111 protein-coding genes, 7 tRNA genes and 1 other annotated feature (1 of these 119 cut by a window edge) are annotated in these 101766 nt (G+C 30.4%); of the genes, 40 read left to right on the top strand and 78 right to left on the bottom strand.

The genetic code is table 11. The features are described from left to right. The 9 genes from ABDZ69_RS11355 to ABDZ69_RS11395 all read left to right on the top strand — a co-directional run. Window positions 1-798, top strand: the 3' portion of a protein-coding gene (locus ABDZ69_RS11355; RefSeq protein ID WP_343769741.1) for a UDP-N-acetylglucosamine 1-carboxyvinyltransferase. Its footprint begins 462 nt before the window's first position; 798 of the gene's 1260 nt are visible here — the last part of the coding sequence; the start codon falls outside the window, past its left edge; its stop codon occupies window positions 796-798. A gap of 13 nt (window positions 799-811) precedes the next feature. Then, the gene (locus ABDZ69_RS11360; protein WP_343769742.1) at window positions 812-1597 is read left to right on the top strand and encodes an MBL fold metallo-hydrolase; all 786 of its coding nucleotides are present in this window, start codon (window positions 812-814) and stop codon (window positions 1595-1597) included. Between the two features lie 15 nt (window positions 1598-1612). Further along, the gene (locus ABDZ69_RS11365) at window positions 1613-2179 is read left to right on the top strand and encodes a GerMN domain-containing protein (RefSeq protein ID WP_343769743.1); all 567 of its coding nucleotides are present in this window, start codon (window positions 1613-1615) and stop codon (window positions 2177-2179) included. An 88-nt stretch (window positions 2180-2267) separates the two neighbouring features. Next, window positions 2268-2768 carry an SEC-C metal-binding domain-containing protein gene (locus tag ABDZ69_RS11370; protein WP_343769744.1) on the top strand — a complete coding sequence of 167 codons (501 nt, stop codon included), beginning with the start codon at window positions 2268-2270 and terminating at the stop codon, window positions 2766-2768. An 85-nt stretch (window positions 2769-2853) separates the two neighbouring features. Then, entirely contained in the window at window positions 2854-3333 is a 480-nt protein-coding gene (rlmH, locus tag ABDZ69_RS11375) for a 23S rRNA (pseudouridine(1915)-N(3))-methyltransferase RlmH (protein WP_343769745.1), read from the top strand. Between the two features lie 139 nt (window positions 3334-3472). After that, a complete protein-coding gene (locus tag ABDZ69_RS11380; RefSeq protein WP_343769746.1) occupies window positions 3473-3604 on the top strand; it encodes a hypothetical protein in 132 nt (43 codons plus the stop codon). A gap of 83 nt (window positions 3605-3687) precedes the next feature. Beyond that, entirely contained in the window at window positions 3688-4959 is a 1272-nt protein-coding gene (locus ABDZ69_RS11385) for a sensor histidine kinase (RefSeq protein ID WP_343769747.1), read from the top strand. 22 nt (window positions 4960-4981) lie between these two features. Continuing rightward, window positions 4982-5530 carry an accessory gene regulator ArgB-like protein gene (locus ABDZ69_RS11390; RefSeq protein WP_343769748.1) on the top strand — a complete coding sequence of 183 codons (549 nt, stop codon included), beginning with the start codon at window positions 4982-4984 and terminating at the stop codon, window positions 5528-5530. Window positions 5531-5704: 174 nt separating this feature from the next. After that, entirely contained in the window at window positions 5705-6973 is a 1269-nt protein-coding gene (locus ABDZ69_RS11395; protein WP_343769750.1) for a sensor histidine kinase, read from the top strand. Window positions 6974-7008: 35 nt separating this feature from the next. On the opposite strand, the gene ABDZ69_RS11400 is transcribed toward ABDZ69_RS11395, so the two are convergent. After that, complete coding sequence (locus ABDZ69_RS11400; protein WP_343769752.1) at window positions 7009-7566, bottom strand: hypothetical protein; 558 nt, start codon at window positions 7564-7566, stop codon at window positions 7009-7011. A gap of 262 nt (window positions 7567-7828) precedes the next feature. Between ABDZ69_RS11400 and recQ the strand changes: the two genes are divergently transcribed. After that, window positions 7829-10249, top strand: a complete 2421-nt coding sequence (gene recQ / locus ABDZ69_RS11405) for a DNA helicase RecQ (RefSeq protein ID WP_343769753.1) — start codon at window positions 7829-7831, stop codon at window positions 10247-10249. Between the two features lie 51 nt (window positions 10250-10300). Here the strand turns inward: recQ and ABDZ69_RS11410 are convergent, their stop codons facing one another. Both ABDZ69_RS11410 and ABDZ69_RS11415 read right to left on the bottom strand, forming a co-directional pair. Beyond that, entirely contained in the window at window positions 10301-12433 is a 2133-nt protein-coding gene (locus ABDZ69_RS11410) for a HAMP domain-containing sensor histidine kinase (protein ID WP_343769754.1), read from the bottom strand. Then, the gene (locus tag ABDZ69_RS11415; protein ID WP_343769755.1) at window positions 12411-13103 is read right to left on the bottom strand and encodes a response regulator transcription factor; all 693 of its coding nucleotides are present in this window, start codon (window positions 13101-13103) and stop codon (window positions 12411-12413) included. The genes ABDZ69_RS11410 and ABDZ69_RS11415 overlap by 23 nt, the downstream gene beginning before the upstream one ends. 182 nt (window positions 13104-13285) lie before the next feature. On the opposite strand from ABDZ69_RS11415, the gene ABDZ69_RS11420 reads away from it, so the two are divergent. Next, window positions 13286-14113: a TraX family protein gene (locus ABDZ69_RS11420; RefSeq protein WP_343769758.1), complete on the top strand. Its 828-nt coding sequence runs from the start codon at window positions 13286-13288 to the stop codon at window positions 14111-14113. A 32-nt stretch (window positions 14114-14145) separates the two neighbouring features. Here the strand turns inward: ABDZ69_RS11420 and ABDZ69_RS11425 are convergent, their stop codons facing one another. Then, window positions 14146-14595 carry a MaoC/PaaZ C-terminal domain-containing protein gene (locus ABDZ69_RS11425; RefSeq protein ID WP_343769760.1) on the bottom strand — a complete coding sequence of 150 codons (450 nt, stop codon included), beginning with the start codon at window positions 14593-14595 and terminating at the stop codon, window positions 14146-14148. Between the two features lie 24 nt (window positions 14596-14619). Continuing rightward, a complete protein-coding gene (locus tag ABDZ69_RS11430; RefSeq protein ID WP_343769762.1) occupies window positions 14620-15078 on the bottom strand; it encodes a YbaK/EbsC family protein in 459 nt (152 codons plus the stop codon). A gap of 151 nt (window positions 15079-15229) precedes the next feature. Here ABDZ69_RS11430 and ABDZ69_RS11435 point away from each other — a divergent pair, with 151 nt between their 5' ends. Next, the gene (locus ABDZ69_RS11435; RefSeq protein WP_343769764.1) at window positions 15230-15847 is read left to right on the top strand and encodes an acetate uptake transporter; all 618 of its coding nucleotides are present in this window, start codon (window positions 15230-15232) and stop codon (window positions 15845-15847) included. 37 nt (window positions 15848-15884) lie between these two features. On the opposite strand, the gene ABDZ69_RS11440 is transcribed toward ABDZ69_RS11435, so the two are convergent. Further along, window positions 15885-16430, bottom strand: a complete 546-nt coding sequence (locus ABDZ69_RS11440; protein ID WP_343769766.1) for a hemerythrin domain-containing protein — start codon at window positions 16428-16430, stop codon at window positions 15885-15887. A gap of 12 nt (window positions 16431-16442) precedes the next feature. Then, window positions 16443-17087 (bottom strand): hypothetical protein, encoded by a 645-nt coding sequence (locus tag ABDZ69_RS11445; protein ID WP_343769768.1) that lies wholly within the window; start codon window positions 17085-17087, stop codon window positions 16443-16445. A 232-nt stretch (window positions 17088-17319) separates the two neighbouring features. On the opposite strand from ABDZ69_RS11445, the gene ABDZ69_RS11450 reads away from it, so the two are divergent. Continuing rightward, window positions 17320-18225 (top strand): DMT family transporter, encoded by a 906-nt coding sequence (locus ABDZ69_RS11450; protein ID WP_343769770.1) that lies wholly within the window; start codon window positions 17320-17322, stop codon window positions 18223-18225. Further along, window positions 18215-19993: an aminopeptidase P family protein gene (locus tag ABDZ69_RS11455; protein WP_343769771.1), complete on the top strand. Its 1779-nt coding sequence runs from the start codon at window positions 18215-18217 to the stop codon at window positions 19991-19993. Before ABDZ69_RS11450 ends, ABDZ69_RS11455 begins: the two co-directional genes overlap by 11 nt. Before the next feature lie 158 nt (window positions 19994-20151). On the opposite strand, the gene ABDZ69_RS11460 is transcribed toward ABDZ69_RS11455, so the two are convergent. Beyond that, window positions 20152-20583: an acyl-CoA thioesterase gene (locus ABDZ69_RS11460; RefSeq protein ID WP_343769772.1), complete on the bottom strand. Its 432-nt coding sequence runs from the start codon at window positions 20581-20583 to the stop codon at window positions 20152-20154. Between the two features lie 114 nt (window positions 20584-20697). On the opposite strand from ABDZ69_RS11460, the gene surE reads away from it, so the two are divergent. Continuing rightward, window positions 20698-21462 carry a 5'/3'-nucleotidase SurE gene (gene surE, locus ABDZ69_RS11465; RefSeq protein WP_343769774.1) on the top strand — a complete coding sequence of 255 codons (765 nt, stop codon included), beginning with the start codon at window positions 20698-20700 and terminating at the stop codon, window positions 21460-21462. 13 nt (window positions 21463-21475) lie between these two features. On the opposite strand, the gene ABDZ69_RS11470 is transcribed toward surE, so the two are convergent. Both ABDZ69_RS11470 and ABDZ69_RS11475 read right to left on the bottom strand, forming a co-directional pair. After that, window positions 21476-22213, bottom strand: a complete 738-nt coding sequence (locus tag ABDZ69_RS11470) for an anti-sigma factor domain-containing protein (RefSeq protein WP_343769776.1) — start codon at window positions 22211-22213, stop codon at window positions 21476-21478. Then, entirely contained in the window at window positions 22203-22886 is a 684-nt protein-coding gene (locus ABDZ69_RS11475; RefSeq protein ID WP_343769778.1) for a sigma-70 family RNA polymerase sigma factor, read from the bottom strand. Before ABDZ69_RS11475 ends, ABDZ69_RS11470 begins: the two co-directional genes overlap by 11 nt. A gap of 142 nt (window positions 22887-23028) precedes the next feature. On the opposite strand from ABDZ69_RS11475, the gene ABDZ69_RS11480 reads away from it, so the two are divergent. Next, window positions 23029-23976, top strand: coding sequence for a DUF5667 domain-containing protein (locus ABDZ69_RS11480; protein WP_343769780.1), 948 nt, complete (start codon window positions 23029-23031; stop codon window positions 23974-23976). 24 nt (window positions 23977-24000) lie between these two features. On the opposite strand, the gene ABDZ69_RS11485 is transcribed toward ABDZ69_RS11480, so the two are convergent. Together ABDZ69_RS11485 and ABDZ69_RS11490 are read right to left on the bottom strand one after the other, a co-directional pair. Beyond that, complete coding sequence (locus ABDZ69_RS11485) at window positions 24001-24567, bottom strand: redoxin domain-containing protein (RefSeq protein WP_343769781.1); 567 nt, start codon at window positions 24565-24567, stop codon at window positions 24001-24003. Window positions 24568-24578: 11 nt separating this feature from the next. Further along, on the bottom strand, window positions 24579-25262 hold the full coding sequence (locus tag ABDZ69_RS11490) for a cytochrome c biogenesis CcdA family protein (protein WP_343769783.1): 684 nt from the start codon (window positions 25260-25262) through the stop codon (window positions 24579-24581). A gap of 173 nt (window positions 25263-25435) precedes the next feature. Here ABDZ69_RS11490 and ABDZ69_RS11495 point away from each other — a divergent pair, with 173 nt between their 5' ends. The 4 genes from ABDZ69_RS11495 to ABDZ69_RS11510 all read left to right on the top strand — a co-directional run bounded on the left by ABDZ69_RS11495 (window position 25436) and on the right by ABDZ69_RS11510 (window position 27089). Beyond that, window positions 25436-25645 carry a spore coat associated protein CotJA gene (locus ABDZ69_RS11495; protein WP_343769784.1) on the top strand — a complete coding sequence of 70 codons (210 nt, stop codon included), beginning with the start codon at window positions 25436-25438 and terminating at the stop codon, window positions 25643-25645. 12 nt (window positions 25646-25657) lie between these two features. Then, complete coding sequence (locus ABDZ69_RS11500) at window positions 25658-25933, top strand: spore coat protein CotJB (RefSeq protein WP_343769785.1); 276 nt, start codon at window positions 25658-25660, stop codon at window positions 25931-25933. 12 nt (window positions 25934-25945) lie between these two features. After that, on the top strand, window positions 25946-26530 hold the full coding sequence (locus tag ABDZ69_RS11505) for a manganese catalase family protein (protein ID WP_343769788.1): 585 nt from the start codon (window positions 25946-25948) through the stop codon (window positions 26528-26530). Window positions 26531-26627: 97 nt separating this feature from the next. Next, window positions 26628-27089: a methylated-DNA--[protein]-cysteine S-methyltransferase gene (locus tag ABDZ69_RS11510; protein ID WP_343769790.1), complete on the top strand. Its 462-nt coding sequence runs from the start codon at window positions 26628-26630 to the stop codon at window positions 27087-27089. A 64-nt stretch (window positions 27090-27153) separates the two neighbouring features. Here ABDZ69_RS11510 and ABDZ69_RS11515 read toward each other — a convergent pair whose 3' ends face one another. Then, window positions 27154-27591: a GNAT family N-acetyltransferase gene (locus ABDZ69_RS11515; protein ID WP_343769791.1), complete on the bottom strand. Its 438-nt coding sequence runs from the start codon at window positions 27589-27591 to the stop codon at window positions 27154-27156. A gap of 157 nt (window positions 27592-27748) precedes the next feature. Next, window positions 27749-27993, top strand: a binding site (T-box leader). A 77-nt stretch (window positions 27994-28070) separates the two neighbouring features. Between ABDZ69_RS11515 and asnS the strand changes: the two genes are divergently transcribed. From asnS to ABDZ69_RS11545, 6 genes are all read left to right on the top strand, one after another. Further along, window positions 28071-29462, top strand: coding sequence for an asparagine--tRNA ligase (gene asnS, locus ABDZ69_RS11520; RefSeq protein ID WP_343769793.1), 1392 nt, complete (start codon window positions 28071-28073; stop codon window positions 29460-29462). 24 nt (window positions 29463-29486) lie between these two features. Further along, the gene (locus ABDZ69_RS11525; protein ID WP_343769795.1) at window positions 29487-30428 is read left to right on the top strand and encodes an AEC family transporter; all 942 of its coding nucleotides are present in this window, start codon (window positions 29487-29489) and stop codon (window positions 30426-30428) included. 146 nt (window positions 30429-30574) lie between these two features. Further along, window positions 30575-31066 carry a dUTP diphosphatase gene (locus ABDZ69_RS11530; RefSeq protein WP_343769796.1) on the top strand — a complete coding sequence of 164 codons (492 nt, stop codon included), beginning with the start codon at window positions 30575-30577 and terminating at the stop codon, window positions 31064-31066. A 55-nt stretch (window positions 31067-31121) separates the two neighbouring features. Next, a complete protein-coding gene (locus ABDZ69_RS11535; protein ID WP_343769797.1) occupies window positions 31122-31553 on the top strand; it encodes a DMT family transporter in 432 nt (143 codons plus the stop codon). Between the two features lie 65 nt (window positions 31554-31618). Further along, the gene (locus ABDZ69_RS11540) at window positions 31619-32815 is read left to right on the top strand and encodes a S8 family serine peptidase (RefSeq protein ID WP_343769799.1); all 1197 of its coding nucleotides are present in this window, start codon (window positions 31619-31621) and stop codon (window positions 32813-32815) included. A 75-nt stretch (window positions 32816-32890) separates the two neighbouring features. Continuing rightward, entirely contained in the window at window positions 32891-33406 is a 516-nt protein-coding gene (locus ABDZ69_RS11545) for a ferritin (protein ID WP_343769800.1), read from the top strand. Window positions 33407-33447: 41 nt separating this feature from the next. Here the strand turns inward: ABDZ69_RS11545 and accD are convergent, their stop codons facing one another. The 15 genes from accD to ABDZ69_RS11620 all read right to left on the bottom strand — a co-directional run bounded on the left by accD (window position 33448) and on the right by ABDZ69_RS11620 (window position 46723). Beyond that, on the bottom strand, window positions 33448-35169 hold the full coding sequence (gene accD / locus ABDZ69_RS11550) for an acetyl-CoA carboxylase, carboxyltransferase subunit beta (protein WP_343769802.1): 1722 nt from the start codon (window positions 35167-35169) through the stop codon (window positions 33448-33450). A 12-nt stretch (window positions 35170-35181) separates the two neighbouring features. After that, the gene (locus tag ABDZ69_RS11555) at window positions 35182-36522 is read right to left on the bottom strand and encodes an acetyl-CoA carboxylase biotin carboxylase subunit (RefSeq protein ID WP_343769803.1); all 1341 of its coding nucleotides are present in this window, start codon (window positions 36520-36522) and stop codon (window positions 35182-35184) included. 4 nt (window positions 36523-36526) lie between these two features. Continuing rightward, a complete protein-coding gene (gene fabZ / locus ABDZ69_RS11560; RefSeq protein ID WP_343769805.1) occupies window positions 36527-36958 on the bottom strand; it encodes a 3-hydroxyacyl-ACP dehydratase FabZ in 432 nt (143 codons plus the stop codon). 23 nt (window positions 36959-36981) lie between these two features. After that, on the bottom strand, window positions 36982-37452 hold the full coding sequence (gene accB / locus ABDZ69_RS11565; protein ID WP_343769806.1) for an acetyl-CoA carboxylase biotin carboxyl carrier protein: 471 nt from the start codon (window positions 37450-37452) through the stop codon (window positions 36982-36984). Between the two features lie 3 nt (window positions 37453-37455). After that, window positions 37456-38694 carry a beta-ketoacyl-ACP synthase II gene (gene fabF, locus ABDZ69_RS11570; RefSeq protein ID WP_343769807.1) on the bottom strand — a complete coding sequence of 413 codons (1239 nt, stop codon included), beginning with the start codon at window positions 38692-38694 and terminating at the stop codon, window positions 37456-37458. A gap of 37 nt (window positions 38695-38731) precedes the next feature. Beyond that, window positions 38732-39484, bottom strand: a complete 753-nt coding sequence (gene fabG, locus ABDZ69_RS11575) for a 3-oxoacyl-[acyl-carrier-protein] reductase (protein WP_343769808.1) — start codon at window positions 39482-39484, stop codon at window positions 38732-38734. Beyond that, the gene (gene fabD, locus ABDZ69_RS11580) at window positions 39474-40424 is read right to left on the bottom strand and encodes an ACP S-malonyltransferase (RefSeq protein WP_343769810.1); all 951 of its coding nucleotides are present in this window, start codon (window positions 40422-40424) and stop codon (window positions 39474-39476) included. The genes fabG and fabD overlap by 11 nt, the downstream gene beginning before the upstream one ends. Before the next feature lie 3 nt (window positions 40425-40427). Next, a complete protein-coding gene (gene fabK / locus ABDZ69_RS11585; RefSeq protein ID WP_343769812.1) occupies window positions 40428-41369 on the bottom strand; it encodes an enoyl-[acyl-carrier-protein] reductase FabK in 942 nt (313 codons plus the stop codon). Window positions 41370-41379: 10 nt separating this feature from the next. Next, the gene (gene acpP / locus ABDZ69_RS11590) at window positions 41380-41604 is read right to left on the bottom strand and encodes an acyl carrier protein (protein ID WP_343769813.1); all 225 of its coding nucleotides are present in this window, start codon (window positions 41602-41604) and stop codon (window positions 41380-41382) included. 24 nt (window positions 41605-41628) lie between these two features. Beyond that, window positions 41629-42630 (bottom strand): beta-ketoacyl-ACP synthase III, encoded by a 1002-nt coding sequence (locus ABDZ69_RS11595; protein WP_343769815.1) that lies wholly within the window; start codon window positions 42628-42630, stop codon window positions 41629-41631. Between the two features lie 2 nt (window positions 42631-42632). Then, window positions 42633-43100 (bottom strand): MarR family winged helix-turn-helix transcriptional regulator, encoded by a 468-nt coding sequence (locus ABDZ69_RS11600; RefSeq protein ID WP_343769817.1) that lies wholly within the window; start codon window positions 43098-43100, stop codon window positions 42633-42635. Continuing rightward, entirely contained in the window at window positions 43093-44166 is a 1074-nt protein-coding gene (locus tag ABDZ69_RS11605; RefSeq protein ID WP_343769818.1) for an NAD(P)H-dependent flavin oxidoreductase, read from the bottom strand. Before ABDZ69_RS11605 ends, ABDZ69_RS11600 begins: the two co-directional genes overlap by 8 nt. 171 nt (window positions 44167-44337) lie before the next feature. Then, window positions 44338-44979 carry an amino acid ABC transporter permease gene (locus ABDZ69_RS11610; protein WP_343769820.1) on the bottom strand — a complete coding sequence of 214 codons (642 nt, stop codon included), beginning with the start codon at window positions 44977-44979 and terminating at the stop codon, window positions 44338-44340. A 12-nt stretch (window positions 44980-44991) separates the two neighbouring features. Beyond that, window positions 44992-45798: an amino acid ABC transporter substrate-binding protein gene (locus tag ABDZ69_RS11615; protein WP_343769821.1), complete on the bottom strand. Its 807-nt coding sequence runs from the start codon at window positions 45796-45798 to the stop codon at window positions 44992-44994. A 136-nt stretch (window positions 45799-45934) separates the two neighbouring features. After that, entirely contained in the window at window positions 45935-46723 is a 789-nt protein-coding gene (locus ABDZ69_RS11620; RefSeq protein WP_343769822.1) for a M23 family metallopeptidase, read from the bottom strand. A gap of 167 nt (window positions 46724-46890) precedes the next feature. Here ABDZ69_RS11620 and ABDZ69_RS11625 point away from each other — a divergent pair, with 167 nt between their 5' ends. Both ABDZ69_RS11625 and ABDZ69_RS11630 read left to right on the top strand, forming a co-directional pair. Then, a complete protein-coding gene (locus ABDZ69_RS11625; protein WP_343769823.1) occupies window positions 46891-47868 on the top strand; it encodes a DnaD domain protein in 978 nt (325 codons plus the stop codon). Beyond that, a complete protein-coding gene (locus tag ABDZ69_RS11630) occupies window positions 47861-48841 on the top strand; it encodes an ATP-binding protein (protein ID WP_343769825.1) in 981 nt (326 codons plus the stop codon). Before ABDZ69_RS11625 ends, ABDZ69_RS11630 begins: the two co-directional genes overlap by 8 nt. 34 nt (window positions 48842-48875) lie before the next feature. Here ABDZ69_RS11630 and ABDZ69_RS11635 read toward each other — a convergent pair. The 9 genes from ABDZ69_RS11635 to ABDZ69_RS11675 form a co-directional block, all read right to left on the bottom strand. Next, window positions 48876-48950: transfer RNA gene (locus ABDZ69_RS11635), tRNA-Thr, on the bottom strand. Between the two features lie 3 nt (window positions 48951-48953). Next, window positions 48954-49030, bottom strand: a tRNA-Asp gene (locus tag ABDZ69_RS11640). Between the two features lie 12 nt (window positions 49031-49042). Next, window positions 49043-49118 (bottom strand) — tRNA-Val (locus ABDZ69_RS11645). A gap of 10 nt (window positions 49119-49128) precedes the next feature. Next, window positions 49129-49203 (bottom strand) — tRNA-Glu (locus ABDZ69_RS11650). A 23-nt stretch (window positions 49204-49226) separates the two neighbouring features. Further along, window positions 49227-49303, bottom strand: a tRNA-Asp gene (locus ABDZ69_RS11655). A 10-nt stretch (window positions 49304-49313) separates the two neighbouring features. Then, window positions 49314-49389: transfer RNA gene (locus ABDZ69_RS11660), tRNA-Val, on the bottom strand. An 11-nt stretch (window positions 49390-49400) separates the two neighbouring features. Beyond that, window positions 49401-49475 (bottom strand) — tRNA-Glu (locus tag ABDZ69_RS11665). Window positions 49476-49639: 164 nt separating this feature from the next. Beyond that, window positions 49640-50458 (bottom strand): pyruvate, water dikinase regulatory protein, encoded by an 819-nt coding sequence (locus tag ABDZ69_RS11670; protein ID WP_343769826.1) that lies wholly within the window; start codon window positions 50456-50458, stop codon window positions 49640-49642. 8 nt (window positions 50459-50466) lie between these two features. Further along, window positions 50467-50853, bottom strand: a complete 387-nt coding sequence (locus tag ABDZ69_RS11675; RefSeq protein ID WP_343769828.1) for a CoA-binding protein — start codon at window positions 50851-50853, stop codon at window positions 50467-50469. Between the two features lie 114 nt (window positions 50854-50967). Here ABDZ69_RS11675 and ABDZ69_RS11680 point away from each other — a divergent pair, with 114 nt between their 5' ends. Next, window positions 50968-52191, top strand: a complete 1224-nt coding sequence (locus ABDZ69_RS11680) for a BaiN/RdsA family NAD(P)/FAD-dependent oxidoreductase (RefSeq protein ID WP_343769830.1) — start codon at window positions 50968-50970, stop codon at window positions 52189-52191. Between the two features lie 57 nt (window positions 52192-52248). On the opposite strand, the gene argH is transcribed toward ABDZ69_RS11680, so the two are convergent. From argH to ABDZ69_RS11730, 10 genes are all read right to left on the bottom strand, one after another. Further along, on the bottom strand, window positions 52249-53766 hold the full coding sequence (gene argH / locus ABDZ69_RS11685) for an argininosuccinate lyase (protein ID WP_343769832.1): 1518 nt from the start codon (window positions 53764-53766) through the stop codon (window positions 52249-52251). A gap of 12 nt (window positions 53767-53778) precedes the next feature. Then, window positions 53779-54921, bottom strand: a complete 1143-nt coding sequence (locus tag ABDZ69_RS11690; RefSeq protein ID WP_343769834.1) for an ROK family transcriptional regulator — start codon at window positions 54919-54921, stop codon at window positions 53779-53781. A gap of 16 nt (window positions 54922-54937) precedes the next feature. Further along, window positions 54938-56167, bottom strand: a complete 1230-nt coding sequence (locus tag ABDZ69_RS11695) for an L-serine ammonia-lyase, iron-sulfur-dependent, subunit alpha (protein WP_343769836.1) — start codon at window positions 56165-56167, stop codon at window positions 54938-54940. Window positions 56168-56182: 15 nt separating this feature from the next. Next, window positions 56183-57118 carry an amidohydrolase family protein gene (locus tag ABDZ69_RS11700; RefSeq protein WP_343769838.1) on the bottom strand — a complete coding sequence of 312 codons (936 nt, stop codon included), beginning with the start codon at window positions 57116-57118 and terminating at the stop codon, window positions 56183-56185. Between the two features lie 15 nt (window positions 57119-57133). Beyond that, on the bottom strand, window positions 57134-57949 hold the full coding sequence (locus ABDZ69_RS11705; protein WP_343769840.1) for a carbohydrate ABC transporter permease: 816 nt from the start codon (window positions 57947-57949) through the stop codon (window positions 57134-57136). Window positions 57950-57963: 14 nt separating this feature from the next. Next, on the bottom strand, window positions 57964-58863 hold the full coding sequence (locus tag ABDZ69_RS11710; protein ID WP_343769842.1) for a carbohydrate ABC transporter permease: 900 nt from the start codon (window positions 58861-58863) through the stop codon (window positions 57964-57966). A 57-nt stretch (window positions 58864-58920) separates the two neighbouring features. Next, a complete protein-coding gene (locus tag ABDZ69_RS11715; protein WP_343769844.1) occupies window positions 58921-60222 on the bottom strand; it encodes an extracellular solute-binding protein in 1302 nt (433 codons plus the stop codon). A gap of 63 nt (window positions 60223-60285) precedes the next feature. Beyond that, complete coding sequence (locus ABDZ69_RS11720) at window positions 60286-61173, bottom strand: ROK family protein (protein ID WP_343769846.1); 888 nt, start codon at window positions 61171-61173, stop codon at window positions 60286-60288. A gap of 190 nt (window positions 61174-61363) precedes the next feature. Continuing rightward, window positions 61364-61549 carry a DUF1858 domain-containing protein gene (locus ABDZ69_RS11725; RefSeq protein WP_343769848.1) on the bottom strand — a complete coding sequence of 62 codons (186 nt, stop codon included), beginning with the start codon at window positions 61547-61549 and terminating at the stop codon, window positions 61364-61366. 158 nt (window positions 61550-61707) lie between these two features. Then, window positions 61708-63114: an NAD(P)/FAD-dependent oxidoreductase gene (locus tag ABDZ69_RS11730; protein WP_343769850.1), complete on the bottom strand. Its 1407-nt coding sequence runs from the start codon at window positions 63112-63114 to the stop codon at window positions 61708-61710. A gap of 201 nt (window positions 63115-63315) precedes the next feature. Here ABDZ69_RS11730 and ABDZ69_RS11735 point away from each other — a divergent pair, with 201 nt between their 5' ends. Beyond that, window positions 63316-63822, top strand: coding sequence for a CDP-alcohol phosphatidyltransferase family protein (locus ABDZ69_RS11735; protein ID WP_343769851.1), 507 nt, complete (start codon window positions 63316-63318; stop codon window positions 63820-63822). Window positions 63823-63845: 23 nt separating this feature from the next. On the opposite strand, the gene ABDZ69_RS11740 is transcribed toward ABDZ69_RS11735, so the two are convergent. The 19 genes from ABDZ69_RS11740 to yedF form a co-directional block, all read right to left on the bottom strand. Beyond that, entirely contained in the window at window positions 63846-64052 is a 207-nt protein-coding gene (locus ABDZ69_RS11740; RefSeq protein WP_343769853.1) for a DUF3006 domain-containing protein, read from the bottom strand. Between the two features lie 19 nt (window positions 64053-64071). Beyond that, window positions 64072-64509: an ACT domain-containing protein gene (locus tag ABDZ69_RS11745; protein ID WP_343769855.1), complete on the bottom strand. Its 438-nt coding sequence runs from the start codon at window positions 64507-64509 to the stop codon at window positions 64072-64074. 100 nt (window positions 64510-64609) lie between these two features. After that, the gene (locus ABDZ69_RS11750) at window positions 64610-66022 is read right to left on the bottom strand and encodes a L,D-transpeptidase family protein (protein ID WP_343769857.1); all 1413 of its coding nucleotides are present in this window, start codon (window positions 66020-66022) and stop codon (window positions 64610-64612) included. 90 nt (window positions 66023-66112) lie between these two features. Continuing rightward, on the bottom strand, window positions 66113-67429 hold the full coding sequence (locus ABDZ69_RS11755; protein WP_343769859.1) for a hypothetical protein: 1317 nt from the start codon (window positions 67427-67429) through the stop codon (window positions 66113-66115). An 84-nt stretch (window positions 67430-67513) separates the two neighbouring features. Beyond that, the gene (locus ABDZ69_RS11760; protein WP_343769860.1) at window positions 67514-68161 is read right to left on the bottom strand and encodes a DUF4489 domain-containing protein; all 648 of its coding nucleotides are present in this window, start codon (window positions 68159-68161) and stop codon (window positions 67514-67516) included. Window positions 68162-68273: 112 nt separating this feature from the next. Next, window positions 68274-69122, bottom strand: a complete 849-nt coding sequence (locus tag ABDZ69_RS11765; RefSeq protein WP_343769862.1) for a CsxC family protein — start codon at window positions 69120-69122, stop codon at window positions 68274-68276. A gap of 113 nt (window positions 69123-69235) precedes the next feature. Next, window positions 69236-70111, bottom strand: a complete 876-nt coding sequence (locus tag ABDZ69_RS11770) for a CsxC family protein (protein ID WP_343769864.1) — start codon at window positions 70109-70111, stop codon at window positions 69236-69238. Between the two features lie 127 nt (window positions 70112-70238). Further along, window positions 70239-71570, bottom strand: coding sequence for a replicative DNA helicase (locus ABDZ69_RS11775; protein ID WP_343769865.1), 1332 nt, complete (start codon window positions 71568-71570; stop codon window positions 70239-70241). An 18-nt stretch (window positions 71571-71588) separates the two neighbouring features. Then, the gene (lonC, locus tag ABDZ69_RS11780) at window positions 71589-73484 is read right to left on the bottom strand and encodes a Lon family ATP-dependent protease (RefSeq protein WP_343769866.1); all 1896 of its coding nucleotides are present in this window, start codon (window positions 73482-73484) and stop codon (window positions 71589-71591) included. 11 nt (window positions 73485-73495) lie between these two features. After that, window positions 73496-73939: a 50S ribosomal protein L9 gene (gene rplI, locus ABDZ69_RS11785; protein ID WP_343769867.1), complete on the bottom strand. Its 444-nt coding sequence runs from the start codon at window positions 73937-73939 to the stop codon at window positions 73496-73498. After that, complete coding sequence (locus ABDZ69_RS11790) at window positions 73936-75927, bottom strand: DHH family phosphoesterase (protein WP_343769869.1); 1992 nt, start codon at window positions 75925-75927, stop codon at window positions 73936-73938. Before ABDZ69_RS11790 ends, rplI begins: the two co-directional genes overlap by 4 nt. Before the next feature lie 12 nt (window positions 75928-75939). Continuing rightward, complete coding sequence (locus ABDZ69_RS11795; RefSeq protein WP_343769871.1) at window positions 75940-76929, bottom strand: YybS family protein; 990 nt, start codon at window positions 76927-76929, stop codon at window positions 75940-75942. 11 nt (window positions 76930-76940) lie between these two features. Continuing rightward, window positions 76941-77258 carry a MazG-like family protein gene (locus ABDZ69_RS11800; RefSeq protein ID WP_343769873.1) on the bottom strand — a complete coding sequence of 106 codons (318 nt, stop codon included), beginning with the start codon at window positions 77256-77258 and terminating at the stop codon, window positions 76941-76943. Between the two features lie 172 nt (window positions 77259-77430). Continuing rightward, window positions 77431-77697, bottom strand: a complete 267-nt coding sequence (gene rpsR / locus ABDZ69_RS11805; protein WP_343769875.1) for a 30S ribosomal protein S18 — start codon at window positions 77695-77697, stop codon at window positions 77431-77433. 17 nt (window positions 77698-77714) lie between these two features. Next, on the bottom strand, window positions 77715-78146 hold the full coding sequence (locus tag ABDZ69_RS11810) for a single-stranded DNA-binding protein (RefSeq protein ID WP_343769877.1): 432 nt from the start codon (window positions 78144-78146) through the stop codon (window positions 77715-77717). 11 nt (window positions 78147-78157) lie between these two features. After that, window positions 78158-78445, bottom strand: a complete 288-nt coding sequence (gene rpsF, locus ABDZ69_RS11815) for a 30S ribosomal protein S6 (RefSeq protein ID WP_343769879.1) — start codon at window positions 78443-78445, stop codon at window positions 78158-78160. A gap of 97 nt (window positions 78446-78542) precedes the next feature. After that, window positions 78543-78749: a DUF951 domain-containing protein gene (locus ABDZ69_RS11820; RefSeq protein WP_343769880.1), complete on the bottom strand. Its 207-nt coding sequence runs from the start codon at window positions 78747-78749 to the stop codon at window positions 78543-78545. 21 nt (window positions 78750-78770) lie between these two features. Then, window positions 78771-79019, bottom strand: a complete 249-nt coding sequence (locus tag ABDZ69_RS11825; protein ID WP_343769921.1) for a putative Se/S carrier protein — start codon at window positions 79017-79019, stop codon at window positions 78771-78773. A gap of 16 nt (window positions 79020-79035) precedes the next feature. Beyond that, window positions 79036-79614 carry a sulfurtransferase-like selenium metabolism protein YedF gene (gene yedF, locus ABDZ69_RS11830; RefSeq protein ID WP_343769883.1) on the bottom strand — a complete coding sequence of 193 codons (579 nt, stop codon included), beginning with the start codon at window positions 79612-79614 and terminating at the stop codon, window positions 79036-79038. Window positions 79615-79742: 128 nt separating this feature from the next. On the opposite strand from yedF, the gene ABDZ69_RS11835 reads away from it, so the two are divergent. From ABDZ69_RS11835 to yyaC, 3 genes are read left to right on the top strand one after another with little or no spacing between them, the layout of a single operon-like run. Further along, a complete protein-coding gene (locus ABDZ69_RS11835) occupies window positions 79743-80897 on the top strand; it encodes an aminotransferase class V-fold PLP-dependent enzyme (protein ID WP_343769922.1) in 1155 nt (384 codons plus the stop codon). Between the two features lie 4 nt (window positions 80898-80901). Beyond that, window positions 80902-81957, top strand: coding sequence for a sporulation integral membrane protein YtvI (gene ytvI, locus ABDZ69_RS11840; RefSeq protein ID WP_343769885.1), 1056 nt, complete (start codon window positions 80902-80904; stop codon window positions 81955-81957). Between the two features lie 53 nt (window positions 81958-82010). Beyond that, the gene (gene yyaC / locus ABDZ69_RS11845; protein WP_343769887.1) at window positions 82011-82577 is read left to right on the top strand and encodes a spore protease YyaC; all 567 of its coding nucleotides are present in this window, start codon (window positions 82011-82013) and stop codon (window positions 82575-82577) included. Window positions 82578-82620: 43 nt separating this feature from the next. Here the strand turns inward: yyaC and ABDZ69_RS11850 are convergent, their stop codons facing one another. The 12 genes from ABDZ69_RS11850 to rpmH form a co-directional block, all read right to left on the bottom strand. Further along, window positions 82621-83112 (bottom strand): DUF4446 family protein, encoded by a 492-nt coding sequence (locus ABDZ69_RS11850; RefSeq protein WP_343769889.1) that lies wholly within the window; start codon window positions 83110-83112, stop codon window positions 82621-82623. 38 nt (window positions 83113-83150) lie between these two features. Next, window positions 83151-83999: a ParB/RepB/Spo0J family partition protein gene (locus tag ABDZ69_RS11855; RefSeq protein WP_343769890.1), complete on the bottom strand. Its 849-nt coding sequence runs from the start codon at window positions 83997-83999 to the stop codon at window positions 83151-83153. A gap of 6 nt (window positions 84000-84005) precedes the next feature. Then, entirely contained in the window at window positions 84006-84770 is a 765-nt protein-coding gene (locus ABDZ69_RS11860) for a ParA family protein (RefSeq protein ID WP_343769892.1), read from the bottom strand. A gap of 150 nt (window positions 84771-84920) precedes the next feature. After that, entirely contained in the window at window positions 84921-85700 is a 780-nt protein-coding gene (locus ABDZ69_RS11865; RefSeq protein ID WP_343769894.1) for a ParB/RepB/Spo0J family partition protein, read from the bottom strand. 117 nt (window positions 85701-85817) lie between these two features. Further along, window positions 85818-86537: a 16S rRNA (guanine(527)-N(7))-methyltransferase RsmG gene (gene rsmG / locus ABDZ69_RS11870; protein ID WP_343769896.1), complete on the bottom strand. Its 720-nt coding sequence runs from the start codon at window positions 86535-86537 to the stop codon at window positions 85818-85820. A 2-nt stretch (window positions 86538-86539) separates the two neighbouring features. Continuing rightward, on the bottom strand, window positions 86540-88420 hold the full coding sequence (gene mnmG, locus ABDZ69_RS11875; protein WP_343769897.1) for a tRNA uridine-5-carboxymethylaminomethyl(34) synthesis enzyme MnmG: 1881 nt from the start codon (window positions 88418-88420) through the stop codon (window positions 86540-86542). Window positions 88421-88432: 12 nt separating this feature from the next. Further along, a complete protein-coding gene (gene mnmE, locus ABDZ69_RS11880; protein ID WP_343769898.1) occupies window positions 88433-89812 on the bottom strand; it encodes a tRNA uridine-5-carboxymethylaminomethyl(34) synthesis GTPase MnmE in 1380 nt (459 codons plus the stop codon). Window positions 89813-89863: 51 nt separating this feature from the next. Beyond that, window positions 89864-90490 carry an RNA-binding cell elongation regulator Jag/EloR gene (jag, locus tag ABDZ69_RS11885; protein ID WP_343769900.1) on the bottom strand — a complete coding sequence of 209 codons (627 nt, stop codon included), beginning with the start codon at window positions 90488-90490 and terminating at the stop codon, window positions 89864-89866. A gap of 14 nt (window positions 90491-90504) precedes the next feature. After that, complete coding sequence (locus tag ABDZ69_RS11890; protein WP_343769902.1) at window positions 90505-91167, bottom strand: membrane protein insertase YidC; 663 nt, start codon at window positions 91165-91167, stop codon at window positions 90505-90507. Window positions 91168-91185: 18 nt separating this feature from the next. Then, complete coding sequence (gene yidD / locus ABDZ69_RS11895; protein WP_343769904.1) at window positions 91186-91395, bottom strand: membrane protein insertion efficiency factor YidD; 210 nt, start codon at window positions 91393-91395, stop codon at window positions 91186-91188. Then, window positions 91392-91730 (bottom strand): ribonuclease P protein component, encoded by a 339-nt coding sequence (rnpA, locus tag ABDZ69_RS11900; RefSeq protein ID WP_343769906.1) that lies wholly within the window; start codon window positions 91728-91730, stop codon window positions 91392-91394. Before rnpA ends, yidD begins: the two co-directional genes overlap by 4 nt. A 53-nt stretch (window positions 91731-91783) precedes the next feature. Then, window positions 91784-91918, bottom strand: a complete 135-nt coding sequence (gene rpmH, locus ABDZ69_RS11905) for a 50S ribosomal protein L34 (protein WP_343769908.1) — start codon at window positions 91916-91918, stop codon at window positions 91784-91786. Between the two features lie 497 nt (window positions 91919-92415). Here rpmH and dnaA point away from each other — a divergent pair, with 497 nt between their 5' ends. The 7 genes from dnaA to gyrA all read left to right on the top strand — a co-directional run bounded on the left by dnaA (window position 92416) and on the right by gyrA (window position 101385). Then, entirely contained in the window at window positions 92416-93777 is a 1362-nt protein-coding gene (gene dnaA / locus ABDZ69_RS11910; RefSeq protein ID WP_343769909.1) for a chromosomal replication initiator protein DnaA, read from the top strand. A 263-nt stretch (window positions 93778-94040) separates the two neighbouring features. Beyond that, entirely contained in the window at window positions 94041-95144 is a 1104-nt protein-coding gene (gene dnaN / locus ABDZ69_RS11915) for a DNA polymerase III subunit beta (protein WP_343769911.1), read from the top strand. 17 nt (window positions 95145-95161) lie between these two features. Next, the gene (locus ABDZ69_RS11920; RefSeq protein ID WP_343769913.1) at window positions 95162-95368 is read left to right on the top strand and encodes an RNA-binding S4 domain-containing protein; all 207 of its coding nucleotides are present in this window, start codon (window positions 95162-95164) and stop codon (window positions 95366-95368) included. Between the two features lie 105 nt (window positions 95369-95473). Continuing rightward, window positions 95474-96571, top strand: coding sequence for a DNA replication/repair protein RecF (gene recF / locus ABDZ69_RS11925; protein WP_343769915.1), 1098 nt, complete (start codon window positions 95474-95476; stop codon window positions 96569-96571). An 18-nt stretch (window positions 96572-96589) separates the two neighbouring features. Beyond that, window positions 96590-96853, top strand: a complete 264-nt coding sequence (remB, locus tag ABDZ69_RS11930) for an extracellular matrix regulator RemB (protein WP_343769916.1) — start codon at window positions 96590-96592, stop codon at window positions 96851-96853. A gap of 17 nt (window positions 96854-96870) precedes the next feature. Beyond that, entirely contained in the window at window positions 96871-98787 is a 1917-nt protein-coding gene (gene gyrB / locus ABDZ69_RS11935) for a DNA topoisomerase (ATP-hydrolyzing) subunit B (RefSeq protein WP_343769918.1), read from the top strand. 21 nt (window positions 98788-98808) lie between these two features. Further along, window positions 98809-101385, top strand: coding sequence for a DNA gyrase subunit A (gene gyrA / locus ABDZ69_RS11940; protein WP_343769919.1), 2577 nt, complete (start codon window positions 98809-98811; stop codon window positions 101383-101385). Window positions 101386-101766: the final 381 nt, after the last annotated feature.

Raw genomic sequence — 101766 nt, forward strand, 5'->3', positions numbered from 1 at the left:
ACAAATATATTTTTTGATGTAGTAAGTGTTGGCGCTACAATAAATGTGATGTTGGCTGCGACTCTTGCTGAAGGAACTACAGTTTTGGAAAATGCAGCAAAAGAACCCCATGTAGTAGATGTAGCAAATTTCTTAAATTCCATGGGTGCAAATATAAAGGGTGCAGGTACTGATATTATAAGAATAACTGGGGTAGAAGAACTAACAGGATGTTCCTATAGTGTAATTCCTGACCAAATTGAAGCAGGTACATATATGATAGCTGCAGCTGCTTGTGGTGGAGAAGTAACCATAAATAATGTAATACCTAAGCACTTAGAGTCAATTAGTGCAAAGCTTATAGAAATGGGAGTAGAAATTTTTGAAAATGGCGACTCCGTTACTGTTAAATCAAATAAGAATCTAAAAGGCGTAAATGTTAAAACTTTGCCTTATCCTGGCTTTCCAACAGATGTTCAGCAGCCAATGAGCACATTGCTTTGCATATCTGAAGGAAGAAGTCTTATAAATGAAAGTATTTGGGAGAGTAGATTTAAGCATATAGATGAATTAAAAAAAATGGGAGCTAACGTAAAATTAGAGGGTAGAACCGCTATTATTGATGGTGTGGATAGACTTACAGGTGCCATAGTTAAGGCTACAGATTTGAGAGCTGGTGCTGCTATGATAATAGCAGGATTAGTAGCTGAAGGAAATACTGAAGTTTTAGATATAGAACACATAGATAGAGGATATCCTCATATAGAAAATAAATTTAACGCACTAGGAGCTCATATTACAAGAGTTTCTATTAAATAAGGTGGAGAAATTTATGCATTTTTGTTCATTATATAGCGGAAGTAGTGGTAATAGTGTTTTTGTTTCGTCAAAAAAAGCAAAAATACTTATTGATGCAGGACTTCCAGGAAAAAGTATAGAGCAAGCATTATGCTCAATTGGTCAATCTCCTAGTGAAATAGATGCTATACTTGTTACTCATGAACACAGCGACCATACTAAGGGTGTCGGAGTTCTTTCTAGGAAATATAATATTCCTATTTATACCCACGCTAAAACTTGGGAAAGCATGATATGCAATATAGGAAAAATAAAAGAAGAAAATATAAAAATCTTCAGTGATAATTGTATTACTATTAAAGATATGGATATAATTAGTTATGATATACCTCATGATGCGGCGTGTCCTAAGGGTTACGCTGTACATCATGAAGGAAAGAAATTTTGTTTAGCTACAGATTTAGGACACTTTTCACCAGAAGTCGAATGTGCCTTAAAAGATGCAGATGCTATACTTCTAGAAAGTAATCACGATGTAGAAATGTTAAAATTTGGACCTTATCCATATCCTCTAAAAAGAAGGATTTTGAGTAATATAGGTCATTTGTCTAATGAAGATTGTGGAAAAGCTTTGCTTAAAGTATTAGCGAATAGCAGAAAAAAAATAATGCTAGGACATTTAAGTAAAACTAATAATTATCCAGACTTAGCCTATCAAACTGTGTTAAATATACTTTTAGAAAATGGAATTGTTTTAGATAAGGACGTTGAACTTTTTATGGCTAGTAGGAATATGCCAAGTGACTATATAGAAATTTAAAGAAGGGTGAATAATATGAAAAAGATTATAAATATTATTCTTTGTTCTACTTTAATCTTTTCGTCAACTACGCTAATTGCTTGCGAAAAAAGAGACAAACTTAGCACTCAAAACAAAGAAAAAATTGAAAAGTTAAATCTAACTAATGCTAAGGAAGATACTGTAGAACTTCAGCTATTTTTCGACGCATCAAAAAATAGTAAGAAACCTGAAATAGCCATAGAAGAAAGACTTATAAAAAGTAATGAGTTGCTAGGTGAAGTAATAATTCTTGAAATTATTAAAGGGCCAACAGTTAATAGCAATCTTAAGCCAATTTTACCAAGAGAAACTCGATTAATAAGTTTTTCAATAAATGAAAAAATAGCTTATGTGAATTTAAGTAAAGAAGCTATTACTAAAATGTCTTCTTCTAAAGAAGAGGCTTCTTTAAGGAGCATAATTTGGTCATTAACTACTATTCCTTCCATTGAGAAGGTTAAAATCTTAGTAGATAATAATGATGCCATCACTTTAGGCGGAAATTATGATATATCAAAACCATTAGGAAGAGGAGATATTGAAAGTGCTAAACTTAAATAATCTTCTTGATTAATACTATTTATTGAATATAAAACAATTTTTTATTATAATAAATCACATTAAAAACTTTACTAAAGGAGAAGTGTATATGAGTTTATATAAGCAATGGACAGACATGGTAGTGGATTATGTTAAAACAAAGGGTGAAGCAGCTTTTTGGAGTGAATATAGTTCAATAGAAAAAAATATTTACACTCAAGTATTAGCAGAACACAATAATAAAATTGATGGTACAATTAAGGATTTATCCGAAAAGTATAATATCCCTACTATTTTCTTCATGGGATTTTTAGATGGGATAAATGATAGTCTTAAAACATCCTTAGATTTAGATACAATGGATGAAAATTCAGAAATAGACTTAGTTATAGATTTTGAAAAACTATATTTTAATATGTTAGATGCAAAAGCTGATTATCTTTACGAACTTCCTCAATGGGAAGCTATCTTTTCACCAGAAAAAAGAAAAGAAATTCGTAATCAATGGAAGAACACAAAAACTATTGTAAATGCTAATAAAATAGGTAGAAACGATCCTTGCTCCTGTGGTAGTGGCAAGAAATATAAGAAATGTTGTGGAAACAATTAATAATTGAATATAATTAAGAAATAATATACTAGGGGCTGCTTAACAGCCCCTTTTAAATTAACTTTATTAAAATAGGTGGTGGATTATGAATATAACTATAATTTCTGTTGGAAAAATTAAAGAAAATTATTTAAAATTAGCTATAGATGAATATTCAAAAAGGCTTTCAAAGTACTGTAAATTAGAAATTATTGAGGTCCCTGATGAAAAAACTCCTGAAAATGCCTCTCCTAAAGAAGAGTACATAATAAAGGAAAAGGAAGGAGATAGAATTTTAAAGTATATAAAAGATAATTCCTATATAATAACTCTAGCTATAGATGGAAAAATGCTTTCTTCAGAAGATTTAGCAGATTTCATAAAGGAGCAAGGCCTTCGCGGTAATAGTCATTTAACATTTATAATAGGCGGTTCCCTAGGGCTTTCAAAGGAAGTTTTATCTAAAGCAAATTTAAAACTCTCTTTCTCAAAAATGACCTTTCCCCATCAGTTAATGAGGGTGATTTTATTAGAGCAAGTTTATAGGGGATTTAGAATTATTAACGGTGAACCGTATCATAAATGACAGTATGTCTTTTTATATAATCATTATATATCAAATATTCTTATATTTTACTTCTAATTGTAGAAATATATTCCAAATTGCCTCTAACTATTATATAATAGAAATTATATACAATAATTTTAAAATGGGGGGATTTCAAATGAAAAAATTCTACAAATTTATGGGCACAATGTTTTTAGGCCTAGCTTCATTAATTATCGTTGTAGGACCTGCATCTTTTAGCGGCATAGGTATTGAAGAAATGCCGGAATCCATTAAAAACAGTAGATAACCTTACCATTTACGAAAGATAAAGTATAGAGAGAAATTATAATTTCTCTCTATACTAAATCAACTCATATAAGGGGGATTCTAATGTTATTAAAATCATGCGATATATTAACTACCATTTTACAATCAGTTTTTTTTGTATGGATATGTAATAATATATCCTCTAAAGAAAATAAATTATCAAAATTTAAAGCCATTGTTTTAGTGTTAATTATTTTCATAATATCCACAATCTTTACTTATAGTGATATTAGCGGTTCATATATAAGCTTGGTAATGGTTATTTTTACTTTGTTATCTATTATCCTATTTTATAGAAAATCTATATTAGATGGACTTCTTGGCTTTGGTTTAGCTAATTTAATAATTGTATTATCATCATACTTTGTATTCTCCTTTTATCAGAGCGTAATAGTGGAACTAAAATTGAAAGTCTCTACTGAGTTACAGATGTTATTATTTGTTTTTATTCCCGCCTGGAGCATATACTTTTTATTTTATAAACTAAGAAAATACTTTTTTAATGCTATATTCGCTTTAAAAAATTTAAGACCTTCTCTAATATTTGTTTTAATTTTAAATTATACTTTAGTTTTATTAGATATATTAAGGCTAACCTTACACACCGTAGATATTGAGCTTATGTTCAGATATGCTGTGTATTTTATAACTTTGGTTATTTTCATATTTTCAATAATATATTTTGCTAGAATAAACGACAGCTCAAAGGAAGTTGAACTATTGAATGCAGCCTTAAATAATAAAATAATTGAACTTAAAAAGTTAAAACATGATTATGGTAGTGAGATCAGTAGTCTTTACGGACTTTACCAACTAGGAAAAATCGACAGAATTGGACAGCTGTTAAAAAGTATAGTGGACAGTTATCAATCTTTAGATACTGGAATAAATATAAATGTACAAGCAACCCCTCTAGTTGCTTCAGTACTTCATTCTGCTGTTTCTAAAGGTATTGACGTAATAGCTTTTGATAGTGCAGATTATGAAAATTTAAGTATTACTGATAACGATCTCTTAAAAGTATTATCTAATATTATTAAAAATTCCATTGATGCATTAGCAGATACTGTTAATCCAACAATAAAATTTAAAAGTTACAATAATTATAATGGAGTTCTAATCACTATTTTGAATAATGGGCCAGAAATTCCAAAGAAAATTATGCATAAGATTTTTGAAACAGGATTTAGCACAAAAAATAATATGTCTGAAGATAGAGGTTTTGGATTAAATATTGTAAGTAATATTATTAATCAATGTAATGGAAAAATTTCTGTGGAAAGCAATGCTCAGTGGACACAATTTACCATTGAATTGCCATATAAGATTTCATAAATTCATATGGGAGGTATTATATTTGAGAAATTTGATTAAATCTATTGCTGGACATATCTCCGTATCAAATAATTACACTAAGGAAGAAGAAGAAAAAGTTGAGTACGCCTTAAGAGTTTTTATTTTTGAAGCACTGAAGATAGTTGGCGCTTTGGTTATATTTAGTATACTTGGATACTCCCTAAGAGCTACTATTACAATAATGACTATGGCTATAATAAAGCCTCACATTGGAGGATATCATGAAGACACTCAAATAAAATGTTTTGTTGCTACATTAATTATTATTGGAAGTATTCTTTACCTAAGTATTAACTTAAATATGGATTTTGTGTCCAAGCTAATTTTAGTCGGGATATCCTTTTATTGTATATGGCACCAGGCTCCAGTAATTAATTCTAATATGGCATTGACAAATCCTGAACTTATTAAACGAAATAGAACCATTGGAATTTTAATAACTATACTGTTCACTTTAGTATCTATAATTTTTCATAAAAATACTTTAATTTCAAATACAATATTGTGGACAATAGTTTTTCAAGCATTATTGATGTTTAATAAAAGATAGTAGCAACCAATTGATAATTGGCGCTACTATTTTTTATGATTTTTAAGGCTCAAGTTAACTCAGGTGAGAAAATGCATATAATTTATCTTTATTTGTAGAAATATGTTTTAAACCAACTATACTTATTATATAATAGGAATTAAAGAAATTAATTTAATGCCTAGGAGGATTGCAGTGTTACTAAAAATATGCGATATATTGACCACCATTTTTCAGTCATTTTTTTTCGTATGGATATGCAATAATATAACTTCTAAAGAAAATAAATTACCAAAATTTAAAGCCATTATTTTAACAATAATTATTTTCACTATATCTGCAGCCTTTACTTATAGCTGTATTAGTACTACATATGTAAATTTAATGATGATTATTTTTGCTTTGTTATCTATTATTTTATTTTATCGAAAATCTATATTAGATGGCCTTCTTGGATTTGGCTTAGCCAATTCAATAATTGTGCTATCGTCATACTTTGTATTTTTATTTTATCAGAGCGTAATAATTGAGTTAAACTTAAAGATCTCTACTGAGTTACAAATGCTATTATTTGTTTTTATTCCTGCCTGGAGCATATACTTCTTAGTTTATAAACTAAAAAAATATTTTTTCAATGCCATATTTGCTTTAAAAAATCTAAGACCCTCACTAATATTTGTTTTGCTTTTAAATTACACTTTAATTTTATTAGATACATTAAGGGTAATCTTACATACTGTAAATATTGAACTTATGTTTAGGTATAGCGTGTATTTAATTACTTTAATAACTTTCATATTTACAGTAATACATTTTGCAAGAATAAGTGATAAGTCAAAGGAAGTTGAACTATTGAATGCAGCCTTAAATGACAAAATTATTGAACTTAAAAAATTAAAACATGACTATGGAAGTGAGATAAGTAGTCTTTATGGACTTTATCAATTAGGGAAATTCGATAGGATTGGTCAGCTGCTAAAAAGCATAGTAGACAGTTATCAATCTTTAGATACTGGAATAAATATAAATATACAAGCAACCCCACTAGTCGCTTCAGTACTTCATTCTGCCGTTTCTAAAGGTATTGATGTAATAGTTTTCGATAGCGCGGATTATGAAAATTTAAACATTAGTGATAATGATCTTGTAAAGGTATTATCTAATATTATTAAAAATTCTATTGATGCTTTAAAAGATATCACTAACCCAACAATAAAATTTAAAAGTTACAATAACTACGATGGAGTTCTAATTAATATTATAAATAATGGTCCGGAAATCCCAAATGAAATTATACATAAGATTTTTGAAACAGGTTTTAGCACAAAAGGTAATATGTCTGGAGATAGAGGTTTTGGATTAAATATTGTAAGTAATATTATTAATCAATGCCATGGAAAAATTTCTGTGGAAAGCAATGCTCAATGGACGCAATTTACAATTATATTACCCTACAAAAAATGACAGGCTGTACTATGTACAGCCTGTCCTATGTTCCTTTATACAAAACTATAAATGTTACCAAATCTATAATAATCATTAATAAAGCCTTCATAAACCAACTCTTTATCTTCGATTAATAACAAATCATCTGGACTAATTAATTCTGGAATTTTATCAGCTTCGTAAATACTACTTTTAATTAAAACCTCTGAAACAAACTGAGAGCAAAAATAATGATTTTTTCTTTTTAAAGGCGCGTTAAAAAGAACTCCAAATAACCCTATAAAGTTATATCTATACTTATCCTTTTCATTTAAAAAATATTGTATTTCTTCTTGAAGATTATTATATTGTTCTTCTGTAACTCTTACCTTATATATTACACATTCGCTATTTGTAAACTTCTTATATACTCCTCCATATAAGCTTTCTTCAACTAATCCTCCCGAAAAAGGATTGTCTGGATTAGTTCTGCCAAAGGAATACATCTTATTAAAGCTATCGTCAAAGCCAATGGATGTATGTACATATTTGCTTTCTGCAAAAACACTTAATGCTCTTGAAAGCCATGTTCCTGTTTTGGAAAAAATCAAATAAATATATCTATAATTCATATCTCTATATTTCAAACTCCTTACTATTTCTATACTTTATATTCAACGTTATCATTGATTATAATATATAAATCTTAAGCTACAGTAAAATAAATATTACTTTTTTCTTAAGAAATTTCAAGATGGTATTACTTTTCTATTCTAACATAAAAGACAAGTTATTTAAACATAACTAGGAAATTTTCCAGTATTTAATAATTTAAAATGGATAGTATTAAAATGTGGTACAATACAATTATGAATTATGTTAGGAGTGAACTGCTTGATTAATGAAGCTTTAGTTGCTTTAAAGCAATATTATGGATATAAGGACTTTAGAAAATCTCAAGAAGAAATAATAAGTAGCATATTGCAATACAAGGATACCATAGCTATAATGCCTACAGGGGGAGGAAAATCCATTTGCTATCAGATACCTGCCCTCTTATTCGATGGAATTACAATAGTAATTTCCCCTCTTATATCTTTGATGAAAGATCAAGTTGATAGTATAAAAGAGCTGGGAATTAATTGTGAATACATTAATAGCTCTAGAAAAAACTCAGAAATCCAAGAAATATTAAATAATTTATTATTAGATAATATTAAAATATTGTATATTGCCCCAGAGCGCTTAGAGTCCATTGAATTTTATGCTCTCGTTAAAAGCTTAAATATATCTCAAATAGCCATAGACGAAGCTCATTGTATTTCCCAATGGGGACATGATTTTAGAAAAAGTTATAGGCATATCTATCCTTTTATTCAATCTTTAAATAAAAGACCTGTAATTACAGCCTTTACTGCAACGGCTACTGAAGATGTTAGGAATGATATTGAGTGTCTTCTTGGACTGAACAATCCTAAAGTTTTAGTATCAGGATTTGATAGGGAAAATTTAAAAATCTCTACTCTAAAGGGCGTAAATAAGGATGAATATTTAGTTAAGTATACAAAAGAGAATATAGAAGACTCTGGCATTATATACGCGGCTACCCGTAAGGAAGTAGATAAAATTCATTCCTTATTAAATGAAAATGGAGTAGCTGCCGTAAAATATCATGCTGGCTTGTCTGCTGAAGAAAGGGACTTAAATCAAGAAGATTTTGTATATGATAGAGCTAAAATAATAGTAGCTACAAATGCCTTTGGTATGGGTATAGATAAATCTAATGTTAGGTTTGTAATTCACTATAATATGCCTAAAAATATAGAATCCTACTATCAGGAAATAGGTAGAGCTGGACGTGATGGTGAAAATAGCCATTGTATTTTATTATTTTCTCCTCAGGATATAATGACACAAAAATACTTAATTGAAATAGGGATTCAATCAGAATCAAGAAAGATAAATGAATATAAAAGACTACAACAAATGGTGGATTTCATACATTACAATGGATGCCTTAGGAAATATATTTTAAACTATTTTGGTGAAAATGTTGAATATGACGACTGTGATAACTGTAGTAATTGTTTAGTAGAAGGCGAAGTCATAGACATGACTATAGAAGCTCAAAAGGTACTTTCCTGCATATATAGAATGAACTCTAGCTTTGGTGTAGGTACAGTGGTAGATGTACTACGTGGATCTTCTCAACAAAAGATAATGCAAAATAAATTTAATGAGCTTTCTACCTATGGCATAATGAAAAATTACTCTAAAGACAAGTTAAGTAATTTTATTAATACTTTAATAGCCCACGGCTATATTGATTTAAAAGATGGTAAATATCCCACCTTAGTATTGAATATGGATTCAATGAGAATATTGAAAAGCGAACAAAAAGTTCTGCTCAAAGAGATTGCTAAAGTTAAGAAAATTACCACCAGTAATGACCTTTTTGAAGTTTTAAAGGAATTAAGAAAGGAAATTGCATCACAAGAAGGAGTTCCCCCTTACGTGGTATTCCACGATAGTACTTTAAAAGAAATGAGTAGTAAATTTCCTAAAACTAAAGAAGAAATGCTTGACATATCCGGCGTAGGGGCTGTTAAATTTCAGCGATATGGAGATTTATTCTTAAATAAGGTTATATCTTATTCAAATGCAAACAACCTTAATAAAGAAGAAGCCTTAAATATACTTGAAGTGACTACTAATATAGATCTTTATAACAAGTTGAAAGAAGTGCGCAGTCTTATAGCAAAGGAAGAAAAAATTCATTTTACTAAGATAGTCTCTATGGAAACACTGAAAGAAATGAGCGGACGATATCCCTTATGTGATGAACAACTGATGGATATTTCAGGTATAGGACCCGTTAAACTTCAGAAATACGGCTGCTATTTTATAGATACTATTAATAGTTATGTAGACGAGAATTCTCTTAATCCAATTTGGAGCTACAAAGGAAAATCTACCTTGATTTTAGATGGTGAAAGAAGAAAGAGTAATGAAATTTGTATCGATATGCTAAGTAATGGAAAAACTATTGATGAAATTAGCAATGAATTAGAATATTCTCCTGCCACTATAATGAGTTATATACTTAAATTTATAAATGAGGGAAATAACTTAACTTTCAATGTAGATGTTTCAAAGTATTATAGTGAATTAGAAAAGGAGTTAATTCTAAAAATAATTAAGGAACTAGATAGTACAGAATATAAGTCTATAAAAGCTAAGCTTCAAGAAAACATTTCCTATGAATCTATTATGGCAGTGATATTAGAATTTTCTATAGTTAACATGACTAAATAATACAAACAGGTATAGAGTCTTAAAATAAAAGTTCTATACCTGTTTATAAGCTTATTTATTAAACCTAACTATTGCCTTAAAAAGGTCTCCATCCTTTTGAATTTGTAAACTTCCCCCCTGCATATCTACAATGCTTTTCGCAATTGCAAGGCCTAATCCAGAACCTTCGGTATTTCTTGATTGGTCTCCTCTTTTAAATCTATCAAATATCTCATCTACCTCAAAATCCATTTCATAAGCAGATATATTCTTTATTGCAAAAATTATATGGTTTTCATTTTCTTCTAATGTTATATATACCCTTGTATCCTTCTGAGAATACTTCAAGGCATTGCTTATTAAATTTTCAAAAACTCTCCAAGTTTTTTTACCATCTAAGTTTGCATAAATTTTCTCATTTCCTAATTTAACTTTAAAAGTTAAGGAGGAGGCTTTAATTTTTTCATCAAATTCTCCAAGGGCTTGATTTAAAAGCGATACCACATCTACTCTTTCTAAATTAAGCTCCACAGAACCACTTGCCATCTTAGCTGCTTCAAAAAGATCCTCTATAAGGGTTTTTAATCTTTGAGTTTTTCTATCCAAAACTCCAACATACCCTTCAACCTCTTCTTTCGATAAATTCTCCTTTTTTAGCAAGTCTACATAATTCATTATAGATGTTAACGGAGTTTTTAAGTCATGAGATACATTAGTAATAAGTTCTGATTTTAATCTTTCACTTTTAACCTGGCTTTCCAAAGAATTTTTAAATCCCATTTTCATATTATTTATATTATGAGCTAACCTTCCCAAATTCCCTTTATTATTTTCCTCAATCGCATAGTTTAAATCCCCTGAAACTATTTGGTCTGCTCCCTTAATTACTTTATTCAAATAGCTTATTTTTTTAAGTATGTAATAGGGAATTATTAAGATATAAGCTCCTACATATCCTAGTGAAATCATTACGAGAAATCCCATATGTCTGTCTATTCCTATGATTCCTAATATAAGAAATACGCCTAAAAATATAGTTAGCATTACCATTAAAGTGACTTTAAACATGATACTTTTTATAAGAAAGCTTTCCTTAACGGCTTTTGCAAATTTCATAGTTAAACTTTCATTCCATTGAGCTTTTCTTTCCTCTTTACTTCCAATAAGCTTAGTTATTTCCTCTGCATTTAAAATAATGTATAACATTGACAATATGGGGAAAATAAGCTTTGTAAAATGAGAGAAATCCAAAGGTTTATAGAAAAAGGAAACCTCTTTGCTATATCTTACAGTCCATAATAGAACTAAAAAAAACAATATTATCCTTATGTCTAAAGGTATTTTTCTTAGCTTGTCACTAAATTTTTTAATATTATCAAAATCTATTCCGTCATTTTTCTTCAAATATAAAAATAGACCTATCCCCGCTGATAAGGTTACCAATAAAATTGCTATTTCCTTTAAAATTCTGTTTCTTAAGGAATTATAATATTTATAATCTAAATGTATCTGACTATAACCTTCTAAATGATTAGGAATTATAAAATATCCAGTCCAATTATTATTTCTAAAATTGGTATTAATATAATTTAATCTTTTTTGATGAGTCTCTGTGTCATTAAATCGAAGAGTATATATACTATTACTTTTTATATACTCTTCCATATCCGTAAATTCAGCTATATTTGTATAAATTTCACCATTGCTTAAATTTTTTATATAATACTTAATATCTTTTCTTTCCTCTAAGCTGCTTTTAATATTTTTATAGTCTTTTTCTCTATTTTTAATTACTTCCTCTATAGCCTTATTAACTTTTCCATCATACTCCTTTTTTACTTCCTCAAGTCTTATAGTCCTATCTTTGGTGTCATCATATTTAATCTTTATTTCTTGTTCTTTCTCTTTAAGTTCTATACCATAATTCTCATTAATATAGTTTATCTCTTCTTGCACTTGACTAAGCTTTTCTTCTGTTGTCTTTTTATCATAGTTTTTATAAGTTATATAGTAACTTTCCACATTATTATAAAAATTACTAATTTCATTTGTAAATGTATTGCTTTGAAAATATGCATTTTTAGAAATATATTTTGAGTTTATAATGACATCTACACCACACATAAATGAAAGTCCAAATAGTATCATACAAAGTAATACTAATATGAAATTTATATAATATTTATTTTTCAATTTTATATCCAATTCCCCACACCACCTTTAAATACTTAGGCTCCTTAGGATTAATTTCTATTTTTTCTCTAATCCTTCGTATATGTACAGCTACAGTATTTTCAGCGTTAAAGGAGGGCTCTCTCCAAACCCTTTCATATATTTCGTCAATAGAAAATACTCTTCCCTTGTTCTCCATAAGCAATTCCAATATTTTATACTCTATAGGAGTCAATCTTATCTCTTCTTCATCCACAGTAACTAGCTTTGTTTCTTTATTTAATATAAGTCCATCCATTACAATTTCTTCTTCTTTTTTCTTGTAGTTTTCAAATTTCATATATCTTCTCAATTGTGATTTAACTCTAGCTATTAACTCCAAAGGATTAAAAGGCTTAGTTATATAATCATCTGCTCCCATATTAAGTCCTAATATCTTATCTGTATCCTCAGATTTAGCTGAAAGCATTATAATAGGAATATCCTTTTCTTCTCTAATCTTTAAAGTAGCTCTCATTCCATCCATCCTAGGCATCATAATATCTAAAATTATAAGATGTATTTCCTTTTCCTCAACAATTTCTAAGGCTTCTATTCCATCTTTAGCTTTAAAAACTCCTATATCGCTACTCTTTAAATATATTTCAATAGCATCTCTTATTTCTTCTTCATCATCAACTACTAAAACATTATATTTAACCATAATTCAATCACCCTCTCCCCAACTATTATACCATCTTCCCCCTTTCACTAGCCTCTCATAATAATTTTATAAAAAAATCCTTACAAAGACTTTACTAAAATTATTACAAATTTATTAAGAAATAAACTCTTAATATAATGTATAATTGATATATACTTATCAAAAATCAGGAGGAATTTTTCATGTTAGATAGGTTTCAACTTAAATTTTTAATGCTTTTATTTATGTTACTAGACCATATTGGAAGCTTTATTCCCAATACTCCAATTTGGCTAAATTATATAGGACGAGTAGTTGCCCCTGTGTTCTTTTATCTTTTAATAGATGGGTACTTTTACACAAGAGACAAGAATAATTATGCTAGAAGACTTTTTATCGCATCCAGTGCAATGACTATTGGAAATATTATTTTATCTATGTTATTTCCTAAAGATAATCAATTTCTAAATTTAAATGACTATATAACTATTATAATTTTTATTTTATTGCTTATAGCTAATACTTACCTTCTTTGGAAAGCTTCTTCTGATAATAAAAATAAAATACTGTTACACGGAGCGGTCTTAGTTTTAGTACCAATATTATTATCTTTTATATGTTATAACTTCATAGTGATAAGAAATAATATATTTTTATCTATGGCTTTTTCTATAATGTTACTAAATTATATAGGGGATAGTAGAATATACGTTTTTTTAATTGTCTTTCTCTCATTATTTACAGAAGCCTCCTTCTTAGGCCCAGCTATGATCTATATATTTTATATATACAAAAATAATAAAAAACGCTTAATCTTATATTACACAGCATTGTCTCTCTTGTTTGCCATGGGAAACATAAGCTACCAAGGACTTTTTTATGAAAATATTCAATGGATGATGGTATTTGCTATTCCATTCTTTTATTTATATTCCGGCAAAAAAGGCAGAGATTTAAGATATTTATTTTATTTCTTTTACCCTATTCACATATGGATATTATTTATAATCGGATACTTTTGGGGTAGATAGATAATAAAGGACTATAGGATATGTTTTATATCCTATAGTCCTTTATTATTTGCATTGCTTTTAATCATAGCTTTTAATTGTGTTGTTAATACAGTTTGTTCCTTTTCATTATTTATTGTAAATTTCAATGCAATAACTCCACGATCTCCTTTTGAAGATGGCTTAATTTCTACTACTTCTACTAATGCTATAAGCTTATCACCTGGATATACGGCCGCTGTCCAGTTTAAATAATCCATACCCATTCCCGCTATAATTTCAGTACCAAATCTGTTGGATTTAACCCACTCGTTCCAAATTACATTTATCGTATGAAATCCTGAAGCTATAACTCCTTTAAAGGCACTATTATTAGCAAACTCATAATCTACATGTATTGGTTGCGGGTCATACTTTCTTGCAAACTCTACAATTTCCTCTTCTGTTAATGAAATGGGACCTAATTTAAATATTTCTCCTACTTTGAACTCTTCTAAATACACTTCTTTCTCCTCCTTAATATTTATCTACTTACATACATCTACCCATTCTCCATTAGTTATATTCTCTAAATATTTTAATTCAACCTTTACAGCAGAATTAGGTGCTCCTACCGCTGGATAAACAAAATCATATGCTCTTAGTGATTCATCTAAAAATACTTTTAAAGGGTTTTTAAGTCCGAAAGGACAAACCCCTCCTACTGGATGACCAGTAGATTCAAGAAGCTCTTCTGAAGATAACATCTTAGCTTTTGCACCAAAAGCATCCTTAAATTTTCTGTTATCTACCTTTACATCACCTTTTGCAACAATAAGAACATCTTCATCCTTAATCTTAAAAGCCATTGTTTTTGCTATTCTTCCAGGCTCTACCCCCAAAGCCTGAGATGCCAATTCAACAGTAGCACTGCTTACATTGAATTCTAAAATTTCAAGCTCAATGTTTCTCCTCTGGAAATCCTTTCTTACAGTTTCTATACTCATAATCTTTTAGCCCCTTTCAAAGAATACACTTTTAAACGATTATATCATAATTTGGAAAATTTAATAGTATTTTTTGTTTGCATTTTGTCAAATTTGATGATATTATGTCCATTGTGTGTATTTATTATTATTATATATATAGGAGGACTATATGAAATCAAATGAAATTCAAAATGTAAAAATTGCTATCGCTGATCCATCAGCTCTAGGACTTTTAGGACTAGCTATGGTTACATTAGTAGCTTCAAGTCAAAAGCTTGGACTTACTAGTGAAGTATCTTTTGTAATTCCCTGGGCAATATTTTTAGGTGCTTTTGCACAGTTGTTTGCTTGCATTAACGATGCTAAAAAAGGTAACGTTTTTGGTGCTACTGCTTTTGGTGGATATGCCTTTTTTTGGTTTGGAACTGCAACTTCCTGGCTTATAAAGATGGGTGTGTTTGGGGAAAAACTAGCTTCCACTGCTGATCCTAAACAACTTGGTATTGCATTTATAGGATATTTAATTTTTACTATCTATATGACTATAGGAGCTATGGAAACTCACAAAGTTTTATTTACGATATTTCTTTTAATAGATTTTCTATTCTTAGGATTATCCCTTAGTTCTTTCCACATTGCATATGAATTCTCACATAAACTAGCTGGTTATTCTGAACTATTAATATCTTTAGTTTCATTCTATGGTTCAGCGGCTGCAGTTTTGAACCCTCACTTTGGAAGAGAGTTTTTACCTGTGGGTAAGCCTTTTGGTATATTTAAGAAGTAATTAAAATAAGGAGTGACCCCTGGGACACTCCTTATTATTATTTATTTTCTAATTCTTCTATTAAAGAAATGTATTTATTTTGAGTACCTATTTGATGAGCCTTTTCCTCTACTTCTCTACTCCTAGTATTTAGTATATCTTTGCTTTTTTCGGATAAAGAACGCTCTGCAAAAGTATAAATTATATTGTCTTCTTTATCTATATGACGATTTAGTAAATCTGTATAGGAAACTGCATTAGCTATTACATCTAACTTAGCTTCTTCATTACCCTTTTCTAATTCTTTTAAAGCAATTTCTAAGTTATGCATATACAACCTTCCCTGATCATGTTCTATTAACATGCCTCCAACTGGTCCCTTTTTGCTCATTTCGAATTCTTCGTCCATTAAAGTGAATAATATATTTTCTTCCTTGCTATGATGATGCTTATCTGCATAGTTCCTAACGAAATCTATCATTCTATAAAAATCATTATAATCTACATTTTCATTTTTAAGAACTTTATAGCAATACTTTCTTATAACTTTAAGCATTCTTTTAATATTTTTGTGCTCTTCTACCATTAATTCTATAGCATTCATAAAAACATCCCCTTATCTTTTAATTTCGTGTAATCTAGTGGCATTTTCTACTGTTACGTAGTATCTAAATGAAGAATTTAAAGCTTTTACAAAGGATTTTACCCAAGCCTCTCTAAGCTTATAAAAGTTATTAACGTCTCCACCTTCTTCTTCCCAATGGGTCGCGTGTAAACATTTAGTTGTTCTCCAACTAAACATATCCTCATTATTCTCTAGTGTTTCATTTACTCTGTCACAAGGCATACCTTCTAATATATAGTCATTTAACATGTTATATATTTCTACTGGGTGTACCACCACTGCTTTTTCTGCATATTCACTGCCTAGTTTAGTTCCTTGTTTTTCAAATATGCTTATTAAATCATTGATGTATTCTGGATTTTTATTTAGTATTCTAGTTACCCAAGCACTTTGTCTTCCTTCTGCTCTAAATATTTTATCCTGTAACCATCCATGTATATTAGAAGTATTTATCATTTCTTCTAAAGGTTTATCTTCTGTAGGCATACCGTATTTACTGTAAATTTCATCTTTCCACTGTTCTAACGGAAATTCCTTTTTATCTTCTGACCACTCTAATATGTTTTCTTCTAATCCTTCAAACCATTTTATCTTATTAAATAACCAATAATGTATTTTCCCTAAAACTAAACTCATCTTGTTTTCCTCCTAAAATTTAAAACTATAATTTATTATTATTTTGTCTTTAATCTCTTAATTTATGACTTTATTATAATTGTAAATTTACTTTTCTTCTGTAACTTAGGTTACGTAATTAAAATAATTTATATCTTTTTAGTATAGTTTTATCTCTTCCCTTTTCTTTACACTACTATTAACTTATATTATAATAAAGTTGTTATGTAATTTTATTAAAGGTGGTACTAAAATGTTAACTAAAATAAAAAACAAATCATTATTAGCAGATTTTTCTTTATTAATTATTGCTGTTATTTGGGGAAGTGGATTCGTGGCTACAAAAAATGCTTTAGATTCTTATTCTCCTTATTTTATAATGGCTTCTAGATTTTTTATTGCCTGTGTATCCATAGGGTTAGTTTTTTTTAAAAACATAAAAAAAATAACTAAAAAGGATTTCATGGCTGGATCTATTATTGGTTTTCTTCTTTTCATTGCCTTTGCAGCTCAAACTATAGGTCTCCAATATACTACCGCCGCAAAGCAAGCTTTTATAACTGGTACTAACGTAGTTATGGTTCCTTTTATATATTGGTTGGTTAATAGTAAAAAGCCTGATATTTATAATCTCATTGCAGCTTTTATGTGTTTTATAGGTATAGGTTTTTTAACCTTAGAAGGAAGTTTGCATATAAATTTAGGGGATGGCCTCACTTTAGCCTGTGCCCTGTTTTTTGCATGTCATATAGTTGCTATAGGATATTATGCAGAAAAACATGACCCTATAGTACTCACTTTTGTTCAGTTCTTAGTAGCTTTTATATTATCCTTAATAAGTATCTTTTCATTTAATGAAATACCTTCAACTATTTCAAAAGAAGGACTTTTTCCAATAATTTATTTAGGTGTTTTTAGCACTTTTATAGCATTTTTAATTCAGAATGTAGCTCAAAAATACACCACTCCCACTCGTGCTGCAATTATACTATGTTTGGAAGCTGTTTTTGGAAGTTTATTATCCTGCTTCTTGTTAGGAGAAGATTTTACATACAAAATGTTTATAGGATGCATTGTTATCTTTCTTGCCATAGTTACAGCTGAAACTAAATGGGAGTTTATAAAATTTAAAGGAGCTGAGAAAAATTATGAATACTAACAGCAAAATAAAAAGATTAAGAGAGCATATGAAAAATCTTGGACTTCATGCTTATATCATACCTAGTTATGATGCTCATCAAAGTGAATATGTTCATTCTCGCTTTAAATCTAGAGCTTGGTTATCAGGTTTTACTGGTTCTGCTGGTACATTAGTAGTAACTTTAAATGAAAGCGGACTATGGACTGATGGAAGATATTTTATTCAAGCAGAGAAAGAGTTAGAAGGCTCTGAAATAAAGCTATTTAAAATGAGAGAACCCGGAGTTCCTACTTATACTCAGTGGTTAAAAGATAATACATCTTCTAATTATTCAATTGGTTTTGATGGTACAGTTATGCCTCTATCGGAAATTGAAAATTTAAGAAATATTTTAAATGATAATACCATAAAACTAGAGGGACGCCATGACTTAATAGATTTAATATGGGATGATAGACCTGAAATGCCTAAAGATAAGATTTTTATTCATCCAAGAGAATTTTCTGGAAGAGATATAAATGAGAAATTATCTTTAGTAAGAAGTAAAATGAATACTCAAAAGGCAGAGTTTTATTTACTGACTACTTTAGATGATATAGCATGGCTATTTAATATTAGAGGAAACGATGTAGAGAATAACCCCGTAGCTATTGCTTATGCTTTAATTTCAAAGAATGAAGCAATTTTATTTATAGATTCTAGCAAACTTGCAGCAGAAGTAGTTTTAGAATTAAACAGCTTCAATGTATCTATAAAAGATTATAATTTTATCTTTAATTATCTATCAAATATTAAAGATAATGCTTCTATATTTATTGATTGGAGTAAAACTAGCTTTAACTTATACAACGCTATCCCTTCTAGGTGTAAGGTGATAAAAGGAACAAATATAGTACAAAATATTAAATGTATAAAAAGTCCTTCTGAAATTCATCATATAAAAAACTGCCATGTTAAAGATGGAGTGGCTATGGTTAAATTCTTACATTGGTTAAAAACCAATATAGAAAAAGAGACCATTACTGAGATTTCTGCCTCTGAAAAGCTAGAATCTTTTAGAAAAGAAGAGAAAAATTTTATTAATCCTAGTTTTAATACTATAGCAGCTTATAAAGACCATGGGGCTATGATGCATTACAAGGCTAAAGAAGATAGTCAATATACCTTAGAAAATAATGGCTTATTCTTAATAGATTCTGGTGGTCAATATTTGGATGGTACTACTGATATAACAAGAACTATTGTTATGGGAAAAATCTCATCAGAGGAAAAACATCACTTTACTCTTGTTTTAAAAGGACATATATCCTTAAGCAGAGCAAAGTTTTTACATGGAATTACTGGAACAAATCTTGATATTTTAGCAAGACTTCCTATGTGGAATGAGGGTATAGATTATAAATGTGGCACTGGACATGGAATAGGCTATTTTTTAAGCGTTCACGAAGGGCCTCAAAGATTTTCTGTTGAATATAACGGAGCGGTTTTAGAAAAAGGAATGATTATCACTAATGAGCCTGGTGTTTATATTAAAGACAAATATGGAATTAGAACAGAAAATGAGCTTTTAATTGTAGAAGATGAAACTACTGAATTTGGTACATTCTTGAGATTCGAGCCAATAACTTATTGTCCAATAGATTTAGATGGAATAGATGTAACTATACTTTCCAATGAGGAGAAGAATTGGTTGAATCTCTACCATTCAAAGGTTTATGAAATACTTTCTCCCCATTTGAATCTTGAAGAAAGAGATTGGTTGAAAGAAGTGACTAGAGAAGTTTAATATAAAAAGAGGACAGCTTACGCTCTCCTCTTTTTATTCTTTATCCGATGACTACCCGCTCTAATACTCCATCTTGTTCAAAGTGGAAGCTAAGAGCGGCTACGACGTCACTGGATACCGATTTCTAAGAATCAGATGGAGTAAAAACTCCACTTGATTCAAGAACTCTGTTTATCTTCATAAAGTGCATAGAGCTTTTCCCAAATCTCTGGATGAGATCTTTTTAAATTAATTATTTTAAAGTTACTATTTATAAAAGTTTGAGTTGTATATCCTTGAGCTAATATTTTATTATCTTCTTCTCTTATTACATTGTAATTAAATATAACCTTTACAGGACTAAGTTCCTTAATAAATGTTTCAATAATTATGCTATCATCGTACTTAGCTCCTTCTATATACTTGCAATAAGTTTCAACTAATGGCATCATTATTCCTTGCTCTTCCATGTTTTTATATGTTATTCCGCTTTTAATTATGTATTCTCCTCTACCTATTTCAAACCAAGGATAGTAATTTGAATGATATACTATACCCATTTTATCTGTTTCAGAATATCTAACTTTTAATTTAGCTCTACTTATATGCATATATATCCCCACTTTCTTTAAAATACTATATAAATTTTTGTGATTATTGTTTAAACTATATATAAGTATAACACTATGTAAAATACTTAATCAATTATTAATGGAGGACTAAATATGCGATTATTATTAGCTAATGATGATGGAATAGATTCAATAGCTCTACAAATTCTAGCAAGGGAGCTGCAAAAGGAGCATGAAGTATTAGTTGTTGCTCCGAGTAGCCAGCGAAGTGCTGCCAGCCATTCAATAACTATCCATAATTCCTTAATAGTCAAGGAAGTTACCTTACCAGGTATAGTCTCAAAGGCTTATAGTGTAGATGGTACGCCAGCAGATTGCGTTAGAATCGCCCTGGATAAATTAATAAGCAGCCCTGTAGATATGGTTATCTCAGGTACTAACATAGGAGCAAATCTAGGCAGGGATATTCTCTATTCCGGAACTGTTTCCGCTGCTGTAGAAGCTGCTATAAACAAAATTCCCTCTATAGCTGTTTCTTGTGAAATAAATTTTGGAGAACCAATAAATGAAGAACATTTTTTAACTGCAGCTAAATATGTTTCTAAGGTTATAGAAATAGCTAAAAGCAATTTAATTTCTAATGATATGGTTCTTAATGTAAATGTTCCTGCTATAGAGGAAAAGCAAATTAAAGGTATACAGGTTTCCCCTATGGGTGGTGATATGTATAACTTCTTTTATAATAAAACCTTAAAAGAAGATGGCACTTTAGAGTTTTCTCTATCTGGTAAACATAATGAAGATATTATAGAAAATACTGATGTTTACTATATTAAAAATGGTTATGTTACAATAACCCCTCTTCATTATGATTTTACAAACTTCAGGATTCTAAATGAGGTTAAGGGATGGTTTTAGCCACCCCTTAACCTCATTTGTTATCTTTATTGCCATTTTTAGTACTATCGTTACTATTATTCTTATTTCTTATATTACCATTCTTGTCATTATAATTTCTTCTATTTTTTGAGTTATCGTTGTTTTTATATTTATTCTCTATATTTTTATTGACATTGTTATTTTTCTTAATATTTTCATTCTCTTTAGTTGTTTTATCTTTTTTAGGCAAAGAATCTTTGTTATTACGATTTTCTTCTTTATCTTTTATTTTTATTTTTCCATCTAGTTTTTCATTTTTTAACTTTTCTTTAATCTTTTCAGTATTTAGCTTACTTCCTTTTACTTCTATATTTATGTTCTTTTTAACTTGGTCTATTACTTCTACCATAGCATCATCAATATTTTTATTCTTTATATTTAATTCTTTTACAACCTTCTCTCCAGCTTCATTTAGTGGAGTAACTGAAACTACTCTATTAAACCTATTAATTCCTACCTTTATGCCTGAATCCTCATTAAGTACAACTGTTGACACAGGAGTAAAATATGCATATGCTCCTGTTGATGATAATAATACAAAGGTTATGGAGGCTACCATGGCTATCTTATTAAAATAATTTGGCTTTTTTAATACCTCTTCTCCTTCATATTCTTCTCCAATCCTTGGAAGACCATTTTTTATCTTCAATCTCGAGAAATCCCCATTACTTAACATTACATAGGCTTCTTTATTATTAATTTCTATAACGATTCCCTTTTTAATTATCATTGCTATCACCTACTTTTATATCTAAATAAGACTTTAGGTACGTATATTCATTATTGCTTAAAATTAAAATAACAGCTATTAAATATCTTCTCCACTTTTCTAAAAACTTTCTCTTAACACCTGCCAGTATACATATTTCTTTAATGGGGAGCATTTTATTCTTATAAATATAATCCATTATAATACTCTCCTTTGCACACTGAAAGGCCACATTTAATAAGTTGTTCTTAGTATCTGAATGACTAGGTGAATTTTCTACTAAATCTCTAAATGCTATATTATATTGACTTAATTCATTGTTTAATAAATTTATTTCCTCAGCTCTTGCCTCATTTTCCATACTTATTTCATAATTAGAGACAGATTGTTTTAAATTTATTTCTTCTAAATCACATTCATCATTAAATACTAAAGAATATTTTTTAGAAGCTGCTTTAAAATAATTAATCAAGGAATTTTTAATTAATACCTTAGCATAGCTAAAAAAATTTCCTCTTTCCTCCTTATATGTATTGCAAGCTTTATCAAAAGCTATCATTGCTATACTTAATTCATCATCATTTTCCCAACTTAACTTACGACCGCATACTCTGTAAGCTGTGGAATATATAAAACCTTTATTATTTTCTATAAAGTCACTTCTATTTCCCTTTAAATGTTCATTAAGGTTCATATAATCACCTCATATTATTATATACACAACTTGCTTCACTTTTAAAAGGGTATTATTTAGTAATTTTTTAAATTAACACCCTCCCAAAGTTTTATAAAGTAACTGTATCTATTGTTGAATGATTAATTAGGAGGTTACAATAATGAAAAAAATATGTACTTTAGTTTTAACAGTAACAATGTTACTAAATTTATCTTCTGGGGTTTTAGCATCCCCGGAAATATCACCATCTGAAGAATTATCAATGGCAGATAAGGCGGGATTAACTTCTGCTAGTGTTTTTTATCCTTTAGATAAGTTTATCGATGAATTGAAATTAAGACTTACTAAAGATGAAATGGGAAGAATAGTAATATTGACACAAATCGCTGAAGAAAGATTAGCGGAAAGCGAAGTTTTAACGGAGAAAGAAAAAAATGATTTAGCTGAAAAATCAGTAGAAGAGTTTAATAACAAAATGACTGAAGCTACAGAATCCCTTGAAGATATAATTACTGATACTACTGAAAACACTACAGAAAATGCTACTGAGAGCACTGTTGTTACAGACAAAGAAACTAATATAGATGATAAAAAGGTGGATGAACTTACAGATAAGTTGGCTAAATGCCAAAAAAATTCTATAGAAGTGCTAAAAAAATTGGAGACAAAACTAGGAGATAATGCTCAAGCTGCAATTGCTAAAGTTATAGAAATGCAAACTGCTAAGCAAGAAGCGGTTAAAAACATGGTGAAAGAAAGACATGAATTAAATACAGCAAAAAAAGATTATAACAAAGCTAAGATTGAGCTTAAGAAAATAGAACATAATGGTGATGAAGCTTCAATTAAAGCAGCTGAAGAAATACTAAATGAAAAAAATGCTCAACTCCAAACTGCTAAAGAAGAATATAGTAAGGCTTTTACAGACAAGAAAAATGCAGTTAAAAATTTAAACACTACTGTAAAAGAAGAACTAAAAGATGTGGCACCTACATACAATGACAAACACAAAAATGACGATAAGCAAAACAAGTCAAAAGATACTAAGGTTGATACTAATAAATCTTATAAAAATAAGTTTCATAAAAATGACTCAAAGGATAAATAATTTAAGAGCAGGGGGTTCCCTGCTCTATTTTAACTTTAATTGCTCTTTCATCATATCTAAGCTCATAGCTCCCCTTATGCCGCTATATACATAACCTTCTTCATCTATAAAAAATGATGTTGGAAAGGCGGATATACCATATTGAAGAGCTGCTTCTTGCTTAATATCTAATACTACTGGAAATGCATATTTATTTTCTTCTATAAAGCTCTTAACTTTATCTTTATCTTCTCCCACGTTAACTGCTAAAATTACTATATCTTTATCTTTTGTTTCTTCATACAACTGTTGCATATGAGGCATTTCTGCCTTACATGGACCACACCAACTTGCCCAAAAATTTAAAAATACTTTTTTTCCTTTAAAATCACTTAATTTTATTTCTTTACCTTGTAAATCTTCTAATTTAAAATCTATAGCCTCTATTCTATCATCGACCTTTTTCTCGCCATCTTCTGTCTTATCTTCTACTTTATCTTCTACCTTTTTATCATTATTTTGCAAACTTTTCTTATTATTATAATTCACTACAATTACAGCTAATAAAGTTAATATTACTAATATAGCCACTATAATTTTTTTCTTATTCATATTTTCTCCCCCTAACTAACTAAATTATTTAGTAAATACGTCTTGTCTACTAAAGTCATAACTCCAAGTATAATTAGCAATATACCGCTTGTTATTGATATAACATTAAAATATTTATAAATCTTCTTTGTATATTTTGAAATAGCTTCTATTAAAAAAGCTGATAAGAGAAAGGGAACTCCAAATCCCGCTGAATAGGATAATAAAAGTATTAATCCCTTACTTAAAGTTTGTGAGCTGCCTGCGTAAATTAAGATTGAAGTTAAAACAGGGCCTATACAAGGTGTCCATCCTATAGCAAAAGCCATTCCTAAAAAAATTGAACTTATTCCCATCTTATTAAAATTTAAAATTCTTTTTTCTCTATACAAATACTTTATTTTTATTAACCCTGTAGTATGTACACCAAATATTATTATGACTATTCCTCCAACCTTTTTAAGAATATCTTTATTTGCCTCAAACAATTTTCCTAATGTAGTAATTGAAAGACCCATAATCATAAATATAATAGAAAAACCTAATATAAATCCTAAGGACCTATATATGACAGTCAATTTTTGCTCTTTATTTATATCTTCTATGGTAGTCCCCGCTAGGTAAGATAAATACATTGGTATTAAAGGTAAAACACAGGGAGATAAAAAAGATAAGACTCCTGCTGAAAAAGCCAATAATATAGATACATTCTCCACTCTAAACTCCCTCCAGTACAATTAATTTTTATTGTTTAATAATAACATAAATTTATGAAATTTCTATGAAAATTAAACATATAATTATATGCTAAACTTTTAAGATTTATTCACATCTTTACATATAATTGAATAATATGTTATTGTAGTAAAAATTTATGAGGTGAAAAATAATGCATCAATTCAACAATCCATGGATGAATCCAATGGAGGGTTGGGAACAACCAATCGAAGATCTTAAAATGTGTGAAAATATGCAACTAGCAAGAGCATATGTACCTTTACAGCCATATATCGGCTTATTTCCATTAGATGAGGCTCTAAGGAAGGGAACTCTTTTCCCTAATTTATATATTCCTTATCCTATAAAATCACTAGAATAGGGGGGTATATATATGGATAAATCAGATAAAAAATGTTCAAATCGCTCCCAAATGTTAAATAAAATTAGAGAACTAGAATTTGCTGCTGTAGAGTTAAACTTATTTTTAGATAACTTTCCTCACAATCATCAGGCCCTAGCTGATTTTAATTGTGTAACTGAAAACTTGATGAAATTAAAAAGAAGATTTGAAATGGAATATGGACCATTGACTAATTTTGGGTATGCACAAAGTAAAGCGCCTTGGAGATGGGTAGAAGACCCATGGCCATGGGAAATTGGGGAATAGGGGGATAGTTATATGTGGATTTATGAAAAAAAACTGCAACATGAAGTAAAACTAAAATCTAAAGACTTGAAAATGGCAAAATTTCTTGTTACTCAATATGGGGGCCCAGATGGAGAACTTAGTGCAGCAATCAGATATTTAAATCAAAGATATACAATGCCTACAGGAAAAGCTAAAGCGCTACTAACAGATATTGGTACAGAAGAGCTAGCTCATGTAGAAATGATTTGTTCAATGATATATCAACTAACTAAAGATGCTACTCCTGATGAGATGAGAGAGGCTGGTCTTGGGGGGCATTATGCCCAGCATGATAGTGCATTGTTCCCAACAGATGCAAATGGAGTACCATGGACTGCAGCTTATATTGGAACCTTAGGGGATCCAGTAACAGACTTGCACGAAGATATGGCCGCAGAGCAAAAAGCTCGCTCAACCTACGAGCACTTGATTGATTTAACTGATGACCGTGATGTAAAAGACGTTTTAAAATTCTTATGGGCTAGAGAAATCGTACATTATCAAAGATTTGGTGAAGCTTTAAGAGATGTATATGATTATATAGATAGTAAAAAAATATTTTTGATGAAAGATTAGCTATAACACACCTGGGAATTTATAATTCCTGGGTGTATTAACTTTTTGCTTCTTATGAGTTATATTTAATATAATAACAATAAGAGGTGATATTAAAATGAACACTGGCTATTATAAATCCCCCATAGGAGTTATTGAATTAATATACGAAGATGATTATTTATTAGGATTAAATTTTGTAAATGAGGATAAAAACCTTACAAACGAGGATGAATTTTTTAAAAAATGTAGTAATGAACTAGATGAGTATTTTTTAGGTGCAAGGAAAACTTTTTCAATTAACTGCAAACTCAATGGAACAGTTTTTCAAAAAAAAGTATGGCAATCTCTATTAAAAATACCCTATGGTAGAACCTGTAGCTATAAAGACATAGCTTTAAATATAGAAAATCCAAAAGCTGTTAGAGCTGTTGGCGGAGCGAATAATAAAAATAAAATTTCCATAGTAATTCCTTGTCATAGAGTTATAGGATCCAATGGTAGCCTTGTCGGCTATGGAGGAGATCTTTGGAGGAAAGAATGGCTTTTAGCTCATGAAAAGAAGTATCTTGATAAATAGAGCTTAAAATTTAAGAGTTAAGAATAGGATAGTATTTTCCTACGCTTAACTCTTTACTTATAAGTTATACTGTAGCTATAATGTTTAACCTCTCCATAAAAGCCTCAGGCTTTTGAAGTTCCGAAAAACCATGATATTTATAAAACCCTTGTGCATCTTTTGTGGCTAACATTAATCTTTCTATTCTCTCAATATCTGGATGAGAAATTACACAATCTATTAACCACTTACCAAGACCTTTACTTCTATAATCTTCATGAATAAAAACATCCCTTACATATCCAAAGGTTATATAATCAGTGACCACTCTAGCAAAGCCTATTTGTTTGTCTAAGTGATATAAACTAAAACAAAGAGAACTTTTTATAAATTTTTCAATTATTTCTCTACTTCTTTTTTCTGCCCAATAAGATCTAGATAAAAGTTCGTGTACTGCATCGATATTTACTTTTTCAGCGTCTGTAGTTATTAAAAATTCATTTAATTCATAAGTTTTGGCCATGGTCTTTCCTCCTGCTTTTAAAATTCTCTTTATAAACTTTTCAATTTAGCATAATGATTATATATTAAATATAATTTTTTTCATATATGTTTTTTGTAAATTTAATTGTTGACAGAATCTTCGTAAAGCATTATAATGTTATGAAGTATAAATATAGAAAACTACTATGAAGAGAAGAGTAGATATTGGAATTATCCTTAGCGAGCTGGTGATGGTGTAAGACCAGTGTGAAGCCTTTATTGAAGAACATCTCTGAGTATCTAACCGAAATCATTTAATTTGAAAGTAGGCTTAGAGGTCTCCAAAACCTTACTTTGGTAGGTATGTATTTACGTACTTATTTTAAGCTGGCCTTTTAGGCAAGATGGGTGGTACCGCGGAAACAAGTCTTTCGTCCCTTTGTGGATGAAGGGCTTTTATTTTTATGTAAAATAATTTAATTTAATATTAAATATAATATATTATTAGGAGGATTCACCATGGAAAAAATATCTGTTAAACAACTTTATAGAAATGCAGAGCAGTATATAAATAATGACGTAACCTTGTCGGGATGGATTAGGACAGAGAGAATGTCTAAGACCTTTGGATTTATCGAATTAAATGATGGTAGTTTCTTTAAAAATATTCAAGTAGTATTCGATGATAAGTTAAGTAACTTTAATGATTTATCTAAGTTATCCATTAGTTCATCTATAACAGTTGAAGGAAAAGTAGTAGAGTGCCAAAATGCTAAGCAGCCTTTTGAAATTCATGCTACAAATATAATAGTGGAAGGATTATCTGATTCTGATTATCCATTACAAAAGAAAAGGCATTCCTTAGAGTTTTTAAGAACTATAGCTCATTTAAGACCAAGAAGCAACACTTTTTCAGCAGTTTTTAAAGTTCGTTCTTTAGCCGCCTTTGCCATTCACAAATTCTTCCAAGAAAGAGGCTTTGTTTATGTTCATAGCCCAATAATTACTGGTAGTGATGCTGAAGGCGCAGGTGAAATGTTTAGGCTTACTACTTTAGATTTGCAGAACCTTCCTAAAACAGAAGAAGGAAAAATAGACTTTTCTCAAGACTTCTTTGGAAAAGAAGCAAATTTAACAGTAAGCGGACAATTATCTGGTGAAGCTTATGCCCACGCTTTTAAAAATGTATATACCTTTGGTCCTACTTTTAGAGCTGAAAATTCAAATACTGCAAGGCATGCGGCTGAATTTTGGATGATTGAACCTGAAATGGCTTTCGCTGATTTAGTAGATTACATGGATGTAGCTGAGGATATGGTAAAGTACATTATAAGCTATGTTATGGAAAACGCTCCAGAAGAAATGGAGTTCTTTAATAGTTTCATTGATAAGGATTTATTTAACAGATTAAATAACGTGGTAAATTCTGAATTTGTTAGAATAACTTATACTGAAGCTGTAGAACTTTTAAAGAAATCAGGAGAGGAATTCCAATATCCTGTAGAGTGGGGAATAGACCTTCAAACAGAACATGAAAGATATATAACTGAAAAAATATTTAAAAAACCAGTATTTGTAACTGACTATCCAAAGGATATAAAAGCCTTTTATATGAGGTTAAACGATGATAATAAAACTGTTGCCGCAGCGGATCTTTTAGTTCCTGGAGTTGGTGAAATCATAGGAGGAAGCCAAAGGGAAGAAAGGTTAGACGTTTTAGAAAAGAAAATGGATGATATGGGATTAAATAAAGAAGATTACTGGTGGTATTTAGAATTAAGAAAATATGGCACTACAAAACATGCTGGCTATGGATTAGGCTTTGAAAGAATATTAATGTATATTACCGGAATGTCAAACATAAGAGACGTTATACCATTCCCAAGAACAACAGGTTCAGCTGAATTTTAAAATAAATTAAAAGGTGGGATTAATATGTCCCTATTTAATGCCTTCGGCAGTGTATTTAGCATAGTAATAATGATTATGATTGGTTATGCTCTAACTCATAATAAATGGCTCGATGATAATAACGCTAAGTTATTTGCTAAAATAGTTGTAAATATAGCTTTACCAACTTTGATGATTACAAACTTAATGAGTAATTTTGATAAAGAAAAATTGTTAGTGTTAGGTAAAGGGCTTTTTGTTCCCTTTACCTCCATTGCATTAGCTTATGTTATAGGAAAAGTGACTTGTTATCTTCTTAAGGTACCTAAGGGAAGAAGAGGAATATTTTTGTCTATATTCTTCGTATCCAACACTATTTTCATAGGTCTACCTGTAAATTTAGCTCTTTTTGGTGAAGAAAGTGTCCCTTATGTATTGCTTTATTATATAGCAAACACCACTTTTTTCTGGACTATAGGAGTTTATGAAATTACTAAGGATAGCAGTACAGAACCTAGCAGTATATTTTCTAAGAATAGCTTAAAGAGAATTCTTTCTCCACCTTTTCTTGGATTTGTACTAGCAGTAGCTCTTATACTTTTAAATGTAACTCTTCCTAAATTTATTTTAGATACCTGTAAATATTTAGGTAACTTAACTACCCCATTATCCATGATGTTTATAGGACATACTATTTACTCTGTAGATTTATCTAAGGTTAAGTTTACTAAAGAAATGTTTGTACTATTACTTGGAAGATTTGTAATATCTCCTTTATTAGTATTGTTGCTTACTTATCCATTTCCATTACCCTCTTCTTTAATGAGAAGTGTCTTTATTGTACAAGCGGCAATGCCAGCAATGACAAATACAGCCATTATAGGTAAAGCCTATGATTCAGATTATGAGTACGCTGCAGTTATGATAACTATAACTACCATATTGAGTTTGATTATTATACCGATATATAAATTATTACTTGCATAAAAAACAAAAAACATCTATTTTTAGGTGTTTTTTGTTTTTTATTTTTATTTTTTTAATGTAACCGATTGCGTAGTCTTTTAATTTTTACAATCTTTGATACAATATAATAGTATTAAAAATGTTTATGGAAAGGCGGATTTTATCCTATGAATTTTAAAAATCTTTTTAATTTGCAGGAAAAGTTAGACCATCACATATTAGAGAAGCATAATCTACATGGTAAAGCTTTCTTTCCTAATAAAATTTTAGCTCTTCAAGTTGAAATTGCAGAGCTAGCAAATGAAACTAGATGCTTTAAATATTGGTGCAATAAAGGTGCTTCTCCTAAAAGTGAAATTTTAGAAGAATATGTTGACTGTTTGCATTTCATTTTAACATTAGGTTTAGAAAAAAATTATAGAGATGCAGAGTTTAATATACATATAGAAAATATGCAACACAACTTAACAGACCAATTTTTAAACCTTTATGTAGACATAAACGATTTTGTTGTTTGTCCTTCAAAGGATCATTATCAAACCTTATTTGAAGACTTTTTATGCTTAGGATTGAGCTTAGGTTTTAGCGAAAAAGATATTGAAAGTGCATATTTGAATAAGAACAATATGAATCATATTAGACAACTAAGTGGATATTAATTATATAATAAATAACCATCTCTCTGGATAGAATAATCAGGGAGGTGGTTATTTTATGTTAGGAATAATTGTTTCTATAATTTCAGGAATAAGTATGAGCATACAAGGAGTTTTTAATACAAGACTAGGAGATAAAATCGGTATTTGGGAGACAAATTTATTAGTTCAAGGAATTGGTTTTATTTTGAGCTTAATTACGGTATTTGTTGCTGGAAAAGGAGATTTTAAAGAGCTTAAAAATGCTAATAAATTATATTTATTAGGGGGAGTATTAGGAGTTATAATTATTTATACTGTAATGAGAGGAATTAAATCCCTTGGCCCCACTTATGCCATATGTACAATATTAGTTGCTCAATTAACAGCAGCTGCCCTTATAGACGCCTTTGGTTTATTTGGGTCTGAACAAATAACTTTTGGTCTAAATAAGATAATTGGTGTAATAGTTATGGTAGTAGGAATAATAATATTTAAATGTAAGGGATAATTATTGGAACATTTATACCTTATGAATATTATAATATATAATGGAATAATTTTTAGGGGTGGGCTATGTTTTTATTTAAAAATAGATTGAACAACGACTTGAAAAAAATTGTAAAGAATAACTCTTATAAAAATATAAGGGTAATTATACATTGCAAAACCTTACATGAAAAAATAGAAAGTAAAGTTAAAAGCTTAGGGGGCAAAATCATAAGAGCTATACCCTCAATAAACTGTTTATGTGCCAATATATCCCCGAAAGTTATTGATCGGCTGATGGAATACCCTTATATAGATTATATAACCTTTGATACCTATGGGCTTTTATGCGGCAATAGTGTCTTGTCTGCAAACAAAGTGGTATGGGATGAAAAATATCGCCTTACAGGTAAAGGCGTATGTATTGGCTTAGTAGATAGCGGAACATACCCTCATCCAGATTTGTTAAGCCCCAAAAATAAGATTTTAAACTTCTTAGATCTCATTAATAGCTGTAAATACCCTTATGATGATAATGGTCATGGTACCGCCATTAGTGGAATACTTTGTGGAAGTGGATATCTATCTAAAGGAACTTATAAGGGAATAGCAGAAAATAGTTATATTTATTCAATAAAAGCTTTTAATGATTTAGGCAAGGCTTATATATCGGACATATTGTTTTCTATTCATAAGCTTATAGAAGAAAGTGAACAATTCAACATAAAAGTAATATGCTTGCCTTTTGAGATAATTGAAAATGATGATTTCATACTTTCACTATTCTCAAAGCTATTCAAGTTAGCAGTGAAAAAAAATATAATTGTAGTAGTTCCAGCAGGCCACAATGGCAATGGTGATTCTTCTATGAGAGGAATTGCCATATTGGATAATTGTATTACTGTGGGAGGCCTTGACACAACCTCCTCAGACGTTAAGCCCTATGCAAATTCCTCAACGGGTCCATCAAGTAAAATTGATAAGCCTGATTTATCAGCAGCTTGCGTAAATATACAATCACTTAATTCTAATATTAATTTTGTTTCTGAAAGGAATGGGATAAAGGTTTATCCACAGTCCTTAGAAAATCCTTACACATTTTACACAGGAACCTCCTGCGCTGCTGCTTATATCAGCGGTCTTTGCGCTTTATTATTTGAAAACAATCCAACGCTTACTTTTAATGATATACTTTCTCTTTTTAAAGTATCTTGTAATTTACTTGATATTCCAAAGCCTATGCAAGGTAGAGGAACTGTGGATTTAAACAAATTATTACCATAATTTTCACATGGATTGCTTTTATTATCTAATAAACTATGGTAAAATATAATAAATATTACTAAGGAGGTATTATCTATGTTAAGCCAAGGATTAAACAAAGCGATTAACGAACAAATTAATTATGAAATGTATTCAGAAAATATATATCTTGCAATGCAAGCCTACTGCTCGTCAATAGATTTAGAAGGATTTGCTAATTTCTTTAAGGTGCAAGTTCAGGAAGAAAGATTTCATTCTATGAAATTCTTTCAGTTTATAATTGATAGAGGTGGCAGAGTGAATATTGGCGCTATTGAAGCTCCTGAAAATACTTATAATTCTTTATTGGATGCAGTTAAATCTGCTTATGAACATGAACAAAAAGTTACTAAAAGAATATATAATTTAGCTGATTTAGCTACAGAAGAAAGAGATCATGCTACTATGAGCTTTCTAAGATGGTTCATAGATGAGCAGGTAGAAGAAGAAAGTACTTTTTCTGCTTTAATATCTAAATTAGAAAGAATAGGCGAAAACTCTGCTGCTATTTACATGCTTGATGCAGAATTAGCACAAAGAACTTTTACGCCACCAGCTGATGCTGCTATATAACATAACAAAACCGCTCCTTCTTAATAAAAGGAGCGGTTTTATTATTTTCCATATAATCCTATATTTCTATACTTATTATATCTATTGTCTAAAAGGTTATCTATAGATAATTGATTAAGGATGCAAAATTCTTTTATCAAGTTAGCTTTAATAATTTCTGCTAAAAGGTCTAAACTCTTACTAGCATCTCCCTTAGGTTCATTTATTACCTTATCAATTATTCCAAATTGAAGTAAATCTTGTGCAGTTATTTTCATTATGCTAGATGCTTCTTCTGCCCTTTTGGCGTCCTTCCATAAAATACTCGCAAAACCTTCTGGAGATAGTATTGAGTATATAGAGTTTTGTAGCATCCAAATTTTATCTGCTACTGTTAAGGCTAGTGCTCCTCCACTACCGCCTTCCCCTATTACTATAGATATCACAGGTACTTTTAGTCCTGCCATTTCTATTAGGTTTCTAGCAATAGCTTCTCCTTGTCCCCTCTCCTCTGCTCCTACTCCACAGTAAGCTCCAGGAGTGTCCACAAAGCATATTACAGGTCTATTAAACCTCTCTGCTTCCTTCATAAGCCTTAATGCCTTTCTATATCCTTCAGGACTCGGCATACCAAAATTTCTTCTTATATTATCTTTCAAGTCTTTGCCCTTTTGTTGAGCAATTATAGTTACTGGAGTACCTTCTAATAACCCTATGCCCCCTACAATACATTCATCATCACCAAAATACCTGTCTCCATGTAATTCTATAAAGGAGGTAAATATTCTCTCTATATAGTCTAGAGCATTTGGCCTCGATGAGCTTCTTATCATTGAAATTTTTTGCCAAGGGTTTAACCTATCTTCACTTTTTTCTTCTTTATATATATTTATATCAATAGTATTTTCATTTAAATGATTTTTTCCACTATGAATTTTCAATATGTTGTATAGAGTATTCTTTAAATCTTTTCTTTCCACAATTTTATCAACAAAGCCATGTTTTAATAAGAATTCTGCTGTTTGAAATTCATCAGGTAGCTTTTCCTTAATGGTTTGTTCTATAACTCTTTTACCAGCAAAACCTATTAATGCTCCAGGCTCAGCTAATATTATATCTCCAAGCATAGCAAAACTAGCTGTTACTCCACCTGTAGTGGGGTCTGTAAGTACAGATATATACAAAAGCCCTTTTTCCTTAAGCTTTCCTAGTGCTGCCGAGACTTTAGCCATTTGCATTAAAGAATACATTCCTTCCTGCATTCTGGCTCCCCCGGAAGCTGTAAAAATTATAATTGGTAATCTTTCTTCCATGGCCTTTTCTATTGCTCTTGTAATTTTTTCGCCAACCACGGAGCCCATACTGCCCATTAAAAATCTACTATCCATAACGCATATTACAGTTTTCTCTCCTTTTATAGAACCTGTACCTGTAATTACCGCTTCTTTTAAGTTAGTACTCTTTATAACTTCATCAACTTTTTCTTCGTACCCTTGAAAATCTAGTGGATTTAACGTATTTATATCTTTATTTATTTCTATCCAAGTTCCCTCATCAATTATATCTCTTATTCTTTGATAAGCTGGCAATCTAAAGTGACATTTACAGAAACCACAAACCCTATAATTTTCCTTTAAATCTTTGGTATAGATAATTTGGCCACACTTCTTACATTTTACCCACATACCATCTGGAATAATAGGCTTTGGCTCTTCTTTTACCTCTTCTAAATTTTGTGAGCTTACAGTTATATATTTAGTTTTCTTAAAAAGCCCTTGAAACATCTATATCATCTCCTATTTGGGGTTTCTGTTAATAAAACCTGTATGATAATTACCTTTTATGAAATCTAAGTCATTTATTATGGTAAATTGATAATCTATATTTGTCTTTACTCCTTCAATTAAGAATTCTGTCAAAGCTCTTCTCATTTTATTTATAGCCTCTTCTCTATCTTTTCCATGAACAATAAGTTTAGCCATCATAGAATCATAGTTAGGAGGTATAACGTAACCATCATACAAATGAGTATCTACTCTTACCCCAGGTCCCCCTGGCATAAATAAAATCTTAACCTTTCCTGGTGAAGGCATAAAATCCCTTGATGGATCTTCTGCGTTAACTCTACATTCAATGGAATGTCCATTCATTTGAACTTCTTCTTGAATAATGCTTAGTTTTTCCCCGGAAGCTATTTTTATTTGTTCCTTTATTAAGTCAACGCCTGTTACCAATTCTGTTATAGGGTGCTCAACTTGAATTCTCGTATTCATTTCCATAAAATAAAATTGATTGTTTTTATCTAATAAGAATTCTATAGTTCCAGCATTTTTGTACCCTACATATTTTGCTCCCTTAATAGCAGCCTCTCCCATAGCCTTTCTTAATTCCTCAGTCATTACAGGACAAGGAGCTTCTTCTAAAATCTTTTGATTTCTTCTTTGAATAGAGCAATCCCTCTCTCCAAGATAAATTAAATTTCCGTAATTATCACCTAATATTTGTATCTCTACATGCCTAGGATTCTCCAAGTATTTTTCCATATACATTGTGTCATCACCAAAGGCAACCTTAGCTTCTGCTCTAGCGGTCTGCAAGGATTTTATTAATTCTTCTTCTTCCCTAACTATTCTTATTCCTCTTCCACCGCCGCCAGCTGATGCTTTTATCATTACTGGATAGCCTATATTCCTAGCATTTAAAAGAGCTTCTTCATCGGACAAAATAGGGGATTTAGTACCTGGAATAACAGGTACTCCCGCTTCAATCATCATTTCTCTCGCCTTAGATTTATTACCCATTTTCTCTATAACCTCATAGTCTGGCCCTATAAAGGTTATATTACATTCCTTACACATTTCTGCGAATTTACTATTTTCTGATAAAAATCCAAAACCTGGGTGTATAGCCTGTGCTCCACTAAGTACAGTAGCACTTATTATATTTCTCATATTTAAATAACTATCCTTAGGCGAAGGTGGCCCAATACAAACGGCTTCATCTGCCATTTGAACATGTAACGCTTCTTTGTCTGTAGTAGAATATACTGCAACAGTTTCTATTCCCATTTCTCTACAAGCCCTAATAATTCTAACTGCTATTTCTCCTCTATTGGCAATTAATATTTTATTAAACATATCATCACCCTATCATAACCATTATTTCTGCTTCTACTGCTTTTTCTCCATTCACAGTAGCTACAGCATTTGCGATTCCTGCCACACCTCTTAATTTAACTACTTCAACCTCTAATCTTAAAACATCTCCTGGAACTACTTTTCTTCTAAATCTAGCTTTATTTATTCCCGCAAAATAGGCTATTTTGCCTTGGAACTCTTCTAAGCTAAGCACCGCTACTGCTCCAACCTGCGCTAAAGCTTCTATGATTAAAACTCCTGGCATTACAGGTTCTTCTGGAAAATGCCCTGCAAAAAAATATTCATTCATCGTTACATTTTTATATCCAACAGCTCTTTTACCTGGTTCCATTTCTTCAATTTTATCCACTAGTAAAAATGGATATCTATGAGGTATTATTTTCATTATGTCCTTTACATTTAGACTATTACTCATTACTACACCTTCATTCTTGAATATTAATATTTTATTTTAAAAAGTTCTCCGCCGTATTCTACCATATCTCCCTCTTTAGCTATGATTTCCACTACTTCTCCATCTACTTCACTATATATTTCATTCATTAACTTCATAGCTTCTACAATACACAGGGTATCTCCCTTTTTCACCTTACTACCAACCTTTACAAAGGGCTCTTTATCTGGTGAAGGAGATGAATAAAAGGTTCCCACAATTGGAGAAGAAATAATTTTAATGTTTTCCTCTTCTTGTGCTGCTTCTTTTATAGCTTCCTCTACTGTGTCTATAATATTATTTACCTTAGTATCTTGAACTACAGGATATATACTCTCTTCCTTTAACTCTTTTATAAATACCTTTTCTAACTCTTTTGCAATCTTTATAGATAATCCATTTTCTTGAATTTCTAAGTTAGTTACCTTTGAGTCACTTACAACCTTTACTAATTCAGCTATACCTTTAAAATCCATAATTTATTCACTCCATTTTTTAAATAGTATAACTCCATTATGTCCTCCAAAACCTAGGGAGTTTGACATAGCGTAGTTTACTTCACATTCTCTGCCCTTATTTGGAACATAGTCTAAATCGCATTCCTCGTCACATACTTCATATCCTATTGTCGGAGGAATGAAGCTATCTATCATTGACTTTATAGCAACTACTGCTTCTACAGCTCCTGCAGCCCCTAAAAGATGCCCTGTCATTGATTTTGTAGAACTTATAGGAACTTTCTTAGCATAATCTCCAAATACGGATTTTATAGCTTCTGTTTCAAGTTTATCATTAGCATCAGTTCCTGTACCATGAGCATTAATATATGAAACTTCTTCTGGTTTTATTCCAGCCTCTTCTATAACATACTTCATAGCTCTAGCAGCACCTTCTCCTCCTGGTGCTGGTGAAGTTATATGATAAGCATCGCAAGTAGCAGAATACCCAACTACTTCTCCGTAGATTTTGGCATTTCTAGCTAAAGCATTTTCTAAAGATTCAAGTACTAAAATACCTGCACCTTCTCCCATAACAAAGCCACCTCTTTCCTTATCAAAAGGAATAGACGCTCTCTTAGGATCTGTACTTTTACTTAAAGCTGTAAGGGATATAAAACCTGCTATAGAAAGAGGAGTAATAGATGCCTCTGCACCTCCGGCTAAGATTACATCTGCACTGCCGTGTTGTATCATTCTATATGCCTCACCTATACAATTAGTTCCTGTTGCACAGGCAGTTACTATGGTAGTACATACTCCTTTGGCTCCAAATCTTATAGCTATATTTCCTGCTGCCATATTGCTTATTATCATTGGTATAAAGAGTGGATGAACCTTACCAGGTCCCTTTTCTAATAAAATTTCCTGTTGTTTTTCAACGGTACCTATACCACCTATACCTGAACCAACAACTACCCCAAACCTTTCTTTATCCATGGTTTCTAAATTTAAGTCCGCATCCTTAACTGCTTCTACAGCAGCTGCAACTGCAAACTGACAATACTTATCCATTCTCTTAGCTTCTCTTTTTTCTATGGTTTCTTCAGGATTAAAATCTTTAACCTCTGCTGCAAGTTTAGCTTTAAAGTTTTCTGTATTGAAGGCTTTTATAAAATCTATACCACAAACTCCATTTTTAATGTTATTCCAAAAGGTATCTACATTGTTACCTACAGGGGTTACTGCCCCCATACCTGTTACAACTACTCTTCTTTTCACCTATAATACCAACCTTTCTTTAAATTTTAGGTTATTACTATATAACCATTCCACCATCCACATTTATAACTTGCCCTGTAATATAAGAAGCCTTATCTGAAGCTAAGAAAGCTACAAGTTCTGCTATATCTTCACAATTCCCAAATTTCTTTAGTGGAATATTAGCAAGAGTTCCTTCCTTTACTTTATCAGATAATACCTCTGTCATATCTGTTTGAATAAATCCCGGTGCAACAGCATTTACATTTATTCCTCTGGAAGCAAGCTCCCTAGCTACAGATTTAGTTAGTCCTATAATCCCTGCCTTTGCTGCAGCATAATTAGCCTGACCTGCATTTCCTGTAATGCCTACTACGGAAGATATATTAATTATTTTTCCACTTCTTTGCTTTACCATATAGGGAGAAGCGTGTCTTATGCAATTAAAGGCTCCCTTTAAATTTACTTGAACCACATTATCAAAATCTTCTTCCTTCATTCTCATTATAAGACCATCTGCAGTAATACCTGCGTTATTAACTAGAATATCTATAGTCTTAAAATTTTCTATGGTTCCCTTTATTATATTTTCTGCTTCTTTAAAGTTACTTATATCTCCTTGAATGGCAATTGCCTTAACACCTTGCGCTTCTATTTCCTTTATTACTTCTTCTACCGCTTTTGCGCTACTTCTATAATTTATAACTACATTTGCACCCAGCTCTGCAAGTTTAAGTGCTATTCCTTTTCCTATTCCTCTTGAACCACCAGTAACCACAGCAGTCTTTCCTTCTAATAATTTATTTTCCATTTCTATTCTCAACTCCAATTAACATTTTCTCTAAGGACTTTAAATCTTCCACATTGTAAACTTCCGCTTTTCTATTTATCTTTTTTACAAAACCACTTAATGCTCTTCCTGGACCAATTTCTATAAATGTTTCTATTCCATCTTCCAACATCCTATTTATAGATTGCTCCCACTTCACTGAGGACATAACTTGTTTCTTTAAAGTATCTTTTATATGATACTTTTCCAAGTAATCTCCTGTAACATTTGTTATAAGCGGTATTAGAGAATCTTTAAATTCTATTTCTTTTAATTCTTCCTCTAGCTTATTTGCTGCCTTAAAGAGCATAGAGCTATGAAATGGGCCACTCACATTAAGAGGAATTGCCTTTAATGCTCCCTTTTTTAGAGCAATATCACAGGCACTTTTCAATGCATTTACTTCTCCGGCAATAACAATTTGTCCTGGACAATTAAAATTTGCTGGTTCAACTACAGCTAAACCTGATGCCTCTTTACATACTTCATATATCTTTTCTTCATTCAAGCCAAGAACTGCAGCCATACCACCTATTCCCTTTGGTACTGCCTCTTCCATAAACCTTCCTCTTTTTCTTACTAAAGTAATAGCATCGTCAAAATCTAATCTTCCGCTGCAAACAAGAGCTGAATACTCACCTAGGCTTAGACCAGCTACAAGGCTAGGCTTTATACCATAACTTTCTATTATTCTTAAAGTCCCTATGCTATGAGCTAAAATAGCAGGTTGAGTGTTTTCAGTTCTTCCTAACTCCTCTTCTTCACCTTCAAAACACATATTAGTTATACTGAAATCTAATAATTCATCTGCCCTTTGAAATACTTCTTTAAACTGAGGAAAATTTTCATAAAGCTCTTTTCCCATACCTACATATTGTGACCCTTGGCCTGGGAATATAAAAGCAATTTTTTTATTCTCCATAAATTACTCCTCTATCTTACATAATTTATTTAAAACATCATTTAAGTCAAACATGTCTTTAATTATTTCTTCACAGCTTTGTTCCTTACATATAAGACCAGCTATTTGCCCTGCCATTAAAGAACCGTTATCAACATCTCCTTCTTTAACAGCCTTAACTAAAGCTCCCTTTCCTAATTCATCTAACTTTTCAGGCGGTGTGTTATCTTTTTCTAATAACTGAAATTGTCTAGTTAATTTATTTCTTAAAACTCTAACTGGATGACCTGTACTTCTTCCTGTTACTACCGTATCTATATCTTTAGAAGCAATAATCTTATCTTTATAATTTTGGTGAACAGTACATTCTTTAGCTACCAAAAATCTTGTTCCTACTTGAACCCCTGCTGCACCTAAAGCAAAAGCAGCAACTACTCCTCTTTTATCCCCCACTCCTCCTGCTGCTATAACAGGTATGGTTACACCATCTACTACTTGAGGGAGAAGTGCCATGGTAGTTAATTCTCCAATGTGTCCACCAGCCTCACATCCTTCTGCTACAACCGCATCTGCTCCTGCTCTCTCCATTCTTTTAGCAAGGGCTACAGATGGAATTACTGGTATAACCTTAATTCCATGTTCTTTCCACATAGGAATATACTTTCCTGGGTTTCCTGCTCCTGTGGTAACTACTTTTACTCCTTCTTCACAAACCATCCTTGCTAGCTCTTCTGCATGAGGACTTAATAGCATTATATTTACACCAAAAGGCTTATCTGTTAAAGTCTTTGTTCTTCTAATTTCTTCTCTTACCATTTCTACTGGCGCAGTACCTGCTGCTATAATACCTAATCCTCCTGCATTTGATACTGCAGAAGCTAAAGAACTATCCGCAATCCACGCCATAGCTCCTTGAATTATGGGATACTTTATTCCTACCATGTCACAAAATATATTTTTATTCATATTGTTCCCCCTATTCAGCAGCTCTCTCTTGAACAAAATTAACCGCATCTTCTACAGTTTTTATAGCTTCTGGTTCTTCTATTTGTATATTAAACTCTTCTTCAATTTCTATAACAATTTGAAATAAATCTAAAGAATCTACTCCTAAATCTTCAAAAGAAGTATTTAAAGTTACCTTTTCTTCCTCTACACCTAATTGCTCACAAATTATATTTCTTATTTTTTCAAATATCATGTTTTTTCCTCCTAAAATTAAATATTATTTACTCCACTTAACTAAGGTTCCTCCCCAGGTAAGTCCTCCTCCAAAACCAACCATAAGTATGTTTTGGCCTTTTCTTAATAATCCTTTTTTATTCATTTCATCTAACGCTATAGGTATACTTCCTCCAGATGTATTCCCGTAGTTTTGAAGATTAACATAGAATTTTTCCTTATCTATGTTTAGTTTTTTAATGGTATAGTCTATTATTCTTAAATTAGCTTGATGAGGTATTATATAGTCTATATCATCAATATTTAGCTTTGCCTTCTCCAAAAGTTTTTCTATGGTTTCTTCCATAACTTTAACTGCAAACTTAAATATTTCTTTTCCTTCCATAAATAAATATCCTGTAGAACCAGTGACTCTATCTCCAAGTACTTCTTTTCTTAATATAGGATTATTTATTTCCACAGGGGCAGCATTACATTTTAATAAGTTGCTTCCTCTTCCATCGGAACCCATATGGTTTGCTAGTATACCCTTTTCTTTTCCTGCCTTAACAACAGCCGCTCCAGCTCCATCTCCAAAAAGTACGCAGGTTCCTCTATCATTCCAGTCCAATATTTTTGAGAGAGTTTCTGCTCCTATTACTAAAGCATTTTTCATAGATCCACCTCTTAAAAATTGCTCAGCAATGTTTAAGCCATATATGAAACCAGAACAAGCTGCTGAAATATCAAAACAAACTGCATTTTTTGCACCTATAATATTTTGAACAATACAAGCAGTAGCCGGAGTATAACAATCAGGAGTTGCTGTAGCTACTATAATTAAGTCAATTTCCTCTGGAGTTAAATCGGCATTTTCTAAAGCTGCAAAAGCTGCCTTAGCCGCTATATCTGAAGTATTCTCTCCAGTGCTAATTCTTCTTTCTCCTATACCTGTTCTGCTTCTTATCCATTCATCATCGGTTTCTACTACCTTTGATATTTCTTCATTGGTTAATACCCTTTCAGGTAGATAGCTACCAGTTCCTATTATCTGTACTTCCACCATGATTAAATCTCCTTTTTATTATCATCTAAGTTGTATTTACTCTTAAAAAATTCATTTAACTTTTCAAGAGAGTCTATCAATACCTCTTCTTCCTTCTCCGATAATCCTGAAATTGTTTCCTTTACCATATCCTTATGAAACTTTTCATGAATTCTATAAGCTAGCTTTCCCCTTTTAGTTAAGCTTATATAAACAATTCTTCTATCTTTTTCACATCTATTTCTTTCAACGTAACCTTTTTTTACTAAGTTGTTTATTGCTGTGGTTAAAGTTCCTACGGTAATCTTTAAGTCCATAGCCACCTCAGACATAGTTCTCTTACTATAAAGACCTATGGCTTCAATAGTATGCATTTCTGTTACGGATAAATCTTTAAATTCTCCACTTTGTAATGCATTTTGTTCAATAGTTAAGATATCATTAAATATATCCACTAAAAGTTCATTCAATACATTTATTGATTTACTCACAAATTTTCACTTCCTCAATTAACTCTTTTATCAACTGTTTTACAGTTATAATATCCTTCATTTTATATCCTTTACTTCCTATAAATAAAAGTCCATCCTCTACATTTCCTTTAACTGAGTTAATTAAAGCTTTCGATATGCAATATATAGTAGTTTTAGGATTACATTTTCTTAAGCAACCATAGCATTTATTAATATCTCTTCTATTATCCTGAATTTCTCTGATGAAGCCATTAATTATAGCTCTTCCTGGAAGACCTACAGGGCTTTTAATTAAATCTATATTTTCCTCATTACATTCTAAATAACACTTTTTAAAATTAATATGAGCATCACATTCTTCAGTACAAATGAACCTTGTAGCCATTTGAACTCCAGCTGCTCCTAGCTTTAAATATTTTACAATATCTGACCCTGTATATATTCCACCTGCTGCAATTACAGGAATCTTCTTTCCGTATTCTTCTTCAAATAATTTAACCTCTTCTATTACATCTTTTAATATTTCATCTAAACTTTGATTTTTTTCTTCTCTAAGTTCATCATAGTTGAATCCTAAATGCCCTCCAGCATCAGGTCCTTCCACTACAATAAAATCAGGAAGATGATTATATTTATCATTCCAATGCTTACACATTATTTTTGCAGCTTTACCTGATGAAACAATTGGAGCTATTTTAGTTTTACTTTCTTTAACTAAATCAGGTAAATTTTTAGGAAGACCAGCTCCAGATATTATTACATCTATTCCTTCCTCCACTGCTACTCTAGCCATTTCATCGTAATTATTCATGGCTACCATTAAATTAAGACCTATTATTCCAAAAGGACTTAGTTCCCTAGCCCTTCTTATCTCTTTCCTTAAAGCTCTTATATTAGCTTCCTTGCTATTAGTTTCAAAATCCTTTTCATTAAATCCAATTTGAGCTCCTGATATAATTCCAATTCCACCTTCATTAGCTACTGCTGAAGCAAGACCTGAAAGTGAAACTCCTACACCCATGCCACCTTGGATAATAGGAACCTTAGCTTCCAAATTACCAATGCGCAAAGGAGATATATTCATAAGATCTCCCCCTTATCTTTTTTTGATATTCAAATAGTTTGATAGTCAAAGTATATCCTTTCTAGGAGTATTTGTCAATTATTTCTTTGAACTACTGCCTTAGTTAATAGTAGACGAAAAAAATTTCTACGGAATTTCTATAATAAAAACTTCGTAGAAATTTACAAAAAATCATTCATAATAAGAATATCTAACTTCAATTCTTTTGAAGGTGAATATAATGACAGCTCCAATAATCAGATACACTATGCCTCCTATTAAAAAAGGCAATAGCGTAAAATCCCTAGTCATTATTTCTTTTGCCGCTCTTAGTATTTCTTCCATTCCTATGATTGCTACTAAGGCTGTATCTTTTACTAGGCTTATAGCTTCGTTACAAGTAGAAGGAATTGCTCTTCTAATTGCCTGGGGAATAATAACTCTAGTCATTGTATAATAATTATTCATTCCTAAGGCTTTTGATGCTTCGTATTGTCCTTTATCTATGGATTGAATAGCTCCTCTAAAATTTTCTGTTAAATATGCGGCATAATTTAAAGTGAAGGTTATAATAGCTGCATTAAATCTACTTATTCTAAAACCCAAGTAGGGTACACCAAAGTATATAAAAAACAACTGTATAAGCAAGGGCGTTCCCCTAAAAATCCAGGTATATATGCTTATAATTACTCTCCCTACCCTATTCTTTGAAACCTTTATTAATGACAGTAGTATTGCTAAGGGAATGGATAGCATAATTACTATTAAAAATAATTTTATAGTTATATTACTTCCCTTTATTATAAATAATGTAGTATTATATAGTTTGGCCATTTTTACCTACTCCTATTTAACTATTAAGTCTTCTCCTAACCACTTCTTAGATATATTTGCAGTGGTTCCATCCTTTTTCATTTCATCTAATATTTTATCTATTTCTTTTCTAAAGGATTCGTCAGTTTTTCTTACTCCTACTCCCATTGGTTGTTCTCCAAAGTTGTCTTCTAAAACTTTAAATGCACCTTGTTTTTTAGTCATATAATATCTTCCTACTATTTCATCTATAACAACAGCCTCAACTCTCCCATTACCTAAATCCATCAAAGCTTCTGCATAATTTGCATATCTCTTAACATCCTTAAAAGTTTTCATAACTTCTGGTTCTGAATTTATAGCATCTTCACTGGTACTTCCCATTTGTATACCTACTATTTTGCCTGCTAAATCTTTCTTGTTTTTTATTGTAGAGTCCTTTTGAATCATAATAGCTTGTCCATCAACAATGTACTCCTTTGTAAAACCTATCTGTTCCTTCCTCTTATCCGATATACTAAGTCCATTCCAAATAATATCTACATCACCATTATTTAAGCTTCCTATTATTCCGTTCCAATCTACTGGCTTAAATACTACTTTAACTCCCATTCTCTTTCCTACTTCACTTGCTAGATCTATATCTAAACCTACAATATTACCTTTTTCATCTCTAAATCCCATAGGAGCAAAAGTATCATCTAACCCTACTATAAATTCCCCTCTTTTTTTGATTTCCTCTAAGGAGTTATCTTCATTACTACTTCTATTACCGCATCCCCCTAGTGATAAAGCTAAAGTAAAAAACACTGCCATAACCCCCAACAACTTCTTTTTCATGTGTCATTCCTCCTTAATTTATAATATGTTTTTTATTATACTTTAGTATGCTAATTTAGTAAAGTGCTAATTTACGAAAGTTTGCCGAAAGATTTAAGCCTTAATACTAAAGCTATCAGTATTAAGGCTTTTTAAATTATTTTATATAGTTAGAAGGATCTACTGGTTCTCCTTTAATTCTTACCTCAAAGTGCAAGTGAGGCCCCGTGCTATTTCCTGTACTTCCCACTTCTGCAATCTTATCTCCTTCTTTAATTATCTCTCCTTTTTTCACAAAAAGTTTGCTGCAGTGACCATATATAGTAATCCTATCCTCTTCATCTTCTATTTTTACTACATATCCGTACCCACTCTCCCATCCTGAAAATATTACTTTTCCAGGAAGTATAGCGTGAATTGGTGTACCTTTAGGTGCTGCAATATCAATTCCTTTATGCATTCTTCCCCATCTCATTCCAAAGGTGGATGAGATAGTTCCTCTAGACAATACAGGATTGCTGTCCTTAGCCTTTTCCCCTTTAACAGTAAAGCTTATACTCCAAACATCATCATGACCATTTATTATATTGTATGCAAAATACTTTGGTTCTCTTATTTCATCTTCACTTACTATATCAGTGTAGTAGGTTATTTTATTATTTAAAATAACCTCATTTACCTTTGTCATATTACTATTTTTTATACTCTCTTCCTTTATTATTTCTAATAATGCACTTATATCTTCTTCACTCTGCAGTGTTGCCACCTTAACACCATCGGACTTTACTATTATAGCCTCCTTATTAATCACATCCTCATTTGCTATTTTATGAGACTGGACAGTTCTATTTACCTTATATGTACTATTTATAATGCTCATTAATATTATTGTTAGCACTAACGTTAATAGTAATATTATCGAATTTCCCTTCCTAATTTTTCTCATAATTACTCCCCTTTACAATGATACATATTTAGTGTAAAAAAACACCTTTATCTATTCTATGCAATTTTTACAATTTTATAATATAATTTGATAAAATGCTTTATTGAGATAAGATATATACTTTGCTATAATTAAATGATGTAATAATTAATATAGGGGGTGTTTTTGTGAGTACTTTCATATTTAAAGATAAAAATTTGAATTATACTCCCGTAAATAATGTATTTATAGATAAACATATGCCACGAGCCAGAGGAGAGTTTGTTAAGGTATATTTGTTAGGGTTAAAATATTGCGTATCAGGAGAATTAGGAGTAAATTCATCTATTATGGCTGGTACTCTTCATTTATTAGAAACCGATGTATTAAACGCTTGGTCTTATTGGAATGAAGAAGGCGTTGTTAAAATGATTCCTGTGGATAATATGGGTAACTTTTCTATAGAATTTATGGATTTAAATGAAAGTAATGTTTCTTCAAACGAAGATATAAATTTATTACAAGAATTAAATAATAATTCTACTAAAGATATGCTTCAAGATATTGAAAAATTATTAGGAAGACCTTTATCTACTAAAGAAATGACTATGTATATAGGATGGATTAAGGACTATAATTTCCCTCCTGAGATAATACTACTATTAATTCAATATTGTGCCTCTAAAGGTAAAACAGACTCTAGATATATAGAAATGGTAGCTATATCATGGCACGATTCAAAAATTTACACCATAGAAGATGCTCAAAGCTTTATCAAAAAGCATGAAGATAAGTGGGTAAATATCAGAAAGATATTAAGCTATATAGGAATAAAAGATGCAGAAGTTATGAAGCCTCAAGAAGAGTTACTTACAAAATGGCTTTCTACCTATAACTTTCCTTTAGATGTAATATTTAGGGCTTGCGATGTTTGTTTTCAAAGAATAAACAAGGCAGATTTTAAGTATATAGATGGAATTTTAAATAGCTGGTTTAAGGATGGGATTAAATCCATAGAAGATGTGGATAAAAAAGATAATAAAAAATCCTATAAAAGCAATAATAACTTTAAACCAAAATTAGATAGCTTTAATAACTATGATCAGCGAAGCTATGATTTCGATGAATTAGAAAAAAAATTATTAGGATGGGATAATAATGCTTAAAGGACATGGAGAAGAAGTCGTAAAAATATACGAGAATTTAAGGGATGAAGCAGTAAAATCCCTAGAAAAAAGACGTGAAGAAATTAAAAATCTAATTCCTGAAGTAATTACTATTGAAAATAAAATTGCCAAACTTTCAATAGATTTATCCTTGAATATATTAAGGAAAAAAGATAACATTGATAAAATTATTGAAAATACAAAGGAAGAAATAACTGATTTAAGGATGAGAAAATCTGAGCTATTAGTTTCTAGAAACTACCCCATAGATTACCTAGATTTTCATTATAATTGTGATAAGTGTAAGGATACAGGCTTTATAGGAAGAGATAAGTGTCAGTGCTATAAACAAATACTTGTTAAAGTTCTTTATAAAAATTCTGAGTTAAGTAATATGCTTGAAAGAAATAACTTCTCTAATTTTACTTACCATTACTTCTCAGATATTAAGAGCCCTAATGAGCCTGAAAGTCCTCGTAAAAACTTAGAAAAAATTGCTGATTTATCTTGGTCATTTATAGAGAACTTTTCCTCATCACAAGAAAACCTTTTGTTTTTTGGTGATTCTGGCACAGGAAAAAGCTTCCTTGCCAGCTGTATAGCTAAAGAATTACTAGACAGAGGCTATATGGTAATTTATAAAACAGCTGTAGATTTAATAAAAGATATAAAGCAATCTAGATTTGGTGGTGAAGAGGATTTAGAAAATTTATTAATTGACTGTGATTTATTAATAATAGATGATTTAGGTACAGAACCTTTAAATGAATTTTCTAAAGTAGAGCTTTTTAATTTATTAAACACTAAGCTTCTAAAGAGAAAGAAAATGATAATATCCACCAACTTTTCTATAGAGTTTATGTTGAAAAACTATTCTGAAAGAACCACTTCAAGATTGTTTGGTAACTTTACTTTATGTAAGTTTTTTGGAGAGGATATTAGAGTTAAATTGAATACAACTAAAAGAAGATAAAAAAAACATACACCTAATGGTGTATGTTTTTTATTGGAGCTGGCAATAGGAATCGAACCTACAACCTGCTGATTACAAGTCAGCTGCTCTACCGTTGAGCCATGCCAGCATATGGCGACCCAGAAGGGACTCGAACCCTCGACCTCCGGCGTGACAGGCCGGCACTCTAACCAACTGAGCCACTGGGCCATAAAAAAAATGTGGTGGGCACAACAGGGATCGAACCTGTGACCCTCTGCTTGTAAGGCAGATGCTCTCCCGGCTGAGCTATGCGCCCACATTATAAATGGTGACCCCTACGGGACTCGAACCCGTGTTACCACCGTGAAAGGGTGGTGTCTTAACCGCTTGACCAAGGGGCCTTATTCTATTTTTAAATTTTTATTGGCGACCCAGAAGGGACTCGAACCCTCGACCTCCGGCGTGACAGGCCGGCACTCTAACCAACTGAGCCACTGGGCCATAAAAAATGTGGTGGGCACAACAGGGATCGAACCTGTGACCCTCTGCTTGTAAGGCAGATGCTCTCCCAGCTGAGCTATGCGCCCACATTATATAATGGTGACCCCTACGGGACTCGAACCCGTGTTACCACCGTGAAAGGGTGGTGTCTTAACCGCTTGACCAAGGGGCCTTACAATCGGCACACTTGATCAGTGCCACCTAACATAGATAATAATACAAGATATTAACTAAAGTGTCAACTGTTTTTTTAAAACTTTTTTTGTTTTTTATAAAAAAGGGCTAAACTATTGCTTTTTCAGCCTTCAGCCCCTTTTATAATTTGATAAACTTAAATTAGTAATCTTTTACACCACCGTATCCAATTGACTCCATTATTAACAAAGCCGTGTCTTCTATAGCTCTATTGGTCACATCTATAACTTTACATCTAAGTCTTTTCATTATTCTATCAGCGTATTCTAATTCGTCCAATACCCTCTCACCATTTGCATATTGCAAGTCCGGAGATATAATTCTTGAGAACTTATCCATTCTATGTTTTCTAATCTCCATTAGTCTTATAGGATCTATAGTGAGTCCTATTATCTTTTTACTGTCTATTTCAAAAATTTCTTCTGGCAGTGGAATCTCTGGCATAAGTGGTATGTTTAAAGCTTTTATTCCCTTATTAGCCAAATACATGCATAATGGCGTTTTAGACGTCCTCGATAGCCCAATCAATACTACATCTGCAAGCTTTACACCTTTATGGTCCTTACTATCATCATATTGCATAGCAAATTCCATAGCTTCTATCTTTTTATCATAGGTATCGTCCATATTTCTTACCGCTCCAGGTTTATATTCTGGAATCTTATTTAAAATTCTAGAAGCAGTATTAATAGCCGGCCCTAATATATTTATTATAGCTATACCTTTTTCCACACATCTTTCTATTAAAAACTCTCTCACATCTACTAACACTATTGTGTTTATTATCATTATGTCTTTGTTACATTCTATTTTACTCAAAAATTCTTCTGCAGACTCAAAGTTCTTTATATAAGTTACTCTCTTTACTATTATTTTTTCATTAAACTGCCTAGCAGTAGCTTTTGCAACTTGTTCTGCTGTTTCTCCAATGGAGTCTGATACGGCATAAATTGTTAACATTCCACTACTTACCTCGTCTTTCTGTTGTAGTAGGAAAGCTCTACTAAGGCACACCCTTCTATTGCTGTAATACCACTTTCTTTACAAAAATCCAGTATTTCCTCACTGGAAGCACCTGGTTGTATTAATACCTTATCTATTCCCAGTTCATGGGCTTCTTTTACTATATCTATTCCTTTTAAAGGGTTTATACATAGGTCAATTACATCAATTTTATACGGAACTTCTTTCAATGATTTATATACTTCTTCGTTTCTACTACTAGGACTAATTCCCTTAGCATTAAAATCAAAATCCACTAATTTATTTAATATCCTATATGCATATTTCTCTTCATTTAAAACGTCTCCTACAACTACCCAATTGTCAAAATTTAATAATTCTTGAGCATTCATAAAATCCCTCTCCTTTATTAATATTTTAATTATATTATATACTTATCCCTCGCAATTATATATACTTTTTGTATATAATTATAATTAATATATATGTTAAAAGGAGAGATGGCATTGTTCCATGATATTATAATAATTGGTGCAGGTGCTTCTGGAATAGTTTCCTCCATTGTTGCAAAGGATAGAGGCTTGGATGTAGCTATAATAGAAGGTAATGATAGAATAGGAAAGAAAATCTTAACCACTGGAAATGGTAGATGTAACATTACAAATAGATTTATAAATGATTTAAGATATTACAGTTATAATAAAGATTTTTTTAAAGATACTCTTGAGGATTTTAATTTGGAAAAAACTATAGAGTTTTTTTACTCATTAGGGCTTCCAACTATAGAATTAGATGATGGCAAAATGTATCCTTCATCTTTGCAAGCCTCTTCAGTTTTAGATATATTTAGACTGGCCATTGACGAAAGAAGTATACCACTATACTTAAGTTTAAAAGTAACTAAAGTTAATAAAATTAATAAAATTTTTCAAATACATACTTCTGACGACAAAATATTTACCTGTAATAAATTAGTTTTAAGCTGCGGTGGAAAATCCGCTCCAAATACGGGCTCTGACGGATCTGGATTCTCTCTTGCAAAGTCTCTTGGTCATAAAATCATAGCTCCTGTTCCTGGCTTAGTTCAATTGAAATTAAAGCATGATAAATTAAAAGCACTGTCTGGTATTAAGTTTGATGGTAACGTTAAAGCTTTTATTGAGGGCTCTTTAGTTAGGGAAGAAATAGGTGAAATTTTATTTACAGATTACGGTATATCTGGTCCCCCAATATTGCAACTTAGCAGCCACCTATCAAGAGCTCTTTATGAAAAGAAAATTGTAAGCTTAGTAGTAGATATGAATCCACATATTTCTATGGAAGATTTAAAGGATTTTTTAGAAAACCACTGGGGACTATTTAATTATAGAACCATAAGCGAGTCCTTAATAGGTATAATAAATAAGAAACTTATACCTATTATATTAAAAGAATGTAATGTATTTGACATTCACAAACCTTGTTATCAACTTTCTTGGGAAGAAAAAAATAATATAATAACTTTATTAAAGCATTGGCAATTTACAGTGTGCGATACAAATTCCTTTAATAATTCGCAAATTACCTGTGGAGGAGTAGATACAAAAGAAGTAGATTCTTTTAATCTTCAATCTAAAATAGTTTCTAATTTATATCTTACTGGAGAAATTCTTGATGTACATGGCGATTGCGGAGGATACAATCTTCAGTGGGCCTGGAGTAGCGGATACATTGTTGGAAAGAATCTGTAATTTTTCTGGACACAGAAAAGATGTGACAACTCTAAGTTTGTACACATCTTTTTATTTTTAAATGCCTATTAACAGCAAGTTATTTACAGTATCTCCAAGAATTTTCTCACTATCTTCTAAATCCTTTGAAATTTCCCTGTAAAAATCTATATCTTCCTTAATTTTAATCTCTCTATTTTCTAACATTCTCCTTGTTTCCTCAGGGGCTGGCCCGCCAGTAACTTTTCTTATATTTACGAAATTTACTGGATCTAAAGCCTTAGATATATCCTGCGGTGAAATATTAAGCTCCTGTACTCCTACCTCTTGGGCTAGCTCATCAAGTATTTCTGGAGTAATATCACCAATACTTAAATTATTATTGATTAGGTGTTTTACGATAGATGCTGTTATTTTATGACTCTTCCTAAAGGAAAGCCCCTTTTCTCTAACCAAGGTGTCCGCCAGCTCTGTAACAGTTATGAAGCCCTCCTTTGATCTATTAAGAAGCAAATCTTTATTTACTTTCATAGTAGCAAAAACTGATGTAAATATATTTAAAACTTTTATAGTATTTTCTATAGATTTATAAAGATGAGGTTGAAGTTGTTCTTCTGTATCTACAATATCTCCAAAAGGAGTATTATGGAGCATGTTAAATACACAGTTAGCTTCTCCTATTGCCGCACTTGCCATGGGCCTTGTATGTTCTAGTGAAGATGGATTTCTTTTTTGTGGCATAATACTACTCTTTTGTACATATGGGTCTGTTAAGTAAAATGCGTTAAATTCCTTTGTACAAAAATCTAAGGTGTCTTTTATAAGCTTTGACATATTTGTATTAAGTATCATAAGAGTGGACGCTAACTCCATAAGATAATCAGAACCCGCTATGCAATCATAGGAATTCTCAATCACATCATTAAAACCTAATAACTCGCACATTCTTTCTCTGTTAATGGGAAAACCTGTAGTAGTTATTGCTACTGCACCAATGGGAGAGAGGTTAATATTTTCATAGACTTTTTTTATTCTTTCATAATCTCTCGATAAAGAATCGTAAAAGGCCAAAAGATAGTGTGCTAAAGTTGTAGGTTGAGCTGGTTGAGTGTGAGTATAGGCTGGCATTACCGTTTCTATGTGTTCCTTGGACAGATTTAGTAAAACCTTTCTGAAATTATTTAATCTCTCCATTATTTCTATAACCTTTACCCTAAGTACCATTCTAAATTCACAAATATCCAAATCATTTCTACTTCTTGCTATGTGAAGTCTTCCTGCTACGTCTTCACCTATTATATCTTCTAATTTACTTTCTACAGTAAAAAACATATCTTCATAACTAGTATTGTATTCTACTGCCGAAAAATCCTTTTTTTCTATTTCATTTAAACCTTCAATTAGTTTTTTGCTTTCATTCAAGTCTATAATTTTTTGTTCATAAAGCATAACTACATGAGCCTTACTTATTTTTATAAAAGGCTTATAATAATATTCTCTTTGTATATTAAATACAGGCCTTAATACAGCATCTGCAAAGGTTTTTCCTGGGAAAGTGGTTCCATCAGTTTTTTCTACATGTTCTTTCATGCACATAAAATCAACTCCCTATAAATTAATACCGCACTTATTAGTTAATACTGTAGCCGCACATCCAATGACGCCCGCTTCATCTCCAAGAAATGATAGTTGTATGTTACTATTAAAAGGTGATAGTTTACCTATTCTTTCTTTTAATGGTCTTAGCAGTTGCTCTCCTGCCTTTGAAACTCCTCCCCCTATAATAACGCCTTCTGGACTTAATACACTTATTATATTACTTATTCCCATACTTAAATAATCTATCATTTCATTTAAAAGTTCTTCAGCTGCTATATCTCCATTTGAGGCATTTTCAAAAACCTCTTTAGCCGTGATTTGTACCCTCTTTTCAATTGCACTTCCTGAAGCTACACTTTCAAAATATCCATATTGATCTAAAGTAAATTTCTTCATATTTAAAGCTTCTTTTGATAAAACCAAATATCCAAATTCTCCTGCTGTATAGTTATTACCTCTATATATTTTATTATTAATCATAATTCCCCCACCAATGCCGTGACCTATGCTTATAAATACAAAATTCCTATATTCTTTTCCATTCCCCAGCCACTTTTCTCCAAGTAATGCCATGTTTACGTTATTATCTAAAAATACATTAACCCCAAATTCTTTCTCAAAAATATCTCTTATGGGAATTTCATTCCATGCCAGTTCAGGCACAGATATAGCTATTCCGTTTTTTATATCGGTTATCCCGGGTATCCCAATTCCTATTCCTAAAATTTTTTCCTTTAAGCCAGATTTCTCTATAAGTTCCTTAAGGGAGGTAATTATTTTATCTAAAGTCTGGGTTGATTGTTTTACTATAATTAAATTTTTATAAAGTATATTTCCACAAAGGTCACAAATAGCCATTAAACATTTATATGCTCCAATATCCACTGAAACAATATAACCAGCTGTTGGATTAAAAGCTAAATTAATAGGCTTTCTTCCACCTTGCTTTGTAGAAAGACCTTCACCTTGTTCTAATATAATATTTTCTTTTAATAACTCTTCTACAATGGACGATACCGTAGCTTTGCTAACCCTAGTTATATTAGAAATTTCAGCCCTTGAAATAACTTTTTGCTTTGCTATCAATGATAGTATTGTTTTTTTATTCATCTCTTTTAATAACTCTGGTATTGCTTTTGTTGCTTTTATCATATTATTTTCCTGCCTTCTATACCTTTTTTATTATGTCTAATATAATATTATCTACCTGATTCATTCCATTATTATTTATATATCCCATATACGAGAAAGTTTTATTTATATCCTTATGAATTATTCCTCTGCCAGCTTCTATTTTATTCCCCTTTAATGCTTCAATTCCACATATAATCCCATTAGAAACGGCTAAACTTGTTTTCATAGCACAACTATCCTTGGCACCATCACATAGTATTCCAAAGGATGAAGTTATTAATGAATTTATAGCAGCTATTATATCATTATAATCTCCTCCCAGTAGATATACAGTAGCTGCAGCTGACCCTGCGGCACCAGCTATAGCAGTGCCACAAACGATAGTAACTCTATTCATTTTACTCTTTATGCAAATAGCTGTTAAAATAGACAATGTTAAGGCCCTACTCCTCACAGTATCATCCACATTAATAAAATCGCACATACCTGATACAGATAACATGCTAGTAAGACCTAAATTTCCGCTTCCCCATAAACTAAGAACTGGTACCCTTTCTCCTGCCATTCTCTTACTGCAAGCTTCATATACATATTTCCTTCCTATTCTAACCAAGGCATCTTCTAATGGGGTATTTTCTATAGCATTTAAATGTTTACCACTATCTATAACTTTTTTATTAATACTTTCATAATATAATATACTTTCTTCATTTTCTTTATTTAAGTTTATAGAGTAATTATATATATCTAATAAATCTAATGATACGCAGTCATCTAATTTATCTTGCGTTATATTATTTTCAAATGTAAGTTTACCATTTTTATAAACCTGATATATATTATCATAATCATCTTTTAATATAACTTTAACCGTTTTTGTTTCTCCAACACAACTAGCTTCTAAGTATAAAGGCTGAACGTCTTCTATATAATCTACGATTATCTTCACCTTATCTATCCAATCATCTAGGATTTTTAAAGTTAATTCATCAACATCCTTTAAAACTTCTAATTTATTTTCTGGTTTCTTAATTATAGCTCCTAAAAGAGCTGCATAATGTATACCGCTTTTCTTTAAATAAGGTATACCTACAGAAAGAGCATTTTTGTATAAACTCTTGCTTAATTTCAATTCTATTTCTAGTACCTCTTCTTCTAGCTCTTTAGCAGCGTAGGCTAAAGCATAGGCCACCGCTCCTGGATCAGTACATCCTAAAGTCATCTTTATTTCTTTTTCAATTATATCCATATATCCTTTTTCCATAATTTCACCTATTCTTTATTTAACTAAGTTTAGTAAATTTAATATATTATCTCTAAATATATTTTTGATTTCATCTTTTCCCATACCTAACTCTACGCAATCCTTCACTTGGTCATCAAAATATTTTTTCACAAAACCTCTTGGGAACCATTGTGAATCCGTTCCAAATATAATTCTATTAGGTCCTATAGTTTCATAGAACTTTTTAAACAAATCTCTTACAGTCAAATTATATGGCATCCATCTTGTCCACTGATTACTACCAGAAGTATCTACATATACATTGGGACATACCCAAGCCAATTGTAATAGAGACTCTGTCTGTCCACATCCAAAATGAGGAATGATAAATGGTATATCTGGATGTGATCTTATTACATCATGAAGCACCATGGGATTTATATTATAATCATTGGCTATGCCACCTGCCCCTCCCAATATTCCAAAGTGTATAAGTATTGGTATCCTATGTTTTTCAGCTTTATTCCATAATGGTTCTAAAGATTCATCGTCTAACTTTCCATGAAGTCCTGGGGCTAAAATCTTATATCCCTTTAAACCTTCTTCAGTAATTGCTCTTTCTAATATCTCAGGAGAATTTTTTATAAAAGGGTTATGATGAGCATATCCTACAAATTTATCAGGATATTGCTTCACTATACCACTTAAGGTTTCATTCCCTCCTCCTGTGAGAAAAATCATTTTTTCTATATTATTCTTCTCCATTTCATCAATCCATAATTTTGCAGTATCCTCTATCTTATCTAAAGTTGGTAATGGTTCTGGAAAACCCCAAGCTTCTCTCCATTTTTCACTTTGATATTTATTCATTTGTTGTATTCTCTTGTATTTTTCTTCCCCATACTTTTCTATATAGTCCTCTCTTATAGTGGTTATCTCATAGCCCTTTACATCAAAATGAACATGCGAGTCAACTATCTTAAAGTTCATTTGCAATCCTCCTAACTAACCTTTTAATCCTGTTAAATGTATTCCATCTATAATTCTCTTTTGGAATATAAAGAATACAATTAATATAGGTATTGTAGCTATTGTGGCTCCTGCCATAACTAAATTCCACTGATTATAAGCTTCTCCTGAAAAAAGTGCGAGTCCCACAGGTAGTGTGTATATATCTGGACTATCCACAGCAATTACAGGCCATAAAAATGCATTCCAGTTACCTAGAAAAGTGAATATTGCCAAAGCAGAGATAGCTGGCTTTACTAAAGGTACTGCTGCTCTCCAAAATATGCCGAACTCCGATAATCCATCTATTCTTGCTGCTTCAAGAAGGTCGTTTGGTACTCCCTCAAAGAATTGTTTCATTAAAAATATCCCAAAGGCTGAGGATAGCCCAGGAAATAATAAAGACCAGTAGCTATTAAACCATCCAAGTTCATTCACCATCATATACCATGGTATAATAAGCATTTCCGTTGGTACCATTAATGTAGATAATATTATTAAAAACAAGGCGTTCTTTCCTTTAAATTCAAGTTTAGCAAAAGCATATCCTACTAAGGTATCAAAGAATAGTACTGAAATTGTTGTAATAGAAGCTATAATGAAACTATTTTTAAACCAGGTTAAAAACTTAGTATTTTCTATTACATATTTATAAGCCTCAAGAGTAGTTCTTTTAGGTATGAGTGAGATATTGTATATATCAACTCCACTTTTCAAAGAAGTACTAAACATCCATAGAAATGGAAACACCATAGCTATTCCACCAATACAGAGGAATATTATAGTTGTAATTGGAATCCTTCTCTTATTCATATATTTACCTCCTTCTAGTACTCAATTTTCTTTGTTAGGAATTTTAACTGAATAATAGTTATGAGTATTATTATTATAAATAATATTACAGTTGCTGCACTAGCAAGTCCCATTTTATAATTGGTAAAGGCAAGCTGATATATATATAGAACCAAACTCAAAGTAGAATTTACTGGCCCTCCTGGATTCCCTTGCCCTCCTCCAGTTATATTGAATACCTGGGTAAATACCTGTAGTGTTTGAATGGTACCCATTACAACTAAATATATTACAGTAGAATTTAAAAGAGGAAGGGTAATTTTCCAAAACTGGGTCCAATGACTTGCACCATCAATACTAGAAGCTTCATAGAAAGTTTGGGGAATTTGTTTAAGTCCAGCGATGAAGATTATCGTATTAAAGCCTATACTCTGCCAAATTACATTTGCAATTATAACGTAAATTGCTTGCTGAGTACTATCTAGGAAGGGCTGAGCAATTCCTCCAAAGGAAATTATAAGCTTATTTATAACTCCGCCCTGTTTCATAAACATCCATCTCCATACCCAAGCAACGGCAACAGTAGAAGTTACGTAAGGTAGAAAGTATATAGTTCTAAATATACTAGCTCCTTTAGTAAGTTTGTTGATTAAAAGAGCAATGCTTAAACTTATTGCAAGTTGAATAGGAACTCCTACAAATACATACTTAACTGTATTTGACATTGCCTTTATAAATATCTTATCTTTAAATAAGATTTTAAAATTATCTAAAAATACAAAGGGTCTTTCTTGAGATAACATATCCCATTGATGTAGGCTTATGTTAAAAGCAAATAGTGTTGGTGCTATTCTTATTAATATAAAAAATAGCAATGGAAGTGAAATAAAAATATAAGCCCACATGGCTTGTCTGCCCTTTACAGTTAATTTCATACCGTCATCCTCCTTGTATATAAACCCCATGTATTCACATGGGGTTTATATATATTATTATTTCCAATATTCATCAAGTATCTTTTGAACTTGAACTACGGCATCATCTAAGGCTTTCTTAGGATCTTGATTATTTAATAAAACTTGATCTATAGCATCGATTAAAGCTTTTCTATCCGCACCTTCATCAACATAGAAATAAGATTCTGCTACTGGTAACTGTTTAATAAATACTTCTAAGTTAGGAACTTTTAACATTTCTGGGTCATTTACTAATGATACTCTAGCACCAATTTCTCCAGTTTCCTTTGTCCACTCTTTCATAACCTCTGCTGATGTCAAGTATTGAAGAAATTTAACTGAAGCTTCTAGTTTTGCACCTTGAGCATTTCTAGTTATACCATTTGTCCAGAAAGAACCAAAGGATATTTGTTTTCCATTATGCTCTGGAAGTGGAGCTACTCCATAATTTAAATTTGGCGCCTGTTTAGCTATACCACTTAAACGATAAGAACCATCTATGTGTAATGCAGCTTTTCCATTTATAAATGCTGTAGAGTCATCTGTGAAGAAGTTGTTTTCTCCAACCTTTTCTTTTCTTACTAAATCTACTAAAAATTCAAAAGCTTTATATCCATTTTCTGAAGCATTCCACAAAACTTTTTTATTATCGTCACTTATAGGTTGTTGTCCAAATTGAGTAAGTAATATTGGTCTAAACCAGCTATGAAGTTGTCCTGTTGGTTGGAATGTCAATCCTTCTATTTCAAGATTTCCATCTTTTCTTAATGTACATTTCTTCGCCATTTCCACCAATTCCTTTAAATCCTTTGGTGGGGTTTCTGGGTCTAAACCATTTGCTTTAAATATATCTTTATTCCAAAAGAGGGCCATGGTTCTTACGGCAGTTGGTACTGCATAATATTTGCCATCCAGTTTATTAACCTTTACCATTGGAGCAAATTCTTTTTCAATCATGTCTGCTGGAAAGTCTTTTTCAGGAAGTTGTTGTAGTGCATTTGCCTTTACAAACTTAGGAAGCCAACCATAATATAAATTTATTATATCTGGTCCTGTTCCAGTAGATACTGCTGCTGTAACTTTTTGCTGATACGCATCGTAAGGAAAGTGTTTTTGAACTACCTTAATATTAGGATTTTTATTTTGGAAATCCTCAATCAATTTATCCATTAGCTTAACTTTAGGTTCATAGAAATACTGCCAGTATTCGATAGTAACTTGCTCATTTTCTTTTTTAGGGTTGTTGGCCTCTTTGCTCTTAGAGTTACTGCATCCAGTAAATGCTAATGAAACTGTCATTATCCCAGTTAGAAGAATTGATAATACTTTTTTATTCATTTTTTACCTCCTAAAATTATATAATAAATTATTATAGACCTGTTAGTTTGTTAAGTTAACTTACTAACTTTGTAAAAAAACTAATTGAGCGCTTCCCATAGCTCCGCCATATTGTCCAGTTTTACTAAGTTCTATTGATGTACTAAATGGAATAAGTTTATTTACATTTTTGCTAACCTGATATATAAACTCTTCTCCTTCGTTTGCCATTCCTCCTCCTATAACAATTTTTCCAGGATTTATAATGCAGCTTATAGCTCCTATGCCTAATCCTAAATAATTATATATCTCTTCTACCACCTCTAAGGCTACTTTCTCTCCTTTCCTTGCCCTTTCAAATATTTCCTTGCATCCTAAAGTTCTTCCTGTCTTTAACTTATACTTTATTCCTACCGAACTAGCCGAAGCATTACTCTCAAAATACCCAAAATCCTCCGTTGAATATTGCCGGTTATAAGCATCTAGTCCTAATGGTAAATATCCAACTTCACCTGATTCAAAGGTATTCCCCCTATAAATACTGTTGTTTATATAAATGCCACATCCTATTCCTGTACCTATAGTTATCATAACGAAATCTTTAAAATTCTTTGTACACCCAAAATACTTCTCTGCAATGGTCCATGAATTAACATCATTTTCAATGATAGTTTTTATTTTAAATTTATTTTCTATATGCTTTTTTAAATATACATCTTTCCATGATAATGCTGGACATACAATTACTTTTCCTTCTTCATTATCTACAATTCCAGGTACTCCGATTCCAATACCTTCTATTTCATTGCCACAATAATCTAGTAATTCTTGAATAATTCCCTCAATATTTTTCATGTAATCCTTTTCATGATAATTGCTTTTTCTCTCATAACTACTTAGTATATTTCCATCATTATCTATTACCACCCCCTTAATATTAGTTCCTCCAATATCAAGCCCAACGCTTCTCAAGTTTTTACCTCCTAATTAGTTAGTTTACATTGTGAACTATCTCTCTAACTAATTATATTCGTCAGATTTCAAAAAATTCCTTCTATTGTTTTTAAAATATTTAAACTTTTCAAAAAATATAGAAGGGAAATTTGTATTTTAATTTCAATAAAAAAGAGGCTTATAGAATATTCTATAAACCTCTCTTTTATTATTTATTTAATGCTTCTAATAACTTAGCTAAGTCAAGTCCGTGAACCATTGCCGCTTGTTCAATAGTTTCCCCTTGAGCTGATGGGCAGAATACACAACCCATTCCGAAGCTAGCTAAAACTTCTGCTGCTTCTGGCTTTATTCTCATAGCTTCACCTATAGTCATATCTTTATTTATTTGCATAATTTTCAACCTCTCCTTTGGTTAATATTTATAGTTAATAAACTGTATTGATTTAGTATACTTTATTAACTATATTATAATTTAAAATTTATTATGTTTCAAGTATATCTTTATTATCTACTCTATTCAATATACAATACCTATAAAATCAACTTTTTTTACATTTTGCTTGCTATATCCCTAGCAACAACAACTCCCGTTACTGAAGCCTGCATAAGCCCTCTTGTTATTCCCGCTCCATCGCCTATGGTATATAGATTCCTTACAGAAGTTTCAAATCTATTATTTGTTTCAAATTTACTAGAATAAAACTTTACTTCTACACCATATAATAAGGTATTTTTGCTATAAAGCCCTGGTGCAATTTTATCAAAAGCTTTTAAGGCTTCAACTATTGAAGTCAAATGTCTTTGAGGAAGAACAAAACTTAAGTCTCCTGGCACTGCATAGGATAGTGTTGGTATGGTAGTTGATTTTTTTAATCTTGAAGAATCAGTTCTTCTTCCATTTAATAAATCACCCAATCTTTGAACCATTATTCCTCCACCTGTTAACATGTTTCCTAATTGCGCAATATATTTACCATAATCTATTGGTTGATTAAACGGTTCTGTAAATGTTGTAGATACTAGTACAGCAAAATTTGTATAGTCTGTTCTTAGTTCTTTTTCTGAATAGCTATGGCCATTAACTACTGCTATATTTCCATCATAATGCTCTTCTGAAACAACTCCACCAGGATTCATACAAAAGGTTCTTACTTTATTTTCAAAAGTATCTGAGTAATACACAAGCTTTGCTTCGTATAAATCCTTAGTTAAATGATCCATTACAGAGTTAGGTACTTCCACTCTAACTCCTATGTCTACTGCATTATTAGTAGTTTTTAAGCTGTTCTTTTTAGCCTGTTCAGTAAGCCACTCAGCTCCACCTCTTCCTGGTGCTGCTATTACATAATCTGCTTTTATTTCTTTTTTACCTTCTTTGTTTTGTAAAACTATTCCTTTAACTTCCTTTTCTTCTATAATAAATTCTTTCACTTCTGTTAGTTCACTAAAATGGGTATTTGTATTATTTATAAGATGATGATACATATCTCTTAGGACATTGTAGGCAAGTTCTGTTCCTAAATGCCTAACTGGACATTCTACAAGACGAATATTATGTTTACTAGCTTCATATTTTATTTTATCTGTTTTCTCAGTATTTAATCCATACACCTTTTCATTTGCACCAAATTCTAAATATATATCATCACAATATTTTATAAGTTTATTACATTCTTCTTCCGAAAAATACTCTAATATTCTTCCCCCAACTTCTGGACTTAAAGAAAGCTTACCATCTGAAAAAGCACCTGCACCCGACCAACCAAAGGTTATGCCACAAGGCTCACAGTTTACACACTTTCCTATAGTTCTAGCAGGGCACTTTCTTCTGTCTATACTTCTTCCTTTATCTATTATTAATATACTTGCTTCTGGCTTTAATTTAGTTGTTTCTAAAGCGGTAAATATACCTGCTGGACCAGCTCCTATAATTATTAAATCATATTTATTATTCATTTTATCCCCTCCTGTAATATGGTAGCAAAAATAACTTTTTCAGTCAACAAAAATGCGAATATTATTTATTTATTTTTATTTATGATTCGTTTAATTTAAAGTTTATTTTACAAATTTAATTATTATATTATACTTAATATATACCAACTTATTACTTTTAATAATATAATATATTGATATATAAATTTAGGAGAGGTTTTTATGAATATTCCAAACATCTTAACTTTATTTAGAATATTTTTAATACCAGTATTTATTTTATTATTTTTTTCTGATATTAATAATGGCGCCCTTTATTCTTTCATTGTATTTTTTACTGCAGGAATTACAGATGTATTAGATGGATATCTAGCAAGAAAGTATAATATAGTAACTAAATGGGGTATAGTTTTAGATCCTCTAGCGGATAAACTTATGCTTATTACCGTTTTAAGTTGTTTAGCTATAAAGAAAACTATTACTTTTTTGCCTTTATTAATTGTTACTGTTAAAGAATTATCTATGATAATTGCTGGTGCAATTCTTTATAACAAGGACTTTATAATACCTTCGAATATTTTTGGTAAAGTTGCTACATTTATGTTTTATTTGGCTATTCTTGTAATTTCCTTTGGCCAAAAGTATGGTTCCTATATTTTAGATATTGCTATTGTTAGCGCTATCATTGCTTTGTTTAACTATATATTTTATTACTTAAAACAAAAATAGGGTCACCATTTTAAGTGTCCCTATTACTCATCCCATAAATCTCTTGTTAGTTCTTCAATAGTCTTCTTTCTATTTTCAGTTTCATCTCTGTCTATAGATATGTCTATGATTAACACATCTCCTTCTCTTGCGTCCTTAGGAATTAATTGAAAAGGTATATTAACCATAGCACCTTCTTCCAATTCTATTACGACATATTTATCCTCTATCCTATCTATTACACCTTTCATAAAGCTTACCTCCACCTTTTTAGTCCATGGCTACTAGCTCTAATTTAACTACATGATCCATATCCTTTATTTCATCCAGCAATTTATTAAATTCAATTTCTAGATGTGAAATATCAAAGGTTATATTCACATTAGCAGAGTTGTTTATAGGTATCTCCTGGTTAATCGTTAGAATATTTCCTTTGTAGTAAGCTATTTTATCTAATATTTTAGATAAAATACCTGGCTCATGGTCTAAGGTAAGTGCTACTATAACTTTATGATTATTCATACTACCAGTAACAGTGAATACAAAGTCTTTATATTTGTAATAAGTACTTCTGCTTATTCCTACTATTTTTACTGCTTCGGTTATTTCTTTTATTTTACCTGTTTTCATTAATTCTTTTACTTCAATAACTTTTTCAAAAATCTCAGGCAATACAGTAGTATGTATCATCAAAAACCTATCTTTCATATAACCACCCCATATTATTAAATCACATACTTATATGCCTAATAGTAACACACTTATTATATATATACAACTGTCCTTCTATGGATTACACGCTATTTTTTTATTTTCTTATTTCTACTAAGGTATTTTTAGGTATATTTTTGTATATCCATGTGGAAGCATCTCTCTCTAGTCTGATACATCCATTAGAAGCTTTAGAACCTAATTTTTTATATTCATACTGAATTATTCTTCCATTTAAATCATGCAACACGCTATGAAATAAATAATTATAGTTTATTCTTACATAATCATAGCATATATACCCTTTTTCATATCCAAAACTATGCCCTCTATCCCCTACTAGAAATCTACCAATAGGTGTAGGAGTGTTATCTACACCCGTAGAGCATATAAAATTCTTTATTAGCTCTTTACCTTTATAAATAAAGACTCTCTGTTTTCCTATGTCCACAATTATACTATATAAACTTGAAGGTGTAACTTTTTTTATATAGTTTTCATATATATATCCTTTTGTTTCCCACGAACTTCCGTAACTAGAGACTTGTACATAATAAAACTCTCCAATTTTATCTAGAACTTTTACTTCCTGCGTACTACCATAGATATGCCCTATAACTTTTGAATTTAAATTAGGTTTTTGTCTTATCATAATTCTTGTAGTTTCACTGGCATTACCTACGTACATAGTAGTTATTTTCGGACTTTCTGGTATATTTGAGTTAGTGTCTTTTCCATTTGGATTTTTTATTATAGAAAATTTTATAGTTTTTGCTTCATCGTATTCTCCCAATTCATCCTTATAAATTCCAGCAGTCTCTGATTTTTTAACCCTCATGGATACTTCATAAGAACCTAGCTTTAACTTATCTGTTTTTATATTGTATTCTTTAGTAGAGTGAACTTTATTGGAGTATCCTTTTGTAAGTTCAGTCCAAGTTTTTAAGTTTTCAGAATACAAAAATACTCTATATTGAACGTCACCATAGTATTCATTAGTTTTTAAATTTAAATTCATTATAGAATTCTCAAAATAAGGTTTACTATTTAAAATACTTTCATTTATCTGAGGTTCTCCATTTTCTACACATAGAAACTTTTTAACTTTATAATCATCATAATTAATAGTTATATCCTTTAATTCCATTGAATTAACCCCTTGAGAATTACATTCCTTTGCAAAGGTTATTATCTCATATTCTCCTGGCTTAATATCAAATATATACACCTTAAACGGCTTTTCTCCATCCCTGTTTAAGGTATACCCATTAGTTATCTCCTCTACAATTTCTGTGTCTAAGTGTCTTAAGAACACTCTATAGTTTAATTCTCCTCTGTAATTTGCAACTATTGTATAATTTGTTATCTCACTTTCATATACAGGACTATTTTCAAAGCTCATATTAGAGTTTTGAAGTATTTTATTACCCCCTTCTTGTCCTCTAACCCTTCCATTTGAAAAAAGGATTAAGAATACTACTAAAATAAATATCTTATAGTTTCTTTTCATTTTTCCCCCTATCATAATTGTTAATAACCTCACTAACATATATATGCTTATTAACTTCTTAAATATGGGTACAAATTATTTTATATTTTTTTAATTATTTTCATATGTATCTTCTAACTTGCTACAATTGGAATTGTATATGAATGTATCTTGATTTTGTAATAGACTTAAATCTAATGTCAAAATAATTTTTTTTCCCATCCTCTCAAAAGTATATTCTTTCATTAAAGTATTCTTTATATGATTTATCTCTTCTCTATTATTAGTTTCTAATATTTCCATACTCTCTAAATTGCAAAAGATTTCATTTTTATGAAGCTTGGGATTAGTTAAAAAACTTACTTTAGTAGAACACTGAAATGGAATATTAAACATTATTTCCTTTAAATCTCCGCTAATTTCGTGATTTTTTATAGAGTTTGCAGTAGCATATTCTATATGTTCTAGTATTGACCCTTTTATAAACAGTTTATCTGTCCCCTTAACTAATTTACATTCCTTTAAAATTACTTTTTTATCTAAAATATTTACTTGGAAAACTGGCTCTGGAAAATTAATAAGGGCCTCTATAAAAACTTCTAGTTCAAACTGAGATATAACAAGAGAAATTTCAGAAACTGCAGATTTAAGGGAGTCACGATACCCTATATCTTCTTCATTATTATGTTGAAATGCGGTAGCATTGAGAACTACAGACTTAGAATAGAAATCAGTAGATTCTTTTTTATCAATTTCTTCATTTACATTTAATATATTGTTAATTTTATCAGGAATTTTTACATCTATATCATCTACAATATTTATTGTATTCATAGTGCCTGTAATATCTACTACATCTATTGTATTCATTATGTCTGTAACATCTATCGTATCTATTTCATTCATTGTGCCTGTCATATCTATCGTATCTATTTCATTCATTGTGCCTGTCATATCTACCGTATCTATTTCATTCATTGTGTCTATCACATCTACCGTATCTATTTCATTCATTGCATCTGTCACATCTATCGTATCTATTTCATTCATTGTGCCTGTCATATCTACCGTATCTATTTCATTTATTGTGTCTATCACATCTACCGTATCTATTTCATTCATTGCATCTCTCACATCTATCGTATCTATTTCATTCATTGTGCCTGTCATATCTATCGTATCTATTTCATTCATTGCATCTGTCACATCTATCGTATCTATTTCATTCATTGCATCTGTGATATCTATCGTATCTATTATAAAATCGTCTTTTTCGCTTATATACTCATTATTTATATCCATTCTAGGATCTTCATACGAATATTCCTTTTTATCATTATTGTTATCAACTGTATCTAATAAGATTAATAATATAAACAATTTAAGAAGAATGTCATCTTTTTGCTTATACCTGCGCTTTTTTGACATGTATTACTCCCCTCATTATTGCTCTTAAAATGAATTATAGGGAAACCCTATAAAGAAGGTTTCCCATTTATTATTAAACTTTATCTAACAACTTGATTTAGCTATTGCTGATAGAGTTGGATTATATACTATAAGAATATCTCCGTTAACTACGTTTACGGCTTCAATTAATTTAACAGTGTAAACACAACAACCTGGGCAGCTATTACATTCACAGTGACTGAAACAGAAAGAGGTAGTAATTCTTTCATCTTCAGTATCTAGAGCTGCTACATAGTCCCAAGTTCCACAGCTTATTTCTTGTTTATCATCACAAACTTTAGATAACTGGAATACTAATCTTACTGGTCTATTTTGATTTCCATCAGATCTAAATTTAATAATGCTAGAAAAATCAAATTTTACTACTGGGTTTTTTAAACAGCTTGTATCTATAGTTAAGCATCCCAATGATCTAGGATGGAAGAAATTATTTGATCCAGTTCCTAGTCCATCAGGTATAGTTCTGCTTATTTCAGTGCCTGTTCCCTGTGCACATTCAAAAATTATTGGATATGGGCAAGGGCTCTTTGGGCAACAATGAGCAAATTTGTGTTCATCATTAGGACATTTATCACATTGGCACTTATCACATTTGCATTTATCATTGTGTTCTTTATCACGTCTATAGTCATCATAACAGTCCCTATCATAATCTTCTCTACATTCTGGTTTTCTGTAATATAACTTCATAAAAAATCCCCCTCTTTATCATCATAAAGTCTATAATTTTCTTAACCTTCCAAAGAGTTATACTCTTCTATTACAATATATGAAAAGTATTTACAATGGTTACATTCATTCATTAATATTTTTCTTCCTTCATCTTTCTTGCTACCATACCCTTTTCAGGCATGTAACCTATTTCAACATAATCATTATATTCTTCATCTTCATCTTCACAATCTTTATCCATATATACATCACAATGTGGTTCAGGAATGAACACTTGTTGATTTTGTAATACTTTTATTTGAAGATATATAACCATCTTCTCAACAAAATCTTGGAAGCAATCTTCTCTTGTAAATCTTTCAGCACACTCTATATCACGATCAAAAATTTCTGTTTCTAAAATTTTTGCCCACTCTAATTCACAGAAGATAGGTTCATGAGCTTTATTAAAGTGTAACCATGACTGTTCTCTGTTATCTTCGCAAAGCATTTTTTTATCTAAAACATTTGATTTCTTTTTAAAGGATTTTCCAAACTGTGGATATTTATCAAATTGTATTGCTGTAACACATCTAAATGGAACATTAAGTGTAGTGTGTAATATTCTACCACTTACACTAGTATTATTAGAACAATCTACAGTAGAATACTGGATATTTTTTTGTACAAATCCTGCTATGAATAATTTATTTGTATGAGGAACAAGATGACATTGAGTAATGCATACGTTCTTATCTATAGTCTTTATATCAAATGCTGGTTCTTCTAATCGTATTTCAGATTCAACATCTATTTGAATTTTAACACTTGATAAAACTACTGGAACTTTAACTACTATTGGACCAGGACGTCCATATGGCTCACGGTGCCAGTTACTACATTCTCCTAAAGTAGTTGAATCAATAATTCTGGAATCGCAACGTGCGCCTCCCTGCTGAGCATTATTATTACAATCATCTTTTATGAAATTTATAGGCATAATTTAACCCCCTCTTTGTACTCTTCAGTATATAAAACTTTAATTAAAGTTTCATATCTAGTACTATATTATTCCGAAAATATAAATTGGTACCTATCAATTTATATTTTTAATTATTCCTTATTAAAATCATAAGTAGTGACTTCTCTTCCAATCATGCCTTGCTTGGGATCAAAGCCTACTTCAATATCAATACACTTTCTGCCTTTCCCATAAGAAGAATCCATATAAGAATCCTCTGATAAACACTCTACTATTTCCACATTCCCCATAGGTTCAGGAATAAATATCTGTTGATTTTGTAATACTTTTATGCGAAGAAATATAACCATTTTTTCCACTAGCTCTCTAAAAGTTCTTTCTTCTGATGTTATATTTGAAAGGGAATTTTGTTTATTTAAAATATCTGTTTCAAGTATATTAGCATCTTCTAATTCGCAATAAACTGGCTCGTAAGGTTTGTTATAGTAAATCCATGAGTCCTCCCTTGTATCTTTGCACTGCATATTTTTATCTAAAACATTCAATTTTGTTTTGTAATCCTTGCCGTAAACTGGGTTATGTGATAATTGTATTTTCGTTACACATTTAAAAGGAATGTTTACTGTTGTGTGTTTCATTTCACCACTAATGCTAGTTTTATTAGTACAATTAACTGATGAAAATTGTATATTTTTTTGTACATAACCTCCTATAAATAATTTATTTGTCTGTGGAATAAGCTTACATTGAGTAAGACAAACATGTTTATCTATAGTTTTTATATCAAATGCTGTTTCTTCTAATCTAATTTCTGCTTCTAAATCAATTTGTACTTCTACATCTGCTAAGACTACCGGAATCTTACCAATTAATGGCCCTGGACGTCCCATTGGTAAATTACACTTATTATTGCACTCCTTTAATGTAGTCGATTCTATTACCTGTGAATCACATTTAGGATTATGTGGATTCTTTTCCCAGTCATTTATTGTATTTTCCTGTGACATCTATTACCCTCCATATAATATTTTATAATATAATATGCCAGAAATAGTTTAAGGTACCAATTTTTATATTATGCCTTAATTTCCTGGGTAATAATTTAATGCACAAAAAAGGAGGGTTTCCCCTCCTTTATTGATGTATAATATCCAATCTTCCAAACTTACTATATTGCCCAAGCCAAGCTAATTTAACTGTCCCTGTAGGACCATTTCTTTGCTTAGCTATTATACATTCTGCTACGTTTTTGTCTTCAGTTTCTTTATTATAGTATTCATCTCTATATAGAAACATAACTAAGTCAGCATCCTGCTCTATGGACCCAGATTCTCTTAGGTCAGATAGCATAGGTCTATGGTCAGCTCTTTGCTCAGGTGCTCTAGAAAGCTGGGAAAGAGAAATTACTGGACATTCCATTTCCTTTGCCAATGCTTTAATAGAACGAGAAATTTCTGATACTTCCTGTTGTCTGCTTTCTGAACCCTTACTTCCTGACATAAGTTGAAGATAGTCTATAACTATTAGGTCTATGCCATGCTCAATTTTCAATCTTCTACACTTTGATCTCATTTCCATTACAGAAACACCTGCAGTATCATCTATGAATATCTTTGATGCAGAAAGCGGTCCTGCTGCTTTTGCAATGTTCTCCCAATCTCTATCATCTAAGTTTCCAGTTCTTAATTTAAGCATATCAACATTTGCCTCAGCACATAAAAGCTTATAAGCAAGTTGTTCCTTAGACATTTCCAAAGAAAATACTGCTACGCTTTTTCCTTCTCTTAATGCTGCATTCTGAGCTAAGTTTAGTGCAAAGGTAGTTTTACCCATAGAAGGTCTTGCTGCAATAAGAATCATATCACCCTTTTGGAATCCCGAAGTCTTTGAATCTAACTCCGGAAATCCTGAAGATACCCCAGTTACTCCACCTTTGTTGTTGTATATTTTTTCTATTTCTAAGAATCCTCTCTCCAGGACAGTGTTCATAGCTTCAAAATCATTTGTATTCCTATTGTTTGATATATTAAATATCCTTTTTTCTGCCCCATCAACTATAGCCTCAACATCATCTTGCTTATTATAACTATCTTCAATTATTTCTGTAGATGCTCTAATTAATTTTCTTAAAGTAGACTTTTCTTTAACTATTTTTATATAAGATTGAATATTAGCAGTAGATAATATGGAACTACAAACAGCAGTAACATAGGTTATGCCTCCCGCCATTTCTAACTTTTCCCTAGATTGAAGGTTTTCCATTAGGGTTATTAAATCTACAGCTATATCCTTTTGATATAAATCTAGTATTGCATTGAAAATAACTTGATGTGCATCCTTATAGAAGTCATCTCTTGTTAATACCTCTAAGGCTTGAACAATTGCAGTCTTGTCTATTATCATTGCTCCTAGTACGCTTTGTTCAGCTTCAATATTATGAGGCATACTTTTCAATGGTGCATTCATCATCATCTCTCCTCGTGTTTAAAAAGCTATTTTTATTAGTTCATCAATGTTATCTACAGCTTTTACCTCTATATCATTAAGTCCTTCTGGTACATCTTTTAAATTATCCTTAGGTACTATAACTAATTTAATTCCTTTTCTTCTTGCACCATATATTTTTTCAAAAATTCCTCCAACAGGCTTTACTTTGCCTCTTAAAGATATTTCTCCAGTTATAGCTATATCTTGTCTTATTGGTTTATTTAAAAGGGCACTTATAATGCATATAGTTATTGCTACTCCTGCTGAAGGTCCGTCAATACGGCCTCCACCTATTATGTTGACATGTATGTCGTAATCGCTCATATCCTTGTCTGTAATTTTTCTAATTACAGAAGCTGCATTAAATACTGAATCCTTTGCCATGCTTCCTGCTGTATCATTGAATCTTACTTTGCCATGTCCCTTTTCTTTAGCTTCAAAAACAGCTGCTTCTATTTCAAGGGTAGATCCAATGTAGCCACTTACCCCTAGTCCATAAACATGACCTATTTCGAATTTTTCATCAGTACTTATCTCCTCATAAGGCGATAATCTATTTATTGATAAAATTTGTTTTACATCTTCTACTGTTATTTTTATATTATCTTTATCAGCATCAAGGTTTTGACTATAAAGTACATATCCATAAACATCAGCTAATATATTAACAGCTTTTCTTCCTTCAATGGTATATCTACTAATAATTTCTGGTATTTCATCTTCTAATTGAATGTTTAATTTTTCTGCAGAATTTAATATTATTTTTTGTATATCCTTTGGAGTTAATGGCTGAAAATATACCTCTGTACATCTAGATCTTAACGCTGGATTTATATCCCCCGGCTCTTTTGTAGTAGCTCCTATAAGAATAAAATCCGCTGGTGCTCCATTTTCAAATAAGTATTTAATATACTTAGGAGTATTTTCATCGTCTGGATCGTAGTAAGAGGATGAAAATTCAACTCTTTTATCTTCTAATACCTTCAATAACTTATTTTGAAGTATTGAATCTAATTCTCCTATTTCATCTATAAACAAAACCCCACCATGAGCTTCTGTAACTAATCCAGGTTTAGGTTCTGGAACTCCAATTTCAGCTAAGTCCCTCTTGCTTCCTTGATATATAGGATCGTGAACTGAACCAAGTAGTGGATTTGTTATTTCTCTTGGATCCCATCTTAAGGTAGTTCCATCTACTTCAATAAATTTAGCCTCTTCTTCAAAAGGAGTATTTTTTAATTTTTTAGCTTCTTCTAACGCTAACCTTGCTGCTGTAGTTTTACCTACTCCTGGTGGCCCATATAGTATAATATGTTGAGGATAAGGAGAAGCTATTTTTGAAAGTAATGATTTAATAGCTATCTCTTGGCCCACAATTTCTGAAAATGTTTCAGGTCTTAATAAACTCTGTACACTTTTCGTAAGTTTTTTAGAATCTAGCATCTCAAGATGAGCATATTTTTTAAAGGTTTTTCCATTTTCAGGTCCCTTTTGCTTTCTTATGATACCCAATCTTATTTCATCCATATATTTATGTTGTTTTTCTACTAGATTTCTTTCAACTTGCTTTTCTATATTATTTTGAACATATCTTTTTGCTAAAGCTTCAGATAGCCACTTATTAGTATTTTCTAATGCTTGGCGTGAATTTTTTTCTTCTGGGATTAATTCAATCCCTTTTCCATCACTGATTATCTTATTTAATGCATAGAGTTTCTTATATTTATCTCCACTTTCTAAATAACCTTGAATTTTATACTTTATACTCCTTGACTTTATAGTCTTTTCATCTAGTATCTTTTTCATCACTTCGTATATTACATTTAAATGAGACTCTAAAGACAAAGATTCCGTTACTTCTTTACTTATATCATTAGTTTTTTCAGATTTCACTATTATCCCCCTTATTGCTCTTGAACAACCACCTTAATTTTAGTAGAAATTTCAGGATATATTTTCACTTCTACTTCATAAGTTCCTAATTGTCTTATTACATCTACAACTATTTTCTTTTTATCTATATCTAATTTATAAGACTTTTTTAATTCCTCAGATATGTCTTTACCTGTAATTGATCCAAATAGTCTTCCATTTTCACCTGACTTAACCTTTAATGTCACTTCTTTTCCCTTTATCTCATTAGCAACTTTTTGTGCTGCTTCTATTTCTGCAAGTTTTTGTCTTCTTTCAGCTTCTTTTTTATTGTTTAATATATGCATACTTCCTTCTGTAGCCTCTATAGCTAGCTTTTTAGGAAACAAGAAGTTTCTTGCATATCCATCTGAGGCATTTACCACATCTCCCTTTTTACCTAATGCTTTAACGTCTGATAATAAAATTACCTTCATTTTTCCTCACCTTCCCTTAAATACTTATCTATGACATTTTCTAGTCTTTCCACTGCTTCTTCAATAGAAACAGACTGAAGCTTTGCACCTGCCATAGTCATATGCCCACCACCACCTAGTGATTCTAATAGAATTTGCACATTTATGTCGCCGTGGGATCTGCCACTTATAAATACCTCATCTTCTATTTTAACAAATACAAAGGAAGTATTGATACCTGTAATATTTAGCAACTCATCAGCAGTTTGTGCAGCTAATACAACATCTTCCATATTTGGAGGGCAAATTGCTATGGCTATTCCATTAACTACCTTAGCAGATTTTATTATTTCATACTTTTTTAAGTATGTATCTAAATTATCGGAAAATAATTTTTTAACCTCTAATGTATCCGCCCCCATTTTTCTTAAAAATGATGCGGCTTCAAAGGTTCTTACTCCAGTTTTAAAGTAAAAATTTTTAGTATCAACACATATACCTGCTAGCAGTGCCTCCGCTTCAACAACTTTAAGCTGAGGCTTTTCTGACATGTATTGTATAATCTCCGTTACCAATTCAGAAGTTGATGATGCATAGGGTTCTATATAACTTAAAAGAGTCCCTTCTATAGAACTGGTAGATTTTCTATGATGATCAATTATTACTATCTTCTTAGAGTGTTCAACTAATTTCATATTTTCTATATAACCTTTGCTATGAACATCAACTACTATTAATAAACTATTATCATCTATTTCAGTTATAGCTCTTGCACTATTTATAAATGCATTATTATAATCCTTTTCAGACTTAATTTTTTCCATTATGGGCTTTATGCTATTGTTAATATTATCTAAAATTATATAACACTCTTTATTTAGTCCAGTTATAGCACTAAATAATCCAACAGCAGCTCCTAGACAATCTATATCAGGATTCATATGTCCCATAATATAAACTTTATTGCTTTCACTAACTAGATTCAAGAGGGCATGTGCTATTACTCTTGCTCTTACTTTAGTTCTTTTTTCTATTTCTTTTGTTTTTCCTCCATAAAAATCTAATTTTTCACCGTTTTTAACAACAGCCTGGTCTCCACCTCTTCCCAATGCAAGTTCTTTTGCAAGCACAGCATACTTCTCATTTTCAAAAGGTGTAGCTCCTCCCCTGCCTATTCCTAAGCTTAAAGTTACAGTTAGCTTATTTCCTATACTTATTTCTCTTACAGAGTCTAATATATCAAATTTTCTATTCATTTCTTCTTGTATATATTTATCCTGAACTGATAATACATATTTATTAGAGGAATACTTTTTTAACATTCCTTGTAAGTTTTGTCCATAACTATTTATTATCTTTTCAATTTCTGCTATTAATAAAGGCTTCTTATCTTCTTCTGTTGTCTTTATTACATCATCTAAATTATCTACTTCTATTAGCATTACTGCTTCTTTATTATTATCAATTTCTATGATCTTATTGTACATATCTGTTATATCAGATAAATAAATAAGTATTAATTTATCTTTTTTATTTTTATTATCAGTAGAATCAATTATATTAATATATAAATCGTAATAATGCTCATCAATTTTAACGCCTCTATAAGTATTTCTTTTGCCATCTAAAACATGTCTTAAGTTTATGTCTTTTATTAAATCACTTATATTACGTTCTAATATACTTTCTTGATTAACTACTGAAGAAAAAGTTTGATTATACCAAAGTATATTTCCACCTTGCCCTAATATAATCATAGGAAGTGGAAGTTTTAATAGTGTATTTCTTGTTGCATTATCTAAATCTGTTGAAAAATTTTTTATGAAATTTTCCCATTCGCTTTTTTTCAACTTATTACTATTAAAATTGTTTATAATTAGAAAAACATATATGAATATGGATCCTATTCCTAATAGAATATTATAATATGCTATTATGGCTATTAATATTGCTATCATTAGCATATAACTTTTATTCCAAGAAATAAAATACTTATATTTATTATCCATAACTAGCCCTCACTATTTTGTATTTATTATTTCCTCTGTATTTAACTTTCTAAAATCTATAATAATATCTGAAATTCCTAACACTGTATATAAAAATGCTAGTTGAGAAAATAGGGTAAATATTATTATTATAGATGATATTCCTTTAGACAGTTTGTATTTAAATCTTAAATAATAAATTACAACAGATACCCCGCTAAAAAGAAATAAATATTGTAGTAGCATTTGAGATGAGTTCAATATATATTCCCCAGCTTTTATGTTTTGCTTAACTAGTATTACCCCTACTAATAATCCTATTGCAGCAAAAGTAGCTACTTTAATATTTACATGTATATGAGCAATTTTAGGCATTTCTTTTATATTATAATTTAATCTTTTTAGTATAGCTCTAGTAATGATATATGTAAAGTATGCAAATATAATTGATGATAATATAACCATTCCTGGGATTACTCTAATCAAAAAATCACTACTCATAGTTTTAAATGATTCTGTTAAAGGTTTTAACTGTTCTTCACTTACCCCCATTTTACTATACATATTAAGGGTTAACTGCATGGATTCATTCATCACTTTTATCATTTCATCAATAAATCCTACCAGTGTACTTTTACTTATAATAGAAATATAAATAACCATGTCAATAATTGTTCCTATTATTGATGCCATTGATAAAATTAAAATACTAATAGATACATCCTTATCCTTTTTTATGCAATATCCTAAAGCAATGCCTGTAAGTCCAAACATTATGGCGGAAGATATTCCTGAAAGAGGATTATACATAATTCCAACTAAGATTCCACTTACAGCAATTGATGTTATCGTTACCTTTAAATTATGTCTTAACATTAATACAACTACAGGTATGGGTAATATAAATCTTCCAAATACCGAAAAAACAGGCATATATATATTCATCAATGCTAGTAATACTATAATTCCTGTTATAATACCAGCTTCAACTACACTTTTAGTGTTATAAACTCTATTATACATCTTTTCCTCCATCACTGTCTTTCTTTTAAATGAGTATATAATCTACTTAAGTCTTTCCCCTCTTTTTCAATTTCATCTTCATCGATTATCCCCATTTTTAATTTCTTCTTCATATTTTCATCCACTGCTGTAAAAGAATATCCTAATCTATCTGCTAATATATATAATACCGTTATTGCTCCAGAAATACAATCTAAGATAGCACCTTGCGCTACATTCGTTCCCCTAGTAAGCAACTTAAAAAAATCGCCTATTATACATAAAAGTTCTGCTTTTAAATCTTCTATTATTTGAATGTTTCTCATGATATTTAAGTTATCCCTTTTCATTCATTTTCCTCCTATAATCTATCTACCTGTAATTATTAACACATACATATGAATTTTAAACATATATACTTTAATTATATGTGTAGTACGGATTTTTTACAATAATGATAAAATAAGAAGTACCTATAATAAAATAGGAGAGGAACAAATTCCTCTCCATATATTACATTTTTTATTCTGTTGTGAATGGTAATAAAGCTATGTTTCTAGCTCTCTTTATTGATTCTGTCAATTCTCTCTGGTGCTTTGCACAAGTTCCAGAAATTCTTCTTGGAAGAATCTTGCCTCTTTCAGTTACGTATTTTCTTAATTTATTTATATCTTTATAGTCAATTCTTTCTGATTTATCAGCACAGAAAGAACAAACTTTTTTCTTAGCTCTTCTCATTCTGCCGCCGCCTCTTCTTGCGCCAGCATCTCTTCCTGAATCTTTATTCATTTTCTTCCCTCCTTAAATTAAAATGGGATCTCACCATCATCAATTGGTGTAATATCCGCTCCATTAGAATCATATGGGAAACCGCCCATGGAATCATCAAAGTTTCCTCTGTTTCCTCCAGATTGTTTGCCTCCCCATTCTAAGAATTGTACCTCATCTGCAACAACTTCAGTTATATATCTCTTTGTTCCATCTTTTGCATCATAACTTCTTGTTTGAATTCTTCCGCTAACTCCCATGAGTTTACCTTTACCCATATAATTAGCTGTGGATTCGGCTTGTTTTCCCCATACTACTACAGGTATAAAGTCTGCCTCTCTATTGCCATCTTTAGAAGGATATCTTCTATCAATAGCTAATGTAAAGGTTGCGACAGCTGTACCGCTTCCAGGAGTAAATTTAAGCTCTGGATCTTTGGTCAACCTACCTATTAAAACAACCTTATTCATTTAAACACCACCTATTTTTCTTCTTTTATGATTATGTGTCTTATAACTGAGTCGTTGATTCTGAACAATCTATCTAATTCTTCTGGTAATTGTGGCTGGGAATCAAAATTGATTAATGTATAGTAACCTTCACTAATCTTTTCGATTTCATAAGCAAGCTTTCTCTTACCCCAAAAATCAACGTTTTCTACTACTCCACCAGCATTTTCGATAACAGTTTTATACTTTTCTATGTTCGCTTTAACTGCTTCCTCATCTAATGATGGATGTAAGATAAATATGGTTTCATATTTTCTCATTAGATTTCACCTCCTCCCCTTGGACTAACGGCTGTGGTTTCCACAGCAGGGACTACCAAAGTATTTTATCACTAAAGCCCTTAAAAATCAATAGCTATTATTCATTTTCTATAGTTTCTTCCTTTTTAATGATCTTTTTCATATCCTTTTCAAATTTATTTCTCTCTATCATTACTATCCTACTACAAATACAACATTTTATTTTTATATCTGCACCCATTCTAATTATTTTCCACTCTTTACTTCCACATGGGTGTGTTTTTTTCATTTCTACAATATCCCCAAGTTCAAATATTTTATCCATAAAGTTAATTCCCCCTTTAAATTACAATTTTATTTCATCTTTACATATATTATTTTCCATTAAGTAAATGTGATTTACAAGAATTTTATTATCATATATTAAATCTTTTACTAAGGTAAAGTCTTCTTCTTTAACTAAAATACTTATACCACAGCTTTTTGTTATACTAGTTGGCGTTGGCATAACTTCAATAATTAACTTTTTTTCTGATAATATTTTTTCTCCTTTAATAGCATCCATAGTATTCTTAAATATTAGTAAGTACTTTATATATTTCCCTCCCTACTTATATCTTTATAGTGTTATGTGAACTATTCATTTTTTCAACAATATCGTACATGTTAGATATTTCACCTATTTGAAGCTTATCTTTTAAGTTATAATAATCTAAGCAAGTGCCACAACTATAAATAGCTGCTCCTTTTTCCTCTAGCTTTTTCAAACTCTCTAAAACTGCAGAACCTTCCGTAGTTAAATTTACTCCACTATTTAAAAATATAATATTCTTAGGTAAATCATTGCTTTCAGTTAATGCAAAAAAGTAACTTCTCATTAGTATTGACCCTAATTCTTCACTACCTGCACCTAATTTATTATCGGCAACTACCAAAGTTATACTTTTGCTATAGTCCTTTACTTCTTCGCTTTTTCCATTCTTATTAATAATAATCTTATAGAAATCTTCTTTTTCTTCTTTTATTTCAAAGCTATATCCATTATTAGTAGAATATTTTATAATATTGTTTTTAGCTATTTCATTATCTACTATTATTTCTGCTACGCCTTCCTCTATGGAATCGAAAAATCTTTTTGTTTGTATTACTGGCATTGGACATTTTAACCCTGTGCAATCTATAAATTTCATTTTAACATCCTCCAAAACTTATTGCTCTATATATAATAATATTATATATAGAATTAATAAACAATTAATAAGTAATTAATAAATAGCTATGTTATAATTATTTTAGAAAATATAAGGAGATGATGTATATTAAAGTATATTTAGATAATGCCGCCACTTCTTATCCAAAACCTGATTCTGTTTATGATGGAATTACAAATTATATGAAAAATATTGGGGTTAATTCAGGAAGAGGAGTATATTCAAATTCCTTAAAGGCTAACGAACTTCTTTATAACTGTAGAGAGGCTATAGGCAATCTTTTTAATTATAATAAAGAGAGTAATATTATTTTCACCTCAAATATAACTTCTTCCTTAAATATATTATTGAAATCCTCAATAAAAGAAGGATGGCACATAATTACAACTACTATGGATCATAACTCAGTTTTAAGACCATTAATGTCAATATGTGAAGCTGTAAATGCTGAATTACAGGTGATTCCTTGTTCTAAACATGGTATTTTATCTATAGATGAATTTAATAAATCTATTAAGAGTAATACAAAATTAGTAGTCATGTCTCATGCTTCTAATGTAATTGGTGCCATACAAAATTTACAGGAAATTGGGAATATATGCAAGAAAAACAATATCTATTTTATTGTAGACTCTGCACAAACTGCTGGATCCATTGCCGTAGATTTTAATAATTTAAACTGCAGTGCTCTAGCTTTTACAGGCCATAAATCTTTGCTCGGGCCTCAAGGAATTGGTGGTTTTATAATAACTGATGAATTTAATAATGAAACCTTGCCTTTTATTGAAGGCGGAACTGGCAGCCTTTCTGATAGTATTTACCAACCAGACTTTTTACCTGACAAGTTTGAAAGTGGTACTCTTAACCTTCCAGGGATAGCAGGATTATATGAAGGAATTAAATTTATTAATAAAGTGGGGGTAGATGAAATAAGGCAACATAGTAATCATCTATTTAACTATTTTATAGAAAAATTGCTAAACATGAATTTTGTTACTATTTATGGATATAATCCTACACAAGAATATACTGCTACAGTTTCAATTAATTTAGCTAATATAGATAACTCCTATGCAGGATATTTATTAGATAAGGAGTTTAATATAATGACTAGAACAGGCATGCATTGTTCGCCTTTAGCTCATAAGACACTAGGAACCTTTCCTAGTGGAACATTAAGGTTTAGTTTAGGATTTTTTAATACCAAAGCTCATATAGACTACACAATAGATGCTTTATATAATTTATTTAAGAGGATGTGAATACATGGATAAACTAATCGAGAAATTAGATAAGTATATTATATTTTTTGTTCTATATACTTTAAGTTTCATTTTATTTTTTAAATTTATTAAGTATGCGCTACCCTTTTTTCTAGCTTTTATTTTTTCTTTAATACTTAAGGGCCCTACAGAATACATTATTAAAAAATTTAAATTTAAAAAAGGGTTTGCTTCTTTAATTACTACATTGGCATTTTTCGCAATAATAATAACATCTATATGGCTTATGACTACTTCTTTATCTAGAGAAGCTATTCAATTAGCAAAAAATTCTCAGCATTATTTCTCTGATAGCGCTAATGACATATATAAATTTATTGAAAGCTTAAAAGTTTACTATAATAATTTAGACCCTTCAATAATAACAAGCTTAGAAAGTAATTTAACTAGTTATTTATCTAAAGCTTCAAATTTAACAGTTACTATAACAAGTAAAATAATACAAATAATGGTATCATTTTTAGCATATATACCTTATGCTTTTATGTTAATATTATTTACACTACTTTCTACTTATTTTTTTACTAAAGACTTTACTTCTACAAGGGATAAAGTAATGAACAGCATAATACCTGATAAATCTAATAAATTTTACACAATTATGAATGAATCAAAGAGAATGTTGTCTAATTATGCTTTATCTTACCTTTTAGTTATATTGTTATCTTTTATAGAAACTTTTGCTGGCTTCCTATTTCTTAAAGTTAGATATGCATTAACTCTCAGTATAATTGCTGCAATTTTTGACATTCTACCTATATTAGGTATTGGTGGTATTTATATTCCTCTTGCTTTATTAAACATATTTATATTTAAAAATTATTATATTGGATTTGGTGTACTAATTTGGTATGTAGTTGTAACAATTATTAGACAAATAGTAGAACCTAAAATAGTATCCTCTTCCTTAGGTGTGCATCCTGTTTCTATTCTAGCTTCTATATACATTGGATTAAAGGTTGCAGGAATTAAAGGAATGTTCTTTTGTATATTTTTAAATATATTTTTGAAAGTACTGAAAGAGGTAAAAGTATTATAATTATTGAATATAATTCCTCCTATTGGACATAATTCCAAATAGGAGGTTTTTTTATGAGTGAACGATTATTAATAGATTCTAAAAGTAATAATTCAATTAATATTTTAAGAGATGCTCTCTCTAATTATTTAAAACCAATTGTACAATCTAAACGCCCCATTATTTTACTTTGCATTGGATCTGATAGATCGACTGGAGATAGTTTAGGCCCTCTTATAGGTCATAAGTTAAGATTTTTGTCTAGAGATAATTTCTTTATATATGGTAACTTGGAAAGCCCTGTTCACGCAAAGAATCTGTGTGAAATCATAAAAGAGATTGATATAAAACATAAAAATTCATATATAATTGCAATTGATGCTTGTCTTGGAAATGTTCAAAATATAGGTAAGATTTGTATTGAAGAAAAACCAATGTCTCCAGGATCTGCCGTTAATAAAGACTTACCAACTGTCGGAAATTTAAGCATTACAGGTATTGTAAACATTTCGGGCATGCTTGAATTTATGGTTTTACAAAATACAAGGCTTCATGTGGTTATGGATCTAGCAGATACCATATCTTCAGGAATCTATCATAGTATCATAAAGACAATAGGTGGAAAGAAGAAAACAAATTAACAAAACCAAGAATATTTTCTTGGTTTTGTTAACTTTATTGAAATTAAATATTTTTATTAATTGCATCTTTTAATACATAATTTTCTTCTTCCGATAATTCATATCTAGATAGCCCTTTATCTATTGGTTTTGCATAAGTTGTGCTGTCTGTTCTACCATATATACCAGTTAAAATTATTCCATCATTTTTGTTATCCAATAAGGCTATAGAATATGATAAATCACTTCCTACATCTTCAAAAGCTCTATATCTCATTATTGAATACTTTTGTACACAATTGTTTAATCTACTATTGATTTCTTCCACACTAATCTTAATATTATTTGACTGTTGAACAGCACTATCAACTCTATCTAAATAAGATATAATTATTTCTTCAATATTCTTATTATCTACACCCCTCATAAACTTTCTATATCTTTTTTCTAGTTTATTAATAGCACTAAATTGAATTATAATTATTAAAAATAATATTAAAATTAATATTATCAATACTATTAATATTATAGGTTGATAGCTCATTATTAATTCCATTTATTGTCCCCCTTTCAAAATGTTTCACGTGAAACATTTTATAAATGTAAAACTTCTAATATTCTCTGTAAATCTTCTTCTGAATAATACTCTATTTCTATTTTTCCTTTATTTTTCTTATTGTTTATAAAAACTTTTGTGCCAAATAAATCTTCCAATCTATATTTTATATCATTGTAATAAGGATTATATTCCTCAGGGTCTTTCTCTTTTTTAATTTTTCCATCTCCAATATTTTTAATAATTCTCTCTGTTTCCCTTACACTTAAATTTTCATCAATTATAGTCTGTGCAATACTATATTGTAAATCTCCATCGTCTAAAGAAAGTAAAGCTCTACCATGTCCTTCACTAATGACACCATCAATTAAATAATCTCTAACTCTTTCATCAAGATTAATTAATCTTAAACAGTTTGCTATAGCAGTTCTAGATTTTCCAATTCTCTTGCTTAATTCCTCTTGAGTTAAATTATATTCATCTATCAATTTTTTATAAGCATTAGCTTCTTCGATAGGATTTAAATCCTGCCTTTGAATATTTTCTATTAGAGATACTTCTAATACATTTTTATTACTTAAATTCATTATTACTACAGGAACCTTATTTAAGCCTGCAAGCTTTGCAGCTCTCCATCTTCTTTCTCCTGCAATAATAATATATTTGTTTTTTTCATTGTTGACTATTATAGGCTGAATAATTCCATGTTCTTTAATCGATTCACTTAATTGTATTATATTTTCTTCATCAAATTTCTTTCTAGGTTGTCTATCATTAGGAATTATTGAATCAATTGATACTTCATTGGTTGTATCTTTTACTTCATCTTCAATCTCATCTGGAATTAATGCTCCTAACCCTTTACCTAAACCAAACTTTTTATTCATAAGCTGTTACTTTTGCCTCCTTATAAATTCTTTAGCTAGATTTTCGTATGATTCTGCACCTTTACATTTTCCGTCGTATAAAACTATTGGTAAGCCAAAGCTTGGTGCTTCTGCTAATCTAATATTTCTAGGAATGGTGGTATCATATACCTTTTCTTTAAAATACTTTTTAACTTCTGATACTACTTCTAAGGAAAGGTTTGTTCTTCCGTCATACATGCTCATTATAACACCTTCAATATCTAAATCCTTATTTAAAGATTTTTTTACTAATTGAAGTGTATTAACTAACTGTCCAACACCTTCTAAAGCGTAAAACTCACACTGAATAGGTATTAAAACAGTATGTGAAGCCACAAGAGCATTAATTGTTAATATACCTAATGAAGGTGGGCAATCTATAAAAACAAAATCATATTCTCCATAAATTTCTTTTATTTTGTTTTTCAAAATATGTTCTCTTTCACTCTTTTGGATTAATTCAACTTCAGCACCTGCTAAATCCATGTTAGATGGAACTATGTGATAATTTTCTAGTAAGGGGCTAGCTTTTATTACATTTTTTATGCTAATATCGGTGGTTAATAAATCGTACATAGATTCTTCTAACTTTCTTTTATCAAAACCAAGTCCACTAGTTGTATTTCCTTGAGGGTCTATATCTATAGATAAAACTTTGTAACCTTCCATACAAAGATAGGAGCATAGGTTAATGTTTGTTGTAGTTTTACCCACACCGCCCTTTTGATTAAATATAGAAATTATTTTCATACTTGTCACCTATCTTTCCCTTTTATATTACTATAATTAATTATATAACAATATAAAAATAATAACAGTATTAAATTTGTAATTTACTTAAAATAATAAAAAAAGAGCCCTTTAGGCTCTTACTTTAAAATGTTTCACGTGAAACATTAATTACATTTTAGGAATTGTAATAGTTATTTGTATTTTATCTTCTAATTCTTTCGATGAATACTGAGCTGAAAGTCCATATTTATCAAATACTTGCTTTACTGTATTTATATATACTTTGGGACTAAATATTCCTTTAATTCTTTTTTTACCATCTTTGCTTTTATTGTTTTCAGTTATATTTATTAATTCTTTTTCAATTAATTCTTCTGTCTTTTTAACATTTAACCCATTTTTAATAACTATTTTTAAAATTTTTAACTGCATTTCTTCTGTAGGAAGCTTCAATAGTGCTCTAGCATGTCTTTCTGTCAGGTTGTTTTCTAGTATCATTTTTCTAATTTCTACAGATAACTTTAATATTCTAATTTTATTAGCAATGGTAGATTGTTTTTTTCCAATAATTTCGGCAAGTATTTCTTGAGTATAATTATGTTCCTTTATCAAATTGTTGAACGCCTCAGCTTCTTCTAAAAAATTCAAATCTTCTCTTTGAATATTTTCTAGCAACGCAATAGATGCAGAATCTTTATCTGTTATATCTATAAATATAACAGGCACTTCAGTTAATCCTGCTTTCTTTGCTGCTCTTAGTCTTCTTTCACCAGCTATTAATTCAAATCTATTTTCACCTATTTTTCTAACTGACAAAGGTTGAATAATACCAAAGCTTGTAATAGATTTTGCTAATTCATCAATAGATTCTTCATTAAATATTTTTCTAGGTTGATAGACATTAGGAGATATTAAATCCGTATTTACAAATCTTATGTTCTCTTCCATTTTAAATCATCCCTCTTATTTTTTCCTCTTATTAACAATTCTATATTTTACGCTAAAATCCTTTTTTTATAAAAGTATTTTCTATGACAAAATACAACACTAAGCTAAGTAACTATATCACTTAAGTGGATTTTTTGTTACCATACCAGCTTTTCTAGGATATTTTGGAGATATATTTTTAACTTTCTTTATAATAACTAAATTATGCTTTAAATCACTATCTTCAATATTAACTTCAATTACATCTTCTATCTTTCCACCTAAAATACTAATTGCGTTACTTGCTTCTTTTATTTCATCATCTACTGCCGGTCCTTTCATGGCTATAAAATATCCATTAACTTTAACATAAGGTAAACAAAACTCGCTTAAAACTGATAAGTTTGCTACAGCTCTAGATACAACTCCATCAAATTTTTCTCTATATTCTTCTTTTCTAGAATAATCTTCAGCTCTGCCATGAAGAGTGCTAATACTTGTTAAATCTAGTTCAGCAATTACCTCATTTAAAAAATTTATTCTTTTGTTTAAAGAATCTAACAAAACAATATGCTTTTTTTCATCCATAATTTTCATTGGTATGCCAGGAAATCCTGCCCCTGTTCCTATATCCATTATATAATTTAAATCTTTCAATATAGGGAACTTATAAATTTTTATGCTATCAATAAAATGCTTTTTTATTATATCATCATCTTCTGTTATGGCAGTTAAATTTATTTTATTGTTCCATTCCTTAATCATTTCTTTGTATTTAATGAATTTATTATATTTCTCTTCATTGAAATCTAACCCAACGTCTTTAGAGCAAATTTCTAATATATCATAATATTTCATAATTATTTAACTCCTCTATACTTCTGTTCTAAATATATTAATAGCACGGATATATCCGCTGGAGATACGCCAGAAATTCTAGATGCCTGACCTATATTCATAGGTCTAATTTTTGTTAATTTTTGAATAGCTTCTATTCTCAAACCATGAATATTTCCGTAATCTATATCCAAAGGAATTATTTTATTCTCCATTTTTTTAAACTGGTTAACTTGCTCTATTTGTTTTTGTATATATCCTTCATATTTTGAGATTGTATTTACTTCTTCTTGAACATCTTCTGGTAATTCTGGCCTAAATTCATCTAGTTTCCACACTTTAAAATAATCTAATTCAGGTCTTTTAATAAGTTCATATAAAGATATTGGTTTTTTTAATTCAGATGAATTTAAAGATACTAAAATTTCATTAACTTCCTTTTTATTGGTTATCTGTAATTTTTTAATTCTTTCAATTTCCTTTTCCATAGACTCTCTTCTTAAGGTATATTTACTATATCTATCTTCTTTTACAAGCCCTACTTCATATCCCTTATCTGTCAATCTTAAATCTGCATTATCTTGTCTTAATATAAGCCTATATTCTGAACGAGAAGTCATCATTCTATAAGGCTCATTTGTACCTTTAGTTACTAAATCATCTATTAAAACACCTATATATCCGTCAGATCTAGTTAAAATTAAAGGATCTTTTTCTTTTATTTTCATTGCAGCGTTTATTCCAGCTATTAAACCTTGAGCACCCGCTTCCTCATATCCTGAACTTCCATTGATTTGACCAGCGCTAAATAAACCACTTATTTCTTTAAATTCTAATGATAAATCTAACTGCTGTGGATCAATACAATCATATTCTATGGCATAGGCCGTTCTTAAAAATTCAGCATTTTCAAGTCCTGGTACTGTTCTATACATAGCTACCTGAATCTCTTCTGGAAGAGATGTAGATAGACCCCCTACATATAATTCATTTGTATCCTCGCCTTCTGGCTCTATAAATACTTGATGCTTTTCCTTATCTGGAAATCTATTTACTTTGTCTTCAATAGATGGACAATATCTTGCTCCAACTCCTTCAATAGAACCATTGAACATTGGGGATCTATGAAGATTTTGTCTTATAACTTCATGAGTTTTTTCGTTTGTATAAGTCAAATAGCATGAAATTTGATCCTTATTTAGCTTTTCACTAATAAAAGAAAAAGGAACTATTTTCTCGTCTCCAGGTTGCTCTATCATCTTAGAGAAATCTACAGTCTTCTTATTAATCCTTGCTGGTGTTCCTGTCTTAAATCTTCTAATATTTACACCTAAATCTATTAAGCTACTAGTTAGTTCCTTAGCTGGAAACAGTCCATTTGGACCACTATTAATAGATACTTCTCCAATTATTATTCTACTGTTCAAATAAGTTCCTGTGGCAAGAATAACAGCTTTAGCCGTATAATATGCTCCAGTTTTAGTTAATACTCCAACTACTTTTCCATTTTCGGTTTCAACTTTAGTAACTTCTATTTGTTTTAAAGTTAAATTTTCTTCCTTCTCTATTATTTTTTTCATTCTTAAAGAGTATTTAGACTTATCAGCCTGAGCTCTTAATGAATGTACCGCAGGTCCCTTTGAAGTGTTTAGCATTCTAGATTGAATAAATGTATTATCTATATTTATTCCCATTTCTCCACCAAGGGCATCTATCTCTCTAACTAGATGACCTTTAGCTGTTCCTCCTATATTAGGATTACATGGCATCATCGCAATACTATCTAAATTAATAGTGCATATTAAAACTTTACATCCTATTCTAGCAGCAGCTAAAGCCGCTTCACACCCAGCATGACCCGCTCCTACAACAACTACATCATAATCTCCTGCATAATATTTCATTTTCTATTCTCCCTACTTTCCTAAACAAAATTCTGAGAATATCTTATCTATAATGTCTTCTTCCACAGTATCACCAGTTATTTCTCCGAGTCTTATCCATGCATTTCTTATATCTATAGACGCTAAATCTATAGCTAAAGTAAATTCTAAAGCATTTAAAGCAGCGTTTAAACTTTCCTTTGCTCTTATTAATGCCTCTTTATGTCTTGTATTTGTTATTATAACATCTCCAGCCTTTACTTCTCCACCAAAAAACATTTCTTTTATACGCTCTTTTAGTATATCTAATCCTTTACCTGTCATGGCTGAAGTCTCTATAATATATTTTGATTCAATATCTTTAATTAAATTTTTATCAAATTCATTTTTTAAGTCAACTTTATTTAAAAGAACTAGATATTTTTTATTTTTAATATATTCTATTATCTCATTATCTTCACTATCTAATTCTCTACTAGAGTCAAGCATCAAGATTATTAGGTCTCCTTCGTCAATTTTTTCTTTTGACTTTTCAACTCCAATCTTTTCTACTATATCATCAGTCTCTCTTATACCTGCAGTGTCTACAATTTTTATAGGAACTCCATCTAGATTTATATATTCTTCTATAACATCTCTTGTAGTTCCTGGAACATCCGTAACGATAGCTCTTTTTTCCATAAGTATAGCATTTAAAAGAGACGATTTTCCTACATTAGGTTTTCCAACTATTATAATATTTAAGCCTTCTCTTAATATTTTTCCCTCTTCTGCAGTAAGTAACATCTTATCTATATTAATAAGTATTTCTTCTAATTCTTCTTTTACTCTATCTGCCGTTACTTCTTCAAGATCGTCTTCTGGGTAATCAACAGTAGCTTCAATATGAGCTATAGTTTGGAGTAGCTTATTTCTTAAACTATCTATCTCTCTAGAAATTCTACCTCCTGATTGAAGTACAGCAGATTTCATTGATAGTTCAGTTTTTGATCTAATAATATCTATAACTGCTTCAGCTTGACTTAAATCAATTCTTCCATTTAAAAATGCCCTTTTAGTAAATTCCCCTGGCTCAGCTATTCTAGCTCCAGCTTTTACTACCTCTTCTAAAATCTTTTTAGTCGGAGTTACTCCACCATGGCAATTAATTTCTACAGTATCTTCTGCAGTGAAACTTTTAGGTCCTTTCATAAAGCTAATTAGCACTTCATCTAAAGGTTCTTCGCTACTTATTTCCACTATATGTCCATACTTCATAGTATAAGGCTTCATATCTAAAGCACTGCTTTTATCTTTTCCTCTAAATATCTTATTAACAACTTCTAAGCTTTCTTTTCCAGAAACTCTTATAATAGATATTCCACCTTCCCCAAGTACCGTTGAAACTGCCGCTATAGTATCAAATTCTCTCAATTACTACACCTCCCTGTATTATTATTACCTGTAATTTAAAAAGAAAGCCCCTTAGGCTTTCTTTAAATCTACAATAACTCTCCTGTAAGGCTCTTCCCCTTCACTATATGTCTTAACATCAGGGTCATTTTGTAAAACCGAATGTATAATTCTTCTCTCATAAGGATTCATAGGTTCTAGTTTAACAACCCTTCCTGTTCTTTTAGCTTTATTTGCAATTTTAAATGCAAGTCTCTTAAGAGTTTCTTCTCTTTTCTGCCTATAATTTTCAGTATCAAGTATAACTCTTTTATACTCTGATTCCTGATCTTTATTAATAACAAGACTTACTAAATATTGAAGAGAATCTAAAGTTTCTCCTCTATAACCTATAAGTACTCCCATATCTGGGCCAGTCATAGAAATCTTTATCGAATCTCCTTCGTCTTTTACTCTAATTTCCGCCTGTATTCCCATGGGTCTTAAAACTTCTTTTAAAAAGCATTTTGCCTCATATGAGTAATCTCTTTTAACTGTAACTCTAATTTTAGCTGGTCTTGCCCCAATTATTTTAAATAATCCTTTGCTGCCTTCATCTAACACTTCTACTTCAATTTTATCTCTAGTTAAATTCAACTCTTTCAAAGCAGCATCTATAGCATCATCAACGGTCTTACCTATCATATCTAAAGTTTTCATACCGTAAGCACCCCCTATACTTCCTGTTCAGCCATGTGTTTTTCTTCTAGCTTCTTAGTAAGTATTGTTTGAATGGTCTGTATTATATTACTTGCTACCCAATATAAACCTAAAGCAGCTTTTATTTTGAATGTTATGAAAATCATCATTAAAGACATACTTAAATTCATAGTACTTGCTTGCTTAGCTTGAGGATTATCTCCTGGTGGATTCATTATAAGACCTGAATAGTATTGTGTAGCTCCAGATAAAACCGCAAGAACTACGTCAGGTTTGCTTAAATCTTTTATCCAAAGAAATGAAACTCCATTAATACCTTGTATATTATTAAATACATAATACAAGGCTATTAAAATTGGCCATTGCAATAATAAAGGTAAACATCCTCCAAAAGGACTAACTCCCTTTTCCTTATATAACTTCATAACTTCTTGTTGACCCTTTTGAGGATCATTTTTATATTTATCTTGAATCTTTTTAGCTTCTGGCTGCATTTTGTTCATTCTAATACTTGATCTTATTGATTTTATATTAAGTGGCATTAATACTAGTTTTATTATTAATGTAGCTAATATAATAGCAACACCATATGAGTAATTTGGATTTGTTATTGCGCCACTAACTAATTGGTGCACAAAAACAAAGAAATCAATCAAAGCGTTTTTTAAAAAATCCATCCCAAACCTCCAGATACTTTATTTAACAGGATCATATCCACCTTTACTAAAAGGATTACATCTTAATACTCTTATAAATGCCAAAAAAGTGCCCTTAATAGCTCCATACTTCTCTATTGCATCTAAAGCATATTGAGAGCATGTAGGATAAAATTTACAGCTAGGCCTTTTAAGTGGGGATATATAATTTCTATAAAAATTAATTAATAGTATTAATAACTTTTTCAACGGTTTAAAATACCTGCCTTTTTAAACAAGTTCATTAATGAACCTTCAATGTGCTTATAATTTCTACCCTTTGAATTAGTTCTTGCTATTACCACTAAATCATAGCCTTGTTTCAATTCATGGCTATTTAATCTATAGCTTTCTTTTATTAATCTTCTAACTCTATTTCTTACTACACTTTTTCCAACTTTTTTACTTACAGAAACACCAAATCTATTAAAATTATTTTTTCCGTTCCTATATATATATAAGACAAGTAATTCATTAGAAATGGATTTTCCTCTTCTGTATACGGTTCTAAACTCAGCATTTTTTCTTAACTTATATTTTTTCATATTGATAACTCCTTTTTTCTGCAGTTGCAGAAAAAGGCCACACTATAGCGGCCTTAAGCTGTCAATCTTTTTCTACCTTTTTGTCTTCTAGCTCTTAGAACTTTTCTTCCTGATAAAGTACTCATTCTTTTTCTGAAACCATGTTCTTTTTTTCTTTGTCTCTTTTTTGGTTGATATGTCATAAACATCTACACTGCACCCCCTTTATACTAATTATAAATATATAGCAAATATCTTACTATCATTTCAAATAACTTTAAAGATTCACTATTAAATTATATATTCATGCCCCTTTAATGTCAAGAAAAAGGCTATTGTTAATATTTAATAATATTTTTTGTGGATAACTTCTTGAAACCACCTATATGTTTTGATATTATTATAAAAGGCATGTTGATAACTTTACTCTTCTTAAAAGTTATCAACACCTGTTAATAACTTTGTTGATAACTTGTTATCTCTTTATTTTGTATATATTTTATGCTGTTTTTTCAATATTATTTACCTTTTTAATAATGTTGAAATGTTTTATTCACATCTGTAGATAATTATTTTTTTGCATTTTATATTAACTTTATTATAAACATGTGAATACTTTTATTAACAATTGTCAAGAAATTATAATATGTAAAAACTTCTGTATATAAATTGTTAATTAATATAAATTTGAACTGGAGGATAAAAAATGAGTATCCAATTAAATGATATTTGGGAAAAAACCTTAAATATTATTAAGGGTGAACTTACCGAAGTAAGCTTTAACACTTGGATTAAAAGTATTACTCCATTAAAGCTAGAAAATAATACTCTCTATTTAGTAGTTCCTAATGATTTTACAAGAGGAATACTTAGTAGTAGGTATAAGGATTTAATAGCTAATGGATTAAAATTAATTACTTCAAAAAAATATAATATTGAATTTTATATTTCATCCGAAGATACTTCAGCTAGCTCTGAAGTTATTAAAAAAGATACTACAGAGATAAAGCGAGGAGCTACTGTTGTTGTAAATGATGAAATGTCTACCATGCTAAATCCAAAATATACTTTTGATTCATTTGTCATAGGAAATAGTAATAGATTCGCCCATGCTGCATCACTCGCAGTTGCTGAATCTCCTGCAAAAGCTTACAATCCATTATTTATATATGGAGGAGTTGGACTAGGAAAGACTCACTTAATGCACGCAATAGGTCACTATGTACTGCAAAATAATTCAAAGGCAAAAGTAGTATATGTATCTTCTGAGAAATTTACTAATGAATTAATAAATTCTATAAAAGATGATAAGAACGTTGAATTTAGAAATAAATATAGAAACGTAGATATCCTTATGATAGACGATATTCAATTTATTGCTGGAAAGGAACGTACTCAAGAAGAATTTTTCCATACATTTAATGCTTTATATGAAGCAAATAAACAAATTATATTATCTAGTGATAGACCACCAAAAGAAATTCCTACATTAGAGGATAGATTACGTTCAAGATTCGAATGGGGATTAATTGCTGATATACAAGCCCCCGACTTTGAAACAAGAATGGCCATACTAAAAAAGAAGGCTGATGTAGAACATTTAAATATACCTAATGAAGTAATGGTCTATATAGCAACTAAAATTAAATCTAATATACGTGAATTAGAAGGAGCATTAATTAGAATTGTTGCTTTTTCTTCATTAACTAATAAAGAAATTAGTGTTGAATTGGCCTCTGAAGCTTTAAAAGATATCATTTCTAATAAACAATCAAAGCAAGTAACTATTGAACTTATTCAAGATATAGTATCAAGTTATTTTAGCTTAAGAGTAGAAGATTTCAAATCTGCAAGAAGAACAAGAAATGTAGCTTTCCCAAGACAAATAGCAATGTATCTTTGCAGAAAACTTACAGATACTTCCTTACCTAAAATAGGTGAAGAATTTGGTGGTAGAGACCATACCACTGTAATACACGCTTATGAAAAAATTTCAACAAGCTTAAAAGAAGATGAATCTCTTCAGAACACTGTAAATGACTTAACTAAAAAAATTAATCAAAAATAATCAACAGGTGTTTATAATATTATCAAGTTATACTGTTGATTATTTAAATAATTTATTTTCACTTGAACAATGTGGATAACGTTAAGGAATTTGTTCTTACTTATACACAGTTATTTTTCATAAGCTTTCTTTTATTTTCAATGGTTTTAGGGGTTACTAACAAACTCACAGCCCCTACTACTACTATTACTGTTTTAATTATATTATCTTCTCTATATATAACTTAAAATTATTATGTGAATTAAAGTTTGGAGGTTTCCTTTATGAAATTTATTTGTGATAAAAATATACTAAACGAAGCAATATCAATTTCTCAAAAAGCTGTCACAGGAAAATCAACAATGCAAATACTTCAAGGTATTTTAATTAATGTTGAAAAAGACAATATTAAATTTACTGGTTCTGATATAGACTTAAGTATTGAAACTAATATAAATGCAGATATTTTAGAAGAAGGATCTATAGTTGTAGATTCTAAACTTTTTGGAGAAATTATTAGAAAATTACCTAATGATAAAATTGAAATTTCCCTAAAAGAAAATAATACTATTGATATAATATGCCAAAAATCTAAATTTAATTTAATACATATGAATGCTTCAGATTTTCCTGAGTTACCAAAGATAAATGAAAATATTATATTTTCGATTTCGCAAAAAAAGCTTAAAAGTATGATAAGGGCCGTAATATTTGCAATTGCTCAAGAAGAAACAAGACCTATACTAACTGGAGTTTTATTTGAAATTAAAAATAAAAAATTAAACTTAGTAGCATTAGATGGCTATAGGTTAGCACTTAAAACGGAAAACATAGATAACGAGAATGATATAAATGCAGTTATTCCAGGAAAAACATTAAATGAAGTATCAAAAATATTAGAAGACACTGAGGATCTGGTAAATATAACTTTTACACCTAACCATATATTATTTAGTATTGGAGAAACTAAAATAATATCTAGATTACTAGAAGGAGAGTTTATAAAATATAACTCTATAATTCCTGAAGATTATAATTTAAAGGTTATAGCAAAAAGAATGGATTTATTAAATTGTATAGAAAGAGCTTCTCTTATGGCCAAGGATGGGAATACTAGTTTAATTAAGCTTACAATAGACGGAGATAATATGGTAATAACTTCAAATTCTCAATTAGGAATGGTTAGGGAAGAATTTAATATAATATTGCAAGGTCAGTCTTTACAAATTGCATTTAACTCTAAATACTTAATTGATGTACTCAAGATAATGGAAGAAGATGAAATAATAATGGAGTTATCTAGTAGCGTTACTCCTTGCATTATAAAAAATAAAGAGATGGATAATTGTACTTATTTAATACTGCCAGTTAGATTATTAAATAATTAAGACTAGGAGAATAATAAATGACAAATATAGAAATAAACACAGAAATTATCAAATTAGATGCATTTTTAAAATGGTCAGGTTTTGTTGTTAATGGTTCGGATGCTAAACTTATAATTAGTGAAGGCGCTGTAAAGGTAAATGGTGAAGTTGAAACTAGAAGAGGACGAAAACTTACTAAAGGTGATAAAATAGAAGTAGAAAATGAATGTTATATTATAGTTTAAACTTTTTATATGCACAATGTATGATAAAAATAATCTCTTATACATTGTGCATACTAATTTGTGGAATATTTATATTATGGTATAATATTTATTAAAGGTGTTTTTATGTATATTAAGTATTTACAGTTAATTAATTTTAGAAATTATAAAAAACTATATATAGAACTTAGTAAAAATGTGAATGTATTTATTGGAGATAATGCTCAAGGGAAAACCAATATTTTAGAAAGTATTTATTATTCAAGTATAGGTAGGTCTCATAGAACAAATAAAGATAAAGAAATGATCAATTGGAACGCTGAAAATTCCTATATACAACTTTATGTTATTAACAATAGACTAGACAAAAAAGTTGAAATAAAAATATTTAAAGAAGGAAAAAAAGGAATAAATGTTAATACCATCAAGATTAATAAAATCAATGAACTATTTAAGATACTCAATGTAGTTATGTTTTCACCAGAAGATTTAAAAATAATTAAAGAATCTCCTTCTTATAGACGAAAGTTTTTAGATATTGAACTATGTAAATTAAATGAAAAATATTATTATAATTTAGTTCAATACAATAAGGTTTTAAACGAAAGAAATACTTTATTAAAAAAAATAGATGAAAATACAAAGAGTATAATAGATATTTATGATAATCAGCTTTCAACCTATGGAGCTTATATAATAAGTCAAAGAATTAAATATTTAGAAGAGATGAATTCTATAGGTTTTGATATACACAAAGACATAACATCTGGAATAGAGAATATAAAGTTTGATTATATATCTACTATTCCAATAACTAAAGAATTAGAAAAAAACTTTTATAATTCTTTAGTAAAAAATAGATTTAATGATTTTGAAAAAAGAATAACTACAATCGGCCCTCATAGAGATGATTTTAGTATAAAGATAAATGGCATAGATGTTAGAAGCTTTGGCTCACAAGGTCAGCAGAGAACATCTATTTTAACTATAAAATTCTCATCTCTCCACATTATAAAAAAACTAACAGGGGAGTATCCTATATTGTTATTGGACGATGTTTTATCAGAGTTAGATTCTAAAAGACAAAAATATATTTTAAATTCCATAAAGGATATTCAAACTATAATAACTTGTACTGGTTTGGAAAATATTGAAGATTATATAGATGATAGTGGCAAGATATTCAAAGTAACAAGAGGAGATTGTGTTGAGTATGACAAATAGTAAGAGGAGGAAATTTTTATGTTTTTGCATTTAGGAGAAAATATAGTTGTTCCTTTAAAAGATATAATAGGAATTTTTGATATAGAAAAATCTATGTATAGTTCTGATACTATGCAATTTTTGAGATTAGCTGAAGAAGATGGATTTGTAGAAAGAATTACTAAGGAAAAACCTAAATCTTTTGTAATAGCGGAGGTAAATAAAAAAAGTAAAATATATTTATCACCTATTTCATCTGCAACATTATCTAAAAGATCTCAATCAATATACTATGAACCTTAAATTTAAGGAGGATAAATATGTTAGAAGAAAAAAAACAACAAAGTTATGATGAAAGTCAAATACAGGTTTTAGAAGGATTAGAAGCAGTAAGAAAAAGACCTGGAATGTATATAGGTAATACTAGTGTAAGGGGTCTTCATCATTTAGTTTATGAAATAGTAGATAATAGTATAGATGAGGCTCTAGCAGGTTATTGTGATAAAATTGATGTTTTTATTAATAAAGATAATTCTATAACTGTTCAAGATAATGGTAGGGGTATGCCTGTAGGAATGCACCCTAAAATGAATATACCAACAGTTGAAGTTATTATGACAGTATTACATGCTGGTGGAAAGTTTGGTGGAGAAGGATATAAAGTTTCAGGAGGACTTCACGGAGTAGGTGCATCTGTTGTAAATGCTCTTTCAGAGGTTTGTGAAGTACAAGTAGCAAGAGATGGAGTTCTATGGAGACAAATTTATGAAAAAGGTAAGGCAGTAACTGGATTAGATAAAATTGGGGAAACAGAGGAACATGGTACTAAAACTTATTTTAAGCCAGATGCTGAAATATTTGAGGAATTAGATTTTGATTACGATACTCTAGCTCAAAGGTTAAGAGAATTGGCTTTCTTAAATAAGGGAATTAGTATAAATTTAAATGATGAAAGAGTGGATAAAAAAGAGGAGTTTTTATATGAGGGGGGAATAAAATCCTTTGTTTCGTATTTAAACAGAAATAAAGAAGTTTTACATTCAGAGCCAATTTACATAGAAGGTATGAAGGATGATTGTACTGTTGAAATAGCACTACAATATAATGACGGGTATAATGAAAATATATTTGCTTTTGCAAATAATATTGATACCATGGAAGGTGGAACTCATTTAGTAGGCTTTAAAAATGCTTTAACAAGAGTATTAAATGATTATGCTAAAAAGTTTGGACATTTAAAAGAAAATGATAAGAATTTATCTGGTGATGATATTAGAGAGGGATTAACAGCTGTAATATCAGTAAAATTAACTAATCCTCAATTTGAAGGACAGACTAAAACAAAACTTGGAAATACTGAAGTAAGAGGAATAGTAGATAGCATATTAGGAGAAGGTGTGGGTAATTTCCTTGAGGAAAATCCTAATGTAGGAAAAATTATTATAGATAAAGGATTAATGGCATCTAGAGCAAGAGAAGCTGCAAGAAAGGCTAGAGAATTAACAAGGAGAAAGTCAGTACTCGAAAGTAATGCTTTGCCTGGAAAATTAGCAGATTGCTCATCAAAAGATCCAAAGGAATGTGAAATATATATAGTAGAAGGTGATTCCGCGGGAGGATCAGCAAAGCAAGGAAGAAATAGAAGATTCCAAGCTATACTTCCATTACGTGGAAAAATTATGAATGTTGAAAAACAAAGGTTAGATAAAATCCTTAATTCTGAAACAATAAGATCTATGATAACTGCTTTTGGTGCAGGAATAGGTAAGGATTTTGATTTGGAAAAGATTAGGTATTATAGAATAATTATAATGACAGATGCAGACGTTGATGGAGCTCATATAAGAACTTTATTATTGACTTTTTTCTATAGATATATGAGAGAGTTGATTGAAAAAGGTCATGTATATATAGCACAACCGCCATTATACAAAGTAACTAAAAATAAAAAAGATCAATATGTTTATACAGATAGAGAGTTAGAAAAATTATTAGAAGAAATGGGTGGAAGAGATAACTCTATTCAAATACAAAGATATAAAGGTTTAGGTGAAATGAATGCGGAACAGCTTTGGGAAACAACAATGGATCCTGAGCATAGAATTTTATTAAGGGCTACAGTAGAGGATGCAATGGCTGCAGATGAAATCTTCACTATTCTTATGGGGGATAAAGTTGAACCACGTAGGGAATTTATTCAAGAAAATGCTAAGAAAGTTATGAATCTTGATATATAAAGGCGGAAGGTGTGAAGTGGAATGAACAACAATGAAGGAAAAGTTTTGGAAGTTGATATAAAGCAAGAAATGAAAAAATGTTATATCGATTATGCAATGAGTGTTATAGTAGGTCGTGCTCTTCCAGACGTAAGAGATGGTTTAAAGCCTGTACATAGAAGAATTCTATATTCTATGTATGAATTAGGTTTATCACCAGAAAAATCTTACAGAAAATGTGCTAGAATAGTTGGGGATGTATTGGGTAAATATCATCCACATGGAGATAGCTCTGTGTACGATGCACTTGTAAGAATGGCACAAGATTTTTCAATCAGATATACATTAGTAGATGGCCATGGAAATTTTGGTTCGGTGGACGGAGATTCTGCAGCGGCAATGAGATATACAGAAGCCAAAATGAGTAAGATTGCTGTTGAAATGTTAAGAGATATTAATAAAGAAACTGTTGATTTTATAGATAACTTTGATGGCTCTGAAAAAGAACCTGTAGTAATACCATCAAGATTTCCAAATCTTTTAGTTAATGGGTCATCGGGTATAGCGGTAGGTATGGCTACCAATATACCGCCACATAACTTAGTGGAAGTTATAGATGGCATAAATATGCTAATAGATAATTCAGAGGTTAGTATTCTTGAGCTTATGACAAAAATAAAGGGGCCAGACTTTCCGACTGCGGGAATAATTCTTGGAACTAAAGGAATAAGAGAAGCTTATGAAACAGGTAGAGGTAAAGTTTTAGTAAGAGCAAAAGCTGATATAGAAGAAGAAAAGAATAGACATAGAATTATAGTTACAGAATTACCTTATCAAGTAAATAAAGCTAAACTTATAGAGAATATGGCTGAATTAGTTAAGGATAAGAAAATAGAGGGTATATCAGATATTAGAGATGAATCAGACAGAGATGGTATGAGAGTTGTTATAGAAATTAAAAGAGATTCTAACCCTAATGTTGTGTTAAATCAATTATATAAACATACAAAAATGCAAGACACTTTTGGAATAATAATGTTATCTCTAGTAGATAATGAACCTCAAGTTTTAAATCTAAAGCAAATGCTTGTTTATTACTTAGATTATCAAAAGCAAGTAATAAGAAGAAGAACTCAGTTTGAACTAGATAAAGCATTAGCACGTGCTCATATTTTGGAAGGACTTAGAATTGCATTAGATCATATAGATCAAGTTATAAATTTAATAAGAGCTTCCAAAAATACGGAAGAAGCAAGAAATGGATTAATGAGTAAATTTGGCCTCACTGAAAAACAAGCTCAGGCTATACTAGACATGAGACTTCAAAGATTAACAGGCTTGGAAAGAGAAAAAATAGAAGAAGAATATAATGAATTAGTTAAGACTATAGCTCATTTAAGAGAAATACTAGAAAATGACGACTTAGTTCTAAGTATTATAAGAGATGAATTAAATGAAATAAAGAATAAATATGGCGACGAAAGAAGAACAGTAATACAAAAAAATACTAATGAGATAAATATTGAAGATTTAATTGAAGAAGAAGATGTTGTAATAACATTAACTCATTCAGGATATATAAAAAGAATATCTGCAGATGCATACTCATCACAAAGAAGAGGTGGTAAGGGTATACAGGCTGCTACAACCAAAGAAGATGACTTTATTAAGAGAGTATTTATTACATCAACTCATAGTGACCTTTTATTCTTCACTAATACGGGAAGAGTATATACACTTAAAACTTATGAATTACCTGATGCTGGAAGAACAGCAAAGGGTACTAATGTAATAAATTTAATACCATTAAATCCAAATGAAAGTATAATAGAAGTAATAGCAATGAAAGAAAAAGTAAATGAAGGATATTTAATAATAGCTACTAAAGGTGGAATTATTAAGAAAACACCTATAAGTGAATATTTATCTATTAGAAAAAATGGATTAAATGCTATTACTTTAAGAGAAGGAGATCAACTACTAAAGGTTAAGATAACAAGAGGAGATGCAGAAATATTCATAGTTACTCAAAATGGTTATTCAATAAGGTTTAGTGAAAAAGATATAAGACCTATGGGAAGAACTGCTTCAGGAGTAAAAGCAATAAGTCTAAGAGACGGTGATATTGCTGTTAGTATGGATATAATTGTAGAAGATGAAGAAATTTTAGTAGTAAGTGAAAATGGATTTGGTAAAAGAACCCCTGTTTCTGAATACACCCTACAAAATAGAGGTGGAAAGGGTATGTTAACATATAAAGTAACAGAAAAGACAGGAAACCTGGCAGCAGCTAGAGTAGTTAAAGCTACTGACGAACTGATGTTAATAAATAGTAGCAATACAGCTATAAGAATATGTGTATCAGATGTAAGTGTAACTAGTAGAAATGCTATGGGTGTAACTTTAATGAAGACTGATAAAGATGAAAAAATATTAGCAATTGCAAAGATAAATACTGAAGATGAAAAGATAGACAATAATAATAGTGATACTAACGATAATGATAAAGAAGTATTAGAGGATGTTCAGAACATAGATGATAACATAATAGAGTTTGAAGAGAATGCAGAAGATGAATTACTACAGGACATAGATGAAGATACAAATATAGAAGAATAGAAGAGTAATAAAGGTTATTTCTTATTTAAAAAATCAATTAAATAAGAATAACCTTTATTTTTACCTATAAATAAAGTCAACTTAGTCTAGTGTATCTTCATGAGATATATTAAGAAATAGTGAGATATTTAAAGTATTTTTTAAATTAACTTAGAATAAAATAATAATTTAAAGATATAATATATAATAAATTTGATAAAATAACTTTTGTCGCTAAAAGAAAGCGGCAAGCAAAAATAAAATATCACTTAAAACATAAAAAAAGCATTGACAATTTAGATTTAAAGTGATAACATAAAATAGTCGCAAATGCGACATGGTCTTTGAAAATTAAACAGAGTACATTAAGCCAGTCGATTCTTTAAAGAATCAAAATAATGG

Origin of the sequence: Clostridium malenominatum, assembly GCF_039521365.1 — a bacterium.
Lineage (GTDB): Bacteria > Bacillota > Clostridia > Clostridiales > Clostridiaceae > Clostridium_AW > Clostridium_AW malenominatum.

Bases quoted from the DNA above. Each gene is read 5' to 3' on its own strand.
- ABDZ69_RS11470 (WP_343769776.1), bottom strand. From the start codon at position 22,213: ATGATAATTAAAAAGGGAATCGTTATAGAAATTAATAATAAAGAAGCC.
- ABDZ69_RS11690 (WP_343769834.1), bottom strand. From the start codon at position 54,921: ATGATAAAAGCAACAAAAGCAATACCAGAGTTATTAAAAGAGATGAAT.
- fabD (WP_343769810.1), bottom strand. From the start codon at position 40,424: ATGGAGAATAAAAAAATTGCTTTTATATTCCCAGGCCAAGGGTCACAA.
- ABDZ69_RS11510 (WP_343769790.1), top strand. From the start codon at position 26,628: ATGAACACTGGCTATTATAAATCCCCCATAGGAGTTATTGAATTAATA.
- ABDZ69_RS11790 (WP_343769869.1), bottom strand. From the start codon at position 75,927: ATGGATAATAAATATAAGTATTTTATTTCTTGGAATAAAAGTTATATG.
- ABDZ69_RS11775 (WP_343769865.1), bottom strand. From the start codon at position 71,570: ATGAATGCACCATTGAAAAGTATGCCTCATAATATTGAAGCTGAACAA.
- ABDZ69_RS11620 (WP_343769822.1), bottom strand. From the start codon at position 46,723: ATGAGAAAAATTAGGAAGGGAAATTCGATAATATTACTATTAACGTTA.
- yyaC (WP_343769887.1), top strand. From the start codon at position 82,011: ATGAGTGAACGATTATTAATAGATTCTAAAAGTAATAATTCAATTAAT.
- ABDZ69_RS11475 (WP_343769778.1), bottom strand. From the start codon at position 22,886: ATGAACCTTAATGAACATTTAAAGGGAAATAGAAGTGACTTTATAGAA.
- ABDZ69_RS11770 (WP_343769864.1), bottom strand. From the start codon at position 70,111: ATGTCACAGGAAAATACAATAAATGACTGGGAAAAGAATCCACATAAT.
- dnaA (WP_343769909.1), top strand. From the start codon at position 92,416: ATGAGTATCCAATTAAATGATATTTGGGAAAAAACCTTAAATATTATT.
- ABDZ69_RS11610 (WP_343769820.1), bottom strand. From the start codon at position 44,979: ATGGCCAAACTATATAATACTACATTATTTATAATAAAGGGAAGTAAT.
- ABDZ69_RS11630 (WP_343769825.1), top strand. From the start codon at position 47,861: ATGCTTAAAGGACATGGAGAAGAAGTCGTAAAAATATACGAGAATTTA.
- ABDZ69_RS11515 (WP_343769791.1), bottom strand. From the start codon at position 27,591: ATGGCCAAAACTTATGAATTAAATGAATTTTTAATAACTACAGACGCT.
- gyrB (WP_343769918.1), top strand. From the start codon at position 96,871: ATGTTAGAAGAAAAAAAACAACAAAGTTATGATGAAAGTCAAATACAG.
- ABDZ69_RS11500 (WP_343769785.1), top strand. From the start codon at position 25,658: ATGGATAAATCAGATAAAAAATGTTCAAATCGCTCCCAAATGTTAAAT.
- ABDZ69_RS11530 (WP_343769796.1), top strand. From the start codon at position 30,575: ATGAATTTTAAAAATCTTTTTAATTTGCAGGAAAAGTTAGACCATCAC.
- ABDZ69_RS11485 (WP_343769781.1), bottom strand. From the start codon at position 24,567: ATGAATAAGAAAAAAATTATAGTGGCTATATTAGTAATATTAACTTTA.
- ABDZ69_RS11545 (WP_343769800.1), top strand. From the start codon at position 32,891: ATGTTAAGCCAAGGATTAAACAAAGCGATTAACGAACAAATTAATTAT.
- ABDZ69_RS11480 (WP_343769780.1), top strand. From the start codon at position 23,029: ATGAAAAAAATATGTACTTTAGTTTTAACAGTAACAATGTTACTAAAT.
- ABDZ69_RS11760 (WP_343769860.1), bottom strand. From the start codon at position 68,161: ATGAAGTTATATTACAGAAAACCAGAATGTAGAGAAGATTATGATAGG.
- dnaN (WP_343769911.1), top strand. From the start codon at position 94,041: ATGAAATTTATTTGTGATAAAAATATACTAAACGAAGCAATATCAATT.
- ABDZ69_RS11675 (WP_343769828.1), bottom strand. From the start codon at position 50,853: ATGAATGCTCAAGAATTATTAAATTTTGACAATTGGGTAGTTGTAGGA.
- ABDZ69_RS11800 (WP_343769873.1), bottom strand. From the start codon at position 77,258: ATGAAAAGGGATAACTTAAATATCATGAGAAACATTCAAATAATAGAA.
- ABDZ69_RS11920 (WP_343769913.1), top strand. From the start codon at position 95,162: ATGACAAATATAGAAATAAACACAGAAATTATCAAATTAGATGCATTT.
- ABDZ69_RS11540 (WP_343769799.1), top strand. From the start codon at position 31,619: ATGTTTTTATTTAAAAATAGATTGAACAACGACTTGAAAAAAATTGTA.
- jag (WP_343769900.1), bottom strand. From the start codon at position 90,490: ATGAAAACTTTAGATATGATAGGTAAGACCGTTGATGATGCTATAGAT.
- fabG (WP_343769808.1), bottom strand. From the start codon at position 39,484: ATGGAAAATAAATTATTAGAAGGAAAGACTGCTGTGGTTACTGGTGGT.
- ABDZ69_RS11420 (WP_343769758.1), top strand. From the start codon at position 13,286: ATGTTAGATAGGTTTCAACTTAAATTTTTAATGCTTTTATTTATGTTA.
- rsmG (WP_343769896.1), bottom strand. From the start codon at position 86,537: ATGAAATATTATGATATATTAGAAATTTGCTCTAAAGACGTTGGGTTA.
- ABDZ69_RS11605 (WP_343769818.1), bottom strand. From the start codon at position 44,166: ATGAATATATCTCCTTTGCGCATTGGTAATTTGGAAGCTAAGGTTCCT.
- ABDZ69_RS11445 (WP_343769768.1), bottom strand. From the start codon at position 17,087: ATGAGTTTAGTTTTAGGGAAAATACATTATTGGTTATTTAATAAGATA.
- rpsF (WP_343769879.1), bottom strand. From the start codon at position 78,445: ATGAGAAAATATGAAACCATATTTATCTTACATCCATCATTAGATGAG.
- ABDZ69_RS11535 (WP_343769797.1), top strand. From the start codon at position 31,122: ATGTTAGGAATAATTGTTTCTATAATTTCAGGAATAAGTATGAGCATA.
- ABDZ69_RS11710 (WP_343769842.1), bottom strand. From the start codon at position 58,863: ATGAAATTAACTGTAAAGGGCAGACAAGCCATGTGGGCTTATATTTTT.
- ABDZ69_RS11715 (WP_343769844.1), bottom strand. From the start codon at position 60,222: ATGAATAAAAAAGTATTATCAATTCTTCTAACTGGGATAATGACAGTT.
- ABDZ69_RS11365 (WP_343769743.1), top strand. From the start codon at position 1,613: ATGAAAAAGATTATAAATATTATTCTTTGTTCTACTTTAATCTTTTCG.
- accD (WP_343769802.1), bottom strand. From the start codon at position 35,169: ATGTTTCAAGGGCTTTTTAAGAAAACTAAATATATAACTGTAAGCTCA.
- ABDZ69_RS11765 (WP_343769862.1), bottom strand. From the start codon at position 69,122: ATGCCTATAAATTTCATAAAAGATGATTGTAATAATAATGCTCAGCAG.
- surE (WP_343769774.1), top strand. From the start codon at position 20,698: ATGCGATTATTATTAGCTAATGATGATGGAATAGATTCAATAGCTCTA.
- ABDZ69_RS11730 (WP_343769850.1), bottom strand. From the start codon at position 63,114: ATGAATAATAAATATGATTTAATAATTATAGGAGCTGGTCCAGCAGGT.
- ABDZ69_RS11435 (WP_343769764.1), top strand. From the start codon at position 15,230: ATGAAATCAAATGAAATTCAAAATGTAAAAATTGCTATCGCTGATCCA.
- ABDZ69_RS11615 (WP_343769821.1), bottom strand. From the start codon at position 45,798: ATGAAAAAGAAGTTGTTGGGGGTTATGGCAGTGTTTTTTACTTTAGCT.
- ABDZ69_RS11735 (WP_343769851.1), top strand. From the start codon at position 63,316: ATGAATATTCCAAACATCTTAACTTTATTTAGAATATTTTTAATACCA.
- ABDZ69_RS11860 (WP_343769892.1), bottom strand. From the start codon at position 84,770: ATGAAAATAATTTCTATATTTAATCAAAAGGGCGGTGTGGGTAAAACT.
- ABDZ69_RS11370 (WP_343769744.1), top strand. From the start codon at position 2,268: ATGAGTTTATATAAGCAATGGACAGACATGGTAGTGGATTATGTTAAA.
- ABDZ69_RS11750 (WP_343769857.1), bottom strand. From the start codon at position 66,022: ATGAAAAGAAACTATAAGATATTTATTTTAGTAGTATTCTTAATCCTT.
- ABDZ69_RS11440 (WP_343769766.1), bottom strand. From the start codon at position 16,430: ATGAATGCTATAGAATTAATGGTAGAAGAGCACAAAAATATTAAAAGA.
- ABDZ69_RS11385 (WP_343769747.1), top strand. From the start codon at position 3,688: ATGTTATTAAAATCATGCGATATATTAACTACCATTTTACAATCAGTT.
- mnmG (WP_343769897.1), bottom strand. From the start codon at position 88,420: ATGAAATATTATGCAGGAGATTATGATGTAGTTGTTGTAGGAGCGGGT.
- ABDZ69_RS11455 (WP_343769771.1), top strand. From the start codon at position 18,215: ATGAATACTAACAGCAAAATAAAAAGATTAAGAGAGCATATGAAAAAT.
- ABDZ69_RS11525 (WP_343769795.1), top strand. From the start codon at position 29,487: ATGTCCCTATTTAATGCCTTCGGCAGTGTATTTAGCATAGTAATAATG.
- ABDZ69_RS11380 (WP_343769746.1), top strand. From the start codon at position 3,473: ATGAAAAAATTCTACAAATTTATGGGCACAATGTTTTTAGGCCTAGCT.
- ABDZ69_RS11820 (WP_343769880.1), bottom strand. From the start codon at position 78,749: ATGGATAAAATATTTGAACTTGGGGATATTGTAGAAATGAAAAAAACA.
- ABDZ69_RS11795 (WP_343769871.1), bottom strand. From the start codon at position 76,929: ATGTATAATAGAGTTTATAACACTAAAAGTGTAGTTGAAGCTGGTATT.
- recF (WP_343769915.1), top strand. From the start codon at position 95,474: ATGTATATTAAGTATTTACAGTTAATTAATTTTAGAAATTATAAAAAA.
- ABDZ69_RS11400 (WP_343769752.1), bottom strand. From the start codon at position 7,566: ATGAATTATAGATATATTTATTTGATTTTTTCCAAAACAGGAACATGG.
- ABDZ69_RS11855 (WP_343769890.1), bottom strand. From the start codon at position 83,999: ATGAATAAAAAGTTTGGTTTAGGTAAAGGGTTAGGAGCATTAATTCCA.
- accB (WP_343769806.1), bottom strand. From the start codon at position 37,452: ATGGATTTTAAAGGTATAGCTGAATTAGTAAAGGTTGTAAGTGACTCA.
- rplI (WP_343769867.1), bottom strand. From the start codon at position 73,939: ATGAAGGTAATTTTATTATCAGACGTTAAAGCATTAGGTAAAAAGGGA.
- rpmH (WP_343769908.1), bottom strand. From the start codon at position 91,918: ATGTTTATGACATATCAACCAAAAAAGAGACAAAGAAAAAAAGAACAT.
- ABDZ69_RS11495 (WP_343769784.1), top strand. From the start codon at position 25,436: ATGCATCAATTCAACAATCCATGGATGAATCCAATGGAGGGTTGGGAA.
- gyrA (WP_343769919.1), top strand. From the start codon at position 98,809: ATGAACAACAATGAAGGAAAAGTTTTGGAAGTTGATATAAAGCAAGAA.
- ABDZ69_RS11460 (WP_343769772.1), bottom strand. From the start codon at position 20,583: ATGCATATAAGTAGAGCTAAATTAAAAGTTAGATATTCTGAAACAGAT.
- ABDZ69_RS11755 (WP_343769859.1), bottom strand. From the start codon at position 67,429: ATGTCAAAAAAGCGCAGGTATAAGCAAAAAGATGACATTCTTCTTAAA.
- ABDZ69_RS11890 (WP_343769902.1), bottom strand. From the start codon at position 91,167: ATGGATTTTTTAAAAAACGCTTTGATTGATTTCTTTGTTTTTGTGCAC.
- ABDZ69_RS11505 (WP_343769788.1), top strand. From the start codon at position 25,946: ATGTGGATTTATGAAAAAAAACTGCAACATGAAGTAAAACTAAAATCT.
- fabK (WP_343769812.1), bottom strand. From the start codon at position 41,369: ATGAATAAAAATATATTTTGTGACATGGTAGGAATAAAGTATCCCATA.
- ABDZ69_RS11595 (WP_343769815.1), bottom strand. From the start codon at position 42,630: ATGGTGGAAGTACAGATAATAGGAACTGGTAGCTATCTACCTGAAAGG.
- ABDZ69_RS11725 (WP_343769848.1), bottom strand. From the start codon at position 61,549: ATGCAAATAAATAAAGATATGACTATAGGTGAAGCTATGAGAATAAAG.
- acpP (WP_343769813.1), bottom strand. From the start codon at position 41,604: ATGATATTTGAAAAAATAAGAAATATAATTTGTGAGCAATTAGGTGTA.
- remB (WP_343769916.1), top strand. From the start codon at position 96,590: ATGTTTTTGCATTTAGGAGAAAATATAGTTGTTCCTTTAAAAGATATA.
- ABDZ69_RS11810 (WP_343769877.1), bottom strand. From the start codon at position 78,146: ATGAATAAGGTTGTTTTAATAGGTAGGTTGACCAAAGATCCAGAGCTT.
- ABDZ69_RS11865 (WP_343769894.1), bottom strand. From the start codon at position 85,700: ATGGAAGAGAACATAAGATTTGTAAATACGGATTTAATATCTCCTAAT.
- ABDZ69_RS11700 (WP_343769838.1), bottom strand. From the start codon at position 57,118: ATGAACTTTAAGATAGTTGACTCGCATGTTCATTTTGATGTAAAGGGC.
- ABDZ69_RS11415 (WP_343769755.1), bottom strand. From the start codon at position 13,103: ATGGTTAAATATAATGTTTTAGTAGTTGATGATGAAGAAGAAATAAGA.
- ABDZ69_RS11670 (WP_343769826.1), bottom strand. From the start codon at position 50,458: ATGTTAACAATTTATGCCGTATCAGACTCCATTGGAGAAACAGCAGAA.
- argH (WP_343769832.1), bottom strand. From the start codon at position 53,766: ATGTGCATGAAAGAACATGTAGAAAAAACTGATGGAACCACTTTCCCA.
- rpsR (WP_343769875.1), bottom strand. From the start codon at position 77,697: ATGAATAAAGATTCAGGAAGAGATGCTGGCGCAAGAAGAGGCGGCGGC.
- ABDZ69_RS11740 (WP_343769853.1), bottom strand. From the start codon at position 64,052: ATGAAAGGTGTAATAGATAGGATAGAGGATAAATATGTCGTAATAGAA.
- ABDZ69_RS11695 (WP_343769836.1), bottom strand. From the start codon at position 56,167: ATGGAAAAAGGATATATGGATATAATTGAAAAAGAAATAAAGATGACT.
- ABDZ69_RS11745 (WP_343769855.1), bottom strand. From the start codon at position 64,509: ATGAAAGATAGGTTTTTGATGATACATACTACTGTATTGCCTGAGATT.
- ABDZ69_RS11450 (WP_343769770.1), top strand. From the start codon at position 17,320: ATGTTAACTAAAATAAAAAACAAATCATTATTAGCAGATTTTTCTTTA.
- asnS (WP_343769793.1), top strand. From the start codon at position 28,071: ATGGAAAAAATATCTGTTAAACAACTTTATAGAAATGCAGAGCAGTAT.
- yedF (WP_343769883.1), bottom strand. From the start codon at position 79,614: ATGAAATTTATAGATTGCACAGGGTTAAAATGTCCAATGCCAGTAATA.
- ABDZ69_RS11850 (WP_343769889.1), bottom strand. From the start codon at position 83,112: ATGGAATTAATAATGAGCTATCAACCTATAATATTAATAGTATTGATA.
- ABDZ69_RS11555 (WP_343769803.1), bottom strand. From the start codon at position 36,522: ATGTTTAATAAAATATTAATTGCCAATAGAGGAGAAATAGCAGTTAGA.
- rlmH (WP_343769745.1), top strand. From the start codon at position 2,854: ATGAATATAACTATAATTTCTGTTGGAAAAATTAAAGAAAATTATTTA.
- fabZ (WP_343769805.1), bottom strand. From the start codon at position 36,958: ATGAGTAATAGTCTAAATGTAAAGGACATAATGAAAATAATACCTCAT.
- ABDZ69_RS11705 (WP_343769840.1), bottom strand. From the start codon at position 57,949: ATGAATAAGAGAAGGATTCCAATTACAACTATAATATTCCTCTGTATT.
- ABDZ69_RS11360 (WP_343769742.1), top strand. From the start codon at position 812: ATGCATTTTTGTTCATTATATAGCGGAAGTAGTGGTAATAGTGTTTTT.
- rnpA (WP_343769906.1), bottom strand. From the start codon at position 91,730: ATGAAAAAATATAAGTTAAGAAAAAATGCTGAGTTTAGAACCGTATAC.
- ABDZ69_RS11430 (WP_343769762.1), bottom strand. From the start codon at position 15,078: ATGAGTATAGAAACTGTAAGAAAGGATTTCCAGAGGAGAAACATTGAG.
- ytvI (WP_343769885.1), top strand. From the start codon at position 80,902: ATGGATAAACTAATCGAGAAATTAGATAAGTATATTATATTTTTTGTT.